Here is a 104,934-nt window from a genome sequence, read left to right on the forward strand (position 1 = left end):
CCTTAGTTACCGAGGGAGTTGAATAGGCTATAACAATACTAAATTGAAGCTTTAACGCACGCGTTAGCATTCCTGAAGAGAGTTGATTATAGGCTGTGAAAAAAAGAGCTCGTCTTAATATTTTATAAAAAGAAACAGAGGGGCATTTAATTTTAAAAAAAGAAACACAATACTTATTTGCCCTTTTTTAACTTCCTCTCCATCAATTGTGCCATTTGTTGAGAGTTCCTATCCTTTTCTTCATAGAGTTTATTAACGATGTTATGATAGTCCTCTTCATTACGATTTTGACTTAGTTTATTGGCAGCTTGAATTTCTTGTACTTTAATCTTAAATCCGACAATACCTTTTAGTTGTTTTTCTAATAACTGAGGAGAAAGCTTATCCCATAACACTGGATTCTTACGGTGTATTTCGTATTTTTGTAGCAACATTGTTAGATCCTCTTTTAACTCTTCTTCGTGCAAAATGCTGGCTGTACCATAAACATGTACAGCTTGATAGTTCCATGTCGGGACATTTTCCTCTTCATACCAGGAAGAAGAGATATAAGCGTGTGGTCCTTGGAACATAACCAATACATCTTCACAGGTTTCGAATGTTCTCCATTGAGGGTTCCCATAAGCCATATGCCCCGTCATATAGTAAGAATCTCCTTCTTTAATTAACTTCAATGGCAAATGAGTGGCAATCGGCTTCCCTTGTTCTGTTGTGACAATCGTGCCAAAAGAGTTTTTTTGGACAAAATCCCAAATTTCATCAACATTTGTGACCTTAAAATATTTTGGGACATACATAATAATTCCACCTTTAAAAAAAGTTATATGAATGTTTTGGTCAATATAAAGTCCATTTGTTCTTCATCACCCATATAAAAAGAGTGGGCTCCGGTTTGAACAAACCCCATTTTTTTATAAAAGGCAATAGCATTTTCATTTTTTTCCCATACGCCCAGCCAGATCTTCTTTTTATTACGTTCCATCGCAATTTCCATAGCTTTATTTAGCAGATATTTACCAAGTCCATGTTTTTGAAATTTGTTCTTTATATAAATCCTCTCGATTTCAAGTGATTCATCACCCATTTCTTCAGACTGAGCGTCATTGGTATTTACCTTTAAATATCCAGCGCCTTCATTATTAAAAAAAACAAAAAAGAATTGTGAAGAATTTTCTAATTGTTTTAAGTTAAATGCCCTTTCCAAATAGGCATTCATATTTTCGGGTGAATTCTGATGCTTAAATGTCTCATTAAATGTTTCATAACTAATTTCTTGAAGTTTGCGAGAATCTTCAAGGGTACACTTTTTTATATTTATAGTCATTTAAATATGTCGCTCCTTTCTATCATCAATAATTTCTCTTGTTTCCTTTTTTTACAAATTCCCAGTCTATCTCTATATTTTTTCTTACTCTTTGAAGAAGATTGAAAAGGGTTTCTACTTCTCTTTCGGAAAATCCCTCTAATGCAACGATATTGGAATAATCATTTTCTCTTTTTATAAAAGGAAAAACATTTTTCCCTTTCTCTGTTGGAAAGAGTTTTTTAATTTTTTTGTTATGTTTATCTTCTTTCTTTTCAATAAAGCCATTGATTTCAAGTTTTTTTATAGCACGAGCTGCTGTTGTTCGATCTACTTTTATCATCTCAGCTAACTTTTCTTGAATGATTCCTGGGTTTTCACATATTCGCACAAGGTACAAATACTGCCCTTTTGTAAGGTCATATTCTTTAAATTCTATATTACTTATAGAATCTAATGCCCTTGCTATCATGCCAATTTCACGAAGAATCTCCTTCATAATTAACTCCTTAGTACATGTTTTATTGTAAGTGCAACAAAAATGATATATATTAAATTTATCCTAACTTTGTTGCATTTACAACAAAAAATAATGATGAAGAGGTCGAGTAAAGTGAAATATGTTTTTTATGTAGTAGGAATTTTAACATTAACCCTCGGTATTTCTTTCACTATACAATCAGATCTTGGAACTTCACCTTTTGATGCACTTTTGGTAGGACTGTCCATAAATGTGGGGCTTACTGTGGGAAGTTGGGAAATAATAATAGCTTTAATATTGATATGTTGTAATTCATTTTTAAAAAGACAAAGACCAGAAGTTTTGGGGTTGTTAACAGCATTTATCACGGGTATTGGTATTGATATGTGGCTTTTGTTGTTGCACCATTTGATAACACCTGAACTATGGTACAGCAAAGTTGTTTGTTTTGGAATCGGCTTAGTTGTGATTGGATTAGGAACTGCAACCTATTTACAGACAAATGTTGCACCGATTCCAGTTGACCGATTAACATTCATCATACAAGAATTAACCAGAACAAATATATTTTTTTTAGAGAACATTCATTTACCTCGTATTCTTGATAATGGCAATGATTTTAAACGGACCAATTGGCGTTGGAACTTTATTAACGGTTTGTTCAGGGGGGCTATTGCTAAATTACTTTATGCCATTTACTGAAGGAGTATTAGACCGGATATTAACACACTCCAGTACATCACCAAATTCTGATAAAGATAAAAACCATTCAATATAGAATGCTTTTTATTTTGCTTGTTCAACTAAAGCCGCGGGTTGATTCAAGAACAGCCTTCCTAACAGAAGCGAGAGCTGTGTTTGATCCTGCAATAATATACTATATGGCATTTAATTTTAAGATGTACATTTATGAGGATATCTTGAAAGGAGTGTTCCTCATGAATATTACATCTTTTATATTGTATTGTTTTATGGTTACTTTCACGCCAGGACCAACGAATATCGTCATATTATCCACAGTGCATAATTATGGGACAAAAAAAGCGATGGAATATACGTATGGAGCAACTATTGCTTTTGGTTTATTACTTGTTATTTCTGCTATGCTGAATACCATACTTGTAACGATCATACCCAAAATTCTAATGGTTATGCAGATCATAGGAAGCGTTTATATGCTGTATCTCGCTTATCAGGTTTACAAAATGGATACATCAGAACCCGCTGTAAACCAAACTGGTACGTTTATGTCAGGCTTCCTTATGCAGTTTTTAAATCCAAAGGTGGTATTGTTTACAATGACTGTAATTCCTACCTATATCATGCCCCACAATGCCTCAATGCCTGCTTTTACAATAAGTGTGATAGCTATAACGGTTATTGGGTTTTTAGCTTTTATAACATGGGCATTTTTTGGTGCCATCTTCAAGGGTTTTCTGCAGAAGCATAAAAAGATTGTTAATGTAATGATGGCAATGTTTCTTGTTTATGCTGCCATAATGATATGGATGTAGGTAAGCTAATTTAGAGGTGAATTTAATGGACAAATTTATCTATAAAAAATCGGCAGGCATGACTGCGCTGTCAGCAAGTATGACTGAATTTACGTATAAAAAGCATTCTCACAAGGAGTATGCCATAGGTGTAACACTGCGTGGCATTCAACAGTATACCTTGGATGGCAGTTTACAATTATCCTATCAAAATGGTGTTATGCTTTTTAATCCAGAACAGGCACATGACGGAATGGCACATGATGCGACAGGCCTTGATTATGTAATGCTATATATCGATCCGCAATTGCTTTTAGAGGTTATTGAGAAAAAGGATATCGTACGCTTTTCAAACCCTATTGTGTATGATCATGGCCTTGAACAAAGAGTATTGAATCTTTCGAATGCAATATTGAGCGGAAAAGATGAGGCTTTGTGCAGTGAATTACTTTTATCCCTCACAGATCGCCTTGTCCAAACTAATTTTTCTACAGACTATAAGAAAGATAACACACTAATTCGAAAAGCAAAGGATATGATTCATACCAACTTGGAAAATGTACTTAAACTTGACGATATATGTAAAGAGCTGGATATGTCAAAATTTAAGTTTATCAGATCATTTAAGGCCCATACTGGAATTTCACCATACCAATACTTTCTTAACTGCAAGCTAGAACGCGCAAAGCAGTTAATAGAAAAAAAACGGGATATTTATTCAGCAGTAGCTGAATGTGGCTTTGTTGATTTAACCCATTTAAATAAACACTTTAAAAGCGTATATGGAACAACAGCATTTGAATATATGTCACATTTAAATGAAGATAATTGGATGTAAAGAATAGGGGGGAATAAAATTGTCTCTAAAAGCAGGCGATATTCTTTCATTTGACCGGACTTTCACAGCAGGGCGATAGGGTCGATAAGGGCATTCTCATCGCCATCTTTGGAAACGATCACTAGTTTGCCTTCTAATACGGCTGTAATGATTTGTTCTGTATCAACGTTAATCCGGTCACTAAGGTTTGTTAAAAGTGCTTTTAATGAAGTAGACGAATCAGCCATTTGTTGAACATATGATTTCGACTTCGTTAAATCAACCAGCGTATTAAATCCAATAAGATAGATTGCTGTTTTATCGACTAGCTCTTCTTCGATGAAAAAATCGTCGTGATTGGAAAACTTGGATTCAATTTCCTATATTCTTCATTAATCTGCCCCTTAACAAATAGAAACTCTAAAAAATCATTTGCAGTATAAAGCGTTTTTATACGATGAAGGAATAACTGGTGCTGTATCCGGATCTGATGCACCGTGCCCTCTCGGCGACATGAAGAAAGCCGCCTACCGGATATAGAACCGGCAGGCGGCTTTCGTTTTACGCATACGGTACTGACGACTGAATCTAGACCACTCTCATCGGATTTCGAGGAGCCACCACCAGTCATTGTCGTCACGTCCACCAAAGCCGGTTACCTCCTGTTGGCCGGCCGTCCAGCGGGAATCGCTGTGCCCGCGGTGGGAGTGGAGCGTATGGTTGGTGTTCAGGTGGACAAGTCTCACTCGGCGCTGGGCGTTCCACTGACCCCCGCCTTCGACCTCGACCCGCCAGTTATCGTTGCTGTCTCCCTGACCTCCAGAGCCAAAGCAGGTCACCTCTTGCTGACCGGTCACGGGGGAAGGGTGTCCCGAATGGCTGTGCAGGTTGCGTTGCGTGAGCACATGCTCGAGCCGGATCACATCGCCATGTTGTACTACTTCATTGCTCCTGTGGTTCGCTTGCGTACCATCGGGTCCCTTGATCTTCCAGAGGTCATTGTCATCGGCCCCCCTGAAGCAGGTCACCTGTTGCTGACCTGAGCTTCGGCTGTGTCCGTAGTTCAGTGCGTGCGAATGGAGTGTCAGCCCTGTTATGAGATGACTTACCTTAATGGTCTGACCGTAACGGACTTGAGCCGTGTCCGCCGGCGGCTTCGTCGTGAACACAGGCGGGGTCTTATGCTGATAGTCGACTACAAAAAATCCCCTCCAAGGGTCGTTGATCTGGTTCGTCGCGTCAAAGTGGGGGTTGCCTGGTTCGGAGGACAAAACGACCTCCTTTCCAACCGTGTTGTTATCGTACACGAACACTTTCATAATGTTAGCCTTCGAGTGCCACTCATACCCATAGGCTAGAACCTGGTGATTCTCCGATCCAATCTGCACGAGGTTGGTTGCATCTACCAGCCCGAGGACGGCCGGCCGGCCTGAGTCGATGAGTGAACGCAGCTTTGGAAATTCTTCCTCCTTCGTCCAGCGGGTGACACCTTTTCCTCCAAGCAAGGTAGAATGATCGGATGCCACGGTCCAATGAACATACTTGATGGAGGAAGGTACAGCGAAGCTGTCCATAAGCCGACTGTAAATGTAATCCGCAAGCCAGTGTCCATCCGGGGGAACCTCTGCGTTGAACAGGTTACCGGTATATTTCGGAACAGGAATGCCCTTGAGGAAGTAGTCGAGCGCGGCAAAAGCCATTCCGCCACATCGTCCCTGTGTTTTTACCTGACCATGGCCCGGAATATTAGCTATACCATTGATGAACTTGTTTCGAAACAAAAACCCGTGAACGGCCGGGTCAAAATCAAGCTTTCGACGATGGCGCCATGTTCCTGAGTCCCAGAGCGCCTTTCCCTGGTTGGTATAGATCACCGCGTTCCCATCGTCCTGAATAATGAGGTATGCTCCGGCGTTCCCCGCGGTACCAGCAGAGTCCCAGACCGCCTCGTCATTCGCCTTGCAGACAACAAGGCTGCCATTATCCCGCATGACTGCTTTCACGCCGCCTCTACCATTGGTGCCGGAAGCCCAGACAGGGATGTGTTTACCCTTATGTACTTCATAGAGTACGAAGTTTCCATCGCCCTGCATAATCAGGAATGCTCTCCCATTGTTCGCGGTGATCTGCTGGTCTGCCAGGAGTTCTTGCCCGGGCTTAAGCTGGTTTGTCATCCTTTAGCCACTCCATTCTGAAAGGTTTTGCTGCCATTACCAATGGTTCCCGTCGCTATATCCAACAAAAGTAACAAAATCCTGATATTCACGTTTTACAAAACATCCATTCATGTTGACTACCTGGAAAAGCCACCTCCTGCCTGTAAGCGATCTAATAAAAAAAGGGATTTATTCCTTAAAATGGTTATGTTCGCATCACTCGTTGTATGCATATGCGGACAGCCCGTGAATGAATAATTTAGACTAAACCGTAAACAAAAATCCTACCTAGATACTAGGTAAAGGGTTCCTTTTTGAGGCGCTCTTCTAAAATTTTGTGCCGAAATGACAGTGGCTTTTGACATGGGTTTTTGCTTATAAAAACGTTTTCTGCATGAAGAAGTCGGTTTCATTGATCATTCAGGAAAAATTATAGGTTTTAGGTAAAAGTACTGAAGACGAGAATTTTGAAGGTGAGTTATATTCATTGTACCTATTACCGGAATGTAGAGGGTTAGGTGTGGGAAGACAGCTAATTTCATATGTTGCAAAATCTTTTAAAGAAAAAGGGATCCATTCAATGATGGTCTGGGTTATGAAACGGAATAAATCTGGTGTTGGTTTTTATGAGCGGATGAGAGGCATGGAATATATTCATAGGAAGAGTGAGTTTGGAGAAACGGCAGTAGATGATGTGGCTTATGGCTGGAATGATGTGTCAGTATTATGTATGAAGAATAAATTACCCTGTTGAACGAACGGGCAGGTTCGTTCAACAATCAAAATAAAACCATTCTATACGGAATGGTTTTTATCTGTATCATAATTAGGTGATCTATAAGTGTTTGTTGGCAGGCGGTCAAATACTTTTTCAGTAATCGTTACTATAAAAATTCCTATTAAATATACGGCATATTTCGCTTTATTCAACCTACTCCTCTTTATTTTGTTGATAATTCTTTTCGCATTACGATATGCGGGATTCCATCCTCCATAAATATATTAGAGGAAGCCCGATAACCCAATTTAGTATAAAATCCTTCTGCCTGAGTTTGTCCGTGTAATTTAACCGCGGACACTCCCTTTTCTTCTGCTATTTCTTCTAACGCATGAATCATTATTTTTCCAAGACCAAATTTACGATAAGGTTCTAAGATACAAATTCTCTCCAATTTACCAAAGCCATCTAGAACTCTTATCCTTCCGGTTCCGACTAGTTGTGCATTGAAATAGACTAATATGTGTTCACATTCTCCATCCAATGTGTCAAATTCATCAAATTCATCTTCTAGGGGTACACCTTGTTCACCAACAAATACTTCTTTTCTGATATAAAATGCTTTTTTCAGGTCATGATCCTCACTTATTTTTTTTACTTCCACTTATCTTCTTTCCTTTCTGGATTTATTTAGAGAATACACAATAAATTAATCATCACTGAAAGTATAGATGAAAATATTTTTGTTGTAAATACAACAAAATTTCAAATGTTTTTATGAAGGAAGTGGAAACAAGAGAAATTACTGATTCGTACTTAAAGGCACGGGCAGCTTTTCTTCAATAAGAATATGAATAATGGCTTCAACAAACGGGCGCTTTCCTTTGGTGAATTTAAGCAAGCGGAAGCGGAAGTAAAGTGCATTAAGGCGCATAAGGCGAAGGAAGAAGATAAAATGCCAGTTTACATGCTGGAATAGAGGCAAATAATAGCTAATAAAAAAAGAAAAAGAGCATTTCTGCTCTTTCTCTTTTTACCAATCACAACCACGATGCTTATGCTGCTTTTTCTTTTCGCGGCATAGGCATGCCCGTAAGGCAGCAGCCGCTGCCCGTGCAGCCTCTGCTTGTGCGGCAGCCTCTTCTCGCTCGTAACCGAGCCAATATTTCAGCTTGTTCTTCGGGTGGCAGCTGAGCCAATATGGCTCTTAACTCTGGGTCCGAAAGAGCTGCTTGGGCGGCTCGGTTTTGAACCATAGAATTTCGTTTTGCTGCAACCAACCTTCTATTTCCCATAACGCTCAACCTCCATTGCTTTTAGCTTAAGAAACTATAGCTCATGGTAGGGACCAATCAAGGAGGGGTGTTCCCTGATTGGTCTTACTATTAATGTATGAGGAAATCTATCAATGGTGTGGGAATATAGAGCGGATTCTCTGCACTCTATGAATTAAAAGGGGGAAGTAGAGTAGTGCCAAACAAAAAGACCGCCACTCAAAACAGGTATCATAAATTGGTTAACGATGACGATTGGAGGTGGGTTGAGAACATTTTCAACCGTTCTTCTAATCCGGTCTTCCAGTGGTTCCGGGTGACCGCTTACTAGTGGTTTTATTATTGTCGAGAAATTTAATCTTCTTGAGTAACGGGTGAGTTACTTTAAGAACCATCTCTGCCAAATCAGGCAGCTATTTTTAGTAAATGAACAGCGGTTTATTTAAGAAGGTAAAGGGGTTAGGATCATGTTACAATGGGTTGGATAATAGTGTTTGGGTTATAAAGGGACTCCAACCCGTTCATTACGAATGGCTGGATCATTGAATTTAATATCAAGAATAAGGCTGAGAATTCGAATTTTTGGCGGCAACAGCATAATATAAGGAGGAAGACATGGAAATTTTTTTAGAATATTTGTCAGGTATCGATAACCCCGGCCACCGCGATCGAACAGAGGAAATTTTGGCGTGGGTTGCTAGTAAGTTCCCAAATTTGGAACCGCAGATCAAGTGGAATACGCCAATGTTTTCCGATCACGGCACCTTTATCATCGGCTTTTCCACAGCGAAGCATCATTTGAGCGTTGCACCTGAAGAAGCAGGCATTGCGCACTTTGCCGATGACATTGCACAAGCTGGCTACAGCGCTACCAAAGGCTTGTTTCGAATTCCTTGGAAAGAGCCGGTAAATTACGAATTGCTTGAGAAAATGATTGAATATAATATTCAGGATAAAGCAGAATATACGAATTTTTGGCGGAAATAATACATCACGCCATATCAAAAAACGCATGACACGAAAAAATGTCATGCGTTTTTGCAACTCAATTAAGGCGTGAACAGCTCAATAGCAGCATATGCGAACGGCGGCTTTTCTTCATTTTTTATCTGTATAAAAACGCTAAGTTTCCAGGTTAGTAATTTTGCCGAAAAGTAGTGCATCATAATACTTATCCTCTATAAAATAGTGGTCTTTTAATCGTCCTTCTAGCTCATACCTGTTCTTTTCAAGTATCCGTGCAGAACCGATGTTGGCATCCACTACCATAGCATGGAGTTTATGAAGATGAAGTGATTTAAATGCAAAATCACTCATCAATGCAACAATCTCTGTGCCATACCCCTTACCCCAATGATGTTGATGCAACACATAACCAATTTCAGCTTTGCTTGCTCCTTGGTCAAAATTGAAAATCATGGCTGTCCCTATAATGGCTTGAGTTGATTTTTCAACAATGGAGGAATATAAATGAGTACCTGCCGACTCACGTTCTAACATTATTTCAATGTACTGACGAGTTTCCTCCAAAGTACTCATCAAATTCCAGCCAATAAATCGTGAAACTTCTTGATCTGACGCATAATGATGGATCTCTTGAACATCCTCTATCCTTAGTGCTTTGAAGTAGATTTTTTCACCCTCCAATGAATGAAATAACACAGCCTGCTTCTCCATTTTAACCTCCTCTAACTTCGCTTTGTATGAACCTCAGATGGCAGCGGAAATGTTCCCAATTAAGGTTAATGTCATCGCACTCATCTTAGTACATCCTTTCAAATCATTTATTTTCCATATATATGTTTCAACTGTTTCCTAAAGAAATAGTAAAATGCCGAACCTTCTCAGAATTCACAAACCTATATACAAGGGTGTGGTCCCATCCTCTCATTTTTTTTACAAGTCTTATAGCCGCGATCAATAAAATTATTTGTATGATCCATAAATATCACACCCTTCCCAGTGTGTAGGGCAGTAGTATATCATGGAAATCATTATGGCTGATAAACTCATTTTGCCATATTTTAAAATTATGAGTCGTAACCAATAGATCTCGTTATGTTTTTAGCCATCTGGCTGTTAATGGAATAACACTATGTTTAACAATAAACTGACCGACATCCTCTGTAAGGTTATATAGCTATATGTCTATCAAAATGCTTCTCACCAAAATTTTTTTATTCTTTTTTAAGTTACAAGAAAGTCTCCTATCAATAGGGATACGGGTTGTCATGTATAAATATAGGGTCTAGCTATTCCATCAAAGCAGGTGACAATCATGTCAGAACAAGATATTATGGAAAAAATAAAAAGAGAGGAAGAAACATTGCAATTACCTCTCGCTCTCCAGTCAGGCTTGTTAAGTCATTGCCATGGCTCAGCAAGAAGGAAAGAAGGTTGCAGCAGATATTACATTCAATGGAGTACAGTGAGGTTCATTTTATGGTGACAGGAACAGCTCAGTTAAATAATGAATGGCAATTTATGCAAATACAGAGCGAACATAATGGAGTAAATGGGGAGCATCGTTTTGAACAATCTCGTTTTGCAGCCTATGGAGAAGCTTTCCCTATAAAAATACAAGGAGTTGGATTAGCCGGGATCATTACTGTATCATGGATTGACACCTGAAGAAGCTCATGTTTTGTTATTTCCGCAATCCACTCCTTTTTACAATAAACAACATTGAAAATGCAGGGAATCGCAGGAAAAGTGGAAGTTAATTTAATCATTTTATATCAAACTTGAAAGGGTGAATCTATTATGGCAAAACAACAAATCGGTGTTATCGGTTTAGCAGTGATGGGAAAAAATTTAGCGCTAAACATTGAGAGCAGAGGCTATTCTGTTTCAGTTTATAATCGCTCTCCTGAAAAAACAGAAGAATTTCTAAAAACAGAAGCAGAAGGTAAAAATTTTGCAGGTACATACAATGTGGAAGAATTTATTAATTCTCTTGAAAAACCACGTAAAATTTTATTAATGGTTAAAGCTGGTGCCGCTACAGACGCAACAATTGATTCATTAAAACCATACTTAGCAAAAGGCGACATTTTAATCGACGGCGGAAATACATTCTTCCAAGATACAATCCGCCGAAACAAAGAGCTGGAAGAATTAGGTATCCATTTCATCGGTACAGGTGTATCTGGCGGAGAAGAAGGAGCATTAAAAGGCCCCTCAATCATGCCTGGCGGACAAAAAGAAGCATATGACCTTGTAGAACCAATCTTAACGGCTATTTCAGCGAAAATTGAAGGCGATGCCTGCAGCACATACATTGGACCAAATGGCGCCGGCCACTATGTGAAAATGGTTCACAATGGCATCGAGTATGGTGATATGCAGTTAATTGGTGAAGCTTATTTTATCATGAAGAATGTATTAGGTTTAGGTACTGATGAGTTACACGAAGTGTTCGCTGAATGGAATAAAGGTGAGCTGGACAGCTACTTAATTGAAATTACTGCTGATATCTTCACGAAAAAAGATGAAGAAACGGGCAAAGCGCTTGTAGACGTAATCTTAGATACTGCAGGACAAAAGGGTACGGGTAAATGGACAAGCCAAAGTGCACTTGATCTTGGTGTACCACTGCCAATTATTACGGAATCTGTATTCGCTCGTTTCATTTCTGCCATGAAAGACGAGCGCGTCAAAGCAAGTAAAGTATTAAGCGGTCCAAATGCTGCTGCATATGAAGGCGATAAAGCAGAGATAGTAGAAGCCATCCGTAAGGCATTGTACATGAGTAAAATCTGTTCATATGCGCAAGGGTTTGCTCAGATGAAAGCAGCTTCTGAAGAATATGACTGGAACTTACAGTACGGTGATATTGCTATGATCTTCCGGGGAGGTTGTATCATTCGCGCTCAATTCTTACAAAAAATTAAAGAAGCGTACGATCGCGATGCAGATCTAACAAACTTACTGCTGGACCCATACTTCAAGGATATTGTTGAAGGATATCAGTCAGCTCTTCGTGAAGTGATTTCAATTGCAGTTAAACAAGGTATTCCTGTACCAGGTTTCTCTAGTGCATTAGCATACTATGACAGCTACCGTACAGAAACTTTACCGGCAAACCTTTTACAAGCACAACGTGACTACTTTGGAGCCCACACTTATCAACGTGTTGATAAAGAGGGCGTATTCCATACAGAGTGGTTAAAATAAATGATATTCAAAAAAAGCGGCTGTGTGTACAGCTGCTTTTTTTTCTTATTATCATTGATTTCATGGAAACGAGGGAGGTGGAGGTAATAATAAGGAGTTTAAAAGTGAAGAACAAAAAGTAGAAATGCCTACGTTGATGCTCCACAGAAACCGCGAGAAGTTCAATCAGGCCATAAGTGAAGTTATGGCTTTCAACCCCCCTCCTGCAGATTCATTATTCAACAGTTAGAGAAAAGTACTCACATAATCCAGTGGTTAAGACTGATGAAAAGGTTCTGGTGCGAAATGGAATTCGCTTGTTTTTTCTATAGGAGTGGTGAAGGGTGCCATAGTTGATGAGCATAAACGATCTACTGAAAGATCCGTTACTGGCTTAAACCTTTGAGACATTTTATTTTTACGTCTAGCTACACAAAAAAATTTCGTATGATATTCGAAATCGTGCCGAAAATTTGCGAGTTGATGTTTAAGAAAAAATGAAGAGGGAACTTCTTTACTATAGCCAAGATCAAACTTGGTACTTTACAAAGGGAGATGAAATCACATGGCTACTAATAAAAGAGACGGTATGAGCAGGGAAGAAGCCGGAAGAAAAGGCGGAGAAGCTACATCTAAAAATCATGATAAAGAGTTTTACCAAGAAATTGGTGAAAAGGGCGGAGAAGCTACAGCCAAAAATCATGATAAAGAATTTTACCAGGAAATTGGTGAAAAGGGTGGAGAAGCTACATCCAAAAGTCATGACAAGGATTTTTACAGGGAAATTGGGAAAAAGGGCGGAGAGGCCCGTAATAATAACAACGAGTAACGGAGCGAGGAACAGCTCCAGGTACCATTTTCAGTTCAATTAGCAAAAAAACCTGATCTTTTATAAGAAGATCAGGTTTTTTGTTGCAGAACAATTGTAGATTACGATAATTAAGCTATAAATAGAGTGATTGGTCTGGGTGACTAACAATTCACTTCCAAAAACGGCTTAGACAGCAGCGCCACCTAGCCTGTAAAATTTCTGATTCCCTCAATATCGGGGTTATATTATAATAAATTAAAATTCCGTCAGTTTAGAGGTGGCAAAAGTGAATATAACGATGGTTTTATCTTATTTAGGTGTTGTAGTATTCCTTACTCTGATGCCAGGACCAGATATTTTATTTGTTATGGCTCAAAGTATTTCTCAAAACAAAAAGGCAGGGATTGCAACCGCACTCGGACTTTGTACAGGTCTGATCGTACATATAAGTGCGGCTACTTTGGGGATCTCTGCCATTATTTATCAATCTGCGATTGCGTTTGCTATAGTGAAATACGCTGGAGCGATGTATTTGTTATACTTAGCCATTCAATCATTTAGAGAAAAAGACACGGATCTCACTGGCACTAACGACAATAAATCAGTGTTGAACTATAAGTCATTGTACAAAAAAGGGATCTTAATGAATATTTTAAATCCTAAGGTTTCACTATTATTTTTAGCCTTATTGCCCCAATTCGTAGATAAATCAACGGGGAATGCAACAGGTCAAATATTTATTCTGGGAATCATTACAATGGTTCAGGCTCTGGTTATTTTTGTTGGGATCAGTATTTTATCCGACAGATTACGCTATTTTTTAAGCCATAACTCTTTTATCGCGAAAAGAATAAACATGATAAAAGGATCGGTATTGGGGGTTATAGGATTACAGATTGCGCTTAGTGAGAAATAATTCTTGCTGATGAATTTTCGTACTACAAAAAGACTGTTTCATAACATCCTGTGATTACATACTAAAAAGCAGCGGGTTTCTTTTATCAACCCGCTGCTTTTTCACATTTTTCGATGCTATAAATTTCTTCAATCAAGTCCCGCAATATGTCCTGTAACACTGCCCGTCGTCCGGAGGCGGGCTGGAGTACTCGGCCTGTTCAGCAGTGTGTGCGTAAGGGTTGGAAAGTACGCCAAGAAGCTTCTCCATCACGCTGTAATCCCCTTTGCTGACTGCAGCTTCCAGTGCCTCTTCCACCCGGTGGTTGCGGGGAATGACGGCAGGATTGCTGTCCTTCATCAACTGAACGGAATCAGCCGACGATCCAGCATGCTTCTCCCGCCTTGCCTGCCAGCGTTCGCGCCATCGGGCAAACTCCTCATCCTCAAATAAAGCATTCTTCTCGTCGCGATCGAAGGTGAGAGCGAGGAACGTATTCGTGTAGTCGACACGGTGCTTTTCCATCAGATGCAGCAGTTCACTTATCAATGCTTCATCCTGCTCCTCAGCACCGAACCATCCGAGCTTCGCCTTCATGCCGCTCTGCCAGTGGTTTTGAAACAGATCTTTAAACTGAGAGAGGGCTTTTTCAGCCAGCTCGATCGCCTTGTCCTGTTCCTCGTGCAAGAGGGGCAGGAGACTTTCCGCGAAACGGGAGAGGTTCCACACCGCGATCGGCGGCTGGTTGCCGTATGCATAACGCCCTTGAATGTCGATCGAGCTGAAGACCGTATCAGAACTGAAAGCATCCATAAAAGCACAAGGACCATAGTCGATCGTTTCTCCGCTGATCGTCATGTTGTCGGTGTTCATCACGCCATGGATGAAGCCGACAAGCTGCCATTGGGCGATCAGCTTGGCCTGGCGCTTGATCACTTCTTCTAGAAGGGTGAGGTAACGGTTTTCTTTTTTCTCAACGTCCGGATAATGACGCTTAAGGGAATAGTCCGCCAAGGCTTTAATGTCTTCGGTTGTGCCCCAGTGATACGCATACTCAAACGTTCCGACACGAAGATGGCTTGAGGCCACGCGGGTCATGACGGCACCCGTCAGCTCGGTCTCGCGATAGACCGGCTCACCGGTCGTTACGACGGCAAGGCTGCGGGTCGTCGGGATGCGCAGCCCATGCATGGCTTCACTGATGATGTACTCCCGCAGCATCGGCCCAAGTGCCGCACGTCCGTCTCCTCCACGGGAGTAGGGTGTTCTCCCCGAGCCTTTGAGCTGGATATCAAACCGTTCACCGCCCGGAGTCAGCTGCTCACCGACCAGCAGCGCGCGGCCGTCCCCAAGCCGGGTAAAGTTTCCGAACTGATGCCCGGCATACGCTTGGGCAAGAGGCGAAGAGCCTTCCGGAACACGGTTGCCCGCAAATACGTCAATCCCCTCGCCGGCCTGCAGGGCTTCAGAATCCAGTCCCAGTGTTTTTGCCAGCGGCTGATTCAGAATGACCAGCTGCGGCGAGCGGACGGGATTCGGTTCGATCACGGAAAAGAAGAGCTCCGGCAGACGGGCATAGCTGTTGTCTAAATTCCATCCTGCTTTTTCGTTCATCATTAAAAACTCCTTTTTAGGAAGTATTGCTTTAGATTAGTTTCTTGATCACATTAATTCTCTCCAGATGCATGCCCTCATGATACAGGCAGCAGCTTAAAAATTCTTCAACAGAGGAAAGATGCAACCCCATGGAGGTCGTATAGGGCTCTGTCTTTTCTTTTAGCCTATCCTTGAATGTGGATTCAATCCGGTCGATCTGGTTTTCCAATAAACGAACGATCTCTGAAAGCTCTACCGGCATCTTTTGCCCGTTTTCAGGCTTTGTGCCAGGGCTGAACAGGGAAGGGAAGGACTCGGGCATCACCCAATCTTCTTTTTCCTTTACGAATCGAAACGCATTACGCTCGTGGATGAAATAAATGTGGCCGAGATTCCATTTGATATGGTTGTTTAAAGGAACTGGAATGATCTCGGAACGTTCATCCTCCAGGCCGTCAACCAATTTCAGCGTGTTGGATCGGACAAAACGCAGTTGATCGAAAAGATAAGAACTCATACAGACGCCTCCTCATGGAACGAGTTTTTTTCTTTTAGTCTACCACCAAAAGCCGGAGGACCATAACGTTAGGACTTAAAAAAGTGCACCGCCATTGTTAGTGTGTCTAACAATGGCGGTGCACTTCATAACCGGTTTAACTATTATGCTTTATTATTTTGATTCGCCTTTTCTTCTTTCTCATCTGTACTTACTAAATCTTTGGCAGAGTTTTTAAATTCACGAAGGGTATTGCCGAACGCCCGTCCGATCTCTGGCAGTTTCGCCGGGCCAAAAATGATTAACGCGATCACCAGTATAATGATTAATCCAGGAATTCCTATGTTTTGCAGCATGAAAAGCCCTCCTTAGAAATTAAATCCTGTTATGGCAACAACCGATGGACGAGGCCTATTGCCCCCGCGCACCTGCGGCCAAGTACTCGTTGGGTGTAGCTTGTCTTTTGTTTCTTCTCCCGGGTGCTGCACGGATAAGAAGAGGGTGCGTTCGTCTGGTGTAAAACATGGGCCTGTTAATTCGGCCTGTACAGGTGCAGATGCGAATTGAAACGCGACCCCTTTATCGCGGCCTGCCGTTGGAATCATGAACATGCCGTTGTTTTTAAAGCTCGTCCACACAGCCGTATTAAGCTTGTCGGACGAGATATCCGTTACGGTCCAGAGATTGGCATTGCTGTCGAAGGTCAGGTTGTCCGGTGCGCTGAATCCGCTCTGTCTTCCACCCGCGGCAAAAATTTCAAAGTCAAACTCGGCTGCGCCATGGTCGCTGTCTTTTTCAAAGAAACGGGTAATGTGCCCGTGGATGTTTCCGTGTTTGTCATTATTGGTGTGGGCAATAAAAACCGTTTGGTCCAACGGTGAAATTTCCACATCCTCTGGACGGTCGGTTGGAGTCGCACCTAAAAGAATGGCTGCTTCGTGGCAGTTGGTCACGACATCGCCTTGGGTCTGAAACTTCTTCAGCACATCACTTTTCCCTTTTGCTGCGTTCTGTACCGCGTCAAGAGTCAAAGGCAGCCATTTCCCGTTTTTTAAATCCGCCGCATAAAGTGTTCCTTCTTCCAGCAATTTTGAATTTTTATTACCGAGACTTTCCTTGTACTTTCCGGCACTCACAAACTTATAGACGCACGCATCCTTCTTGTCGTCTCCCATATAGACAACGACCCTGCCGTCCTTTGCGATTCCCATGGAGGCATTTTCATGGTTGAATCGCCCAAGGGCAGTGTGCTTGCGCACTTGAAATTCCGGATCGAAAGGATCGACTTCAATGACCCATCCATAATGGGTGGCATCCAATTTTGCGTCAGCGGACGTGGTTTCATAGTTTTCTTCACAAGAGAGCACGGTATTCCATAACGTTCGGCCACCCGAGCAATTGGCAAACGTTCCTTGAACCATGCTTGCACCATTTACGGCACGGCTGCCTTTCGCCGGTCCTGTCAGGGCAAACGGCGTCAATCCGGTAATCCTTCGTGCCATAACGGAATCCTGAATCATGTTCCATGACCCTTTTCTCTTATCATAGATCACTTCAATAATGGATCCTCCCTGGTTATAGAGGAGCTTTTCAATTTGAGAAGAAGTGTATGTATCGTTTACTTTTTCTCCTTCGACGTATAAAGGATTGGTGTATTCATGGTTGACCCACAACAGTCCGTGGTTGGCGGAATCGTAAATAGGAAAATAAAGGGTGAAATCATTATTAAAACCGAACGTGTCGCCCTTTTTGTTGATCACATCTCCGTAGGAGGCGATGACATCGTATTTATAGCCTTTTGGGAGTACAAGATCATCCTTGGTTGAAGGCTCGATTGGCTGAAAATGATAGCCGTGCTTGCGCGGCCTGGTACGCAGCAGGCTGTTGCTTTGTGCATTCGCGGTTTCGCTTAAAACTCCCAGTCCTGTAGAAGCAGCGGCGAGCGCCGTAGCCCCTGTCCCTAAATAGGTCAAGAACGTTCGTCGATTCAATGGCTTATTCTCCACTCTAACCCCTCCAATAAAAGTAATGGTTCCATTTCACCATAGCGAAAGATTGTTAAGAAAATATAGAGGAAGGATGAACAATTTATAAAGGATGAGAAAAAAAGAAACGGCTGCGGTATACCGCAGCCGTTTCTTTAGAAAATTTTATTGGATCGTCTCTGGCAATCGTACTTTATTATAGGTCGATGTTCCGATTTCTTTAGCCCCTGCTTTTCCGTTCTCAACCACCCAGGAGGACATGGTAAATGGTTTTGCGTTCACATCGATGGCAGAAGGAACGGCACGGTAATCGCTCGTCCAGGCATCACGCGTTACATGACAGCGTACGTATCCGCGCAAGTCCCCATTAAAGAACTTAACGTGCGGGTTAACAGAGAGTGCTTGTTCCACCGCTCCCTTCCACCCGCATCCAGAGCTGATGGAGGTCCCGACAAATTCTGTTGCCAGGATTTCAGATTGGGGCTTGTTAAAGTCGTACTTTAAATCATTTACCCAGCCCGAGTGCCAGTCCCCGGCTAAAACAATCGGATTTGAAGGACGATTTTGCTGAATAAAATCTAAGATACGGGCACGCTCGCCGGCATAACCGTCCCACTGGTCATGATTGACACTTATGCCTGACCCGGTGTCATAATCGTACTGGGCCATCATCGTTTGCTGGGCGATCACATTCCAATGGGCACCAGACTTCTGAAGATTATTCAATAGCCACTTTTCTTGTGTGGAGCCCATCATTGTACGAGTTGGATTCCATGCTTCAGGGTCTTGAGGGGCGCCCGGAAAACCATCTTTTAACTGGTCATCACGATATTGCCTTGTATCTAGAACGCTAAATTCGGCCAGATCCCCAAAGTTAAAATGACGGTAAAGAATCATGTCGGAGCCATGTGGTTTCGCTCGAAGCCTCAATGGCAAATGCTCATAATAGGCTTGAAACGCAGCAGCACGAATGGCAAGAAAATGCTCATTCGATGCTTCACCATCAGGCTGTGAAACTTGATTGGCCCAGTTATTTTCCACTTCATGATCATCAAATGTACAGATAAAAGGGAACTTGGCGTGAGCAGCCTGCAAATCGGGTGAGCTCTTATAAAGAGCATGCAGATTTCGGAAATCGGCCAACGTTTCAGTGTCTTTCTTTTCATAGATATAATCCCCAAGATGCATGACAAAATCCAGGTCTTGCTGTGCCATATCCTTGTATGCTGCATAGCGCCCTCCAGCCCATGACTGGCAGGAAGCAAAGGCAAATGAGAGACGGTTTAATCGAGAACCTGTTACCGGTGCCGTTTTTGTTCTTCCTACGGGACTTACCTCATTTCCAGATTGAAACCGATAATAATATTCTCTTCCCGGTTTCAAGCCGAACACTTCTGCATGTACAGAATGCGCAAGTTCAGGCATGGCTACTTCCTTTCCATGCCGTACAACTTTATTAAACTTCTCGTCCTCGGCAATCTCCCAATTGATGATAATATTACTATCGCTCATACCTCCCAATCCGTCTGGAGACGCAGGATTGGGAGCTAATCGTGTCCATAAAACAACACTGTCGGGCAGCGGGTCACCCGATGCAACGCCAAGAGTAAATGGATAGCTGTCAAATGTAAAGGCAGCCTCCACACCCTTGTTTCCCAATGAAACGGGGACAGCTAGCCCCAGTGTTGTCGCTAGCGCTGCTTTACCAGATGACCCCAAAAACGTCCGCCGGTTTAATTTTTTCGAGCTTAAATCCTTCAGCCATTCCTCATAACCCATCATTTACCACTCCCAGATTAGTAATTTACGATTTAGACAATCGTCAGAATAGCATGGGCCAATTTAAAAATGGTGAGATTTACGAAAAACATAAAATAAGCTTACATACCACATGAAAATTTTAGAAAAGAGGGAAAAATAGAGATGGACATCCTCAGCCGCCTTAACTAGATTCTAGACCGGAATGAATAGGAAATATATATCGGGACATAGGTGCGTTTTCATGTCGAATTTTCAAGGTTCACTGCGGATATTTCCCGGGAAAAATACTAAAGATTTGTCGTTACACGTCGATAAAAGGTATGAGGTTCTATGAATTTTGAAAAAATGAACAGGAGAAAAAGAGATGGCAGACGAAATCGGATTTTTTAAAGGATGCATGTGGGGATTAGGATTATCACTTCCGTTATGGGCTTTAATCATCATGGTTGCGATATTCATTAATCATGCAGTGAACACACATCATTAACGAATCATAGAGTTTTGGTGAAAAATTTATATCGTCACCCGATATATACATTATCAACATTGATGTAAGGTATGATCGATAGGAAGCGCTGCATCATTTCAAACGGTGAGAAAGAAGCAGCAGCGAGGGGTCGGTCTCTGTCATATGCATTACAAAAGGTGGGCGGGGCACGGAAATCCGGCAATCACAAAAGTAATAAAGGAATGGCAGATGGAAGGCTGCGAAATACCTCACATTAGTAAGGAATGCTGTGAACGGCATTACCGGAGAATGCGCAGGCAGATTTTAAAGCAAACCGCACAATGAAATAAAAAAAGAAGGTGCGGCCAGGCACCTTCTCTAATTCGATCGTATGATGTACGTTAGTAGATGGATAGCTAGAATGATATTATTTCCACTTCTTTAATTTCATTTTTAATAGATCTCTAATTTCTTCTGTTTCTGCATCGGGTTGCTTACGTATGGTTTTGGTTTTTAATTTTTTTATGATTTTTGTTTCTAGGTTTTTAGTTTCCGATACTGAAATGTCGGGATTTTTCACAGTGCTGCAAGGGGTTGGAGGACTTTGCCGGCCCGTCAATTTTTGTCGAAGCGGTCTGTCAAAACGATGGAACACAAAAATGTTGTGGGCATAGCCGCCCTTGTTCCGGATCGTGTGATGGATGGAAAGGACGCCAAACTTTCTTGCTTTGCGCAGCATGCGTTCAACCGTGGAACGGGAAATGCCGCCTTTTTCATGACACGCAGAAACAAGCGTACCGATTCTTGCATTGCATACGCCAATGACTTTGACACTATATCGTGTGAGCTGGTGAAAGGCGATCAACTCCCCCTTCGTAAACTTCTCCCCATGTACCTCCAAAAAGTGTTTGTTTGATTCATTGAACTCTTTTACCGTTTGAAACTCACTCAGCTCTTTAAAATTCGTAATCTTTCCAGGCACCATGTGGCTCTTCCTCTCTATAAAAAGGTCTTCACTCTTTAAATAGAGAAAAAAGATGAAAAAGAGGCATCACTTTGTATTATAAGAGCGTCTATAGGTGTCAAAAGCCCTAGGTAACTACATAAAGGTTGGTAAAAAGGATAGAGTTAAAGGTTTAACAGAATAAGGTAAAATATGATGGTGATTATCTTTTATAGGGATTTGTACGGTAAAGATCTAAGGGCGAAAGGAGGATGGCCGGTATGCTTGGGTTTTTGGACGGAGTGCGTGTGCAAAGGCAGATTGAAACGATTAATCGGGATATACACCAAATTAAAGAGATTCAGCAAGGCCTTGTTACCTTGCAAAAAGAGACAAATACGCTTTCTCAGAATATTGCTCGTGATGTGACGCAGGAAACACGGGAAGACACCTGGAAGGGAAAGAAGCAGCAGGAATATAAGGACATGTATGAGTCGCTGGATAAGACCCTTTCAAGCTTTAAGGATGACATTGGACAGCAAGTCTATTACATGGATTACTGGATTTCTTATTTGGAGGGCGAACGATCCAAGTTAATGGTGTCCCTTTACGAAATTAAAGAAGCACTGAAGAAGCAGGAATCAACCAAATAAGGCAGGAGGGACTTCATGGAAATCAAAATAGAACCTAATCGGCTGGCAAGCCTGTCCAAACGGATGCTTGAACATCAAAACCGGGCGAAGAACCTTCAGCACAGCCTGGAAAGAGAGACTGAAAAAGCCAGTTCCATACTCTCACATTCTGAATTCCCGCCTCCGTTTTCAGGGCAGATTTCCGCCACAAATGGTAGTATAAAAGAAACGGGCCAAACGATCGTACATACTCTCGAATACCAGGCGGCCTGGCTCTCCTATTTTACCCACAAGGCCTCCGGTGCCGATAACGTTCCGCTTTCGCTCACTCTGGCCACAGCCATCCTTGCAAAGTACGACGACCGGTTCAAGGATCCCGGCAAGACAGATGGCATCAACGCAGGCCAGCTGGCAAAAGACGCTGCCGGAGAATTAACAGGAGTATACGATGCCCAGCGTGCAGCCACCGGCATTGACCCAGCCACCGGAGAAAAAATCTCTGGATGGGGCAGGGTTTTGGCTGGAGGATTGTTTGTCTTTGGACTTACCCCAATTGGGAAGGGTGTTAAGGCATTCAAGGTAGTAAGAACCGCTGATAAAGTGATTGGAGTGGCTAAGGAGGGGCAGGCTGCGAGGAGAGTTGTTGGGTCGGCGGATGTTGTTAGGGGTTCCGATGATATAATTAGAGATGGAAGCCATATTGGCAAAAATGGTATATTAAAACCGAATGTAAAATACCAAACTGGTGAATATGATTATCATTACAAAACAGATCAACTGGGAAGACTAAATGATTTTAAAGCAGAAGATTTAAAATTAACAGAACGTAATAGCAGATTGCCACACAAGACTAATACACCTGGTAAAAAGCCTGGAGACCACGCAGGGCACTTAGCTGCAGATAGATTTGGAGGATCTCCGGATTTAGATAATCTTGTGTCCCAATCAAGTAGTGTGAATTTGAGTAAGTATAAAAAGTTAGAGAATCAATGGGCTGCAGCTATAAACGAAGGAAAAAAGGTTTCTGTAAATGTAAAAGTAAATTATGATGAATCTGGTTTAAGGCCGGCGAGCTTTGAAATAAAATATGTTATTGATGGTGTTATTAAGAAAAGGATTCTGAAAAATTAGAGGTGAAAAAAGTGAGTAAAGTATTTGAAGATTATTTTTCTGAACTACAGACAGATATGGTAGCTATCTGTCTAGAGTACGTTGAAAATAAGGCTGAAGACATCTATATCTATTGTTCATATGAACCAGAAATGTATGCATTTGACGTATTTTATAGAATTAATGGTCAAGTTTTACTTAAAAACAATGTAAATACTGCAATCAATGAAGCCGATAGTGCTTTTTCTTATGATACATCAGAAGAAAGACAAGAAGCAGTTTTAGATATTGGGCTTAAAGATTTAGAAGAAATACATGCTAAATGTAAAGAATATGGAAGAGATATGCCGACTGAAATAAAAATGCATTATAATGTAGAGCAAAACAGTCTAAAAGCACAGTATAAATATGATTTGATCTATTCAGAAGACGAAGAGTTATTACCTGATGACATCTTTGATTTATGGTTCGAAGAAATAAAAAAGAGTAGCTGAAATTTGACCTTGAATGGCATTATGCTTTTCAAGGTTTCTTCAATTATTTTGTTGAAAAATGAGACTGAAAATTGATTCTATTTCAAATATATTTAATTATGTATGAATTATTAGACAGAATAATGGAGCAAGTATTCAAGATATTAAAAGAAATATGTGGTACATGAATGTGATTATTTTGATACAGACCAATTAAAAAGACTTAAAAGAAAGAATGGATGCTTTAATAAGTAACAGAGCTACAATACATTTGTTTCACGATAATAGAGAGGTTCAAATTCATTATATAAATAACCTTATTAGTTCCTAAGAAAAAATTGCTGAAGACAGAAAAAAGCTAGATGATAGAATTTTAGGTAATCATTAAGAGGCAACCAGTGCTTTTTCTTGACACAGAAGGAGAACGGTAGACGAGTAAAATGCAATTAAAATACTTCCAGATGGTCCGGTTAGTAAATATATAGTACCTATAAGAAAATCAACAGGTTTAGGAATTACCGATATAAAGAATAAAATTGAAAATAAAGGACTGTTTGCTGAAACAGATGCAGACAATATTGACGAGATGCAAAATTTAAAAGGCTTAATCGATATTCTTATAAAATTTGGTGCTAATGTAAAGATATTTGATAGTGATCAATATGGCCAGGGAACTTTTGATTTCGCGAAGAATTTAAAAATGATATTGGTCGATTGAAACAATTAATGGAAGAATTTCAGGATTATGTCGATGTAGAATCTTATGAAAATTAATTTGTTACTGATACAAAAAAACGATTTAAAAAGAAATTCAATACTTTAAAGTGTGAGAACCTTGAAAGCAGCCTAGCTCTCAAGGTTTCTTTATTATAAACAGAAGTGAGGAAATAAAATGGATGAAAAAGAATTAATGGATTTTATGCGAGAATACATGGAATCAGATGACTTTACAGGCGGGGTAAATGAAAGACAAATTGCAGTTGTTGAAGCTGGGCTTGGGGTGCAGCTGCCAGAAAGTTATAAGTGGTTTTTAACATCCTATGGCTCTGGTGGATTGTTTGGTGTTGATATGTCAAATATTGCTTCAGTAGTTATTAAACCGAAAAATTTAGAGCGCTGGGTTTGAGATTCAGATCCTGTAAAGAATCCATACATTCAATCATTCGCAGATGGTGTAGATTTTCTTAATCTTGGATTTGAACCAGTTCAGTGGCTTAAACGAGTAATCGAACAAATAAGAGATGCTGTTAAAAGGTGATGAGGAAGCTTGGATTGGTGATATGTCTTTCGAGCTTTTTTACATTTTCCCTTTATTTAAGAAGACTACAAATTCACTAAATGATTCCCTCGATAATGACTTTTAAGGAGGATATAAATATGTCAGTAATACTTTTAGTACTAGAACAAGATGAAAATCCAATGAAATATATATCCACAATAAGGAAAAATACGAATTTAGGACTATTTGAGATAAAAAAAGAATAGGCAATGGTGGTCCAATAATGGAGTGTGATCTATTTAAAGATGAGGAAGACGATGCAAAACTAAAAAAATTAATTAATGAATTGATAAATATTGATGCAAATATAAAACTGTTTGATGGTGAAGTTGCTAAAAATAAGGAAGTATCGATTGAATACTTGATGAATAGAATTGATAGATTCAAAGAAATTCAACGACAAAATCAAGCGTTAGATGATTTAATGTATGGTGAAGATTAATTTCTAGGAATGTTATGCATATTTTTAGAGTGTGAAATTATTATTTATTATGGTTGAAGAAGGACAGAAAGATTATCAAACAGTGGCCTTCAAGCGGGGCTGCTGATTTTTTGTATATTGTACAGGGAATGATTGCATCATAAAAATTTATACTTGCAGAGAGGGTTATATGATTCAAAGTGACTTTGTTCTCGTAGAAAAAGCTCCTCAAAGTGTTATTGAAAAATATAAGAATAACATCCCAAAGCAAATGATTGAGTTATGGACTCAGTACGGCTTTGGTACAATAAAAAATGGGTATTTAAGAATCATTAATCCAAATAATTATCCGGAATTATTAGATGAAACATATATCAGTGAAGAGAAAGCGATACCTCTATTTACAACAGCTAGGGGGGACATTGGGAAGACGACTATTTAATGTTGCTAAATTATAGAAAGAATTTAGTGGAAGTAGTCGGAGGTAATTTTGATATTTTTATTAAAAATTTGAGTGAGAGACATTTTTAAATGAGGCTCTTGACTGGATGCCATATCCAGAGGCCGTTCAAAAATATGGAGAACCCGCTTTTGACGAATGTTTTGGCTATGTTCCGCTTTTAAGTTTAGGTGGTCCAGAGGTGGCGGAAAATTTACAAAAGGTTAAGCTCAGAGAGCATCTCAATTTAATTACACAATTTTCAGGCCCTGTTGAATGATGTGAAGAGAGAACATATTCCAAGTTAAAAAACTTCTGCTTATATAAAATGAGTAGAAGTTTTTTAATAATCTCATGGAGGTTCTAAGAATGTTGAAGGTATTTTAACAAAAGATTATATTTTACAAAACGGTGTGGAGTTTGAAGAACATCTGGATTACGGTGGTCCTTATGATTTAGGAATAGTAGAGTATACGGCTGCGGCAAAGAGAGGTTGTTTACCGGATTAGCGTATGATCTTTATGAAAATGGAAATTAGAGAGTTATTTCTTTGTGGAAAACGGTGTAAAACAAGGAAGATATGTTGAGTTTTATTCGAATGGTAATATTAAAAGAATAGGGAATATGAATAAAAATTCGGCAGAAGGATATCAAGTTGAGTTTTATGAGAATCAGAATAAAAAATATGAATCCGAATGTATTGCAGGACTAGAGATGACATTTACAAAGTATGATGAGAACGGAAATGTTATTGAACAAAAAACAGAACCAAGTGAATCAGATTTATTGTATGCTAAAAAATTTGGCAGTGAAACAAATGGATAATGCTTTAGAAGCGAGCAACCAAAACATCATCCAGTTAGCCTGGGGTGGGGATGATTTAGAGATTTGGCATCTTGCTTATTTACACAAAAGACATTCAAATAATCCTGAGAGGCTATTAGCAAAGGTTGCTGAAGTCTACGCGAATTTCAATTATTCAAAAGACATGGACAGCTTTATTCATTATCTGCCACCAGACGATTTAATCCCTTCCTCATACTCAAAAGAAGAGAATGTTAGCAGATTAATAAACAGGTTTAATGATTTTTTAAACGTCAAATGCAAATATTTGAAGGGATCTTATGATTATGTAGCAGCAGATTCATTACTTTTAATTAGTAATGTCTGTAGAAAGGTAAACTAATAATTAGAGATCTAAAAAACCACCCTATTCTTTAATAAATAGGGTGGTTTACTGCAGGACGTGCTATCGGTTTTCCCATGGCGTTTTCAATAATGCTTAATAACTTTTCTTCTCTTTTTTCAAAGAAACTGTCGAAATCATTCAACCGTAAGGATTCTGGATCAATGACGTGGGAATGGAGAATTTCATCCATTCGCTCTTTTGTAATTCCAGTATTCTTTTGTATGCGCTCTAGGTAGGAACCAGGGGCATTGCCGCCAATCATACGGTTAGTCTTAGCGGATAAAGGCGTTTTATTAACAATGCTGTCACATCGGCCTCGTTCAATGCTTTTCGTTGTGCAATAAGCCGATGGAAAAATATGATGGATGTCAATTTGGTCATCGAAATACATTTGAACAGTAACTGTTTCTCCACTTCGAAAATCCTGACCGCCTTCCCTCAACAGTAGGGTGGAAATACCTTTGTAAGCTGCACTGTTTCTTGTGCGGAGGGTGTATAGCCTGGTAGGAGAGAAATTGGCATCCTGAACAGTAGAAGGAGGGTTTCCTCCATTTATCCACTCTAGCACCTCTTGAACATCTTTGGCGAACCGAGTCTCAATCGTACTGCCGTATAATTCTCCAAGTACTCCGCACCAGAACCACTGGGCAATTTTTTTACGAATGCTATCATTGTGTACTTTATCTCCTAGAATGGCATAGATTGCTGCCAAAGGCACTAATTGCGTTCGATAGGGAAGGTCTCTTTCTGAAAAAATATTTTGGCTGAACAGAAACTTAGCTCCTGTTTCATATCCTGCAGTGGCTGGTTCTGCCCACTTTTGATACTCCTGCAAGCTTAGTTTAAGTACATCTTTTCGTTTGCAGCTGATTGGCACATCAGCGTTTTCTCTTTTACGGTCATAGGTCGCCAATAAGCTGATGGTTTGCAGAAAATCTGTACTTTGATTAGATTTAAGCACTTTCTGTTGAAATAACCTCGTTTTACGAGCTTCCCAATCCTTTCTTAAATTGAAGTCATCTGCTGCAAAAGTAGCGGTAAGTAGCTCAAAAGCTGTAAGAGGAACTCCGCCTGTATTTACTTTCTCAAACACCTGACAGACTGCCTCTTTTGGTGTTTCTTTCCTTAATATAATCAATGGGATCTGATATTGCTGAAAGCGTTGGATGATATCTGAAAATTGGTTCCAAGTCTGCAATTTCTCTTGTATTTCCTCGGGATTCATCTGTAAAAACTTCATTTGCCATTCCGTTATCTTGGCTGTATCAAAAATTCGAGTGAAGGGAAACAACCCTGCTTCACATTCCTTCTCTAAGGTAGAATAGTCGTGGATGACCTGTCCGCGGAAATTTTTTATTACTTTTTCTTCCGGTAAGGCAATGATTGATTCTTCCCGATCATAGAAAGGATCTAATGCTTTATGAATGTCTATGTAGTACCATCGTTTTATTGTCTTTCCTCTAATATCCCTGGTTACCACCGGCTGTTCCAAGTAGAAGGATTGTGTAAGAGAAGTAAGCCGTTGCTGGCCGTCCAAAATCAATCGTTCAGGTTCTTGTGTTTGCAGTAAGGTTACCCCTTCCACTGGTTTTGGCTTGAAGTTTACCTCGCTATTTCCGGTTTGCAGCATCATAACAGCTCCAATAGGATAGGACAATGATACACTGGCAATCAAGCTTTTAATATGGTTATCATCCCAAACCCAACCCCGCTGAAAATCAGGAAGTTGAGTTTTCCCAGAGCTTATACTCTTTAACAGATCTTGCAGGGATTCCTTTGTGCTGTCAAAGTTTGTTACAGAGGTCATGTTTTACACGCTCCTTTTTAAACAGTTTAAAATGGATGGTATCACTGTGAAATAATTTTGAATACATCTCTTACGATTTCCATTCCCCAAGTTGTTTATAGTTGAACACTCTATTTATCGGGAACTTATATTATGGGTATGTGCAAGCGGAAAGAGGTAATAGGTTATAAAAATGAAAGGCGGTTCTAAGTTTGAACAGAAGGAGAACGGTAGATGAGGGTAAAATGGCAATTAAGATACTTGCTAATGGTCCCGTTGGTAAATATAGAATAATGAGTTTTTTGCTGAAACGGATGCAGACGATATTGGTGAGATGGAAGGTTTAAAGGCTTAGTCGAAAGTCTTATTAAATGAGGCGCAAATGTAAAAAAATTTGATAGTGATGAATTTGGCCAAGGGACTTTTAATTACTTACGAAGAGTTTAAAAATAATATTGGTCGATTGCAAGAAATTATGGAAGCTCCCTATAATGTAATAACGAGCACAATCCAACATTTAGAATTGCGCCCTATATCGCATATACAATTATTCCCGCTCCTTTGGCCAAGAGCCTTGTTGTTTACGAATTAATACAATTTGTCCTATATGGTATACGTTGTGTAAAATTTGACGAGACAGGCCCCCAACAAGTTCCTCATCCAGCTGACTGTCATTAACTTGTGCTAGGGCTTTACGCAAGTTTTCACAAATTAGGCGTGTTTCTGCCAAGACAGCCTTCCATTTTTCAGAGTCTGATGGATCCCCGATATCCCCAAAGGTATTCTCTGCCAAGACTGCCTGCCATTTAGAATTGGGTGGTTCCCCAATATCTCCAAATGAAGGCTTGTTATTAGATGCCTTTTTTCTGGGCGTTGTGTCATTGATTTGTCTAACAAGTAGGGCGTTGTAATAATTTAGATGGTTTACCGTTTGCCAAATGGTATTCCCTCCTCCAGGAGGCTGCCAGCTTGCATCTATGGAATTTAAACCCTCAAGAGCAGATTCTAAAGGTAAAAACCAGGTCTCAGTATCCCAACTAAAGTCAAATTCCATGCGAAAAATATCCATCAGTTCCAGGCTCATTTGCTTTCTCCCCTCACCTCAAGTTATTTAATATCAACATTTTTATTTAACAGAGCCTTTCAATTAAGAATAAATCACTCTCATTAAAATATCTTGTGGATAATCACCTAATTGATTTCCAAACAGGTTGATCCCCCCAATGTTCGGAGCATCGGATTTAATACCGATTCTGAAATTCAGATGTTTTTGTTTATCGACAAGTACATCTTTTAACGAAGTTTGAGAAACCAGTATTTCATCTAAAAAGCTTCCCTCCTCGTTAATTTTCCAGGTTTTTAAAAGACCATACTGCGTGTGCCCCTCCGTTGGGAACCATACAGGGTTTAATTTCCCTTTCCTTTCACCAAAATCCCCGGGACATGTCCACGTACAGATTTCTGTATCATTCATCCATATCGTAATATCGGAAGGCCAATTATGGTCATAGTGCGGTGCCTCTGAACAGAGCTCCATTGAAAATTGAACAGACTGAATCTTTGCATTAGGCGGTAATTGCAATGGGAATCGATAGTCGATATACCCCTTGCGAAACCAGATCAGTTGGGCATTCATTCTTTCCGGATGGTAAAATAATGCAGGTTCATCCAAGGGATCGAGTACCCCATTCTTCGTAATGATTCCGCAGGTTGGCGAAATATTAGCATCAAAATAATGACCAATCGGCATTTCCAGCTGATACATGTTTTCTTTATGGCCATAACCAGTACTCATCTTTAAATCCATATGGATATCTTCAAAAACCCGCGAACAAACCTTCATTGTCCCCCTCGTTGCAGGAAGCAGTTCAGTATAAATGATCCCAGCAGTCTCTAGAACCCGTATGTTTAAAGCAATTGTAGAAACGGGCAGATTTAATTGTTCCGCCATTTCATTGATGTTCATTTTTTTCGTATTTAATAATTTTAGAATATCGATTCTTACCTTTGACGAGAGCGCGTGAGCGACCTTAATCAAAGCGTCTGATTCATCAATTGTTAGTTCAAGCAAGAAAATGCAACCCCTATCTTATTTTTATGAGGAGAACCATATGGCTCCATAATAAAGGAATATCTGGAAATGTAAAAAGATATTGACTTATCAATATGAAAGCGTTATCTTAACAATTAATACAATAATACTGTTTCAAACATAATATTTGCATTAAATACTACAGTATTAGTTATGAAAAAAACAGGATTTTTATTAGCGGCATCGGGGATTAGTAACATAAATTTTCAGAATGTTTAAACTTTTAGTCGGGAAAGGGGAACTATCGGTTTAAAGTGATCAAGCAGGTCATAGTTTTCTGTTTTTCCAACGGCCTTAACTAATTAACGAGGGGGAGATTCAAGATGCATAAGAAAATCAAAGTAATGATCAGCTGTATGATCATCGTTATTTTTATTCTTTCCTTAGGGGCGTGCAGTCAAAGTTCATCGTCTGATAAGGTAGGAAAAAATGAAATTGTGTTTTGGAATCCGTTTGTAGGTCCAGATGGCAAAAACATGCAGATGATGGTCGATGCCTATAACAAAACGAATCCGAAGTTTAAAGTGAGAAATATCTCACTAAAAGAAGCCGATATGTACGCAAAGATCCCTACCGTTGTCAATTCGGGCAGAAACATCCCTGATTTAAACATTGTTCATGCTGAGCGGATCAAACAATTTGTGGACAAGGATATGCTGATTCCAATGGATGATTCCCTTGCAAAATATCCTGAAATCAAAGCTGAAAATTATGTGAAAGCGGGCTGGGATATTGGCGGCCTGGACAATAAGCGATATAGCGTTCCTTTGGATGTGCATAGCTTTGTTATGTACTACAACAAAGATCTGGCTGCCAAATATGCGCCTCATGCCCTTGATGATCATATCGTTACATTTGATGAAATAAAGGAAGCAGGATTAAAAGCGAAAAAAGATGGCATTATAGCGGCGCCTGTTACTTGGATGAAGCCTGCCTTCTTGTCGGTGTACAGCCAAATGGGTGGAAGCATTACGAGTGATGGCACGAAGCCGACGTTAAACACGGAACAAGCCGTAGATACGTTAAAACTCTACAATGGTTTTGTAAAGTCAGGCATCACCAATAAAGATGGCCAGGATGCGGGTCAAGTCTTTAAATCTGGAAAAGCGATCTTCTACCCGGAAGGAATCTGGATGCAAAATGATATTAAGAAGACAAAGAATTTAAATTGGGGAATGACAAACTTCCCTCAGCTAAGTGATGACAAGAACAAAATGGTGAACTGGAGTTCTTCCCACCAATTTGTACTTCTTAAAAATCCTGAAAGAAACAAGAAGAAAACAGAGGGCGTCATAAAGTTTATTAACTGGGTAAGGGATAACTCCCTTCCATGGGCAGAAGCGGGGCAAAACCCGGCAGCATTGGCTACATTGGATAATCCCAAATATCACGAGATGCCTCAATCGTTCTTGATTAAAGATGCAACAGAGCAAAAATCGTTAAAAATCTTTGACTACAAATACAACGGCTATATCTCTGAACAACTGGACAAGATCGGCAACGATACGGTATTTGGAAAGCTGGATATTAAAAAGGCTCTAAAGGATTCCCAAAAAACCGTGGAGGATAAGATCGCTCAGGATAAGTAAGAGGAACCAGGTCTCCAGCAGAATGGATAGAAGGCAATGGAAGGATTTCTTCTATTGCCTTCTACTAAAAGAGAAGGAGAAAAAATATGGATCTTAAGCTGACAGAAAAAAAGAGAATAGACGTGCTTTCACCAGCCATGGGTAAGCCGCATCGGAAAGGAATCAATTTTTCGCCCATGATTTTTATCGGGCCGCATCTTTTGTTGTTTGCTTTATTTTTTCTTATCCCTATATTTTTTGGTGTGTACATTTCTTTTACGAACTGGGATTTGGTCAATACCCCCGGGTTTGTTGGGCTGGATAACTATAAGGAAATTTTATTAAATAAAGAATCAACGTTCTACACCCAGCTGCATACCGGACTGGGAAATACCTTTAAATTTGTGGCTTTTACGGTTCCTGCGTGCATCATTATCCCCTTGCTTTTAGCTGCTGCACTCCATGTGAAACCAAAAGGGATGAAGATCTTTCAAGCGATTTTCTACTTGCCCGTATTGTTTTCCATTTCAGCTGTCATGATCATCTGGTCCATGATGTTTAACGTTTCGTTTGGACCTATCAACCATTACTTCACTTCCTCACCCAACTGGCTGGGCACACAGCCTTACGCATGGATCGCACTCGTCGTTGTAACCGTCTGGTGGGGGATCGGCGGGAACATGATCATTTACCAGGCAGCATTAAACGGAGTATCCAAAGAATACTATGAAGCTGCGTCACTGGACGGGGCAGGCAGGCTGCAAAAGTTTTTCCACATCACTCTTCCAAGTATAAAGAATCAGCTGCTGTTCACGATCGTCATTACCACCATCGCCCAGTTTAATATCTATGGACAGGCGCTCATGCTCACAAAGGGGGGTCCTTCCAGTTCAACGACCGTGCTACTTATGTATATCCAGCAGAATGCCTTTGGATCGGGTCAATCCATCGCAGGAATTGCGTCGGCCATGGCGGTTATCCTTGGTCTGTGCATCATGGCTGTCTCGGTTATTCAATTTTTCTTATTAAGAGAGAGGAAGTAGGAGGCGGGTACCATTGAAAAAAGTAAACATCTCCACCTTGATTTCATTCATTTTTCTGCTATGTATGACTTTAATCTGGATATTCCCTCTCGCCTGGTCACTTTTCACATCCTTTAAAAATGAGATCGATATCCAAACCTTTGGTTTTACGATGCTGCCCATCCACTGGGTCATCGCCAATTACCAGGACGTTCTTTTTAATAACACAAGTGCTCCTGTAGCCAAGTGGTTTATGAATTCCATGATCATTTCTGTCACACAGACCATTCTTGTATTGGTTGTTGTTTCAATGGCAGCCTATGGATATACCCGGCTGCGATTTAAGGGAAGGGACTGGCTTTTTTCCTTCTTGCTGGCAACCATGATGTTCCCTGCTGTTGTAAACCTGATCCCGTTGTATAAAATTGTTGATACCCTCGGTTGGGTCAATAGTTATTGGGCGGCGATCGTTCCAGGAGCTGCAGCGGTGTTTAATGTTTTTTTAGTAAGACAGTTCATGATCGGGATTCCGATTGAACTGGATGAATCAGCGCGGATCGACGGAGCCAACGATTTTCAAATTTATACGAAGGTTACACTCCCCCTCATCAAACCCGTATTAACTGTTGTGGCGTTATTTACTTTTACGAGTTCATGGAATGACTTTTTGTGGCCTTCGATCGTTTTCAATGATATTGATAAAATGCCGATCACACCAGGGCTGCAGCTTCTGCAAGGAATGTATGTCACAGATATCGGACATGCGATGGCTGCTGCTATTATTGCGATCGTCCCAACCTTTATTTTGTATTTGTTTACTCAGCGTTATTTCTTACAATCGATGTCTTTATCTTCTGGAGTAAAAGGATAGGGGGGAAACGCTTTGAATAGAAAACTGGAAAGAAAACTGATCATCATCGGATCGGCATGGCAGATGCTTTCGGGTCTGCTTACCATCTTTATCTATGGATCTTATATCAAATCAAAAAGTAACGGAATTCATGAAACGCAGTTTGCGCAAATGAAAGCTGTGGAATCCTTGTTTGGCAGTTTGTATAGCTTTGCGGTAACATTCGGCCTCTTTTTTGTAGCTTTAGGGTTATTGAATCTTTATCTCGCAAGAAACTTTAAAGATGACAAAGTGGAAGTAAAACTCTCATTCTGGTTTATTTTATTAGGTGTTGCATCCTACTTTTTTATGGATTTCTTGAGTACTGTTCTTTTTCTTTCGGGCGGAATATTGGCCTTGGCAAAAAATAAAACGATTTCGAAGTTACATAGCCAGATAGAGCAAACCAACTAATTTATCAAGGAGCTGTTGATCATGGAAGTGAACATTCGCAAGGAATATCCCAGACCGCAATTTGAGAGAAAAGAATGGTTGAATCTTAATGGAGAATGGGATTTTCAGTTCGATCAGACGAATGTCGGTGAAGAAGAGCAGTGGTACAAACAAACAACATTAAATCAAAAAATTATCGTTCCCTTTACGTATGAAACGAAGGCCAGCGGAATACATGAGGAAACCTTTTGCCCCTATATTTGGTATCAAAGGTTAGTAACTGTGCCCGAAGAGTATTCCCATAAAAAAACCATTCTCTATTTCCAGGCAGCCGATTATGTGACCAAACTATGGGTGAATGGTATTTTTGCCGGCCAGCATAAAGGGGGATATACGGCATTTTCCTTTGACATTACCAACTATATAAATGCAGGAAAAGAAAATAACGTAGTAGTCAAAATTGAGGATAGCCATAACGAACATCAACCAAGAGGAAAGCAAAGATGGATCGATAAGAACTTTGGCTGCTGGTATGTACAAACCACCGGTATATGGCAAACCGTATGGCTGGAGTTTTTAAATCAAACGAGTATACAATCGGTTAAAATCACTCCAGATCTGGATACGGATTCCGTAGAGTTCGACTATAAATTGGCGAATGTTCAACAAGATCAAAAGGAGCTTTCGTTAAGAACATCGATTACATTTGATGGCCAGCCTGTGAAGGAATTTAGTTTGAAGGTAGACCGTGAAAATGCAAGGATGAAAGTAAATCTGGCCAGTGAGATCCACGAGTGGAAAGTCATGCATTGGAGTCCGCAGCATCCTCATTTGTACGATGTGGAATTCACCCTTTACCATGGGGAACAAGAAATGGATCGGGTACACTCCTATTTCGGCATGCGAAAAGTATCGATAAAGAATGGCAATATTTTATTGAATAATGTGCCGATTTATCAAAAACTGCTGTTAGATCAAGGATATTGGGAAGATTCCCATCTTACACCACCTTCAGAAGAGGCGATCATTTTAGATATCGAGAAGACATTCGAAATGGGCTTTAACGGGGTAAGGAAACATATGAAAGTAGAAGATCAGCGTTTTCTGTATTGGGCGGATAAGAAAGGCCTGTTAGTTTTGTCTGAAATGGCCGCAGCCTATCAGTTTTCGGATGAGGCGATCCAAAATTTCACGGAGGAATGGATGACCGTTGTCCAGCAGCACTATAATCACCCAAGTATTATCACGTGGACACCATTCAATGAATCCTGGGGAGTAAAGAATATTTACACGAATGAACAGCAGCAAAAATTTACGGAAGGCATCTATCATCTGACAAAATCAATGGATCCTATGAGGCCTGTCATCGTAAACGACGGTTGGGAGCATACCGTTTCGGATATCATTACGCTTCATGACTATGTGGAATATGGTGACGAATTCCTAAGCCGCTATAAGGAAAAAGAAAAAATCGTGGATAATGAGATTGCCTTTAATAACTTTAAACATGCCATGGCCCAAGGATACGAGTATAAAGGCCAGCCGATTATTATAAGTGAATACGGAGGCATTGCCTTTAATTCTGAAGAAGGCTGGGGATATGGGAACCAAGTAAAAGACGAGCAGGAATTTTTAGATCGTTATGCATCCATTACGAAGGCGATCATGAGCCTGGACTACATTTGTGGTTTTTGTTATACCCAAATTACCGATGTTCAGCAAGAAGTCAACGGATTGTTAACCGAAAGCAGAAAACCTAAAGTGAAACTATCTAAAATTAAACAAATTAATGATAACTATTGATTAAATGACAGTTAAGAAAAAAAGGTGCTTATGGGAATTGTTTGCATAGCGGTCTCGTTGCTGGTTTAAATATCAGCAAATCGCACGGCAGAAATACTACGCAGCTACCTTACAAGGAATTAATTATGAATGCTCGATGTAACAAAAGCAAAAAGCCGAGCCAGCACTATGCTGACCCGGTTTTTTGTATTATCTATTAATTCTTCTTTACCGAAGCATAAACGCCTCGGTGAACATGGAATCAACAGCGTGTGTACTCTTTCCGAGGACGTAACCCTTGATCCCGGACCACGTACACAAAAGATTAAAGCCTCTGGTGCAAAACGAGGACTTTCTCATCACTTAAACGCTGGCGGTGGTGTTGGAGCTGAGTTCATCCATTCTATCCATACAAGGTTTATATTCAACGCCTTCATGACGGCAGATTGCCCGCACGACACACTCATACATTCCATGACGGTATTCCTTGTCTTTGATTTTCTCAGAGTTTGCGCCGTCTACAAAATCATATTCCACGATGGTCATGGCCACTGCACCAGTATCCCGATGCATGAAATAGTAGTCACGTCCTTTTGTTTTTTCGGACGGTCTGCAGAAGATACGGCGAACTGGATAACCCGCTTTTTCAAATTCATCTTTGAGCATATGTTCAAACTTCCCATCACCAAGCCGGAACCAAAAAGCCGGAACCAGTGAAAAAACAATCAAGCGTGAAAAAACCTCAAAAGCCAGCTGACGGCAATTATCGGGTAATCGCTGGCTCTTTCAAAGATAAAGCAAATGCTGAGAATCATGTTAAAGCATTGAAGAAAAAAGGCATCGAGGCTTTTATTGATGTTGTGAGATAAGACAAACACCCTTGCTCCTATTTGGAGTGAGGGTATTTTTTTGCGCTTTTATTACAAATAATGGTAAGAATGTAGTCCAAATGTTTACAGTATTTAGGAAAAAACGCACATGTAACCACATGAAATGATATGTACCATTACTATTGTGTTAAAAATTAGGAGGTGCATTATGAAAAAGAGAGGGAAATTTGGTATTTTGGTGTTCACTCTTACGCTTTTGTTTTCCATGCTGTTTAGTCCTACTGCCAGTTATGCCAAGGATACATACACCAAGAAAGACGTTGAGAATGCTACGTTAAAAACGATGAAATTAGGGAATGACTTCATTAAGTATGTAAAGACAAATAAAGCCAACATTGACGAGAAAACCATTCAAAAATTCTTTAAAGCATCATCTAAGAATAAACTAACTGGTAAAGAAGTGAAAATCCTTAATGATGCTGATAAAAAGGATACAGCCGACAAAAAAGCGAAGAAGTACACTCAGGAAAAAATAGCTGATTCTAAAATATTGGCAGAATTAACGTACAACGGAAGACAAATAACAATTTTAAAGAATGGTACGTTTGCAGTCGAAGAACCAGATACTACAATGAGCACCATGGCATCAGGTACAAAATGGGGGACAGCCAAACGATCCTATTATTCCTGGGTGGGACTGAAGCTGTTTACTGTCTCAGTTACATCGAAATTTAGATATACTGGTTCAAAAGCTTATTACCACAGTGGCTATGACGCGTATAATAAAAGAGGAAGTCTTTCTTTGTGGCAGGTGACAGGATGGAAAGAATGGAAAGAACGTTCTGGCACATCCTATAATGCTTATGCTTCCGGAAATTTTCACGTTGGTTTTGAAGTTTACGGCATCGGTCTAATCCTTCAAGAATTTTATATCAAACATACAGTTCAATGCACCAAAAAGGGAACAATAAAGAGATATTATAAGAAGAGTTGAGGAGGTGTTAACCTTTGTCTTTTTTCAGAGGATTTAAAAAGGTTGATTACATTGTATTTTTTCTATTATCCTTCGTCCTGTTCACGATGAACGTATTCGGTCCGATGACAGCCGGATTGATGATTAGCGTTATTGTCACTTCACTTGTCACTTCTTTAGTTCTCGGCACGATCACGAATATCATACGAAAACTTTTTCGGGTAGCTAGACAGTAAAAAGGAGACGAATCGGTCTCCTTTTTCATTTGTTTATTCATCATTAAGGCTTTTAGCTGCTAAAACACATAAATAAATAATGAAGAAAGTAGTATAATGAAGAAACCGCCAAGATATAACCATTTATCTAACACTGAAAAATTCTCGGTTTTTCCCACTGGCATCCTCCAAATAGGAGCAATAACGCCCAGTACGATAGAAAAAATGATAAATATTATCCCCTCTATAACCCCATCTGGTTTACCGATATGAGATAAGGTTAATTTAATAACATTTATTTTTTCCTCATGAGGTTCTATCTCTTGTTTTAATTGTTTTGCTTCCTTTATAAGTTTATTTGGAGAATTTTCATGGTTATGTAGCACAAAGGTACTTATCTCACATGGTAGCCATGATTTTCGTAAAGCCCGGCAAACGAAATGCCATTACTGTCGTCTCTGGCCAAAGTGTTGAACAAAGATAGTTGCATAGCGGCCTTATTGTTTCAAGGCCGTTTAATGATGCCAGCAAGAAAGGCGATCGGGATAAAGACTAGACCTACGGACTTTTGCACATAAAAAGAGCAAGCTCCCTTGAAGAAACCAGCTCTACTAATCTTCTACTCCATCACCATAAGATAAAACTTTAAAATCCTGCATGTAATTAATGTTGATCAGCATTTTGTTATCTTTATCTTCCTTACAGTATCCGTATACCACTATTGAACCGGTGGAAGAATCTAGAAAGTCATAACCTGTTACCACAAACGTTTTCCCTCGTTCCTCCATAAAGTCTTTAGCTACCACCGCCGCTGTTTGCTTGATATCCTCTTCTTCCATGCCGTTCTCCTTTTTGCATCCTGCCATTAATAAGATACTCACAATTATTAACGCATACAGTATTTTTTTCATGTTGTCTCTCCATTTAATTGGAAAATTTTATATGATATAAATTATAATCTACTTTAGTGAGGTGCGACAATGGGAGATAGAGTAAGAGACGAAGTTTATAACACATTAAGCGACGCAACCTATTCGAAAAATGGTCTGAAAGAATACATAGTTATGGAAAGTCATTTCTAAAGAAAAATATATTCAACATGATGAACGCTGCGCCAAGGCGACCATATCATCCTCCGCGAGCCGCGGGCGATCGCGCTCCGCACCTTCGGATTAAGCCACATGGTCCACCACCGGGCGCAGCTAGGAATTATACTTGCGGCTTCTTGATATTCCGGTGCCGGGCATCTACGGCCCCTCTGCCGACGAGGGAGCTCGATGACTAAGTTTCTCGATCCGATACGTGCCAAACAGTCGCAGGGCACTGGTAGAAAGAAAACCAAAGTAAATTATGAGGATATTACAGGGTATAGGGTATAGCTGAAGGGGTAGAAGAAAATAAAATATCAGAACAGTTAAGCAAAAAAAAGAGCCTTATATAGGCACTTATTTAATGAAACTGTAGAGAAGTCTCCTCCATTTTCCTTTTGGTTTTCGCATCGCATTTTCTAAGCGTACGTTAAAATCATTTTGTGAACGCCATGCCTTTCTCTGTTCTTCCGACATAATTTGTAATTCTTTTTGTAAGAATTCGCTTTTTTGTTTTTCCTGCTGCAGCAATGCTTCGAAATGGATCTTTTGCTGTTGAGTTATATTTTCAAGTTTAGCATGCGTTTTTTGAGCGGAATTCCCAATGCTGGAACTTATGACATGATGGTCTTGCTGCAGCCGGGAAACCGTTGTTTTAAGCTGAGACACCTCATTGGTCAGATGGGCATTCATTTCACGTGTAGCTGTAAGTTCGTTCGCTAAAAACAGTAACATTTCCCTCAGTGGTTTGGCATCGTGGGGTAAATCCTCATATGTATCGCGTATCGCCATGTCTGTTTCATTGGAACCTTGTAATCTTTCTTTTTGTTGATTCACAACGTCTTTCGCTGTATCGTCCAGGGGTTTCTCCGTATCGCGTAACGCTATGAGTGCTTCGATATCGGATTGAACAAAGATACGCCGATCACCATCTTTAAAAAACTCATATCCGTTTCGCTCCAGAATTTGGCCGTACTTTCGAACAGTGGGGGTGGCTATCGCTACGACTTCTGCCACTTCCTTGGAAGAGAAAGCTCGTTCATTCGGTTGTATATCGCTTCGCATATCGGGTCTCCTTTCCTTTAGAGTAATAAAGAATTTTTTGATGAATCGTATATCACCTCGCGATATGTTGATGGAGCCGGGAAACCGAGGCTTTACGCTGAGACACATCCAGTAAAATTCCCGTATGTATCGCGTATCGCAATCTCAGTTTCATTGAACCTTGTAATCATTCGTTTTGTTGATATATAAGGTCTTTCGCTGAATCGTCTGGGGGCTTGTCCGTATCGCGTACGCTATATGCTCTTCGGTAGTTATTCTTCCATTAGAAATTATTTTTAATAAATGCAAAAAAGGCGACTTTTCCTGGGGAAAATCGCCTTTGATTCGTGGATGTGGGGGGTTATGTTTTAGTTATACAGAAGCAGGCTCAGCCTTTGCCAGCAGACTTGGTTTGCCGTCTTCGACCACAAATGATGCCCGCGTTTCGATTGGAGCACCCGGCCTTGTGACATATGGCAACACCAGATAATCCGTTTGCCATGTCTGCTGGGTTAGTTTGCAGCGCACATAACCGCGCTGGTTGCTGAAAAACTTAATATGGGGATTCTCCTCAAGTGTTTGTGCTGTGTCAGGCCGTACATCAGCACCGTCTCCGCCGGATGTAATGGATGTTCCGACAAATTCAACTGCCACATTCTTTGAGTTCACATCGTCGAAATTGGCTTTCACTTCATTCGCCCAGCTCGAGTGGACATCTCCGGTTAAAACGACCGGGTTGGAAATGTTTTTCTCCGCTAAAAAGTTCAGAATCCTTTGGCGTGCTCCAGGATAGCCATCCCAAGCATCCATACTGAAGGATTGTTGATCCGGACCAAAAGCTCCATCTCGTCTGGCGAAAAACACTTGCTGCGCAAGAACCTTCCATTTTGCCCGAGAGGCAGCCAGCCCATCCAATAACCAGCGTTCTTGTTTCTCACCCAGCAGGGTACGCGACGCATCCATGGACTCTGGTGTAGGGCTGTCCCACCCGTCACCGTTGGCTTGATCATCTCTGTACTGACGTGTATCCAGTAAACTAAAATCGACTAAATTTCCAAAAGAAAGACGCCGGTAGATTTGCATGCTGCTTCCGTTCGGGTAGGACGTGCGGCGGAGCGGCATGTGTTCATAATACGCTTGAAACGCAATCGCTCTGCGTTTTAAGAAAGCCTCCCTTGATTGTTTATCAGGATCCTGCGGCACATCCCCTGCCCAGTTATTATCCACTTCATGGTCATCATTGGTTACAAGCCATGGAAAATTGGCATGGGCGGCTTGAAGGTCACTGTCTAATTTATATAAGGCGTAGCGGTTGCGATAATCGTCAATGGTATAGATTTCAGGATATTCTTTGTTAATCGGCCGAACGCCGGTCGAATTATGTGTGCCTTCATAAATGTAATCCCCTAAATGAATGACCAGATCCAGGTCATCCTTGGCCATATGCTGATAGGCGGTGTAATAGCCTGCTGGCCAATTTTGACAGGAAGCAAACGCAAATGTCAGATGATCAACCTGGCTATGCAGCGCAGGAGCCGTCTTTGTCCGCCCTACAGGACTGATCTCTGTACCTGCTTTAAAGCGATAATAGTACCACTCAGAAGGTTGTAAGCCATTGACTTCGACATGAACAGAATGGCCGAGCTCCGGTTTTGAAATCTCTGTTCCTCGCTGTACAATTTTTTTAAAGGCTGAATCCAGTGAAATTTCCCATTGCACCGGGAGGGGAGTGGGTTTCATGCCGCCGCCGTTCAGCGGGTCTGGTGCTAGCCTTGTCCATAAAACCACACCATCTGGCAATGGATCACCAGATGCCACGCCAAGTGTAAATGGATAAGATAGAGAGTTCGGCGCTGCTGATGCGAAATTCACTGGTAATGTATTGGCAATGGAAACACCGAGAGCAATTCCCGCTCCTTGTCCGGCTTTCTTTAAAAAACTTCTTCGATTCAGCTTTTCTGAATGATTGGAATCGTTCATTTTTAGTCCTCCTTGGAAGATTAATAGTGAAGTGTCAGGTCAGCTATAACTGGATAATGGTCGCTCGGATATTGACCGTTTTTTTGATAATTTAATATTTCTATGCTTTTCGCTTTTGCCTTATCATTGGATAGGATCCAATCGATTTTATTAGCGGAGCCTCCCCCCATAGGATCGCGAAAACCGTTAAATGTACCGAGGTGTTCATTCTTCTTTATTTCTGCAGAATCCCATAGATCTGTAAAAGGTCCTTCGTTCGTCAGCGTTTGGTGAGGCTGGCTATCAGGGCCGGTATTAAAGTCTCCGGTTAACAAGACAGGAAGCTCGGGATTAAATTCTTTTATTTTTTCTACAATTAATGCCGCACTTTTCTCTCTAGCTTCTACGGACCGATGATCAAAGTGTGTGTTCACAAAGTAGAATTGCTTATTGGTTTTCCTATCAAGAAACTTGACCCATGTAACCATGCGCGGAATGGTATTTCCCCATGACATGGATCCGACCTCATCCGGAGTATCAGAAAGCCAATAATGATCGTACTCTAAGGGAGAAAAGCGTGTTTTGTTAAAGTAGATGGCCATGAATTCGCCCTTACTGCCACCTTCCCGGCCCAAACCGATCCAATCATATTCCGGTAAGTCCTCATCAACATCCTTAACCTGTTGATACACAGCTTCTTGCGTCCCGAAGATATCCGGCTGTTCATTGAGGATCAGCTGGCGGACGGTCGGACGCCTTTCTGCCCAAGTATGCGGTGATGCATCCTTAGTATTCAAATACCTGAGATTGTAGGTCATCACCCTTAACTCCCGGACAGAGTCTTCTTGAGCTGCTGCATGTGACGAAACAGGCAGCAATCCTCCTAAAAGTAAAAACGCAAACGCAAACAAAAGAAAAGATTTCATTGCTCTTTTCACCCAAAACCCTCCTGTGAATGTAGTTTTTTACAGGATTATGATAACGAAGCTATGTAAATTTCTTACGACAGGAATGTATAAATACTTCTGTCATTTCGTGAAATTTGTAAAGGTTCGTCGAAATCGATGGGAAAAATACGAAATACCTCAACAGATGCTTTTGCAAGGATGATAGTTTCTAGCGATAGAATTTTTGAAAATGATGTGTTTTGCGAGTAATAGTGTCAGAACGGTGAGTAAAGTCCGAATTTCCGTGAGTAAAGGTGCTAAAATGGTGAGTAAAATCTGAAGTTTCGTGAGTAATGGCATAAAAAACCAACTGGAAAGATATGATAGTCACAATGATAGTGGTGAAGCAGGAATTAATGAAGAACGATGTAGAACAAATTTGGCCGCTTGAGTGCCGTACTTGGTTTGCTCGGTGTTCGCTCTATAGTAACAGGAGTAAGGCCTGAGGTTGCCCGGAGTGTGGTTCAGCTCGGAATGGATCTATCCTTAATACAAATCTATGGAACGGTACAGCAAGCATTGCGTGAATTTGGTGTAAAAAAATAGATTCGAAGGTTTTCAAATAATCAAGTGACAGCGCCAGCTTTTGTAGATGACTACAAAAGCTGGCTTTTTTAATCTCGTTTTAAATGATATAAAAATTATCTTGCAATTCAGATAAATGCAGTTATACTAAATGTAACCGATTTCATTATGAGTTGAATGTAAACTTTGTAGTATAGGGGATGCACCAATGGTAAAGATGAGCGATGTTGCAGAAAAGGCGAATGTTTCGAAGGCTACCGTCTCAAGAGTACTGAGAAACCCGGAAGCTGTGAAAAAGGATACGCGGGATAAGGTACTGGCGATCATTGAGCAGATGAATTACCAGCCGAATATATTGGCGAGGCATTTCAGAAGAAGCCAGACGAATACGATCCTGGTGGTTGTTCCAAACATCATGAATACCGTGTTTTCCCATATTCTTGGCGGAATCGAGCATGCAGCGGGTGAGAATGGATACCGTGTGCTGCTCGCAAACACGAATAAGCAGGTGGAAAAGGAATATGAGTACCTCGACCATCTGAAACAGCGGCAAGTCGATGGAATGATACTTTTGTCTGCAAGAATGGATAAAAATGTGTTAGCTGAAGTGATGGAACAGTTCCCGGTCGTTCTTACCGCTGACTATCTGGAGGGAGTTGCCATTCCAACGGTAACCATCGACAATGTGAGCAGCGCCCGAACGGCGACTGAGCATCTTATCAACATGGGCCATTCCCGCATCGCTCATATTACCGGTCCGCTTCATCTTTTAGTCAGTCAGGACCGCCTGAAGGGATATCGCCAAGCGTTGCTGCAGAACGGCCTGGCGTTTGACAACATTTTAATTCAGGAAGGTGATTTTTCCCATGAATCCGGTTATAACCAGATGACCAAGCTGATGGCGCTTGAAAAGCCGCCAACCGCCGTGTTTTCGGCGAACGATGAAATGGCTACTGGTGTAATAAAGGCTGCGAAAGAAAATGGACTTTCCGTCCCCGGGGATCTTGCTGTCGTTGGATTTGATAACATCAAGCTATCAGCGATTTACGATCCTGGAATCACTACGATTGCACAGCCAACGTTTGAGATGGGGAAAAAAGCGATGGAACTGCTGCTTGAGCAGATAAACGGCATTGAGATGGGAAAGAGGCAGCATGTGCTCGAGAACGAATTAATCATTCGGGAGTCCTGCGGCGCAAATTTTCAAAAAAACGGTTAGTTATGTAATGGGTTACATTTTAGTACAGGCAATAACCTTTAAATTTAAAGGTTTATCGTGACTCAAAAATGTAACCGATTACATTTTAAAAATATAAGTTTAAAAGGAGAGGTTTTTCATGTCAAATCGCATACCCGTTGCACTGCAGATGTACACGTTAAGAAACGAAACAGAAAAAGATTTCATCGGAACATTGAAAAAGGTCGCGGATATTGGGTACGAAGGCGTAGAGTTTGCGGGTTATGGCGGCCTCCAGGCTTCAGAGCTGAAAAAGGTGCTGGATGATCTCGGGCTAAAGGCGGCATCCAGTCATGTGCCGTTGACTACACTGGAATCCGAGTTGAACTCAGTCATCGAGTATCAGCACATCCTTGGAAACAAACATATCGTATGTCCTTACCTTCCGCCGGAACGACGCACTGAACAGGATTACCGCCAGCTTGTATCCATTCTAAATTCTGTCGGGGAAACGTGCCATAAAGAAGGACTAACATTCGCATACCATAACCACGATTTTGAACTTCAACCAATGTCTGATGGCCGAAAGCCGCTTGAGCTGCTGCTTGAAGAAACCCATCCTGACTGGGTGAAAGCGGAGTTTGATGTGTACTGGCTTACAAAAGCGGGAGAAGACCCGGTCAAGTGGCTTGAGAAATACGAGGGAAGAACACCGCTTGTCCATTTAAAGGACATGACAGCCGACGGCGAACAGTTCTTTGCTGAACTCGGTACAGGCGGCGTAGATTTAACGCCGATTTTAAACAAAGGAGAATCATCCAGCGTCAACTGGTGGATCGTTGAGCAGGACCAAAGCCGCCGCTCACCGCTTGAAAGCATCGAGATCAGTTTTCAATACCTCAACAAGAACTACATAACGGCGTGACCATCATTAAATGAGAGAAGAGGGGATAGCTGTGAAAAAAGCAGGGTTGATGCTGACCATTGTCTGTGTTCTATTGTTAACAGCATGCGGGTTGAACGGAGGAGGTTCAAAGGAATCAGCTTCCAGCAGCGGTTCAGGTTCCAAAGGCGGTAAAAAGACGCTGGAGTTCTGGCAGATTGATCCGGGTGAAAAGGAAAAAGTGTATCAGGAAGCTGTGGCACGTTTTGAGAAGAAGCATCCGGATGTGAACGTGAAATTCTTGACGATTCCAAACGATGCCTACAAACAGAAGCTTTCTGTTGCCATGTCGGGCAACCGTGCTCCGGACGTATTTGTCAGCTGGGGCGGAGGCTGGCTCAAGAACTTTGCGGACCAAGGCAAGGTACTGGATATTACGGCTGATACGGACAAAGAACATTTCAACAAACTGGCTCTCGACAATTCCACGTTTGATAACAAAGTGTACGGATTGCCGCTCGGCTTATCCATTGACGTAGTGTTCTACAACAAAGATATCTTCAAAAAATATGGGTTAACGCCTCCAAAGACCTATGATGAGTGGCTCAAGATCAATGATACGCTCAAGAAAAACGACATTATTCCCCTTGCGTTGGCCAACAAGACCAAATGGCCTGGCGCGTACTATTTAATGAACTTCGCCAGCCGTGTAGGCGGAACGGAATTGTTTGACAGTGCGTTCCATCGTACCGGTAAAGGCTTTGACGATCAGGCATATGTGAAAGCAGGAGAACTCATTCAGGAAATGGTGAAGAAGAAAGCGTTCAACTCCGGCTTTAATGGTATTCCTTATGATGAAGGACAAGGCCGTCAGCTCATGTATTCCGGTAAAGCTGCGATGATGGATATGACCATTTCGTTCGTAAACAACATGAAGGAAGAAGCACCTGACTTTGCGAGCAAGCTTGATTTCTTCGTATTCCCGACCGTTAAAGGCGGCAAAGGCGACCAAACGAACTTGGGTGCGTCAGCGAGCCCGGTATGGTCGGTTGCAAAAAACAGCAAAAACCAGAAGCTGGCCACTGAGCTTGCCAAGGAGCTGACCAGTACAGAAACGGCTCAGGCGTATGTAGACCGCACCGGTTCATTAAGTTCGGTGGATAATGTGGTTCCAAAAGATGAAATGACCAAACGTTTTTATGATGTCGTGAAAAATGCGACACACCTCCAGATGCCATATGACCAAACGCTTCCTCCGGAACTTGCAGAGCTTCACAAAGATACGACACAAGCGGTGTTCGGTCTGGATATGACGCCGCAGGAAGCAGCGAAAAAGATGGAGCAAAAAGCGAAGGAAGATTTGAAGAAGGAATAAATGTTGAGGAATCAAAGGGGCATGCTGCCCCTTTGATTCCTTACATGGCAAGACGCTGAGGAGGGATGATGTGGAAACGCAATTAAAAGGAGTACGAACGGCCAATACAGCGGTGCAGCCGGCTGTACGGCCCAAAAGGAAATCAGTGAACAAGTTTGTAACCATCAGTCTGTTTCTGGCACCAGCCATCATCGTGTACGTGTTTTATGTGCTATACCCGATCTTCTCGACCCTGCTCTACAGCTTTTACAAGTGGGACGGTGTGGATGCCGGTACGTATGTTGGACTGCAGAACTATGTCAACCTGTTAAAAGACAACGTGTTTTGGACATCGCTGACGAATAACACGTGGGTCATCCTGACCTCGATATTTGTACAGATTCCGCTGGGGCTGATCATGGCACTTATGCTTCTCGCGCCGATCCGGGGCATTCGGCTGTTCAGCGGGGTTTATTTCTTCCCGTTCTTAATTTCCACGGTAGCCGTTGGATTGCTGTGGGTACTCATGCTCGATCCTTTGAACGGCATCATCAACAAGCTCGTAAGTGTGTTCGGTTTTGAAAATGTCGAGTGGCTCAGCCAGTCCCATACGGCCATGTTTGCAGTATTGCTGGTCATCGTCTGGCAGTTCTCGCCATTTTATATGATTCTGTTTAAAGCGGCGATCGTCGGCATCCCTGAAGAGCTGTATGAAGCGGCAGAGATTGACGGGGCGAATGCGTTCACAAAGTTTTTCCGGATCACCTTGCCGTTGTTAATGCCTACCATCGTGAGTTCATCCATCCTGGCCATCGTCGGATCGCTGAAGGCGTTTGATATTTTCTATGTGATGACGGGCGGCGGGCCAAACCATGGAACCGAGCTGCTTGGGACGTACATGTTCAAGCAGGCGTTCGTGAACTTTAACATGGGCTATGCCAGCGCCATTGCATTCGTTATGTTTTTCCTAGCGATGATCGTGACCATCCTCATTCAGGCACTTGATTTTTACCGGAAAAAGAAAGGAGCCTACGCATGAATTTAGCGATAAAAAAAGTCCCTCTGTATGTGATTGCCCTTATCCTGCTTGTGTTCACAGGCTATCCCTTTCTTTATATGATTTCCACCAGCTTAAAGAGCCGGACCGAGTTCTTCGAAAAGCCGTATTCTCTTTTTTCTTCCTTTACACTTGAAAACTTTAAGAGTGTGTTCGAGATGGGATTGTCCCGTTATTTCCTGAACAGCATCCTCGTATCGGTCATCGCTGTGTTTGCGGTTATGCTCATCGCTGCATTGGCGAGCTATCCGTTAAGCCGAATGAAGTTTAAGCTGAACCGCGTCGTGTTCCTGCTGTTTATTGCGGGAATGATGCTGCCCATTCATGCGACCTTGATTCCCGTCTTCAAACTCTCACAAAGCATGGGGCTGTATGATACGGTCTGGGCGCTTCTCGGGCCATATATCGCGTCCAGTCTGCCGATCTCCATCTTTATCCTGACTCAGTTCATGCAAGAAATTCCGGCCTCATTGGAGGAAGCGGCAAAGATTGACGGGTGCAGCCACTTCGGCATTTTCTGGCGCGTCATCTTGCCGATGCTGACGCCTGCATTAATGACCGTACTCATCTATAACTTTATTCATCTTTGGAACGAATTTATTTTTGCCCTCGTCCTGATCTCGAGTCCTGAAAATATGACCCTGCCGCTCGGACTGCAGGATTTTAAAGGAGAATTTTCAGTGAACATACCGGGCTTGATGGCGGCCCTCACCCTCGCCAGCTTGCCGATCCTGGTTGTCTACCTTTTCTCACAGGAAAAAGTCGTCAAGGGCTTGGCTGGAGGAGCAGTGAAAGAGTAAGGAAAAGGAGAGAGACATCTTGAAAAAGATCAAGGTTGGACTGATTGGCTGTGGCGTCATCAGTGATATTTATTTGAAGAACTGTCGCAGTTTTGAGCATTTGGAGGTGGTCGCCGTTGCCGATCTGGAGCAGGTGCGGGCAGAACAGAAGTCGAAGGAGTATGGCATTCCTTTTGTTCTCTCTGTCGATGAACTGATTCACCATGAAGAAATTGATATTGTCCTGAACCTGACCCCTCCTGGCGGCCATTACGCTCTGTGTTTACAGGCACTTAATGCCGGTAAGCATGTGTATGTGGAAAAGCCGCTGAGTGTTTCGCTTGAAGAGGGAAAGGCATTGATCGAGACGGCCAGTAAGAAGGGTCTGTTGATTGGTGCAGCACCTGATACGTTGCTTGGAGCCGGGCTGCAGACGTGCAGAGCGCTCATAGAAGAAGGTGCAATCGGACAGCCGGTTTCGGCTACAGCCTTTATGCTGAAGCGCGGGCCGGAGCATTGGCATCCGAATCCTGCGTTCTTTTACGAGGCGGGCGGAGGTCCGATGTACGATATGGGGCCTTATTATTTAACGGCATTCATTAGCCTTATGGGTTCGGTGAAGCGGGTGACCGCATCCGCCGGCATTCCTTTTTTGGAACGAACCATCATGACTGGAGAGGATCAAGGAAAGAAAATTCCGGTGCATACACCGACCCATATTTCCGGCAATGTTGAATTTGAAAGCGGGGCGATCGGCACCATCATTACAAGCTTTGATGTGCAGGCGACCCAGACACCTTTTATCGAAATCTACGGTACGGAAGGAACGATCTCCGTTCCGGATCCCAACACCTTTGATGGCCCTGTGCTTTTGAATCGCAAGGGCTCTGATGAATGGGTGGAGCAGGAGCTCGTGTCAGATGCTGTGGAGAACCTGCGAGGACTTGGGATCACCGATATGGCGGACGCACTACTGAATGGCCGGCCGCACCTTGCGTCAGGAGATCTTGCTTATCATGTGCTGGAAATCATGCACGGGTTTCACGAATCGTCGTCTCTTGGCAAGCATTATGAGATGCATAGCTCGTACAGCAGGCCTGCAGTGGTCAAACAAACGTTAATTTCAGGAGGTAATGAGAGATGAGTACATTAAGAGTCGGAGTGATCGGCTGCGGCAGTATCGCAAGAAAACGCCACCTGCCAGAATATGAAGCCAATGAACACGTGGAAATTGCAGCGGTTTGTGATTTGATTCCTGAAAGAGTGGAGGAAACCGCCCAGCAGTATGGAGCTGCGAGCTATACGGAATATGAAGAACTGTTGAAAAATCCGGATATCGATGCCATCAGTGTGTGTCTGCCCAACTACCTGCATGCCCCCGTCACCATCGCGGCATTACAGGCAGGCAAGCATGTGCTCTGCGAAAAGCCGATGGCCACGTCCAAAGAAGAAGCAGAGGCCATGAACCAAGCGGCACAGGAAAGCGGCAAAACCTTGATGATTGCTCATAACCAGCGCTTTGTTGCCTCTCATGTCAAAGCGAAGCAGCTCATCGACAGCGGCGAGATCGGTAAAACCTACAGCTTCCGTACGACCTTCGGGCATCCCGGACCGGAACGATGGAGCATCGATGGCCGAAACAGCTGGTTCTTTGATAAGGAAAAAGCATTTATCGGCGCGATGGGTGACCTTGGCGTCCACAAAACCGACCTCATGCGCTACCTGCTCGGAGAGATCATCGAGGTGGGTTCCTTCATTGATACAAGTGCGAAGGAGAATACAGACGTAGATGACAACGCGGTTTGTATTTTAAAAACCGATAAGGGTGTGATCGGCACCCTGGCGGCCAGCTGGTCCTACGTGTCAGGCGGCGATAACTCCACGGTCATCTACGGCGAAAAAGGTATACTCCGCCTGGAGGATGATCCAAATTATTCGCTCGTCGTTCAATACCAGACCGGCGAAACCGTTAACTACGTACTGGAACGGATCCAGTCCAACGAAAAAGGCGGCCAAACCCAGTCGCATGTCATCGACCACTTTACCGATTGTGTTTTGAATGGCCAGCCCCCGTTGATTACCGGAGAAGAAGGGATGAAGTCTCTGGATGTCATCCTGGCTGCAATCGAGTCGAACGAGACGAAGCAGATTGTGAAGGTTGGGGTAAGTGAGGGGAAAGCGGCAGTTAAGTAAAATAATGATGTCCGGGCCTGCATGACAATGCAGGTCGTTTTTTATGTCTGGTGTTAATTTGCGTAATTGATATGTTTTGTGAGTAATTGAATAAAAACAGTGAGTAAAGTCTGAATTTCCGTGAGTAAAGGTGCTAAAACGGTGAGTAAAGTCATAATTTCCGTGAGTAATACAATTAAACTTTTATGAGTATGACGTGTTTTGCAAGTAAATCGTGTCGAATCGCAAGTAAAGTCCAAGTTTTTGAAAGTAACGCATGCAAAATTGTAAGTAATGAGGGGATTTCCGCAAGTAAAGCAAGCCAAATTGCAAGTAACGGCTGACCGAAGAATGATTTACTAGACTAATCACTATTAAAATCTCAAAATCACTACTAAATGGCTACGAGTTTACATAGGATTGAAAGAGAAAAGATTATTGGCAGAGTACGGAGGGATGTATGGGTAAAAGACAGCCTTTCATCATTTTCCTAGCAACGATCGTGACGGGTTTATATGTTGGTTTTCAAGTGAATGACGCGCTGAACGCAAAATACGCGCAATCGGCCTCGGTTTCAAAATACTTAGAACAAGAGGAGAAGCCCTATGATTCAGCCAGCCGGCATAGGGAAGCCAGGATCAAGATGAAAAAGGAGATTGAATCAGCGTTTGATACGTATATGTCCTACAATTTTGGGAGCGTAAACAGGTATCATGATGTTCTGGATACTGAGGCCATTATCGCGAAGGAAGAGAGGTTTTTTATCATCCAGTCCAAAAAAGCCGCCTATGATCAACAGGTGAAAAGCTTTTTTAACGTAAGCCTTGAGCACTTCAGGGGGACAGAAAGTGGCAGCCGGGTGAACCAGGTCTGGCTGGTCGACAGGGACTTCACGGTTCTTGAGAAGTATAGGGTGGACGATTGAAATACGGATACTGTCATTTTTGACAGCCTTTCTTATGGAGTTCTATACTTTTACTAATGATAGAAGAGGCAGGAGGGGTGTTCATGTTCATAAAGCAAGCGTTTGATGAATTTTTGGATCTGGAGTATGAAAGAGTGGACCGGAAAACAGTGAAGGTGCGCTTACCTGTAAAACCACTGTATCGCAATAGTGTGGGAGTCGTACATGGGGGCATTATCTCATCATTGGCGGATGTAGCCATGTGCAATACGATTGAACCGAATGAAAACAATCAGCAAAAGGTGGTAACGGTCGATCTTAATGTCTCCTTTTTAAAAGGAGGAACAGGGGATTATTTAGTTGCCCATGCCCAGGTTGTTAAAGAGGGCCGAACACTGACCCATGCTGAATGCCAAATCTTTAATGATCAAGATGTAATGGTTGCTAAAGCAAGTGCTGTGCTTTTTAATGTTCACGGGACATGACCATTCCCGGTTACCATCCTTTACCTTTATCCCTGTAAAGGATGGGGATTTCTGTTATAATAAACGTATGACGCTTTTTCAGATCAGCTGCATTGTGAATAAATTGGCTGACTACATAGTGCCAGACCCCCACACCGAGCAACGTTTGTGGAGGAGTCGGGCATTTTCTTATTCATCTGCCTATTTGGAAAGCAGGACTGTGTTTTTCAGGATTTTTCATCATGAAAGAAAGTTGCATCATGAATTTTGAGGAGGAAACCACGTGAGTTCAAAAAAACAAATGTTGCATGATCAAGCCGTTTCTAAGCCAGGATTATGGCTGCTCATCCTGGGCATTATATTTGCGGGTGCTAATCTAAGGGCACCTTTAACCTGTGTTGGTCCGATCATCGAAATCATTCGTAATCATACTGGAATGTCGAATACATTAGCGGGAATGCTGACTACGCTGCCCTTGCTTGCCTTTGCCCTGATCTCACCGATAGCCCCAAGACTGGCCCGCCGGTTTGGGTTGGAGCATACGCTTTTTGGAGCCTTGCTTTTATTAGGCGCGGGTATTCTTTTACGCTCAGTTCCTTATACAGATGCTTTGTTCAGCGGGACTGTTTTGCTTGGAGTTGCCATCGCGGTATGTAACGTATTATTGCCAAGCTTAATAAAAAGAGAGTTTCCTAACAAAGTGGGGTTGATGACAGGCACCTATTCCGTTTCCATGAATATGTGGGCTGCGATTGCTTCTGGTGTAAGTATTCCGATTACGAAAGGATTGGGGTACGGCTGGCGCTTTGCCCTCGTATGCTGGGCGCTTATCTCACTCGTATCCATTATTGTTTGGATCCCTCAGCTGCTTCAAAAACAGCATGTTCCCAATTCTTCTTCTTCAGGGACTGGCCTTTGGGGTTCCGGGCTTGCCTGGAAGGTGACCTTGTTTATGGGGCTGCAATCCACTGTGTTTTATGCCATTATTACGTGGCTTCCTGTCATTTTGCATCAACAGGGAATCAACCCGACAAAAGCGGGATGGCTTTTGTCATTAACTCAATTTGCAAGCCTTCCTCCTACGTTTATTGTGCCGATTTTAGCAGGCCGGAGTGCGAACCAGCGCAAATTAGTAACATTCACTGTCATCTTTTTGCTCTTGGGATATGCCGGCATCCTTAGTGGAGTGACTGTGCTGGCACCCATTTATGTCATACTGATTGGTATTGCCATTGGTTCCGGGTTCGGCCTTGCGACCATGTTTTTTGTTCTGCGGACGCACAATGCTCAACAAGCTGCAGAGCTTTCGGGTATGGCACAATCTGTCGGGTATCTGCTGGCTGCAGTGGGACCAGCTCTTTTTGGTTACCTGCATGATCAGACCCACAGCTGGAACATTCCACTGATCCTATTAGCCGTTGCGGCGGTCCTCCTTTATATTGTTGGGATGGGTGCAGGCAGCAACCGCTTTGTATCAGCGGAAAATGAAAATAACACCGCTCCCCTTGAACAGAAGGCCCTATAAGCAATATGAAAAAAGCCGTCTAGAACCCTTGCCTGGCAATGGTTTTAGACGGCTTTTTAAATACCGGTTATTTCTGTTCCAGATTGACCGCCGTATTGGCGTCGGTCATCCACACATTGCACGGGAACTTTACTCCTTTTAAACTCCCGGATAACTGTGAGGTCGAGGACGAAAAATTAGTACTGCTGGCGGATGCCGCTTCAACCGCTTACTGGAGTGTTGATCATGCCGGGGTCAAACCAGGAGACACGGTGATCGTCGTAGGATGCGGACCAGTCGGACTTCTGACGCAGAAGTTTGCATGGTACAAAGGCGCCAAAAGGGGCATTGCGGTCGATTATATCAACTACCGTTTGGCGCACGCAAAAAAGGCGAATAAAGTGGAGACCATCAACTTCGAGGATTATGAGAATGTTGGTGATCATTTAAAAGAGATTACCCAAGGGGGTGTAACGGCCTCCGTAATCACCGGTAACCTGAATGGTTCCCGCTTTACGTACCGCTTGGCATGCAATGAAGAAAACCTCCCAATGCACCGCCATGCAGCACGGTTTCCCATTAGGGGACATCTTCCAAAGAAACGTCGATATCAAAACGGGACAGGCACCTGTTATTCCGTATATGCCTTTTCTTTATAATCTTGTTACGGAAGGCAAGGTCGATATTGGGGACGTAGTTACCCATGTCCTCCCATTGGATCAAGCAAAGCACGGATACGAGGTTTTTGACACAAGGACAGAGGATTGCATTAAGGTTGTTCTTAAACCATAAGAAAGCTCATGAAGAAAGGCCGCCAAACTGGCCTTTTTTGCATTCATGAATCTGTATCTTCTCAACAAACCTGTTCTCTTATATACAAAACTTCTTTTTGCTCTTCCAGACAAAAACCAACTTACTCAAGTTGGTTTTTTATTACACTGAATTTAAGTAAAATACTTATAATATTAAAAGATTATAAGCGTTTTACTTGTTAAGTTTACGGGATGGTTTATCCTTAATAGGCAAGGGAGTGACATTATGGCGCAAAAACGGCGTTTGGAAAAAATTTTGGATTGGCTACAAGTACATCATGAAATTAATGCTGAAGACATAATCACTCAATTTAACGTTTCACGCGATACGGCAAGGCGGGATCTTGTAAAACTGGAGGAAGAAGGGAAAATTCTCCGAGTGAAGGGAGGAGCGGTTCTGGCATCGCAAAGTACAGCACTCTCTCCCTATCGTGACAGGGGAATGCCCAAATACAAAGAAGAAGAGATTGCCAGAAAAGCTGCTGCCTATGTAAGGGAACATGACCATATTTTTTTCGATACTTCAACCACTGTAGAACTGACGGCCCGTCTGATGGCGAATAAAGAAATCACCGCAGTAACCAATTCGATCGATATCTTCCAGATTCTTAGTGAGAGAGACGGGTATATAACCTACTTGACCGGCGGGAAATTCAATAAGTTTCACCGCAATTTCACTAGCTTCCATACGGCAGGGGAGGTTACAAAATATAAGACCGATGTTTTATTTCTCGGAGCTTGCGGTTTAGGCATGGAGGGACTCACTTCTCCCGATGAAGGGGAAGCCTATGTGAAAAAGAGCATGATCCAATCGGCAAAAAAAGTCATTCTGCTTGCCGATCACACAAAATTTAACAAGGAATTTCTTCATCAGGTTTGTGATTTATCCCAGATTGATCTTATTATTACAGATCAAACTCCACCTAAACAAATGGAGCAAAAATTAAGGTCACTTCATATCGAACTTATGGTCACTGAAAAAGAGAGAGGAAGATAGGAATGGATATAATGAAAACGGGTCTGATTGGTTACGGATTTTCTGGAGCTACATTTCATGCCCCTTTTTTACAAGCGTTAGAGCAGTATGAGATTGTTAAAGTAATGTCTTCAGATCCGGAAAAGGTTCAGAAAGACTTAGGGAATGTGGAAGTTGTGGATGAACTTGAAAGTATCATGGAAGATCCTGATATTGAATTAGTTGTCATTACCACACCGAATGTTCTGCATTATGAAATGGCAAAAAAAAGCCTTCAGCACAACAAGCATGTCATTGTGGAAAAACCGATGGTCATCGATCCTGACGAGGCAGAGGAGCTCATCGCGTTAGCCAGGGAAAATAACCGGATGCTGAGTGTCTATCAAAACAGAAGATGGGATAATGATTTTCTAACGATATGCAAGCTGCTTTCTGAGGACACGTTAGGTGAAATCGTAGAATATGAAGCCCATTTCGACCGTTACAGACCCGAAGTTCGTGATCGTTGGAGAGAGAAGCCTGGAAAAGGTGCGGGAATGCTGTATGATCTGGGCTCCCACTTAATTGATCAGGCCATTTTCTTATTCGGGGAGCCAGAATTCGTCACGGCTAATGTATTTGCTCAAAGAAAGAATTCCGCAACAGATGATTATTTCCACATTATCATGGGATACGAAAACCTGAGGGTCATTTTGCATTCAGGCTCCATTGTCGTCGATCAGGGGCCGCGTTATAAAGTACACGGAAGCAAGGGAAGCTTCATTAAATATGGAATAGACGGACAAGAAGACGCGCTAAAAGCAGGAAAAGTTCCTGGAAGCAACGAGTGGGGACGCGATAAAGAGGAATGGTTCGGAAAGTTGACATTAAGCCGCGAGGGGCAACAGGTGGAGGAGATTATAGAAACGGTACCAGGCAATTATGCCGCTTATTATGAACAGGTGTATGAGCACATCAAGGAAGGAAAGGCTTGTCCCGTAAGCGGGGAAGATGGTTTAAAAACGATTCGCGTCATACATGCCGCCCTTCAAAGCAGCCGTGAAAAGAAAACCGTTTTTTTCAACAGGAAGGGATTATTGGGATGAAAGTCAGCGAAAAACTAACGGAAACGCTAAATCAGGAACAAGAATTGCAATTTGATGAATTTACAAATGGTACAGCCCTAAAATTAGGCCTGAAACTCATCGAGCTTGCCAAACAAGGAAATAAGTCAATAGCCGTCGACATTATGAAAAATGGGCAACGATTATTTTATCATGCCATGGATGGCACAAGTCCGGACCAGGAGCATTGGATCCGAAGAAAATCGAATGTAGTCAACCGGCATTTTCATAGCTCTTTTTATGTAAAGTTATACAATGAATCTAAAAATCGTTCTTATTTTGATGCGTATTCCGTTAATCCTGAAGAGTATGCAGTGCACGGAGGATCCTTTCCGCTCATCATCAAAAACACTGGAGTGATTGGCACGATCACAGTTTCCGGATTGTCCCAAGAAGAAGATCATCAGCTGATCGTTGATGGCCTGCGGAGCATGCTGCACCTTTAAATTCTTTATCTGCATATTTCAGAGCTCACAAGCTATCCTATAAAAGGATATGAGCGGACAAATGGAAACATATGAAAGTCACTGTCCATTATACGCTTCGTCTTAAACCTTTGACCAACGATACTTCCGATAATGTAAAACAATACGTTCGATAGTCGTCTGTAAACTTTATCAGGATCCGCGTTTTAAGCCTCTTCTGCTAGGAAGGTGGCTTTTTTCATTAAATAGCATAAGAAAAAGCCGCCCGGATGGCAGCTTAAGATACAAAAGTTGCTTAGTAACCCTTTTCACCAAGGCAGACCGGTGCCAAAATCCTTTGCCAGGCTGCCGGTTTCCTTTCTTCTTCTCTTGCGGTTTTCTGCTCTCGCTGCTGCTGTATTAAACAACTGTTTTTCCACATCCGTTTCCGGGACCACCTGGGGAACGGGTGTGGGCTTTCCGTTTTCGTCGATGGCCACCATCGTTAAAAAGGAAAGGGCACATACATTTCGATCGCCTGTTAATAAATCCTCAGCGATCACCTTGACGAATACTTCCATCGAGGTCCGTCCGGTATACGTTACAAATGCCTCAAGGCAAACCGCACTCGCTTCTGAAATGGGATGGAGGAAATCGACAGAATCAGTCGAAGCGGTTACTATGTTTCTTCGTGAATGACGCATGGAAGAGATGGAGGCTATATCATCTATATATGCCATCAGCTTCCCTCCAAAAAGGGTTCCATTATTATTGGTATCTGAAGGCAAAACTTTACTGGTTTTTACAACAAATGAATCCCTGCATTTCTTTTCAGTTGTCATATTGACACACCCTTCTATTTTTCTTAACACCCTGGTCTTTCATGATTTTTCCCTGTTCATAGGTTTTTTTCAGCGATCACACATAGCTGCTCATCATCCATATGTAAATCAAGTTCATTCGGTTTGTCATTGCTTTCGTCTGGCAAACGTATCAACTCCTTTCTTCGTCACAAGTATTAACATTAGTTGGCTGATTCAATCAAAATGAATAATAATCCTAAACCGGTGCCAGGCACCGCAATTACACACATGTGTAATGCGGGTGCCTGGCACCGTATAAAAATCTTTTGACACATATATTAGGTATTGCTAATATGATGTGTAACCATACATTAGTTTTTACTAATATGAGTGGGGGGAATAGATGGAAACCGTTAATCTAGACACAAAGGTGAAATTTCTTCGTGGTTTCGCTGATAAAACAAGGATTCAAATATTAGAGACATTGATGGATCAGGAAAAAACGGTCTCTCAGATCGTAGAAGATATCAACGGGAATCAATCCAACATATCCCAGCACTTGGCCTGTTTGAAAGGGTGCGGCATTATCTCTGGGAGACAGCAAGGAAGGTACTGCTATTACAGCATCCGTAACGAACAGATACGTGAACTGCTCACGATGTTTAACGTACTTCTTGCCGACGTTCAAAATGATGTTGCCAGTTGTGACAGTCATATAGATTAGGAGTGATCCAGCATGTCAGAACAATGCTGCAGTACAGGTGAGAGCCAGGTGAAGAAGCAAGGTTATATGGCAGAGCCGATTTCTCTTAAGACCTACACGGTTGAAGGCATGGACTGCGGAAATTGTGCTAAAAGTATCGAAAATCATTTAAACCTGCATTCTTCTGTTCAACATGTACATGTCAATTTTTCAACGGGAAAAATGAAAATTGAACATACCAATCTTCCGGAAGAAATTGTTTCAGAAGTTTCCAAGATTGGGTTTAAAGCGACTTTGGATACAGGCCGTACATCCAGTCAGCCTGTACAAAAGAAAAATGATAACGGTTTGCTGCTTCTTTCGGGACTATTCATTGCATTTGGTTTTGCCGGTTCCTATACCGGTGTATCCGCACTGATGTCCTCGATGCTCTATGCTGCGGCCATGATTCTGAGCGGCTATAAACCAGTGAAAAGTGCATATTATTCGATTAGGAGCCGTTCCTTAGACATGAATGTACTCATGTCAGCGGCAGCGATTGGAGCAGCTTTCATCGGGGAGTGGCTGGAAGGGTCAACCGTCGTTTGGTTATTCTCTCTGGGCAACGTTTTACAGAATAAATCCACCGAGCAAACGAGAAAATCGATCAGGAACCTCATGGATTTAGCTCCTCCTAAAGCGTGGGTGCAAGAAGGGTCGGAGGTGGTAAAAAAGCCCGTCGAGGAAATTTCCATTGGCGAGGTCATCATAGTCAAGCCAGGTGATAAGATTCCCTTGGATGGAGACGTAATGCAGGGAGAATCCACCGTTAACCAGGCTCCAATTACGGGTGAGTCCATCCCTGTCGATAAACGGCCTGGGGACAGCGTATATGAAGGCACCATTAACGAACACGGGACGCTTGAAGTACAGGTGACCAAGCTCGTCGAAGATACGACGATTTCAAAAATCATTCACTTGGTTGAAGAAGCCCAGGAGAAGAAAGCACCCGCTGAAGCCTTTATTGATAAATTTGCAGGGATTTATACCCCGATCGTTTTTGGACTGGCGTTGCTTCTTATGGTCCTCCCGCCATTATTGGCGTTTGGATCGTGGGGTGAATGGTTTTATAAAGGGCTTGAATTATTGGTGATCGCTTGTCCGTGTGCGCTGGTGATTTCTACTCCAGTGGCCATTGTGTCGGCGATCGGGAATGCTGCAAAGAACGGAATCTTGATTAAAGGTGGAACGTTCTTGGAAAAAGCGGGTACCGTTACAGCGATTGCGTTTGATAAAACAGGAACCCTGACCGAGGGGAAACCAAAAGTATCGAAGGTTGAAGTGCTGGCCGGTACGGAAGAGGAACTGTTATCCATCGCCTTCACATTAGAGAATTATTCCACTCACCCCATAGCTAAAGCCATAGTGGACTATGCGAGGATACAAGGGATTCCTCCAAGAGACGGCGAGCTGTACAGGGCGATTGTTGGGAAAGGCGTTCAAGCCGCCATTAACGGGGTGAACTATTACGCAGGCAACCTGACGCTGTTTAGAGAAATGGCCGTGCCGCTGGATCCAATCACGCAAAATGTAGTGGAGCTGCAGAACCAAGGGAAAACCATTGTGATCATCGGTACGGAACAAAAGGTCCTCGGTTTGATCGCGGTGTCAGATATGCTGCGAGGATCCACCATCTCTGCTTTACAATCCTTAAAAGAAAAAGGAATACGCGAGACCGTCATGCTAACGGGAGATAATGAAGGCACCGCTAAGAAGATCGCGTCTGAAGCGAACGTGAGCCGTTGCTTTTCTCAATTATTGCCGGAAGATAAAGTGACCGCGATCAAGAAGCTGCAAAGCGAAGGCTACAAGGTGGCCATGGTCGGTGATGGCATTAATGATGCCCCTGCACTTGCCGCTGCCGATCTGGGGATCGCGATGGGCGGAGCGGGGACGGATACTGCCATGGAGACCGCAGATATTGTGTTAATGGCCGATAATCTTGAAAAGCTGCCGCATACGATGAGATTTAGTAAAAATGCGTTATCCATCATTAAGCAAAACATATGGTTCTCCATTATCATAAAAGCCATTGCCCTAGGATTGATCTTCCCCGGCTTGCTCACGCTGTGGATGGCCGTATTAAGCGATACAGGCGCCGCATTGATCGTTATTTTAAACGCTTTGAGGCTGTTGAAGGATGGGGATTGAATCTAAAACCGGTGCCAGGCACCTCGGATCATTGGCCATAACAAAAGTAAATGGCATGCTGGGTAAGGGAAGTGATTAATGGCAGCTGGGGCCCGAGTGAGTGCGGAATAATGGAGACAAGTGCTCGCTTCTGAAATCGTGGAAACCTATCAAAAAATGGTCAATGGCGTCGCTTTGGAAGTTTCTTAAAAAATGGATACCAATTTGAGCAATAGTTTTATAAGCTGAAGAGGGCTGCCGAAAAAGGCAGCCCTCTATTTATGGTAAAACAACTTCTCCATATGCTTCTGCTTAAAACGCTTAGGCGACTGTCCCGTAAACTTCTTAAACAGCATCGTGAAGTAGTTCGGGTTGTCATATCCGACCAGCTGGGCGACTTCTCTTATCTTCAGGTTCGTTGAAACAAGCAGCCGTTTCGCTTCGCCCATCCTTCTTGTGATGAGGTAGTGGATCGGCGAGAGGTTCTTTTCCTCTTTAAACACATGTGAAAGGTAGTAGGGACTGATAAAGAAGGCTTCTGCCAAGTCTTCTAAAGAAAGGCTCCTTGTATAGTGTTTATCGATATATTCTTTTATTCGGTGAGAGAGGGAGTCGTTCTTTTCTGTTGATGTGTCTTGATGATGCAGATGGATGATGCGGTGAATGACGGTTATGAGTGACGTGAGCAGGTGCTGGCAGATCATCTCGTCCCCTTCTGCTTGAAGGGCCGCCTCATCAAAAATCTCGGACAAGTATGTTTCAATTTTAGAAGAATATTTATTACGGCGAATGACCGGATTGATGCCGGAGGGTATGACATGCAGATCCTTTAAGCCTTCGATGGACAGGTTGGTGATGCCGCAAAAATACGTTTTTAGCGGATGATCAGGGTTAGACCATTCTTCGTGGAGGACGTCTTTATTGTAGACCAGAATGTCTCCTTTTGATGCTTCGTACGTTACTCCATCAATAATGAACGTCCCTTTTCCATCACAGATATAGACAATTTCACTGAGGTTATCATGCTTATGGCTTGAAAATTTCCAATGCGGATTATTGCTGATCTGCCCTGCATATAAAAGATGCGGGGCTTTTTGGATGTTTAAGGTTTCTGGGCCATCGGCACTCTGGTTCATGGAAAACTTCATTTGAAGACCCCCCGGTGGATTGATGCTCCTTTAAGTGTATAAGATTTACCGCCTGATCACCATAGTGGACAGCAAGATATGATAGTTTTTACTAAAAATAAGCAAGAAATTGATGGTGCATGAATGAAAACGCCATCAGCCGGGTTATTCACGGCCATTTTACGGAGCGAAACCACAAGATATCTTAGTTTTAGGAGAAGGACAGCAACATCGTTTATTGTATTGATTTGCTGTGAGCTCTAACATGGAACCAATCAAAGGTACTATAAAAGGAGGAAGTTATATGAACCAGAAGCTGAATAATATTCTTGAGATTGCTGTTCCGCTGAATGAGAGGAAAAATAATGAGCCGCTGCGTGTCTTGAGTGAGGAGGATTGGAAGTTCTGGAAGGAGAACGGCTATGTGATCATTCGTGATGCAGTTCCGAAAGACCATATATATCGACTGGCGAGGCTGATTTGGAAGAGAAGAATCCGGATGATTCCTCCACATGGTATACGGCGGCACGGCGCGAAATCCAGATGGAGGAATTGAAGAATACCGGCATGGTAGAGCTGTACAACCATCAATACTTATGGGACAACCGCATGTATCCAAAGGTGTACGATGCTTTCGTCGATATTTGGGGAACGGAAAAATTGTGGGCGAGCATTGACCGCTGCAACCTCAATCTCCCGATGAAGCCAGGGCACGAGTATAACAGCTTTATTCACTGGGACGTAGACACTTCGGTCGATCCGATTCCGGTAAACGTTCAGGGCGTTCTCTCACTCGTTGATACGGATGTGGATATGGGAGGATTCCAATGTATTCCTGAACTTTATCGTGACTTTGATGAATGGGTAAAAGATCAGCCGGCCGACCGCGATCCGCACAAGCCGGATACGGCGGGCTACACACCGACAAAAGTCGTGACCAAAGCGGGGGATTTACTTATCTTCAACAGCATGCAGCCGCATGGAATCCGTCCCAACTATTCAGATAAGCCGCGTCTCGCCCAATATATCTCCATGTTCCCGGCGCAAGAGGAGAATGAGCCGCTCATTGCTACGCGAGTAGAGTCATGGAAAGAGAGAATTCCTCCGAGTGGCAAAGCCTTTCCTGGCGATCCCCGCAACCTGGAGCATGAGAAGTATGAGACCGCTCAGCTGACAGAACTAGGGGAGAAGCTGTTGGGGTTGAAGAAGTGGTAGCTTGGTAGACTGCTCTTTTTTGAGGTGCCCTCTTTTAAATGCCACTTTGGGGGTGCCACGGTTTTACACACTTGTGTAATCGCGGTGCCTGGCACCCGCCAATATGTTCCTTTTTAATCCCGTTTAGCCTATAATGGTTAAAAATAGAAGGGGGCTATATTATGGGAGAGCTGCAGACCGAGAGATTATTGTTGAGGGCGTGGAAGGAGTCAGACGTCAAAGACTTGTACGAATACGCGAAAAGTGAGTTGGTGGGCCCGAATGCCGGCTGGAAACCTCATAAAGATGAGGAAGAAAGCAAAGAGATCATCCAAATGTTCATGGAAAGCAATGACGTGGTGTATGCCATTGAACTGCTCTCTGAAAACAAGGTCATCGGCAGTATTGGTCTGCATGATCGAAAGCCCGATGTAAGCCTTTCCCATTACAAGCAAAAGGAGATCGGATATGTGCTCAATCCAGCTTATTGGGGAAAAGGATATGTCCCTGAAGCCGTACACCGGGTGATTCAGCATGGTTTTGAAGATCTCGATCTAGATATTGTATGGTGCGGACATTTTGATTTTAATCATAATTCCAAGCGGGTCAATGAGAAATGCGGATTCAACTACCGTTTTAGTGAAAAAAAGAAATTGGACCGGTTGGATGGGCGTGAAGTCACCAGCTTGTATTATAATATTTTGAAGTCTGAGTATGAGGATCGCTTAAATTTAAAGGCATCAAACACCGTTTAAAGAGTGTGATAGAAAAACACCGTGACAACGGTGTTTTTTATTTGGCGAAAGTGCTGGGAGTGATGTACTGCCAATTGATTTTATGAAAATGATGTGTTCTGTGAGTAATGGCAGAGAAACCGTGAGTAAAGTCAAAGTTTCCGTGAGTATATCGTGTCGAACCGCGAGTAAATAGAGCATTTCTGCAAGAAAGGCATGTCGAATCGAAAGTAATCACAGTCAAATGCAACACCCTTTTCCGGCAATTAATTTTGCATCATATGAAGGAAAAACTAGCATACAGTTCGAATGTTTACCTAGTAAACAAGGGAGTTGATCGATATTGATTGTAAAACAACGAAAAGTACCTATTGTCATACGCAAACTGGAAGCTTTACTGAGAAGGCTGCCTCCAGAGCACCCGAAACGGCCGATAATTTCTGATCATCTGGCAAGACGTATGGCTGGTTACAAAGGCGAGCTTGCTCTTGACTATCACCTTAAGTTTCTCCACAAGAAAAACTGCCACATTCTGCATGACCTTCGGCTTAAAGATGGCGATTACTTTTTCCAGATTGATACCCTCATCCTTTCCCCTAGCTACATTCTCATTTTAGAAGTGAAAAATATCTCAGGAACACTTGTCTTTGATCCCAATTTTACACAGCTCATTCGTGTGTCGGGTGAAAAAGAAGAAGGCTTTCCTGACCCGATATTGCAGGTTGAACGGCAAGGTACACAACTCCAGGAATGGCTTTCTAATCACAAACTCCCCAAGGTTCCCATAGAAAGGCTTGTAATCATCAGTAACCCCAACACTGTCATTAAAAACACTCTTTTAAAGCTGGATCCCGCCACGGCTAAGCACGTCATCCACAGTGCAAATCTCCCCTCAAAAATAAAAAGGTATGAAAAAAAGCATGCCATCGAGCAGTTAAACCCCCAGCAATTAAAAAAGCTCTCCCGTAAACTCGTCAACAGCCACATTCCAGATGATCCTCAAATTCTCCAGAAATTCCAGCTTTCTTCAAAAGAAATTTTAACTGGTGTCGTATGCCCGGAATGTTTTATGCTCCCCATGCACCGAATGAATGCTAAGTGGGTATGTACAAAATGCGGATCGTTCTCAAAAGATGCTCACGTGGCAGCCATCATGGATTATAAACTTCTTTTTGGACTTTTAATTACCAACTGCCAGCTCAGATCCTTCCTGCATTTGCCCTCAATTTCTGTTTCCACTCGCATTCTCCAATCCATGAATCTCGCATCCACTGGAACCTATCGAAATCGAACCTATGTGATGAAAATAGAAGATTGATGTTACTTGAGGTTGTGAAAATGATGTGTTCTGTGAGTAATGGCAGAGAAACCGCGAGTAAAGTCAAAGTTTCCGTTAGTAAATCGTGTCGAACCGCGAGTAATACTTCGGTTTCCGTGAGTAACGCCAAGAAACCTGCAAGTAATCTCCCAAACAGGTAACAAAAAACATGCAGGTCTCTTATCATGGCATAGGGAATCTATAAAACATACTGATTTTTGCTATGAGAGGAGTGCCTGCTGTGAAAATTGTTATTTTAGGATACGGCTTTATCGGAGACATTCACCTGAACGCCTACCGGCAGATGAACGATGTAGAAGTGGCGGGGATTTATTCGACGACCCGAACCGGCGATCTACAGGGAATTCCCTTTTATAACGATCTGGAGCGATGTCTGGAGATTGCGGATGTGGTTGATGTCTGCCTTCCTACTTTTATGCACCGGGATGTTTTTGAAAAAGCGGTGGAGAGGGGGAAGCATGTTTTTCTTGAAAAACCGATGGCGCATACGGATGAAGACTGCCAGCGCATGTTGGAGCTTGAAGAGCAGAGCAGCTCAAAAGTGATGGTCGGACAGGTGCTGCGCTATTTTCCAGAATACCGCAAGCTTAAGGAGAGCATTGATCCTGATAAGCCGGCTTCCACACTGCTTTCACGGCGCTCCCAATTGCCGGTGAGTGCAAAAAACTGGTCGCTTGACCGAAGGAATAGCGGCGGGGTTATCCTGGACCTCAGCCTTCATGATATTGACTTTGCACGATGGGCGTTCGGCCCGGTCACTCGGGTTTATGCCCAAACTGATCCCGATCATTATTATGCCCTCATCACGCTGCGTCACGAAAATGGTTCGATCAGCCGTATTGAAGGCAGCTGGCGGTATGATGGCGGATTTGCACAGGAAGCGGATATCGCACAGGAGAATGATTTGTTGACGTTTAACAGCCAAGAAATTCATCCGCTCATGGTTCACCGGAAGGTTTCCCTTAAAAAAGATTCCACTGAAGTTCCTCCTGTTCTGCTGCGGGATGATCCTTGGTATCTTGAACTGAGAGATTTTGTTGATAGTATCCGAAACGATGGGCCGGTTCCCGTTACGCTGCAGGATGCTTATGAAAGTACGAAAATTGCACTGCTTGCCTTGCAATCTGCTCATGAAAAACGACCGATTTCCTTAGCGAAGGAGCTGAACAAACGATGAGAATCTCCATTTTATCAGCCGCCCATGTCCATCTGGATACGTTCGCGTCTGCCGTGAAGCTTTGCCCGGGCACGGAGTTGGCGGGTATCTTTGACGATGATGCTCATCGCGGAAAGAAGAAAGCGGCAGAGCATTCCACCATTTGTTATGACAATTTGCGAGAGGCATTGGACGAGTGCGACGCGGTGATCGTCTGCTCGGAGAACACCAAGCATGAAGAACTGGTACTGGCGGCATTGGAAGAGTACAAGCACGTCCTTTGTGAAAAACCATTGGCTGTATCAACTAAAAGTGCCTTACTCATGGCTAAAAAGGCGGTCGAGCAGGATGCTGTTCTGGCCACTGCTTTTCCGTTGCGTTTTAATACGCCGGCCGTCCAAATGAAACGGATCATCGATCAAAAACAAATCGGTGACATTTTGGCTTTTCATGGGAAGAACCCGGGTCAGTGCCCGAAAGGCTGGTTTATCGATAAGAACTTGTCCGGCGGGGGTGCGCTGATGGATCACATTGTTCATCTCGCGGATCTGATGAGATGGCTGACTGGGGCCGAAGTGACACGGGTCTATGCGGAGGCCGATTCGTTCCTGGTTCCGTGCATTACTATAGATGATGTCGGCCACGTGCAGCTGGAGTTTGATAATGGAATCATCGCCGACATCGATCCGAGCTGGTCGCGGCCTGAGGGGTATCCGACGTGGGGAGGCATAGATCTGCGGGCCACAGGAACGGAAGGAGCGATCGACTTAAAGGCGTATGCCCAGAACATCATCCAGCATAACAGTACAAAAACGCTTCACCATAACTTTGGTGATTTTGAATACCTTCACATGCTGAATGCGTTTGTTGAGACGATCCATAAAAATCCGACGGAGCTGGCCGATGCCTGGGACGGGGTGGCGGCAACAAAGATCGTCGAAGCGGCGTATCTTTCGGCGAAGGAGCATGAAGCTGTAAAGATCTAATATAATATACTTTGGGTTGGCTGGAGGAGCAAAAATGCTCCTCCATTCTGCTGAAAAAAGCGATGACAGGTGAATGGCGAGGAGGATCTTTTATGAGCAAACTAAATGAACTATTCCGTAAAAGGCTCAACATTCCAGAAAGCGAAAATATTACGTTTGAAACGTTGGATCAAGTGCTTGAAAAAACGGCAACGGCCATACCTTTTGAAAACATATGCGTTATTGATAATAGAACACGTGACATTTCAAAAGAAAATCTAATAGAAAAAATTCTGGTGAAAAAAGAGGGAGGTCTTTGTTACGAGTTGAATTCGCTTTTTTATTTCTTCTTGATTGAAAATGGATTTCATGCAGTCCTCGCGCGGGGGGTCGTTTACGAAATTGCTGCTCAAGAGTACCAGACCCTTGGGAGGACTCATGTAACGATACTTATCACTCACGAAGAACGAACGTATTTAATCGATACGGGTTTTGGAGGCAATTTGCCTCTAAGGCCGGTCCCTTTAACCGGAGAAACGGTAACCTCCTATAATGGGGAATTTCGGATTAAAAAAATGAATAGTGAACATGGAGATTATGTGCTTGAGTTGAAATTGAGACATAAAGATAAAGATTGGCGAATTGGGTATGCCTTTGATTCCAAGAAAACGATAACCGACGTATCCGAATTTAATGAAATTCAAACCATTATTTCCGAACACAAGAACTCGCCCTTTAATAAACATCCATTAATGACCCGGCTGACCAATCAAGGGAACGTAACACTGACCCCAACCTCTTTTACTCAATGGGAGGATGGTAACGTCACAAAAGAAAAAGTGGATAAGGTAAGATTCAAAGAGCTGGCGATACGGCATTTTGGGATACACCCTGATTCATAATGACCTAATCAAAAAGGCTTTTTTAATAATTTCCGAATCCCTTGACCGATCCTTTTTACCCCATCGGCGATGAGTTTTTCATCTACTTGAGAAACGCTGAGCCTCAGAGTGTTTTCTTTTCTGAATTCAGGAAGGTACATCCTCTCGGTACTGTCGAGCAATAGCTGATCTTCTCTCAAACGTTCAATCAATTGAATCGCTTTGATGGGGGACGGAAGTTTAATTGGTTGCGCTTACATAAAAAGAATATTCTAAATTTACAATAAACTTGTTGACTTGGCATTTTGAAGCTGTTAATCTTAGTTTTAAAATTGAACACGAAAGTCGATGACGAGAACAGTAGGATAATATTTTTGTTGCACAGAGAGTCGGTGATGGTGGGAGCCGATGAACAACCATTATCTGAAGATCATCTCGGAGATACAAGGCTGAAAGGGGAAGTAAGCCTTGTCGGGTAATCCGTTATAGTGTCTTTTAGACTGGAGAGCCGGAGTTTTTTTGCTTCGGAACTAGGGTGGTAACGCGAGCTGACTCGTCCCTATTGGGGTGCGAGTTTTTTTTATTGAAAAAAACTTATTGAAGGAAGGAAGAGGATGATGGAACAGGTACAGCAACGTCAAAAAATGGTGCTCGTCGAAGATATCATGATCGCAAATCAACGAATCAAAGATGTGGTCCTCCATACGCCGCTGCAGTATAATCCGCTGCTGTCCGCACAGTATGACTGTAAACTCTATTTGAAGCGGGAGGACTTGCAGGTTGTTCGCTCCTTCAAGCTCCGTGGTGCATACAACCGGATCAAAAAGCTGAGCCAGAGGGAACTCGAGAACGGCATCACCTGCGCGAGTGCCGGGAACCATGCCCAAGGTGTCGCTTATTCCTGCCACCTGCTGAAAAGCAACGGCAAGATCTTCATGCCTACGACAACGCCAAAACAAAAGGTGAATCAGGTGAAATTTTTTGGCGGTGAACATGTGGAGATTGTTCTAGCTGGAGATACGTTTGACGATGCGTATGAAAAGGCGATTGCCTGCAGCGAGGCCGAAAAAAGGACGTTCATCCACCCGTATGACGACGTCGATGTGATTTCCGGACAAGGCACGGTGGCGGTGGAGATTTTAAATGACTGCGACGAAAACATTGATTATTTGTTTGTTCCGATCGGAGGCGGGGGCCTCGCTTCGGGTATAGGAACGTATTTAAAGAGCGTTTCTCCGCAAACGAATCTGATCGGTGCTGAACCGGCGGGTGCTCCGGCGATGAATGAATGCATGCTGCAGGGGAAACATGTTTGTCTTGACCACATCGACCCGTTCGTTGATGGGGCGGCAGTAAAAAACGTCGGGGCGCTTACGTACGAGATCTGCCAGGAACTCCTCGATGACATTGTTGTTGTACCAGAAGGAAAAGTATGTTCAACCCTGCTTTCGCTCTACAATCAAAACGCGATTGTCGCTGAACCGACCGGCTCTCTTTCCCTCGCTGCTCTGGATGAGTATGCTGATCAAATCAAAGGGAAAACGGTCGTCTGTATCGTGAGCGGCGGCAATAATGATATCGGCCGCATGCAGGAGATCAAGGAACGCTCCATGATCTACGAGGGCTTGCAGCATTATTTCATCGTTCATTTTCCGCAGCGTGCCGGTGCGCTTCGTGAGTTTTTGGATGAAGTGCTGGGACCGGATGATGATATCAACCGCTTCGAATATACGAAGAAAAATAACAAAGAAACCGGGCCGGTGCTGGTCGGCATCGAGCTCAAGCATAAAGAGGATTATCCGGAGCTGATCCAGCGAATGAACCGCAAAGGCTTTGCCTATCAAGAAGTGAATAAAGACAAGACGCTGTTTCAGCTGTTGATTTAGGAGGGAGATGACGTGCAGGACGCACGTCATCTTTTTTATTCAAAATTTCTGTGCGTCTAAGAAGTTTGTTCATGTGGAATAATTGCATTATCTAACGAGTAACGAGATAAGAGGTTATATCATGAATCCAAGCGTTCAGGATAAAAAGTTAAACAAAGCGGTATTCCATTTTATATTTCCTTTTTTGATCAAGCCGGATAATGAGCAAGCTCTGATGAATGAATTTGCTGGACGAAAACAATCAGCATTTTAATATAGAGGATAAACAGCTGGAACAAGCATTCTATGGGGAAAATCAACGGGTGTCCCACAGAAATATGGAGCATTATTATTTGCCTTTTACATCTAAAATCCTCTTCCCGCCCCGGAAGGAGGATAGGGGATTTCAGCGTTTTTCCAAATCAATCGACCAAAAAGTATCGGTAGTCGAGTATTTCACTCTTCCATTTCTTCTCCTCTCTGTCGATGTCATCATTTGTCCATTTGGATTGGGCTTTCTAAGCTTACGGACAGAACTCGCAAATAATGACTTAACGTATACTGAGGCTTTAGAATATGCGGCCAGATTTAGAGTGATGGAAGATCGTACAACCCTGGATAAAAAATCGCAAATTTCATACCAGGGCCGTACTTTTAATCAAGTTGAACATTTCATTTTTGAAACAGTAGCCCCCATGATCCTGCCGCATTTTGATAAGGAAGGAATCAAGGGTTCTCATTTTGAAACATTGCCCTATTTTATTGATGAATGGATGTATGTTCAAGGTTTTTTTTCATTTGAAGAGGGCGAATCCATTGATGAATCCGATATTTATCGAGCTGGGCAGCTGGATGGTATGGATGAAAAGGGGCAGCCATTTATCGGTGCAAGCAGCAAACGGTAATTGAAAGGGTATATTAAGGAACAAACCTACTGCCGCTGGGAACCGGATACTTACTATGTTACAGACCGGAATAGTTTTTGCTGTTTGACCAACCAACAAGGAGAAGTCCTGGACTCTCTGATCAGTCAAATGTATGGAGAATATTATTATAGTCTGCTGCTCAATTTATTTCAAAAGATTGTCCTATTAAAATTAGCGAATGAATATTCGCAGGTGAAACTTGAATCCGATCGGGAGAAAGTAGAAGACTTGATTCGATCCATTACCCGGTTTTCATCTGAATATTTCTTTTTGGAACTTGCATCTCAAACTCAGGGCAGAGAAATATTCGTTCAGTTGAGGAAGGTGTTTGGCACCCAAGAACTATATGATGATGTTAGAAACACGCTTTCGAGTTTATTTAAATATCAATCCAATTTTTCATCGGAACGAAACGGCTATCTGTTGTTAATCTTAACTCTCTATACCGTCGTAAGCGGGATTTATGGAATGAACCTAACCATTGAAGATCTCAAAGGCGATATAAACTGGGACAAGATGGCGGGATACTCATTGTTTGAATATATTGCCTTGATTACGGCGATGAGCGGATTAATCATTGGCATTCTGCTGGGAGCGACAAGCATATACAATTGGGTCCGAAAAAAACGGAGAGTAAAACAGGATTAGTTTTCTTCTCCGAATTTAGCATTTATGATTTCTTCTTTGCCATAAACGATGACACGATCGCCATCCTGAAGCTCCTTCTTATTCAGGTTTTCTCGTATGGGCCTGTTCTCACGAATTAGGGATAAGACATGCAGGTCTTCTCTGGGCTTGATCAAAGACTCTATTTTTTGCCCGACAAAAGGAGAATCGCCCTGTATATGTATGGAAGTAACATAATCATCGTCTTCAAAATAAAGAACTTCCTTTATGGGCAGCTCTGACAAAGGATACGTATCCTTCGTTTCTTCTTTCAATTTTTTTGAGAACGTTTGTTTTATGATAGGTAATTTTAATAGGAAAAGAAGGAGGATCAGGATGGAACAGATGACCGTTAACTCTGTTGTCTGAAAATTATCAGAAAGTATATTGCTGATGGAGGAGATAATCACGGCCAGTGAAAATGCGCCAAAGAGGATAAGGAAGGCGCTGATCTTCCTTCGTAGCGGGTGATCAATGATTAACTTTGATTCATCCGTAGTAAAACCCGTACCGGTCAGCATGGAGATGACCTGATATCTCGAAATTTCAGGTTCCAGTCCTGTATACACAAGCAATGTTGAAGCGATTTCAATGACAAGTGCAACAAATAAAAGATATAAAAAAATGAAGAAATAACCCATAATGCCTCCAAATGATATGTTATCTGTAATTATTCCAAGTACTCATGCATTTAACCATCATTAAGAGGCAGCGAGAGGGGAGTGAGATCCGTTGCTACTCCTCACCGTTTTCAGAATGGCAAAACACTAGCCATTCATTAACACTTGCAGACCATGAGATGATTTCCATCCGGGTCTTTAAAATTAAAATAGTGCCCATGTTCGATTTCAGTTGTTAACTGGACTTTCTTGCCTTTCATATATTCGTAGGCTTCCTCAATATTGTCCGTATTGAAATGGAATAAGGGTGTGTTCACAATCGTTTCTTCTGAAAAGATCTTGCTGTCCAATACAATCCCCGCACCCTTCATCGGCAGGATATAAAGATGGCCGAACAGTATTTCCCCATCTGCCGGTAAACCTAAAAGATCACAATACCAATCCCGAGCGTGTTCAATGTTGTTTACAGGAATAAAGACCGTTCCGATTTGATTTAAAATAGGACTGTTCAAAAAGAAACCTCCAAATCTTTTTTTTCGTTCATGTAGTACATTCCCCTTTTTTTCGGATCCTCCTTCTGGTTGAAGGAAAATGAAAAAAGGAGAAGGGGGTCCCTTCTCCTGGATTCTGCTTATTTGTAAACGGACAAAGGTATGTCCACGGCAGGAGTTCCAGCTGCATAAGGGGCAACCGAGTACTCGCCGAATTTCAAAGTAATACCATTAAAATTAAAGTAAAACTCCGCATCACGTTTAATATTTACATCACTTTGACGGGTGACATAAAAAGTATCTTTATGCTGTTTCATATAGTTATACGCATATTTCTGTACAGCTTTGTATTTCGCATCACTTGTAAGAATGCTCTCAGTTTAATTTCCTTGCCGTCGCTGACCGTAAAATTATATCCTTCGAGGGATGACATCCCGTGCGCACCGCCAGTATATTGATAGTCCTGGAAAAGAACACTCAGCTGCTTGCCATCATTATATTTAACGGAATAGCTGGATTGGTATTCATAGTTGCAGGAGGAAGGATACTCCTTGCATATTTTATCTCCCTGTGCCTCTTTTTCGTCTTTCAGCAACTGAAGGTATTCATTGTATGATGCTTTGGCATGGCTCAGCAGTACAGCGTTGATTTTATCCTGAGCTTTTTTGCTTTTTAGTCCGGCCACTTGAGGATAGGTTACAGCCTTCGTATTTTTATATAGATGTTTACTGATCGTTACACCTTTAAAAAATTTCAGATACTTGGTAGAGACATAGGCCTTCTTGCTTTTATAGCGGATCTCAGACCAGCCGGATTTGGTTTTTGAAATAAACGGACACCGTCGCACCGGATTTTAAAGAGCCGACGATTTTGGCATTTACGCTTGGAGCGTTTCGGACATTTAATGTTGTTTTAACACTAACAAACGCGGTCTGTACGGATGCGGCCTTTGCCTCGCTATTCACAAAAAATACGGAAGCAATCAAAGCAAGCGCGATTGCAAGCATGATGAAGCGGAAGATTGATTTTTTCATCATTACATGACACCCTTCATTTATTTTTTAACACTAGTTGATGACGCGTTTTGCGCTGATCACTTTTGTCTTCCAATAAGCGTCTTTTATGTTAATCGATTTAACACCCTTTGATGCTGCAGCGATGACTGGCTGCCTCCACTGTAGATTCCAGCAAAGGAAGGTTTCTTTTTGCTGTTGAGATCAAAGAATACTAAATCGCCTTTTTTTAGTTGAGATGAACAGCTGAACGGGATTAGCCTGTGCCTGGAATTGAGTTTTGGCTTGAGTTCCCGCGGCAGCCTGCGTCTCAAACCCTGCTGGCAGGATGAGTAATGCGGCTAATACAGAAACGACTAACCTTTTTTGATTACGTTCCTCCAATGAACCTTTTATGTAATCCAAAGGATCGATCGCTATATTACATTTATGTTACAAAGGTTACAGTGAAATTACAACAGGTATTTTAGACTATTTTTCCAAAAATGAGCCATACAGAATTTCTGGGCGAATCATCATAGTCATACGAAACTGAGGTTTCCGCCAGCACACGAGCGGGTAGAAATTTTTTAGGGAATGGCTCAAACTCCCGAATATTCCTAACTATACAAGGGACAATATGGAAGTATTTGTGTAATTGAGGCAGTAACTGAAAAAGGAGACTACATAATGAAGAAAACCGTTGCTGATCTATTGGTCGATTCGTTAAGACACGCTGGAATTGAGCGAATTTACGGGATTGTGGGCGATTCGTTGAATGCGGTGCTGGACTCCATTCGCCGGTCGGGAAAAATTGAATGGATCTCGGTCCGTCATGAAGAGGTCGCGGCCTTTGCTGCGGGCTCGGATGCCGTTTTAAGCAATAGTATCGCCGTCTGTGCGGGTAGCAGCGGTCCAGGGAACCTCCATCTGATCAACGGACTTTACGACTGCCATCGCAACCGGATCCCGGTGCTCGCTATTGCGGCGCACATTCCAAGCAATGAGCTTGGCGGAGATTATTTTCAGCAGACCCGTCCAGAAATGCTGTTCAGAGATTGCAGCCATTACTGCGAGGTGCTTACTCGTCCGGAACAGATGCCGCGCATGGTCACGATGGCGATGCAGCACGCGATCGGCAAAAAAGGCGTTTCAGTGATCATATTGCCGGGTGATGTGGCTTCCCTTCATGACGAACAGAAGGTGCCGGAACAAGTGATTCATGTAACAGAGCCGGTGATTCGTCCATCAGAAAACGAGCTGCAGAAGCTTGCGGATTACTTGAACAAAGGAAAGAAGGTAACGTTGTTATGCGGAGCGGGATGTGAAGGTGCGCATACTGAGGTGATGGCCTTATGTGACGCGCTGAAATCTCCAATGGTCATCGCGCTCAGAGGGAAGGAGCACCTCGAGTATGACAATCCTTATTCTGTCGGACTGACGGGGCTCATCGGGTATTCGTCCGGTTATCATGCGATGATGGACTGCGATGTGCTGCTCATGCTTGGGACTGATTTTCCGTATCGGCAGTTCTTCCCGGAAAAAGCCGTTATTTTACAGGTTGATATCCGGGCGGAGCACCTTGGACGAAGGGCTGCCTTAACGTATGGATTATGCGGGGATGTCAGGCATACAGTCGAGTCACTGCTCCCGTTAATAAAAGTGAAGAAAAGCACGAGTCACCTGGACAAGCATGTGAAGGACTATGCGAAAGTGCGCAAAGACTTGGACAAGCTGGCCACCGGGAAAAAAGGCAAAGCACCGATTCATCCGCAATATTTAACAAAAGTGGTCAGTGACCTCGCTGACGAGGATGCGGTTTTTACTTGTGATGTGGGGAGCCCAACCTTATGGGCGGCTCGTTACTTGGAGATGAACGGCAAACGCCGGCTGTTAGGATCGTTCAATCATGGCACGATGGCTAATGCCATGCCGCAAGCGATAGGGGCACAGGTCTCACAAAGAAAGAAGCAAGTCGTCGCTCTTTCCGGAGATGGCGGACTCTCCATGCTGATGGGTGATCTTTTGACGATCAAGCAGCATCAATTGCCGGTAAAAGTGGTGGTGTTCAACAATGAGTCACTGGCCTTTGTGGAGCTGGAAATGAAAGCGGCGGGATATTTGGAAACCGGTACAGGCCTTGGACAAACCAGCTATGCCGCCATCGCGGAAGGAATGGGGATCCACGGTATCCGTGTCGAGGATCCGGGTGACCTGGAGGGCGCCGTTAAACAAGCGTTTAAACATAAAGGCCCCGTCCTCCTTGATGTGGTCGTCAACCGCCAGGAGCTGGCGCTTCCGCCAAAAATTGAGTTCGAACAGGCGCATGGATTCACGCTCTGGATGCTCAAAACCGTGCTCAACGGCAAGGGAGACGAACTGATCGAACTGGCGAAGACGAATCTGTTTAGATAGCTTTTATGAACAAGTGACATGCAGAGTGAGCGCATGTCACTTTTTATTTGTATTTAAGAGTGCTTGTTAGACGTACTATTGCTTTGTAAGGAAAGCTGATAAGAGCAAATACTATGGCTTCGCATATTTGTGGTTACAGGATTTAACTCGGAGATGGCTGGAACTCTGATTTTATCTGTATTCACATGGCTTTTTCGCTCATTTACTATCGGAATTATTTCTAGTTTGAAACCTGTTCTAATGAAAACTTTCATTTACATGTAACTTCAAACGAACTAGCTGCTTCGTCTGGCAGCTTTCACCCAAATGAAAAGGCCCCATCAGAGGCCTTTTTCGTGTTTAAAATAGAATTGTTCTTACTTGATTAGTTCGAACCCGAGTTCCAAACGTGTTGTTTTGTACTTTTAGAAGTTTCATCGGCTGTTCATTCAAATTGGCCAACTGTGCTTCTTCCACAGCATGCCGTGCTTCAAAAGACGCGGAGATTTCTTCGTCCGTTGCATTGTAAAATCGCAGCACATAGCGATCTTCTTTTTCTGCTTTTTTCAGCGTGCTCAGCACGGCACCAGGCTGTACCTCGTTTAAGAAGCTGTAGCTGAGCGGAGTTTTTATTTCTGCATTGTTCAGCTTCATGGCGTTGAACGGGATCTTGTTATAGAAATGGATCGGTGTGAGATACTCTTTCGCCATTCGTGCCACATTTGCTTTCAGCGTAGAGTCTGAATGAATCAAAAGTGAGAAGTCCAAAGAAATCCTCCCAAGCAATTGTGAGTCAGGTGTCGGAAGTTTAATACCAGAAGGACGTCCTGGCCTTCTCAGCATATTTTCCTTTCCGAGAACACCCACACTTCTAAACAGTGTAACCGCAATGGTGTCATACTCCTCACCGACAATTTCATATTCCCGCGAGCTGTTTGTCAAAAGACTAACGCCATATTCCTTGTCCGATAAACCAGCATATGTCAGCATCGGATAAATGCTGTCAGGACGTTCGTCCCAGTCTTCCTCTTCCCAAATATCCATCGCTTCATCGATAACATGGCGCGTAATTGATCCAAATTGATTATCGGAAACAGAGAAGGAGGAAGCAATGCCCGTTGGAATCAGCGCTCTCAACCGATGATCTTTTGCATGGTTATCGATATCAAAAGCGACCTTAATGATCGGCTTATGATGAGCAACCGTTACAGTGATCTGAACATCAACAGAGCTGTTTGCCAACAGGTTCTTTCGATCGTCCAGGTTTTCCGGAACAGTCAGGCTGTATCGAATGGTAATAACAGCTTCAAATTGATTCTGTTTAATATTCACATCCGCTTTTGCTTTATCACTGTAGATCAGCTTTTCGTCTGGCAGGGGGGAGAAGTCGTACTCATCACCGTCATCTCCGCCATCCTCCAGCATCAGGATATTACTGAAACGCTTGTTTAGTTTTTTATCGAAAATATTTAGTGTTCCGTTCGGATTGACGGTGATTTTATAAAAGTCCGTTTCCACTTGATCGACTGCAGATTCAGAGCTTCTCACTTCCGTGTCACTTTCCGTCACAAAATATGTTTTATATCCCATGGCTGGAATACGGTCTTTCAATTGAATGGTGTACTTGATAAAAGGATCATAGTTTCCATAATGAACGATTTGGCGGTCGATTAAGCCCGGATCCATAATTTCCTGGTCCAGAACCTCAAATTCCAGCTCAGCATTATTTTCATCCACCAGTTTAAAGGAGCCCAGTTTAGAAATGACACTGGCAGTCATCACATCCTCGCGCTCATATGGCAGCAGGTTGAAAGCGCAAAGGCGGTCCTGTTCCGTTTCTGTAGCCATTGAATCCACAATCTTGCGTTTATAAAAGTGAATGAGCTGGTCGACTTTTTCCTCTGCAAGGAAAAAACGGTTGGATATTTCCTGATGCACCTTGTCCGAGCAGCAGCATCCGATACTGTCGTGAGCATGGTTCTTCATGATCTCTTTCCAGATCGGCTCGATCAGCCCGTGATGATACTCAAAGCCAAGACTGTATGCCAGGGAAGCGAGCGGTTCTAAAATATTGGTGATCTTGTTCTCAATCCTGGTATTGGCTGCCTTGATGTCCATGCGGGTAGAGTAGATGCTGCGGTGAACACGGGAATATTTTCCGTCCAGGAATTCGCCTGTTAACGTTGGAAGTTCTTGATTTCTTTCAAGCTCCGCAAAAATATTTTCATAGCGGCTTAAAAAGAATTCACGGTCTGGATATAGCTTTCGCAGTTTTTCCATAATCGTAAAGATATTCTTCTGAATCGGCATCTGGTCATGTCCGTTTGGCAGTATGATGTTCCCGGTTGTTGCTCCGCGATCCAGTACGGCGAAATATTTATTGATACGTTCCTGAAGCTTCTCCTCATCCTCAGGCAAATATTTACCGATGGCATAGCCCAGTGGAAACAACTGAACGAGGACCTTTGAACCTTCGTCTGTCTCCCAATAAAATTCTGTTTTGTCCGTACCGTGGCGCTCAGAAGTTCCCCGCCAGAAAATAGAGTACTTAATGTCAAAGCCGTTTAAGATCTGTGGCATTTGTGACGATTGTCCGAATGAATCGGGCAGATAGCCGATCATCATCGGACTCCCGAATTCTTCGCAATCCTTCAGTCCATAGAGGAGATTGCGCACGATGGATTCTCCACCTACCACCATTTCATCTGTTTGGGTATACCACGGTCCGATAATCAGCCTGCCTTCCTGAACAAGTTTTTTCACTCGATCTTTGTTCTCGGGTTTGATGGCGAAATAGTCTTCGAGTATGGCAGTCTGTCCGTCGAGAACATAGTGGGGATACTCAGGATTCGATTCGAGCATCTCCAGGATTTCTTCCATGTTGTTGACAAGCAATATTCGAGATTCCTCCGTTGAAAAATACCACTCTCTATCCCAATGCATATGGGGAACGATATGAACGTTTTTCATGATGTCCTCCAATTTTCTCTTTTGATTTCACATTAAGCCGCAGCTTGTGATGACTGTTTCTCTTTTCGCATTTTTCTTTGCCGGGTTGCGATCAATAAAACCATTGAGATGGCTCCTCCGATAAGAGCTGCTCCAAACCAGATGCCGCCAGCTGCAAGTAATGGCTGCCCTTTTAATAAAGCAAGAGAGAAGATGCCTGCGCCCGGTACATTTAATCCGATGTGGAAGTAGGAAACGATGGCTCCTGTAACGGCAGATCCAGCAATCAATGACGGAATGACGCGTAAAGGATCATTGATCATAAACGGAATGGCTCCTTCCGTAATCCCCGCTAAGCCGAGCAGCCAGGTTTGCTTTCCGATTTCCTGTTCGGCTTTTGTAAAATGTTTTTTTCCGAGAATGGTTGCCCCTGTTACCGAAAACGCGGAGACCATTTTGACAGAGGCGAACGTTGCATAAGGGACAATATTTCCGCTCGCCATCGCGCCAATACAGAACGTGTAAGCTGCTTTATTCACGGGTCCCCCCAGATCAAAGGAAACCATGGCACCGATGATGGCACCCATAATCAAGGCGTTTGTGCCAGACATGCCTTTCAGCCAGTCGATCAGACCTTCGTTGACGAAAGCCAATGGCTTGCCGATAACAAAAAGCATGATCGATCCAACGACGAGCGTTCCGACGACGGGATACAGCCAGAAGCTGATAAAACCAGCGAACGTCCCTTTAGGTTTGACCGTATTCTTCAGGGATTTTATGAAATAACCAGCCAAGATTCCGCCTAGCATACCTCCTAGAAAACCACTGCCGATCAAGTTGGCGGCAACCCCTGCAGCGAACCCGGGGCCCAGTGCAGGTTTATCGGAAATGGAATAGGCCATGTAGGCTGATAGAATGGGAACCATCATTGTTCCAAGCAATGTTCCCCCAAGCTGTCTTAACAGCCAGAGCCATGATCCTTCCTCGTTGAAGAGGCCCTGCAGATCAAAGGCCTGAGAAAACAGTACAGCTGCAGCGAGTGTCATTCCCCCGGCAACGATGACCGGAATAATGTAGGAGATACCAGTTAAGATGGAGTCCTTGATCTCTGTTTTAAAGCCCTTGCTGTCATTTTCTTTTGTTTCAAGAGAGAACTCTTTTCTGTTACCGCTTTCAGATTTAGCCAGCGCTTGATTGACAATATCCTTTGCCTTTTTAAGCGGGGCAGCAACAGAAGTTTTCACCTTTGGCAGGTGGCTGTACCGTATTTCATCTTTGACTGCTACATCCGTTGCAAAAATGACAGCATGGGCTTGCTGCAATTGAGCATGGGTGTGTTTGCCGTCAATACCGTTGGCGCCTTGCTTCTCAACGATCACGTTTACGCCAAGTTCGTTTCCGGCCTTGACCAGGGCTTCAGCAGCCATGTACGTATGTGCAATGCCTGCCGGGCAGGCGGTAACGGCAAGAATGGTCTTGCTGAGGCTTTGTCCTTGCTGATCCGCTGCTTTTGGCTCTCTTTGTGGATCGAGTTTTTGAAAGAGATCATGATTGGATGTGGAGTGAAGCAGCTCGTTCTTATACTCTTCATTCGATAAACGGGTCACGAGTTCAGCTAAAAGCGAAAGGTGAGTAGAGCCTGCCTCAGTTTCAGGAATCGCCAGTAAAAAGATCAATTCCACTTCATTGGACGGATCGATGCTCTCCCATGTTTTGATCGGCTCGTCCAGTGTAATAACAGCGAAGGCGGCTTCTTTTACAGCCGTTGATTTTCCGTGCGGAATGGCTAAACCGCCTTCAAATCCAGTAGGAGATAAAACCTCCCGGTCCATTACTGCCTGGTAAAATTCTTCTTTAGAATGGAGTTTGCCTTGCTCGTCCAACCTGTCAACCATATATTTGATCATTTCATCTTTGGAATGAAAGGCTTGTTTTGTACTGATTAAATCTGGAGAAGTAAGCCTCTGCAGCAACATAATGGAACCTCCCTTATCTTGGTTCTTTCGTAATGTGCCTTCATACTAGCATAAAAAAAATAAGAAGAATTTTTCTTCTTATTTGTACACTGGGTTTTTTAAAAATAGCGCTTTCATGTGTAATTATACACAGATGTCTTGTCGGTTTTGAACCTAGTTTTGATTAGCCTTCCAGTAAGTTTCTGACAGGGCCCTCAGTATGATCATAATTGGCATTCGGTCTGTAATGTTATAGCCGTTTAGCTCTTCTCTTGGAGCGTAGCAATATAAGTGAAGATGAGCTAACCTATGCAGAGAGGTCTGTTTGAAATGGGTGAGGGAAATAATTTTCACATTTCTTTCTCGGGCAAGCGCCGCCATCTCAAGTACTTGCGGCGTCTCACCGGATAAACTGATCAAAAACAGAACATCGTCTGTTTCCATCCGATTAATTTCATGCATGGTCTCATGGCGATGTATTTCAAAATCTGCTTTCTTTCCTGATACCTTCAGATTTTTCACCATCATCTCGCAAAAGGGTGCTGTATCGCCAACGCCGAAAAAGAGCACTCTTTTTGCTTCCTGCAGCCATTTAATGACTTGAACGAGTTTTTCTGAATCAATCAGGTCAATGGTCTTTTTCAGATTCACATGGGGTCCGTTTTCTTGTAGAGTTTCACTTTGTAATTCCTCTTTAAGGTTATTTTTCAGTTGGGAGTAGCCGTCATAACCCAGCTTTTTCGCAAAGCGAGTGATCGTATTGGGGACTGTGAACAGTTCGGCTGCTAATGCCTGTATGGATAAACTCACCACTTTGTTCTTATGATGTGAAATGTATTCTATGATTTGGTCGTCTGTGTCGCTTAGCTTGTATTCGTATTTATAAGCCCGTTCCTCAAAGCGCATGACGGATTCACCTACCATCCTGACTTTTTATATCTCATTATATCAAACGCGATCAACTCTCAATTCCATTTGGTATAATGGAGAAAAATATATAAAACACCCGAGGTCGCCAATGAAAAAATATATACGTATTCTAATGGTGTTTCTGATTCTTTTTCTCGTATTGGCAGGCACCTATAAATTAATGAACGCCCGCAATTTCCAGCTGTTGGCGGGTTGACAAGCCATGTGGAAACCAAGCAAAAAGTAGTTGCGATCACGTTTGATGACGGCCCGACAATGAATGTGGACAAGCTGCTGCCGATTCTCGAACGATACCACACCAAAGGGACCTTTTTTCTGATCGGAAATGAACTTGAGAAGAATATGGAAGAAGGGAAGAGGATTGCAAAAGCCGGCCATCAGATCGGCAATCACACCTATTCCCACAAGCGGATGGTGCTCAAGTCACCGTCCTTTATCAAGCAGGAGCTGAAGAAAACAAATGCGCTGATCCGCCAGACAGGGTACGAGGGGACGATCGACTTCCGGCCGCCCAACGGCAAGAAACTGATCGGACTGCCTTATTACACGAACAAACTCAATATGGATACGATCACATGGAACCTTGAACCGGATACATACTATACGGCCGTCTCTGATAAAGTCCGTTATGTCACCAAAAATGTGAAACCGGGCTCGATCATACTGTTCCATCCGATGTACGACAGATCCGGCAATGAGCAGGATCGATAGAGAAGACATTGGACGTGTTATCCAAAAAGGGCTACAAGTTCGTGACGGTGAACGAGCTCCAGAAGAACGGGTAAAAAGCAAAAGGCACAACCCGAGGGTTGTGCCTTTTGCTATTTAGTCCATTTTTCGGCAAGGCTTGCTGTTTGGATTGGATAGAATACGATGTGCCTTTTCAATATCTGACACGGCCATATATAAGGTGTTGTCTTCTCCGATGTAGATGGAATTAATACATACTCTGCACCACAGCAGATGGTAAATCGCACTAATCTGACCAGGTATGCCTGGTGTCAAAATAAATTGAATGATGGTTTTCTGCCTATAGCATACACTAAACTTTTTGAGGATCTTTTTCAGGTTCCAAAGATCCTCGCAGCTTTTATCTTCAGCACTTCCAGCGACCAGCCTCACTGTATTCAGGAAATTCCTGTTTCCCGCCGCACGTGTCTGTTCAAAAGCCGTGATGTTTCCGCCTAGGTCCTCAAGCTCTTTTAAAATACAAGCAATAGTTTCGTCACTGGCGACAAAAAGAAACTGTTCTCTTAATTTATAATTGAACATTCTGCTGTTCCCCCCTAGGATTCCTATAGTATATGCAGGCGTTCAGGACTTGTCCTAGGACAGAACAACCAAAAAAATCGGCCTCCGCGCCTGCGTGAGCCGATTTCTTAAAATCATTATACCTGTAATTCAAACTGTTTGGCGTACAGATGAGCATAGACACCATCTCGAGCAAGCAATGCCTCGTGTGTGCCTTCTTCCACAATGCCATCTTCAGTTAAGACGATGATCCGCTCTTCCTTGCGAATCGTGGACAGGCGATGTGCGATGACGATCGTTGTACGCCCTTTTGCTAAGTGTTCGAGTGAATCTTTAATGATGCTCTCACTCTCGTTATCCAGTGCGCTCGTTGCCTCATCTAATATGAGGACTGGCGGGTTTTTTAAGAACACACGGGCGATGCTCAATCGCTGTTTTTGGCCGCCGGAAAGCCTGACGCCGCGCTGCCCGATTTCGGAGTGATAGCCGTTGGGCAGGTTCATGATAAAGTCATGGGCATTGGCTCGCTTGGCTGCCGCCACAATTTCCTCGTCACTCGCCCCCGGTTTTCCATAGCGAATGTTATCCATCACTGCCCCCGAGAAAAGGTACACATCCTGCTGAACGATACCGATTTGATTTCGTAAGGACTTCAGGTCAATGTCACGGACATTCCACCCGTCTACAAGAACCTCACCCTCTGATACATCATAAAAGCGGGGGATGAGCGAGCATAGTGTCGTTTTTCCCGCACCCGACGGACCAACCAATGAGACGTATTCACCCGGGTGTACCCGCAGCGATAAATCGGCGAAGACAGGAGCGAAATCATCATCGTAACGGAAAGAAACATTCTTGAACGATATCTCGCCATTCACCCTATCAAGTTTCACGGCATCTCGCTTACTCTCGATCGCCGGATTCACATTCATGATTTCCATAAAGCGCTGGAAGCCGGTTATTCCTTCTTGTAGCTGGGTGCTCATATGGGTCAGCTTTTGAATCGGTTCGACCATATAGCCGATGTACAGCAGAAACGTGATGAGATCCGCCAGATCCAGCTTGTGATGAACAATACTGGCACTGCCGAACACAATCACCGTGATTGTAATCAGCTGAATGAGCGTTTCAATACCATCGTAGTAGATGGCTTCCGCTTTGTACGTACTTTTTCGGCTTTCGAAGAACCGCTGATTTTCCTGATTAAACTTCCTGATTTCTGCCTGCTCATTGGCGAAAGATTGTACGACCCGGATTCCGGAAAGGCTGTCCTCGACCTGTGCGTTCACGTCTGCAATCCGCTCTTTGTTTCTTTTATATGCCCGGTTGAGCCATTTATTAAGAACGAGGGAAAAGACACCGATGATCGGCAAGAAACAGAAGACAGCGAGCGTTAATGGTGCATTGATCATGAACAGGATCACGAAGGCTCCGATAAAACGGACGAGATACTTCAGGTAGTCCTCGGGACCGTGATGGTACAGCTCGGAAAGCAGCAGCAGGTCATTCGTGATTCGGGACATGAGCTGGCCGGTCTTCTCCTTATCGTAAAAGCTAAAGGAGAGCTTTTGCATATGCGCGAACAGCTCGCTGCGCAAGTCTCGTTCCATCCTTCCGCCGACTTCATGGCCTTTGTAGTCCACTACGTAGTTACCGATATTCTGAATGGCGACTAAAATGAGCATCAATCCGCCAATCCAGTACACTTTGCCCAGTGCAATGGACAAGTCTCCCTCAAGAACATCTTTTGTAATGTACCGTACGAGCAGCGGAATGACCAGGGTGACAGCGGATGCGATAAACGCACACGCCAGCACCGTAAGAAACAAACGTAAATATGGTCTGTAATACGAGAGAAATTTTTTTATTGGAAAATGCATGTTTTACCCCTTTGTGTTTTGAGCTAGGCACACATAAGGGGGTACACCGTTACCCTTTAAGAACGTGTTCCACCCTCATATGCTTGGAGTGATTGAGTTCTCGTGTTTTTCATTTAAATTCCTCCTTGTTTATTGTTATTTCCATTGTAAGCGATTTCCCCTTAAAAGTGTGACTGCATTTTTACAAAAAGTGATTCGAGATGGAAATTTTTAACAGGATGCTTCAGCATGAAAAGGGGAAAATCACGTATGCAACATTTTGGAGGACGATGGATACCCCCTGCTTTTTTCTTGTCGCCCGGCTCATGTCCTATATTCTGAAGATATAGTCAATTTTACATAAGGGGTGCAGAGGGATGGAGATGAAAAATTTAGAGGATACGATGCTGGGCGCGCTTGGGATTGAAATTGTGGAACTGTCAGATGAAAAAGCAGTAGCTACTATGCCGGTCCACGCCGCGACCCATCAGCCGTTCGGTCTGCTTCACGGCGCAGCGTCTGTCGCACTTGCGGAAACCATTGCAAGTGTTGGAACCTATCATTTTATTGATGAGGAAACGGAGATGGCGGTTGGCATGGAGATCAACGCGAACCATCTGCGCGGCAAGCGTGACGGGATCGTTACGGCCACAGCCATACCTCTCCATTAAGGCAGAACATCGATGATCTGGGATATCAAGATTACGGATGAGGAAGGAAAGCTCGTCTGTGTTTCCCGCTGCACGATGGCGATTATGGCAAAAAGATAAGGGGGGAGAGGGTGCCGCATTGCGATGTGACACCCTCTCGTATTGTAAAAGGCGGATTCTAGAGAAACAGCCAGAGTTTTAAATCTAATTTTGTTATCATCCTTTTTCATTAGTGATTGGGATATAATTTCCTTGAGGGGATACCATGAGAGATTTAGGAAAAGCAAAATTTCCTGCTGAATATTGGGAGGCCATCATAAATAATGATTCTGAATTTGATAACGTATTCTTTTTGGGATTTCCTGCTCATGGTTTTATGCATTCTTACACTTCCTTTAATAATATTTACTAATGAAATTCTATAAGTTAAAGGAAGTGAAATCTTTCTTAATCTTGCTTTCTCATACCCAGTTTGTGTGCTAATGTGGCCAATCATGATGTTTGATCCGATGAAAAGTCGGAAAATTTTCAAAAAGTATTGTACTTCAGCAGGGGGCATTGTACAATAAACCACATCGGAAATGTTAACGTTAACAAACCGATTGCTCCTTAACGGCGATTCTCGAAATACCCAGGAGAAACCGTTTCTTTTATCCGAAAAATGGTAGCGTTAACATTATTAAACAAGAAAGATGGTGAAATGATGGGAAAGTTTATGGACGAGGATTTTCTGCTTAAGAATGAGACAGCAAAGGTACTTTATCATGACTATGCAGGCAAGATGCCGATTATTGATTACCACTGCCATTTAAGTCCTAAGGAAATCTATGAAAATAAAACATTCAAGAATATTACGGATGTGTGGTTATCTGGTGATCATTATAAATGGCGTGTCATGAGGGCAAATGGTATATCCGAAGAGTACATTACGGGGACTGCTTCAGATTACGATAAGTTTATGGCGTGGGCCAAAACTGTTCCGATGACGATCGGGAATCCATTATACAACTGGACCCATTTGGAGCTGCAGCGTTTCTTTGGAATCCATGACATTGTAAATGAAAAGAGTGCCCCGGAGATCTGGGAGCGGACAAACGCCCTGTTAAGCGGTGGAGGGTTTGGAGCAAGAGAACTCATCACCCGTTCTAATGTAAAGGTGATCTGCACAACGGATGATCCGACAGATACACTCGAGTACCATGCCCTTTTAAAAGAGACTAAAGATTTTCCGGTCAGCATTCTGCCCGGCTTTCGGCCGGATAAGGGGCTTGAGATCAACCGCGATACGTTCCTTCCGTGGGTCGAAAAGCTTGCAGAAGCGGCTGGACATACGATCGAATCCTACGGCGATTTTCTGGAATCACTGGAATCGAGAGTTCACTATTTCCATTCACTTGGAGGAAGGGTTTCGGACCATGCGATAGATTCCATGATCTATGAAGAAACGACCCTAGCGGAAGTATCTGAAATCTTTAAAAGGCGATTGTCGGGAACACAGGTGACCCATGAGGAGGAGAAGAAATACAAGACCTATACGCTGCAGTTCCTAGGGAAGCTGTACGCGGAATTGGATTGGGCGATGCAGTTCCATATTAATGCACTCCGAAACAATAACACGAAGATGTTTAAGCTGCTTGGTCCTGACACGGGCTATGATGCCATGAATGATGGCGAAGTTGCGAAACCGCTCGTTCAGCTGCTGGATTCGCTGGACCGTGTCGGCAAACTGCCAAAAACCGTTCTCTATTCTCTGAACCCAAAGGACAACTATGTGATCGCCAGTATGATTAATAGTTTTCAGGATGGCATCACACCCGGAAAGATTCAGTATGGAACCGCCTGGTGGTTTAACGATACGAAGGATGGAATGCTGGATCAAATGAAAGCGCTGTCCAACGTTGGACTTTTCAGCCGGTTTATCGGGATGCTGACGGATTCCCGAAGTTTTCTATCGTATACGCGGCATGAGTATTTTAGAAGAATTGTCTGCAATCTGATTGGAGAATGGGTGGAAGATGGAGAGGTACCGGAAGATTTGGAGCTTTTGGGCTCCATCGTACAAGGGATTTCCTATGAAAATGCGAAGGAATATTTTCAGTTTCAAGACAAAGAGGCAGGCCGTCCTGCATCGGTGTGAAACCGTAAAAAGAAATGAGAATCTCTTGACTTAAAATCAAATAATAACAGGGGTGAAACATGAGTACTGCACCGGCAAAAGACGTTATGCCTGCTGAGGCAGCAAAGCCGCTTTCCCTTAAGGAAAAGGTCTCATATGGCTTTGGGCATCAAAAGGGATAACTCATTTTGAAAACGTGATCATCTACAGTTTGGGTATGGGGTACATCGTGATAGAATAGAAAAAACGGTTTTCCTAAGAGGATGCAAAAGGATGAAAAGACATGGTAACGATAAAAGACATCGCAAAATTGGCTAATGTTTCTCATACAACGGTTTCGAGAGCATTGAATAATAGCCCTTTAATTAAGGAACCGACAAAACGAAAAATACTTGAGATTGCCTCCCATCTGAACTATACGCCAAATTACAATGCGAAAAACCTGGTCATGCAAAAATCCCATACGATTGGGCTGTTTTTTACGAGCATCAGCAACGGAACCTCGCCGAGCTTTTTGGCAGACACAATCAAAGGCGTCAACAGTGTGATCAGCCAGGATTTTAACCTGTTCGTACGGGGAATCGACGATTATGATGATTTCACTTCCATCAATAACATGAGGTTCGACGGCATCATTCTAATGAGCCAGAGTGAGACCGACAATACGTTCATTTATCACGTCCTTCAAAAGAACATTCCGCTCGTTGTACTCAACCGCGAAATCCAGGGCCAAGATATCATCAACCTGCTGTCAGATGATCAAGAGGGTTCCCGTCAGGCGGTTGAATACCTGATCACCAATGGGCATAAAGATATCGCCATTATTGAAGGGAAGAAGGGTTTTAAATCTTCACAGGAACGGAAAGAAGGATACATGGCGGCTCTTATGGAATATAAGCTTCCGATACAAAAGGAATATATGGTAAAAGGCCATTATGACATGCAGAGCGGATACCGTGCGATGGAGGAGCTGATGGAACTGAGGCAGCCTCCTACTGCCGTGTTCTGTTCCAATGATGATATGGCGATCGGTGCCATGAATGCGGTGTTTGCCAAAGGATTAAAAGTTCCTGAAGATATTTCCATCATTGGGTTTGATGATATCGGTTTTGCGCAGTATACCACTCCAAGACTGACAACCGTTAAGCGTCCGGTAGAAAAAATCAGCATTAAAGGTGCGAAGCGTCTTCTTGCTGCCATCGGCGGCAGCAGTGCTGAGAGTGAAGTTCTTTACGAAAAAACATCCTTGATCCTCAGAGATTCGGTAAAAAGCTATAGTTAGAAATTCGGAGATTTTCACATGATCCTCGAAGGCTTGAAAAAACCCGTTGGGCTTTTTCAAAAACATTATTGTTAACGTGTGCATTAAAGGAGGGTTTTTTGTTGAAAGGATTAAACCGAGCATTTTCCGATTATCCGGTCTACCCTGAGAGGGTGCTTCAGTTCGGGGAAGGGAATTTTCTAAGAGGCTTTGCCGACTGGCAGATCCAGATGCTGAATGAAAAGGCTGGCTTTAACGGCAGCGCTGTCGTGGTCCAGCCGAGGGGTTCTGGCAAAATTGAACGATTAAACCAGCAGGACGGCCTTTTTACGCTTTACTTACAGGGGATCAAGGACGGGCAGACGACGAGCGCGCATGTTGTGGTTCATTCGGTCAGCCGCGGCATTGATCTGGCTGCAGATTATGGGAAGTTTGTAGGACTGGCTGAAAAAGAAGAGCTTCGTTTCATCATTTCCAATGCGACAGAAGCCGGTATTGCGTTCGAAGAGGATGCGAGGCTGGAGGAGCGGCCACAAAAAGGATTTCCGGCAAGATTAACGGCTTTTTTGTACCACCGGTATCAGGCCTTTCAAGGGGATGTCAATAAAGGATGCGTCATTATCCCGTGTGAATTGATTGAGGATAATGGACCGAAGCTGCAGCAGATCGTTCTGAAGTATGCGATGCATTGGAATCTGGAGGAGGCATTCATTGATTGGCTTCAATCGGCCAATACCTTTTGTTCGAGTTTGGTCGACCGAATTGTTCCCGGGTTTCCGAAGGACACGAGCGAAGAAAAGGAGGAAGAGCTGGGCTACAGGGATGAGCTTATGGTCGTTTCCGAACCCTATTATCTCTGGGTGATCCAGGGACCGGAATGGCTTAAACAAGAGCTTCCTTTTGAAGAGGCAGGTTTGAACAGCTTTATTGTGGACGACTTGGCGAAATACCGTGAACGAAAAGTGCGTATTTTAAACGGCGCCCATACGGCCATGCTTCCTGTTTGCTATTTATATGGGTTGCGTACAGTGGGTGAATCTGTCAGCGGTGAGGTAACAGGCCCTTTTATCAAGGATCTGATCACAGAAGAAATTATTCCGGCGATGGATGATCCCCAGAATGAGATGAAAGTCTATGCGGAGGAAGTGATGGAGCGTTTCATGAATCCTTACATTCATCATTTCTTAAGAAGCCTGGCGATGAATGCGATCTCCAAATTCAAAGCACGGAATGTTCCCTCCGTACTGGACTTTGTAAAACGAAAGGGAAAGCTGCCTTCCCGCCATGTATTTGCGCTCAGCGCCCTTCTTTACTTCTATAAAGGAAAAAGGGGAGAGCAGGAGATCCCGCTGGACGACAGTCCGGGAGTCGTAGAAGGATTCTGCAGTCTATGGAAAAGATTTGATGACAAAGAAATCACGATAGAAGAATTGGCTGGCGAGGTGTTGTCCAATGAACTGTGGTGGGGAACGAATCTTGCTGAAATACCTGATTTAACGGCAGTTGTTGCGTCTAACCTCACAGCCATTGAGGAACAAGGGATGAAGGCTGCTCTTCATGGATTAAACACTGCCATTTCAAGCAAAGGAGTTGTGAGATGAAGGATTACATGCAGATTCGAGAAAATGATAACGTGATTCTTGCCCTCCGTGACCTGGGGAGGAAACGATGATGAAAGGAATCGTTTGTGAAGAGCCGCATTCTTTTAAGCTAAAAGACTATGAAATACCTGTTCCAAAGGAAGGAGAAGCCCTCGTCCGCATACGCCGGGTTGGCATATGCGGCACGGATTTGCATGCCTTTACGGGGAATCAGCCTTATTTTACGTATCCTCGCATTCTCGGCCATGAGCTATCCGGTATTATTGAATCCATTGGCAGGAATGTGTATGGATTAGAGCGGGGAGATCAGGTGAGCGTCATTCCTTATATACAGTGCGGTTCATGCATAGTCTGCAGGAACGGTAAGACCAACTGCTGTACAGACATGAAGGTGTTGGGAGTCCATGCTGACGGCGGGATGAGACAATGGATGTGTGTACCTGCTGATCATCTGCTCAAAGCAGAAGGGCTTACCTTGGATCAGGCTGCCGTTATTGAACCGTTAAGCATCGGGGCACATGCTGTGCGGCGCTCACGGATAAAGGAGGGTGAAACAGCACTTGTTATAGGAGCAGGTCCGATCGGGTTTGGCGTCATGAGTTTTGCAAAAGCAGAGGCGCCAGAGTGATTGCGATGGATATCGATCAGGAGAGACTGGATTTTTGCCGACAGTGGCTGGATCATATTGAAACAGTAAGCGCGTTGGAAGACCCGATTCAGCGCATTAAGGAACTGACCAATGGAGAGATGCCGGCCGTTGTCTATGATGCAACTGGAAATGCCCGGTCAATGATGAATTCGTTTGAATATACAGCCCACGGAGGAACTCTGGTCTATGTCGGCCTGGTGAAAACGGATAGTACCTTTTCTGATCCTGATTTTCATAAAAAGGAACTCACATTGATGGGAAGCCGACACAGAAGAAGATTTCAAGCAAGTGTTAAAGGCTGTCCGAGATGGGGAAGTGGATGTTTTGCCTTATATTTCCCATCGGTCCAATTTAGAAAGGATGATTGCTGATTTTGGTGCATGGCTGCAGCCTGAATCCAAGGTTGTAAAGGCGATGGTCGAACTGTAATAAACAGAAATTTTAAAATTTGTAGAAAACAAGTATTGCAATTGTAAGGGTTTTCATTTAGAATTCAACTAAACCGGTTTACCAAACCGATTTAGTAGAATTCTTATTTTGTAAAATACCCTCCCATGGATGATTAGAAAAAGAAAGGGGTATGAATTTGTCAACGAATTTTGGAATCTTAACGCTCGGTGATGCGATGATCACCTTAAATCCGGCAACTACAGGACCTTTACGGTTTGTTTCGGCTTTTGAACGAAAAGTAGGAGGGGCAGAACTGAACTTTGCCATCGGCTGTGCCAGACTGGGCCTTCGGTCAAAATGGATCAGCCGGCTTGGGAAAGATGAGTTTGGAAGAGCGATATATACTTTTGTGAAAGGCGAAGGAGTCGATATGACGGATGTTGCCATGGTCGAAGGGTATCCCACTTCTTTAAATGTGAAGGAAATCCGTGAAGATGGATCTGGGAAAACCTTTTACTACCGCCATCAATCACCTGTATTGACCCTAGAGCCAGAAGAAATAAAGGCTGAGATGTTTGAAGGCATTGATGTTGTCCATCTGACCGGTGTCTTTTTAGCGATCCACCGCAAAAATATGGATATTGTTCAAAAGGTGATCTCTATCGCTAAAGAAAAAGGAATCATCATTTCCTTTGATCCAAACATACGGCTGAAGATGTGGAGCATAGAAGAAGCAAGAACAGCGTATCATACGCTATTTCCAGATATTGATATTTTACTGACAGGAAGAGATGAGATTAAGAGCATCATCGGAAGTGATGAAGAGAAGGAATTAACCTCACTGGCAGAGCGGTACTCGATCGGTCAGCTTGTCATTAAGGATGGTGCTGATGGTTCAGCGCTTTACGCTGACGGGCAGTGGCTGCATAAGGAGGCCTTCCCGGTGAAACCTGTCGATACGGTCGGGGCAGGCGATGGATTTGATGCCGGGTACTTGTATTCGCTTCTTCACGGGTATGGACCCGAACAACGATTGGAATTAGCCAATGCTGTTGGAGCGCTAGTGACCACCGTGTCCGGTGATAATGAAGGGCTGCCGCTATTGGAGGAAGTTTTGTCTTTTATCAATAAAGAAGCAGTTGTTGAACGCTAGGAGGCTATTAGTTATGGGAACGGTTAAAATCTCGGCAGAAGAAGCTAAGGAACTGGTCATACAGAAGCTGATTTCGGCAGGCTTGAATGGGGATGATGCGGACAAGGTGGCAGAGGTGCTCGTCCATGCTGATCTGCGGAATGTAAATTCACATGGTGTACTTCGTACGGAACATTATATGAACCGGCTCAAGGCGGGCGGAATTAATCCTGAAGCAAAACCGGTCTTTAAAGGGACAGGTCCTGTGACGGGAATCGTGGACGGCAAGGATGGATTCGGACACGTCATAGGCGATATCGCAATGGACCATGCGATCCAGATGGCGCAGGAAAATGGCGTCGGAATGGTGACGGCAGTCAACAGCAGTCATTGCGGAGCGTTAAGCTATTTCGTACAAAAGGCGGCCGATGCCAAGCTGATCGGTATTGCGATGAGCCACACGGATAAAATTGTGGTCCCTTTTGGGGGAAAGTCTTCGTTCTTGGGAACCAACCCGATTGCCTATGGAGTACCATCTAAATTGAAGAAGCCGTTTATCTTGGATATGGCAACTTCCAATGTGGCTTTCGGAAAAATTCTTCAGGCCCGGGAAGAAGGGAAAGAGATTCCTGAAGGATGGGGCGTGGACGAAAACGGCCGAGCCGTCACCGATCCGAACAAAGTCGTTTCGCTTTCTACATTCGGGGGGCCTAAAGGCTATGGGCTTTCCGTCATCGTTGATGTATTCTCCGGTCTGCTCGCTGGAGCAGCGTTTGGCCCTCACATTAACAGTATGTACGGCGACCTGGACAAAAAGCGAAAACTCGGCCATTACTTTTGTGCTATCAACCCTTCGTTCTTTACAGACAGGGACGTCTTCCTGGAGCAGATGGACAGAATGCTCGAAGAATTGCAGAACGCAGAGCCGGCTCCGGGATTCGAACGTGTATATGTGCCGGGAGAAATCGAACAGCTGCATGAGGAACGCAACCGGGTGGAAGGAATTACGATTGCAGAAAGTGTTTATGAATTCCTAAAAAGCAGGTGAGAAAAATGAAAGCGGTTAAAGTTAGGAAAGCATTTGACCTTGTGACCGAGGAAGTGGAGAAGCCATCTATCGTTAACGCGGATGATGTTCTTGTAAAAGTAAAGCGGGTCGGAATCTGCGGATCCGATCTGCACATCTATCATGGGACCAATCCGCTGGCCACTCTCCCAAGGGTGATCGGCCATGAAGTCACTGGAGAAGTAGAAGAGGTCGGCCCATACGTGCACCATCTCCGGGCTGGCGACCATGTTGTAGTAGAACCTATCCGTTATTGCGGCACATGTTATGCGTGCCGAAAGGGCCGTCCCAATGTTTGTTCTTCTCTTTCCGTTTTTGGGGTTCATGAGGATGGCGGTATGAGGGAATGGATTGTATTGCCGGAAAAACAGCTGCATGCGGTTGACGCAGCATTGCCATGGGAAGAGACCGTGATGGCAGAGCCCTACACGATCGGTGCCCAGGCGGTCTGGAGAGGCCAGGTTGAAAAAGGCGATACGGTTTTGATCCAGGGCGCAGGCCCGATCGGCATCTGTATTTTAAAGATGGCCAAACTGCTTGGGGCCGCTGTTTTGATTACTGATTTAAACGAAGAGCGATTGGCCTTCGCAAAGGAAAATGGCGCAGATCACGTTGTAAATCCACAGAAAGAGGATGTCATGCAGCAGGTGAAGGTTTGGACGGACGGTGAGGGTGCAAATGTCGTCATTGATGCCGTCTGTCTTCCATCGACCTTTGAACTTTCCATTGAAGCGGTATCCACGGCGGGGAATGTGGTCGTGCTCGGTTTTGATGAAAAAACGTCTACGATCTCCCAGCTGCCTATTACAAAAAAAGAAGTAACCGTAACAGGATCCAGGCTGCAAACGTACCAGTTTCCTAAAGTAGTAGATTTATTGAACAAAGGAAAATTAACGCATAGCGGCCTGGTGACTCATTCATTTTCACTTGCAGATGTGCAGGATGCTTTCCGGTTTGTAGAAGAACACCCTGATCAGGTTCGAAAAGCGGTTATAACATTTGATTAAAGGAGGAGAGAAGATGCTTCCGAAATACTCGGTTTTACACAAGCTCCTGGAATCACGGGTTGTGGCTGTGATCCGCGGCAAGGACAGTCATGAAGCAGCAGAAGTGTCCAAAGCAGCCGTCGAAGGGGGAATTACAGCGATAGAGCTGACTTATACAACCCCTCAGGTGGAGGATGTATTCAAGGAATTGAGGCAACTGAACGTTCTCTTGGGCGCAGGCTCGGTCATGGATTCAGAAACGGCCCGCCATGCGATTCTAGCCGGAGCAAAATTCATCGTCAGTTCCCATTTTGTAAAAGAGATTGCCGCACTCTGCAACCGGTATAGTGTCCCTTATCTGCCGGGCTGTATGAACATCAGCGATATGGCAATCGCGCTTGAGGCCGGGTGTGATGTACTGAAGCTGTTCCCGGCAAATACCTTTGATCCTTCATTTATCCGTTCTGTCAACGGTCCTCTGCCGAACGTGCGAATTATGCCTACGGGAGGAATCTCTTTGAACAACATGAACGAATGGCTAGCAGCAGGAGCTGTTGCTGTGGGTGTCGGAAGTGATCTTACGAAAACCTATCAAAAGGGCGGTTATGAAGAAGCTGTCTCGTTAAGCAGAAAATATATGAATACTTTGAATCAATATTCGGAGGTGTAAGATGAATATCACATTTCGATGGTACGGACGTGGAAACGATACCGTCACGCTGGATCACGTCAAACAAATTCCGGGAGTGAAGGGAATCGTTTGGGCGCTGCACGAAAAGCCGGTCGGAGAAGTATGGGAAAAGGAAGAAATAAAAGCTGAAGTGGAATACATTCAATCCAACGGCTTTCATGCAGAGGTCGTAGAAAGCGTGAACGTCCATGAAGCGATCAAGCTCGGCAATGAAGAACGCGGACATTATATCGAAAATTATAAGCAGACGATCCGCAATCTTTCCGAATTTGGCGTAAAGGTCATCTGCTACAACTTTATGCCGGTCTTTGACTGGACAAGAACAGATATGTTTCACCCATTGGAAGACGGTTCCACTGCTCTGTTTTTTGAAAAAGCCAAAGTGGAGAAACTCAATCCCCAAGAGCTGATCCGTACGGTGGCAGAAGCCTCTGACCTGACCCTGCCCGGCTGGGAGCCTGAAAAAATGGCGAGGATCAAGGAGCTTTTTGAGGCTTACAAGGAGGTCGACGAAGAGAAGCTTTGGGCGAACCTTCAAGTCTTTTTGGATGAAATCCTGCCCGTGGCAGAAGCGTGCGGCATCAAAATGGCCATCCATCCTGACGATCCGCCCTGGCCGATCTTCGGCTTGCCTCGCATCATAACAGGTGAGAAGAGCTACGAGAAATTGCGCGCGATCTCAAATTCACCGTCCAACAGCATTACGATGTGTACGGGTTCAATGGGTGCCAACCCTGCCAATGATATGGTGGAGATCGCGAGAAAATATGCAGGCAGCGCTCCGTTTTCCCATATCCGGAATGTCAAAATCTATGACAATGGTGACTTTGTAGAAACCTCCCACTTGACTCAGGATGGCTCGATTAATATCAAGGGTGTTGTAGAGGAGCTTCACAAACAGCAATACGAAGGATATGTGAGACCCGATCATGGGCGCCATATCTGGGGTGAACAGTGCCGCCCGGGATACGGGCTCTATGACCGTGCGCTTGGGATCATGTATTTGAACGGTCTATGGGATGCCTATCAGTCCATCGCAAAAAAGGAGTTGGCCTATGATTCCCGTGCATGAAAACTTAAACCGTAAAACAGCCGTCATCACCGGCGGCAGCGGGGTCCTTTGTTCCGAGATGGCCCGTGAGCTTGCCCGCCACGGGATGAAGGTGGCCGTTCTGAACCGAACCGCTGAAAAAGGGCAAAAGGTCGTCGATGAGATCCGGCAGTCTGGCGGCACCGCCCTTTCTGTTTCTACCGATGTATTAAACCGGAATTCGCTTGAAAAGGCAAAGGAGGAGATTTTGGAAACGTTCGGCTCCATTGATCTTTTGATCAACGGGGCTGGAGGTAACCATCCCGATGCGATCACCGATTTTGAGACGTACGACGCAGACGCTTCAGGAAAATCATTCTTTGATATGGATGAGAACGGATTTTCCACTGTGTTCTCTACCAACTTTACCGGCTCTTTTCTTGCGTCTCAAGTGTTCGGAAGGGCCTTGCTGGAGGCAGAATCACCAGCAATCATCAACATTTCATCCATGAGTGCCTATTCACCAATGACAAAGGTACCGGCTTACAGTGCGGCAAAAGCATCGATCAATAACTTTACCATGTGGATGGCCGTCCATTTTGCTGAAACCGGCTTGCGTGTGAATGCCATCGCTCCGGGGTTCTTTTTAACGACGCAAAACCGGGGATTGCTCTTGAAGAAGGATGGAAGTTATACCGATCGGTCCAAAAAGATAATTTCCGGCACCCCTATGAAGCGGTTTGGGAAGCCGGAGGATCTGCTCGGAACACTGCTCTGGCTAGCTGATGAATCCTGTTCAGGTTTCGTTACTGGCATCACGGTTCCTGTTGACGGAGGCTTCATGGCCTATTCCGGAGTATAGCAAAGTCCCCGATTGTAAAGCACTTTCAGGTATCTTATAATGTTTGAATGGAATGAATTGGACGGGGATGAAGCACATGAAAAACATTACGATAGCTGATGTAGCCAAACATGCAAAGGTTTCAAAAAGTACGGTATCTCAGTTTTTAAACAAGCGGTTTGATTATATGAGCGAAAAGACGAAGAAAAAAATAGAAGAAACCATCAAAGAACTGAATTACCAGCCAAATATTGTGGCCCGCAGCTTGAAGCAAAAAGCAACGTTTACGGTTGGAGTAGTGGTCGCCAATATTCTTCACACCTTTTCCACCCAGATTATAAGGGCAATGGAAGATGCGTTTCATGAACAAGGCTATCAGATTATTGTGTGCAATGCAGACGATGAGCCGGAAAAAGAAAAGAAGTATATTGAAATGCTGCTGGCCAAGCAGGTTGATGGAATCATGATTTTTCCGACGGGCTGTAACCTTGATCTTTATGAACGAATGAAGCGCCAGCAGTTTCCGGTCGTGTTTATTGACCGAACGATTAAGGACCTGAATATAGCCACCGTCATGCTGGACAACCAGATGGCAGCAAAACTGGCCGTTTCTCAGTTTGTAAAAAATGGCCGCAAACGGATTGCACTGATTACAACTTCGATCATCCGAAACATCAGCCCCCGGGTGGAACGCCTGGAAGGTTTTAAGAACGCTCTGGTCGATCATGGTCTGCCAGTTAATAAAGCTTACTTGAAGAGTGCATCTGCCGATCAGCTGCCGGCCGTGCTTGAGAAAATGTTTAACCTGCCGGCACCGCCGGATGCCCTATTGGCAGGGAATGATATTGTCCTTTATGAAGTGCTGAGATTCATGAAGAAACGGAATTTAACGATTCCTGGCGACGCAGCAGTGATCGGGATCGATGATGTGCCGTTTGCGAGCTTTTTTACTCCGCCGATTTCGACTGTTGCTCAGCCGGTGGTTGAAATGGCGGAAAAAGCTGTCGAGCTGCTGCTGTTCCAGATTAAAAACAAAGAAGATAGAGAGTTTGAGGACATCTTTCGCTATAAACCAAGTCTTATTGAAAGAGATTCAGATTAATACCGTGAAGCATGGGGGAGTATATGCAGCCTATTTTTATTACTTTAAATTCCTTTCAGTCAAAAGAAGTACAGGAGAAAGGCCAGGGGCATTTTTTTCCGCTTATTGCCCATGCCGGGGCACAGGGTGCAGAGATCAGAAGAGAGCTTTTTAGTGAGGAGGTAGGTTCTTTGCAAGATCTGCGCACCCAGTTGGAGGAAGCACATTTAACCTCCGTTTATTCGGCGCCTGTAGATTTGTTTAACGCTTTAGGATCATTAAATAAAGAGGCAGCTGCATTGACTGTTATGGAAGCGATTACACTTGGTGCTTCCCTTGTCAAGTTTTCACTCGGCCACTATAACATGCAGCGATCAAGCGTTACGGAATTAAAAGAATGGCTCGCTTCACTAAGCCTTAACGATCATAATTTGCAGATCACGATTGAAAATGACCAGACAAACCATGGCGGTTCCCTTGAAAAGATTCATCATTTCCTTAAGGAAGCCAAGGAGCAGCATGTACCTGTAAAGATGACGTTCGATATTGGAAATTGGTCATTTACCGGGGAAGACGTGTTCTCGGCGGCAAAAGTACTTTCAGAATATGTGGTTTATCTGCATTTCAAGCACATCGAACAACAGAACGGCAGGCTGGTCACCTTGCCTCTGCCTGCAGGTGAAACTTCCGAATGGAGGGAACTTGTTTCCCATTTTTCAAATGATATTCCGAGGGCTATTGAATTTCCCATATCCGACGGTAATGAAGCGTGCAGTTATACAGCGCTTCTTGCAAACGCGTAACATCACAAAATAAAGGAGTGGTTACTGTCATGAGGAACATTGATCCATTAGCAAGCAAAAAGCGCTGGATGATCTTGATTCCAATTGCTTTTATAACGTACAGCCTGGCGTATCTTGATCGTGCGAATTATGGTTTCGGTGTTGCCGGTGGAATGGGTGGAGACTTAAATATTACAGCATCTGTTTCTTCCCTACTGGCTTCTTTATTCTTTTTAGGTTATTTCTTTTTTCAGATTCCTGGAGCGATCTATGCTGAAAAGAAGAGTGCAAAGAAGCTCGTCTTCTGGTCATTAATTCTTTGGGGAGGACTTGCAACGGCTACCGGTTTTGCGACCAATGTCGCCTGGCTTTATCCGATTCGTTTTTTTCTTGGAGTTGTTGAAAGCGCTGTTATGCCCGCGATGCTCGTTTTCTTAAGCGGCTGGTTTTTAAAGACTGAGCGTTCCCGTGCGAACACTTTCCTTATTTTAGGGAACCCTGTAACGGTTCTATGGATGTCTATTTTATCTGGCTATCTGTTGAAGGCTTTCGATTGGCGCATGATGTTTATCCTTGAAGGGGCACCTGCCGTTCTATGGGCTTTTATCTGGTGGAAGCTTGTGAATGACCGTCCAAAAGAAGCAAAATGGCTGACTGATGAGCAGAAAATGAATCTCGAAACGGAAATGAAAAAAGAACAATCAGGGATGAGGCCTGTAAAAAATTATCGTGAAGCATTCAAATCCAAAAAGGTTATTTACCTTTGCTTTCAATACTTTTTCTGGAGTATTGGTGTATACGGTTTTGTCATGTGGCTTCCTTCCATTATTTCCAAGGCATCCAAAATGGACATCGTTGCCACAGGCTGGCTTTCTGCAGCGCCCTATGTCCTTGCGGTAATCGGAATGCTGCTCGTTTCCTATTACTCCGATAAAACACTCAATCGAAAAAGCTTTGTATGGGTTTCATTGCTGATCGGGGCCATTGCTTTTTATGGTTCCTATGCAGTGGGTACATCTGACTTTTGGGTATCGTTTGTTCTCTTAGTGATTGCAGGCGGGGCCATGTATGCACCTTACGGGCCGTTCTTTGCGATCATTCCGGAGATTCTGCCGCGGAATGTTGCAGGCGGAGCAATGGCATTAATCAACAGTATGGGCGCTTTAGGATCATTCGTCGGCTCCTATTTTGTAGGGTACCTGAACGGAGTGACCGGCGGACCTAGTGCATCCTATATCTTTATGGCTGGTTCCCTTTTGCTGTCCGTCATCTTTACATTGCTTGTGAATACAAAAGATGAGCATTCCGTTCAAAAAATGGAGGTTCAATCCCTGTGAATATTCAACTTGCTTTAGACCGGCTATCGATTGAAGAAGCGCTGTCCATTGCTGATCGAGTGGAGCCATACATTGACTGGATCGAAGTAGGGACTTCATTGATTAAGGAATTCGGCATGGAAAGCGTGCGCCTTTTAAAAGAAGCGTTTCCTCATATAATGATCGTGGCAGACTGTAAGACGTTTGATAACGCAGTGTATGAATTTGAGCTTTGTTTTTCGGCGGGTGCCGATGTGGCAACAGTGCTGGGAACTGCTCCTGCCGTATCCATTGAAGCTTGTATGGAGACCGCTAAAAAGCATGGCAAGCAAGTCATGGTTGATCTGCTGAATGCATCCGAAGAACAAATCCAAATGTGCAGCCAATTTGAAGAGGCGATTCTTTGTTCACATGTAAGTAAAGATGAGCAAGAAATGAGAGGGCAAAAAGGGCGCCTGCATATCCCTTCTTTTTCAAACAGGTTAGCCATGGCTGGGGGTATATCGATAGATTCCTTTTGTGAAATTAAAAAACACAGCCCATATGTTGCCATAATCGGGTCAAGCATTACAAAGGCGGATGATCCCGCGTTGGCTGCTAAAACCTTTTATGAGATGGCAAAACAGCAGAAGGAGAAGGCTTATGAATGATATGAACACCATTTTGCAGGAGATTCAGGGTGTTGTTGATCAGATTGATCCTGGTTTAGTAGAAGCTGTAACGGAACATGTGCAGTCGGGAAAACGGATCTTTGTCGTTGGTGAAGGCAGGTCTGGATTCATGGCGAAATCATTTGCCATGCGATTGATGCATTTGGGGGCAACTGTCTTCGTAGTAGGGGAAACCATTACTCCCGCCTTGAAATCTGGGGACGTGGTGGTAGCGGTGTCTGGTTCAGGAACGACAAAAAGTGTAGTGAATACGGCAAAAAAAGCCAGAGAGCTTGAATGCCGGGTCATTGCGATTACGACGAGGACGGATTCAAAGCTGGCAGATTACTCGACCCTAGTGGCACACCTTCCTGCAGCAACAAAATATAGAGGGGAAGACGAAGCAGCTAGCATTCAGCCATTGGGCTCCCTTTTTGATCAATGTGTACATGTCTTTTGTGACGCGGTGTGCTTGAGCTATGGTGCAAAGCAAACTGAAAATAATGAATCCGCTTTAATGCGTCACAGTAACCTGGAGTAGATCCAATTCTGCACTCCATTACTAAACCGGTTTATATCCGGGTTGCCTAAAAATATCAGAATATTTCAAATGTATAGGGAGGGTTTGCCATGTTTTCAAAAGATAAACTGCCAATTATTATCATGTTGTTTGTTGCGGGCGTTATCAACTATTTGGACCGTTCGGCACTTTCGATCGCAGCCCCATTTATTCAGGATGATTTAACATTATCTGCTACACAAATGGGTCTGATCTTCAGCAGCTTCTCCGTCGGCTATGCCATCTTTAACTTTTTGGGAGGAATGGCATCGGACCGCTATGGAGCGAAGTTAACATTGTTTGTCGCCATGGTTGTCTGGTCCTTATTCAGTGGTGCGATCGCACTCGCCGTAGGCTTTGTAAGCTTAATGGTCATTCGTGTATTGTTTGGAATGGGAGAAGGGCCTCTTTCAGCCACGATCAACAAAATGGTCAATAACTGGTTCCCGCCGACACAAAGAGCTTCAGCCATCGGAGTCACAAATAGCGGAACGCCATTAGGAGGAGCGATCTCGGGACCAATCGTCGGCATGATCGCAGTGGCGTTCAGCTGGAAGGTGTCCTTCATTCTGATCATGATTATCGGGTTGGTATGGGCAGTATGCTGGTTTAAATTTGTAAAAGAAAAACCGGCCAAACCAATGGGAGAGGCACCGGCAGTCAAAGTGGATGTTGCGCCTCAAGAGAAAATTCCACTGACGTTTTACTTGAAACAAAAAACGGTGCTGTTTACCGCCTTTGCCTTTTTTGCTTACAACTACATCTTGTTCTTCTTCCTGACGTGGTTCCCGAGCTATCTCGTAAAAGAACGCGGTTTGAGTGTGGAATCTATGAGCGTCATCACGGTCATTCCATGGATTTTGGGCTTTATCGGTCTTGCAGCCGGCGGCTTTGTTTCAGATTATGTATTTAAAAAGGCAGCCAAAAAAGGCGTACTGTTCTCACGTAAAGTAGTGCTTGTTACCTGCCTGCTTGCTTCTGCAATCTGCATAGGGGTTGCCGGACTGGTAACAACAACTGTAAGTGCGGTTATTCTCGTGGCATTATCCGTATTCTTCCTGTATCTAACGGGAGCCATCTATTGGGCCATTGTCCAGGACGTGGTCGATCAGAACAATGTAGGATCGGTTGGGGGATTCATGCATTTCCTGGCCAACACAGCGGGTATCATCGGGCCTGCGTTAACAGGTTTTATCGTCGATAAGACGGGGACGTTCTCAGGTGCCTTCCTTCTCGCGGGCGGTCTGGCCGTATTTGCTTCCCTCGCTGTCATCCGTTTCGTCCGTCCGATCATCAGCGGAACAAAAGATCGTTCAGTCAACGATTCTGTTTCTTTTTAAGGAAATGGAGAGATAAATCCCGAAGCCTTGTTGGCTTTGGGTTTTTTCTTTTATCTCCTCGGACCGAATGGCGTATGGCGGTTTAAAGATGGGGCATTAAAGCTTTGTGCATTATTTTTATTTAGTGCTGGGAGCGGGGGTCCTTTTTTTTTTATAAAAACATTATTCATTGGGCGAATAGGACAAATTTGGTACCGGAGAGACTGAAAATAAAGGAGGCGATGTTCAATGAACACATTCGAAGTCATCTCGTTGATGCTTAGTTTTGGAATGTTTGTGATCGCTGTTCTCGATTTTCATAACCATGACAAGAAGTCCTGAGTATATTTTAGATCAACAGAATTGGAAAGTTTACGCAGAACCTTTTTGAACAAATGATCAACATACCCTTTAGGCTGATAGGCCAGATCATCGATTTCCTTCTTCCATCGTTAACATATACGAAACAATTCGGTATGCTGCTTCCTTTAAACTGCAATCCCATTGCACTTTATAATCAAACAGTAAATCATGAAAGTAATTTTCTAGCTTAACAGGATACGGTTTTCCTTTAGGATCGTAAGGAAAATCAATAAATGAATAGTTGCTTGTTAAGCCTTTTTTTATTAACTCCGTACAATATGGAGTGGGATCTTGGCCTTTTAATTTCGCTAATTTTTTTATAAGTTGCCTTTCATAAGCAGTGAATGGAATCTTAACATCCTTCTTTTTATCACATCTTACCTTACGTCCTTCGGCTCTGGTTTTTGCTTTTTTACGAACATTGCCTGGTTTTTCTCCTTGTACACTAATGGGGGATTTTTTATCAAATAACGGGTTAATGGGTTTCATGGTTCCTCTCCCCTCTTCCTTTTTGAGGCTATTACCCTCTTTTATCTCAGTGTCATATTGTTAGATTGTTATATTGCTAGGATATTCTAAGAAATGAAGGACTAGAACGTATAATCTATTCTTTTTTAGGACAAGATAATAAAAAACGAATGATTAATACCGGAGGGTGAAAAACATATGGCATCTAAAAAGGACAAGATTTCAAAAGACCTGTTAAAAGAGTTTGGTAAATTAGCTAAAAAATCAAAAACAGTAACAAAATTAAAAGTGAGATAAGTAACCCGTTAGCAAAACAAAAAGAAGCAACCTCGTTGCTTCCTTTACTAATTATCTTTACTTGTCAAAATACATTCAGCCTAAAATGAAAAAACGGAGAATAAAAAAACAGGACCGGGAATGAACTGCACCCCAAATTT

General features: G+C 43.4%; 102 protein-coding genes, 10 pseudogenes and 1 other annotated feature. Of the genes and pseudogenes, 76 read left to right on the forward strand and 36 right to left on the reverse strand.

Annotation, left to right across the window (positions count from 1 at the left end; genetic code table 11):
- Positions 1-173: 173 nt before the first annotated feature.
- The 3 genes from ABHN01_RS18595 to ABHN01_RS18605 are packed head-to-tail and all read right to left on the reverse strand — an operon-like array spanning position 174 to position 1,802.
- Positions 174-797, reverse strand: coding sequence for an FMN-binding negative transcriptional regulator (locus tag ABHN01_RS18595; protein ID WP_429876743.1), 624 nt, complete (start codon positions 795-797; stop codon positions 174-176).
- Between the two features lie 23 nt (positions 798-820).
- Positions 821-1,324 carry a GNAT family N-acetyltransferase gene (locus tag ABHN01_RS18600; RefSeq protein WP_429876744.1) on the reverse strand — a complete coding sequence of 168 codons (504 nt, stop codon included), beginning with the start codon at positions 1,322-1,324 and terminating at the stop codon, positions 821-823.
- Positions 1,325-1,349: 25 nt separating this feature from the next.
- On the reverse strand, positions 1,350-1,802 hold the full coding sequence (locus tag ABHN01_RS18605; protein WP_429876745.1) for a MarR family winged helix-turn-helix transcriptional regulator: 453 nt from the start codon (positions 1,800-1,802) through the stop codon (positions 1,350-1,352).
- A gap of 114 nt (positions 1,803-1,916) precedes the next feature.
- Here ABHN01_RS18605 and ABHN01_RS18610 point away from each other — a divergent pair.
- From ABHN01_RS18610 to ABHN01_RS18620, 3 genes and pseudogenes are all read left to right on the forward strand, one after another.
- Positions 1,917-2,562: pseudogene (locus ABHN01_RS18610) on the forward strand (YczE/YyaS/YitT family protein).
- A 160-nt stretch (positions 2,563-2,722) separates the two neighbouring features.
- The gene (locus ABHN01_RS18615) at positions 2,723-3,298 is read left to right on the forward strand and encodes a LysE family translocator (protein WP_429876746.1); all 576 of its coding nucleotides are present in this window, start codon (positions 2,723-2,725) and stop codon (positions 3,296-3,298) included.
- Between the two features lie 25 nt (positions 3,299-3,323).
- On the forward strand, positions 3,324-4,115 hold the full coding sequence (locus ABHN01_RS18620) for a helix-turn-helix domain-containing protein (RefSeq protein ID WP_429876747.1): 792 nt from the start codon (positions 3,324-3,326) through the stop codon (positions 4,113-4,115).
- Between the two features lie 62 nt (positions 4,116-4,177).
- Here the strand turns inward: ABHN01_RS18620 and ABHN01_RS18625 are convergent, their stop codons facing one another.
- Together ABHN01_RS18625 and ABHN01_RS18630 are read right to left on the reverse strand one after the other, a co-directional pair.
- The gene (locus tag ABHN01_RS18625; protein WP_429876748.1) at positions 4,178-4,342 is read right to left on the reverse strand and encodes a hypothetical protein; all 165 of its coding nucleotides are present in this window, start codon (positions 4,340-4,342) and stop codon (positions 4,178-4,180) included.
- A 351-nt stretch (positions 4,343-4,693) separates the two neighbouring features.
- The gene (locus ABHN01_RS18630; protein WP_429876749.1) at positions 4,694-6,268 is read right to left on the reverse strand and encodes an MIR domain-containing protein; all 1,575 of its coding nucleotides are present in this window, start codon (positions 6,266-6,268) and stop codon (positions 4,694-4,696) included.
- A gap of 454 nt (positions 6,269-6,722) precedes the next feature.
- On the opposite strand from ABHN01_RS18630, the pseudogene ABHN01_RS18635 reads away from it, so the two are divergent.
- Positions 6,723-7,004, forward strand: a pseudogene (locus ABHN01_RS18635) (GNAT family N-acetyltransferase); the annotation flags it as partial.
- 187 nt (positions 7,005-7,191) lie between these two features.
- On the opposite strand, the gene ABHN01_RS18640 reads toward ABHN01_RS18635, so the two are convergent.
- The gene (locus ABHN01_RS18640; RefSeq protein ID WP_429876750.1) at positions 7,192-7,632 is read right to left on the reverse strand and encodes a GNAT family N-acetyltransferase; all 441 of its coding nucleotides are present in this window, start codon (positions 7,630-7,632) and stop codon (positions 7,192-7,194) included.
- Between the two features lie 391 nt (positions 7,633-8,023).
- Positions 8,024-8,263, reverse strand: a complete 240-nt coding sequence (locus ABHN01_RS18645) for a hypothetical protein (RefSeq protein WP_429876751.1) — start codon at positions 8,261-8,263, stop codon at positions 8,024-8,026.
- A 175-nt stretch (positions 8,264-8,438) separates the two neighbouring features.
- On the opposite strand from ABHN01_RS18645, the gene ABHN01_RS18650 reads away from it, so the two are divergent.
- Entirely contained in the window at positions 8,439-8,573 is a 135-nt protein-coding gene (locus ABHN01_RS18650; protein WP_429876752.1) for a hypothetical protein, read from the forward strand.
- A 284-nt stretch (positions 8,574-8,857) separates the two neighbouring features.
- A complete protein-coding gene (locus ABHN01_RS18655; RefSeq protein WP_429876753.1) occupies positions 8,858-9,229 on the forward strand; it encodes an iron chaperone in 372 nt (123 codons plus the stop codon).
- A gap of 135 nt (positions 9,230-9,364) precedes the next feature.
- Here ABHN01_RS18655 and ABHN01_RS18660 read toward each other — a convergent pair whose 3' ends face one another.
- Entirely contained in the window at positions 9,365-9,919 is a 555-nt protein-coding gene (locus tag ABHN01_RS18660) for a GNAT family N-acetyltransferase (RefSeq protein WP_429876754.1), read from the reverse strand.
- Positions 9,920-10,639: 720 nt separating this feature from the next.
- Between ABHN01_RS18660 and ABHN01_RS18665 the strand changes: the two genes are divergently transcribed.
- The 4 genes and pseudogenes from ABHN01_RS18665 (at position 10,640) to ABHN01_RS18680 (ending at position 14,124) form a co-directional block, all read left to right on the forward strand.
- A complete protein-coding gene (locus tag ABHN01_RS18665) occupies positions 10,640-10,873 on the forward strand; it encodes a hypothetical protein (protein WP_429876755.1) in 234 nt (77 codons plus the stop codon).
- Positions 10,874-11,005: 132 nt separating this feature from the next.
- A complete protein-coding gene (gene gndA / locus ABHN01_RS18670) occupies positions 11,006-12,418 on the forward strand; it encodes an NADP-dependent phosphogluconate dehydrogenase (protein ID WP_429876756.1) in 1,413 nt (470 codons plus the stop codon).
- A 544-nt stretch (positions 12,419-12,962) separates the two neighbouring features.
- Positions 12,963-13,223 (forward strand): annotated as a pseudogene (locus ABHN01_RS18675) (KGG domain-containing protein); the annotation flags it as partial.
- A gap of 271 nt (positions 13,224-13,494) precedes the next feature.
- A complete protein-coding gene (locus tag ABHN01_RS18680; RefSeq protein WP_429876757.1) occupies positions 13,495-14,124 on the forward strand; it encodes a LysE family translocator in 630 nt (209 codons plus the stop codon).
- A gap of 132 nt (positions 14,125-14,256) precedes the next feature.
- Here the strand turns inward: ABHN01_RS18680 and ABHN01_RS18685 are convergent, their stop codons facing one another.
- The 5 genes from ABHN01_RS18685 to ABHN01_RS18705 all read right to left on the reverse strand — a co-directional run bounded on the left by ABHN01_RS18685 (position 14,257) and on the right by ABHN01_RS18705 (position 19,962).
- Complete coding sequence (locus ABHN01_RS18685; RefSeq protein ID WP_429876758.1) at positions 14,257-15,720, reverse strand: protein adenylyltransferase SelO; 1,464 nt, start codon at positions 15,718-15,720, stop codon at positions 14,257-14,259.
- 28 nt (positions 15,721-15,748) lie between these two features.
- The gene (locus ABHN01_RS18690; RefSeq protein ID WP_429876759.1) at positions 15,749-16,216 is read right to left on the reverse strand and encodes a DinB family protein; all 468 of its coding nucleotides are present in this window, start codon (positions 16,214-16,216) and stop codon (positions 15,749-15,751) included.
- A gap of 143 nt (positions 16,217-16,359) precedes the next feature.
- Entirely contained in the window at positions 16,360-16,551 is a 192-nt protein-coding gene (tatA, locus tag ABHN01_RS18695) for a twin-arginine translocase TatA/TatE family subunit (RefSeq protein ID WP_429876760.1), read from the reverse strand.
- A gap of 12 nt (positions 16,552-16,563) precedes the next feature.
- Positions 16,564-18,201 (reverse strand): PhoX family protein, encoded by a 1,638-nt coding sequence (locus ABHN01_RS18700; RefSeq protein ID WP_429876761.1) that lies wholly within the window; start codon positions 18,199-18,201, stop codon positions 16,564-16,566.
- 144 nt (positions 18,202-18,345) lie between these two features.
- The gene (locus tag ABHN01_RS18705) at positions 18,346-19,962 is read right to left on the reverse strand and encodes an alkaline phosphatase D family protein (protein ID WP_429876762.1); all 1,617 of its coding nucleotides are present in this window, start codon (positions 19,960-19,962) and stop codon (positions 18,346-18,348) included.
- A 343-nt stretch (positions 19,963-20,305) separates the two neighbouring features.
- On the opposite strand from ABHN01_RS18705, the gene ABHN01_RS18710 reads away from it, so the two are divergent.
- Complete coding sequence (locus ABHN01_RS18710; protein WP_290397914.1) at positions 20,306-20,428, forward strand: hypothetical protein; 123 nt, start codon at positions 20,306-20,308, stop codon at positions 20,426-20,428.
- A 388-nt stretch (positions 20,429-20,816) separates the two neighbouring features.
- On the opposite strand, the gene ABHN01_RS18715 is transcribed toward ABHN01_RS18710, so the two are convergent.
- Positions 20,817-21,374, reverse strand: coding sequence for a hypothetical protein (locus ABHN01_RS18715; protein ID WP_429876763.1), 558 nt, complete (start codon positions 21,372-21,374; stop codon positions 20,817-20,819).
- Between the two features lie 239 nt (positions 21,375-21,613).
- Here ABHN01_RS18715 and ABHN01_RS18720 point away from each other — a divergent pair, with 239 nt between their 5' ends.
- From ABHN01_RS18720 to ABHN01_RS18755, 8 genes and pseudogenes are all read left to right on the forward strand, one after another.
- A complete protein-coding gene (locus tag ABHN01_RS18720) occupies positions 21,614-21,985 on the forward strand; it encodes a hypothetical protein (protein WP_429876764.1) in 372 nt (123 codons plus the stop codon).
- Positions 21,986-22,000: 15 nt separating this feature from the next.
- Complete coding sequence (locus ABHN01_RS18725) at positions 22,001-23,095, forward strand: DNA/RNA non-specific endonuclease (protein ID WP_429876765.1); 1,095 nt, start codon at positions 22,001-22,003, stop codon at positions 23,093-23,095.
- An 11-nt stretch (positions 23,096-23,106) separates the two neighbouring features.
- A complete protein-coding gene (locus ABHN01_RS18730) occupies positions 23,107-23,568 on the forward strand; it encodes a DUF600 domain-containing protein (RefSeq protein WP_429876766.1) in 462 nt (153 codons plus the stop codon).
- A gap of 871 nt (positions 23,569-24,439) precedes the next feature.
- Positions 24,440-24,673, forward strand: a complete 234-nt coding sequence (locus ABHN01_RS18735) for an SMI1/KNR4 family protein (protein ID WP_429876767.1) — start codon at positions 24,440-24,442, stop codon at positions 24,671-24,673.
- Positions 24,674-25,049: 376 nt separating this feature from the next.
- Entirely contained in the window at positions 25,050-25,268 is a 219-nt protein-coding gene (locus ABHN01_RS18740) for a hypothetical protein (RefSeq protein WP_429876768.1), read from the forward strand.
- 169 nt (positions 25,269-25,437) lie between these two features.
- Positions 25,438-25,966, forward strand: a pseudogene (locus ABHN01_RS18745) (T6SS immunity protein Tdi1 domain-containing protein).
- 100 nt (positions 25,967-26,066) lie between these two features.
- Positions 26,067-26,511: pseudogene (locus ABHN01_RS18750) on the forward strand (toxin-antitoxin system YwqK family antitoxin).
- Positions 26,477-26,872: a DUF2247 family protein gene (locus tag ABHN01_RS18755; protein WP_429876837.1), complete on the forward strand. Its 396-nt coding sequence runs from the start codon at positions 26,477-26,479 to the stop codon at positions 26,870-26,872. The pseudogene ABHN01_RS18750 and the gene ABHN01_RS18755 overlap by 35 nt, the downstream one beginning before the upstream one ends.
- A gap of 31 nt (positions 26,873-26,903) precedes the next feature.
- On the opposite strand, the gene ABHN01_RS18760 is transcribed toward ABHN01_RS18755, so the two are convergent.
- The 3 genes from ABHN01_RS18760 to ABHN01_RS18770 all read right to left on the reverse strand — a co-directional run bounded on the left by ABHN01_RS18760 (position 26,904) and on the right by ABHN01_RS18770 (position 30,732).
- Positions 26,904-28,682, reverse strand: coding sequence for a GmrSD restriction endonuclease domain-containing protein (locus ABHN01_RS18760; protein WP_429876769.1), 1,779 nt, complete (start codon positions 28,680-28,682; stop codon positions 26,904-26,906).
- A gap of 526 nt (positions 28,683-29,208) precedes the next feature.
- Positions 29,209-29,745, reverse strand: a complete 537-nt coding sequence (locus tag ABHN01_RS18765; protein ID WP_429876770.1) for a DinB family protein — start codon at positions 29,743-29,745, stop codon at positions 29,209-29,211.
- 63 nt (positions 29,746-29,808) lie between these two features.
- Positions 29,809-30,732, reverse strand: a complete 924-nt coding sequence (locus ABHN01_RS18770; RefSeq protein WP_429876771.1) for an ArsR/SmtB family transcription factor — start codon at positions 30,730-30,732, stop codon at positions 29,809-29,811.
- A 344-nt stretch (positions 30,733-31,076) separates the two neighbouring features.
- Here ABHN01_RS18770 and ABHN01_RS18775 point away from each other — a divergent pair, with 344 nt between their 5' ends.
- The 5 genes from ABHN01_RS18775 (at position 31,077) to ABHN01_RS18795 (ending at position 36,428) form a co-directional block, all read left to right on the forward strand.
- Positions 31,077-32,342 (forward strand): extracellular solute-binding protein, encoded by a 1,266-nt coding sequence (locus ABHN01_RS18775; protein ID WP_429876772.1) that lies wholly within the window; start codon positions 31,077-31,079, stop codon positions 32,340-32,342.
- Positions 32,343-32,518: 176 nt separating this feature from the next.
- Positions 32,519-33,364 (forward strand): carbohydrate ABC transporter permease, encoded by an 846-nt coding sequence (locus tag ABHN01_RS18780; RefSeq protein ID WP_429876838.1) that lies wholly within the window; start codon positions 32,519-32,521, stop codon positions 33,362-33,364.
- Between the two features lie 13 nt (positions 33,365-33,377).
- Positions 33,378-34,214 carry a carbohydrate ABC transporter permease gene (locus ABHN01_RS18785; RefSeq protein WP_429876773.1) on the forward strand — a complete coding sequence of 279 codons (837 nt, stop codon included), beginning with the start codon at positions 33,378-33,380 and terminating at the stop codon, positions 34,212-34,214.
- A gap of 12 nt (positions 34,215-34,226) precedes the next feature.
- Positions 34,227-34,646 (forward strand): hypothetical protein, encoded by a 420-nt coding sequence (locus ABHN01_RS18790; protein ID WP_429876774.1) that lies wholly within the window; start codon positions 34,227-34,229, stop codon positions 34,644-34,646.
- Positions 34,647-34,667: 21 nt separating this feature from the next.
- A complete protein-coding gene (locus tag ABHN01_RS18795; protein ID WP_429876775.1) occupies positions 34,668-36,428 on the forward strand; it encodes a glycoside hydrolase family 2 protein in 1,761 nt (586 codons plus the stop codon).
- A gap of 342 nt (positions 36,429-36,770) precedes the next feature.
- On the opposite strand, the gene ABHN01_RS18800 is transcribed toward ABHN01_RS18795, so the two are convergent.
- Positions 36,771-37,073 (reverse strand): hypothetical protein, encoded by a 303-nt coding sequence (locus ABHN01_RS18800; RefSeq protein WP_429876776.1) that lies wholly within the window; start codon positions 37,071-37,073, stop codon positions 36,771-36,773.
- 47 nt (positions 37,074-37,120) lie between these two features.
- Between ABHN01_RS18800 and ABHN01_RS18805 the strand changes: the two genes are divergently transcribed.
- The 3 genes from ABHN01_RS18805 to ABHN01_RS18815 all read left to right on the forward strand — a co-directional run bounded on the left by ABHN01_RS18805 (position 37,121) and on the right by ABHN01_RS18815 (position 38,446).
- Positions 37,121-37,276, forward strand: a complete 156-nt coding sequence (locus ABHN01_RS18805; RefSeq protein ID WP_429876777.1) for an SPOR domain-containing protein — start codon at positions 37,121-37,123, stop codon at positions 37,274-37,276.
- Positions 37,277-37,445: 169 nt separating this feature from the next.
- On the forward strand, positions 37,446-38,231 hold the full coding sequence (locus ABHN01_RS18810; RefSeq protein WP_429876778.1) for a hypothetical protein: 786 nt from the start codon (positions 37,446-37,448) through the stop codon (positions 38,229-38,231).
- Positions 38,232-38,245: 14 nt separating this feature from the next.
- Complete coding sequence (locus ABHN01_RS18815) at positions 38,246-38,446, forward strand: hypothetical protein (protein ID WP_429876779.1); 201 nt, start codon at positions 38,246-38,248, stop codon at positions 38,444-38,446.
- 59 nt (positions 38,447-38,505) lie between these two features.
- Here the strand turns inward: ABHN01_RS18815 and ABHN01_RS18820 are convergent, their stop codons facing one another.
- Both ABHN01_RS18820 and ABHN01_RS18825 read right to left on the reverse strand, forming a co-directional pair.
- Complete coding sequence (locus ABHN01_RS18820; protein ID WP_429876780.1) at positions 38,506-38,811, reverse strand: hypothetical protein; 306 nt, start codon at positions 38,809-38,811, stop codon at positions 38,506-38,508.
- Positions 38,812-39,036: 225 nt separating this feature from the next.
- A complete protein-coding gene (locus tag ABHN01_RS18825; RefSeq protein ID WP_290397945.1) occupies positions 39,037-39,336 on the reverse strand; it encodes a hypothetical protein in 300 nt (99 codons plus the stop codon).
- Between the two features lie 195 nt (positions 39,337-39,531).
- Between ABHN01_RS18825 and ABHN01_RS18830 the strand changes: the two are divergent.
- Positions 39,532-39,706: pseudogene (locus ABHN01_RS18830) on the forward strand (DinB family protein); the annotation flags it as partial.
- Between the two features lie 164 nt (positions 39,707-39,870).
- Here the strand turns inward: ABHN01_RS18830 and ABHN01_RS18835 are convergent.
- The 3 genes from ABHN01_RS18835 to ABHN01_RS18845 form a co-directional block, all read right to left on the reverse strand.
- Positions 39,871-40,578 carry a hypothetical protein gene (locus ABHN01_RS18835; protein ID WP_429876781.1) on the reverse strand — a complete coding sequence of 236 codons (708 nt, stop codon included), beginning with the start codon at positions 40,576-40,578 and terminating at the stop codon, positions 39,871-39,873.
- A 351-nt stretch (positions 40,579-40,929) separates the two neighbouring features.
- Entirely contained in the window at positions 40,930-42,537 is a 1,608-nt protein-coding gene (locus ABHN01_RS18840) for an alkaline phosphatase D family protein (protein WP_429876782.1), read from the reverse strand.
- 20 nt (positions 42,538-42,557) lie between these two features.
- Positions 42,558-43,454, reverse strand: a complete 897-nt coding sequence (locus ABHN01_RS18845) for an endonuclease/exonuclease/phosphatase family protein (RefSeq protein ID WP_429876783.1) — start codon at positions 43,452-43,454, stop codon at positions 42,558-42,560.
- Between the two features lie 742 nt (positions 43,455-44,196).
- Between ABHN01_RS18845 and ABHN01_RS18850 the strand changes: the two genes are divergently transcribed.
- The 14 genes and pseudogenes from ABHN01_RS18850 (at position 44,197) to ABHN01_RS18915 (ending at position 57,619) form a co-directional block, all read left to right on the forward strand.
- Entirely contained in the window at positions 44,197-45,207 is a 1,011-nt protein-coding gene (locus tag ABHN01_RS18850; RefSeq protein ID WP_429876784.1) for a LacI family DNA-binding transcriptional regulator, read from the forward strand.
- Positions 45,208-45,325: 118 nt separating this feature from the next.
- Positions 45,326-46,090 carry a sugar phosphate isomerase/epimerase family protein gene (locus tag ABHN01_RS18855; RefSeq protein WP_429876785.1) on the forward strand — a complete coding sequence of 255 codons (765 nt, stop codon included), beginning with the start codon at positions 45,326-45,328 and terminating at the stop codon, positions 46,088-46,090.
- 31 nt (positions 46,091-46,121) lie between these two features.
- Positions 46,122-47,423 carry an extracellular solute-binding protein gene (locus ABHN01_RS18860; protein ID WP_429876786.1) on the forward strand — a complete coding sequence of 434 codons (1,302 nt, stop codon included), beginning with the start codon at positions 46,122-46,124 and terminating at the stop codon, positions 47,421-47,423.
- 70 nt (positions 47,424-47,493) lie between these two features.
- A complete protein-coding gene (locus ABHN01_RS18865) occupies positions 47,494-48,441 on the forward strand; it encodes a carbohydrate ABC transporter permease (protein WP_429876787.1) in 948 nt (315 codons plus the stop codon).
- The gene (locus ABHN01_RS18870) at positions 48,438-49,259 is read left to right on the forward strand and encodes a carbohydrate ABC transporter permease (RefSeq protein WP_429876788.1); all 822 of its coding nucleotides are present in this window, start codon (positions 48,438-48,440) and stop codon (positions 49,257-49,259) included. The genes ABHN01_RS18865 and ABHN01_RS18870 overlap by 4 nt, the downstream gene beginning before the upstream one ends.
- A gap of 19 nt (positions 49,260-49,278) precedes the next feature.
- Positions 49,279-50,382, forward strand: coding sequence for a Gfo/Idh/MocA family protein (locus ABHN01_RS18875; protein ID WP_429876789.1), 1,104 nt, complete (start codon positions 49,279-49,281; stop codon positions 50,380-50,382).
- Entirely contained in the window at positions 50,379-51,431 is a 1,053-nt protein-coding gene (locus ABHN01_RS18880) for a Gfo/Idh/MocA family protein (RefSeq protein ID WP_429876790.1), read from the forward strand. Before ABHN01_RS18875 ends, ABHN01_RS18880 begins: the two co-directional genes overlap by 4 nt.
- Positions 51,432-51,870: 439 nt before the next feature.
- On the forward strand, positions 51,871-52,335 hold the full coding sequence (locus tag ABHN01_RS18885; protein ID WP_429876791.1) for a hypothetical protein: 465 nt from the start codon (positions 51,871-51,873) through the stop codon (positions 52,333-52,335).
- 83 nt (positions 52,336-52,418) lie between these two features.
- Entirely contained in the window at positions 52,419-52,799 is a 381-nt protein-coding gene (locus tag ABHN01_RS18890; protein ID WP_429876792.1) for a PaaI family thioesterase, read from the forward strand.
- Positions 52,800-53,079: 280 nt separating this feature from the next.
- A complete protein-coding gene (locus ABHN01_RS18895; RefSeq protein WP_429876839.1) occupies positions 53,080-54,303 on the forward strand; it encodes a CynX/NimT family MFS transporter in 1,224 nt (407 codons plus the stop codon).
- A 98-nt stretch (positions 54,304-54,401) separates the two neighbouring features.
- Positions 54,402-55,074, forward strand: a pseudogene (locus ABHN01_RS18900) (glutathione-dependent formaldehyde dehydrogenase); the annotation flags it as partial.
- Positions 55,075-55,320: 246 nt separating this feature from the next.
- A complete protein-coding gene (locus ABHN01_RS18905; protein ID WP_429876793.1) occupies positions 55,321-56,091 on the forward strand; it encodes a DeoR/GlpR family DNA-binding transcription regulator in 771 nt (256 codons plus the stop codon).
- A 2-nt stretch (positions 56,092-56,093) separates the two neighbouring features.
- Positions 56,094-57,155, forward strand: a complete 1,062-nt coding sequence (locus ABHN01_RS18910) for an oxidoreductase (RefSeq protein WP_429876794.1) — start codon at positions 56,094-56,096, stop codon at positions 57,153-57,155.
- Positions 57,152-57,619 (forward strand): heme-degrading domain-containing protein, encoded by a 468-nt coding sequence (locus ABHN01_RS18915; protein ID WP_429876795.1) that lies wholly within the window; start codon positions 57,152-57,154, stop codon positions 57,617-57,619. Before ABHN01_RS18910 ends, ABHN01_RS18915 begins: the two co-directional genes overlap by 4 nt.
- Positions 57,620-57,906: 287 nt before the next feature.
- Here the strand turns inward: ABHN01_RS18915 and ABHN01_RS18920 are convergent, their stop codons facing one another.
- Entirely contained in the window at positions 57,907-58,419 is a 513-nt protein-coding gene (locus ABHN01_RS18920; protein ID WP_429876796.1) for an acyl-CoA thioesterase, read from the reverse strand.
- Positions 58,420-58,783: 364 nt separating this feature from the next.
- Here ABHN01_RS18920 and ABHN01_RS18925 point away from each other — a divergent pair, with 364 nt between their 5' ends.
- Together ABHN01_RS18925 and ABHN01_RS18930 are read left to right on the forward strand one after the other, a co-directional pair.
- Positions 58,784-59,104, forward strand: coding sequence for an ArsR/SmtB family transcription factor (locus ABHN01_RS18925; protein ID WP_429876797.1), 321 nt, complete (start codon positions 58,784-58,786; stop codon positions 59,102-59,104).
- A gap of 12 nt (positions 59,105-59,116) precedes the next feature.
- Entirely contained in the window at positions 59,117-61,273 is a 2,157-nt protein-coding gene (locus ABHN01_RS18930; RefSeq protein WP_429876798.1) for a heavy metal translocating P-type ATPase, read from the forward strand.
- Between the two features lie 254 nt (positions 61,274-61,527).
- On the opposite strand, the gene ABHN01_RS18935 is transcribed toward ABHN01_RS18930, so the two are convergent.
- Positions 61,528-62,400 carry an AraC family transcriptional regulator gene (locus ABHN01_RS18935; RefSeq protein ID WP_429876799.1) on the reverse strand — a complete coding sequence of 291 codons (873 nt, stop codon included), beginning with the start codon at positions 62,398-62,400 and terminating at the stop codon, positions 61,528-61,530.
- A gap of 283 nt (positions 62,401-62,683) precedes the next feature.
- On the opposite strand from ABHN01_RS18935, the gene ABHN01_RS18940 reads away from it, so the two are divergent.
- From ABHN01_RS18940 to ABHN01_RS18990, 11 genes are all read left to right on the forward strand, one after another.
- On the forward strand, positions 62,684-62,935 hold the full coding sequence (locus ABHN01_RS18940; protein ID WP_429876800.1) for a hypothetical protein: 252 nt from the start codon (positions 62,684-62,686) through the stop codon (positions 62,933-62,935).
- On the forward strand, positions 62,860-63,594 hold the full coding sequence (locus ABHN01_RS18945) for a phytanoyl-CoA dioxygenase family protein (RefSeq protein ID WP_429876801.1): 735 nt from the start codon (positions 62,860-62,862) through the stop codon (positions 63,592-63,594). The genes ABHN01_RS18940 and ABHN01_RS18945 overlap by 76 nt, the downstream gene beginning before the upstream one ends.
- Before the next feature lie 161 nt (positions 63,595-63,755).
- A complete protein-coding gene (locus ABHN01_RS18950; RefSeq protein WP_429876802.1) occupies positions 63,756-64,328 on the forward strand; it encodes a GNAT family N-acetyltransferase in 573 nt (190 codons plus the stop codon).
- Between the two features lie 322 nt (positions 64,329-64,650).
- A complete protein-coding gene (locus ABHN01_RS18955; RefSeq protein WP_429876803.1) occupies positions 64,651-65,625 on the forward strand; it encodes a nuclease-related domain-containing protein in 975 nt (324 codons plus the stop codon).
- 241 nt (positions 65,626-65,866) lie between these two features.
- Positions 65,867-66,823, forward strand: a complete 957-nt coding sequence (locus ABHN01_RS18960; protein WP_429876804.1) for a Gfo/Idh/MocA family protein — start codon at positions 65,867-65,869, stop codon at positions 66,821-66,823.
- A complete protein-coding gene (locus tag ABHN01_RS18965) occupies positions 66,820-67,788 on the forward strand; it encodes a Gfo/Idh/MocA family protein (protein WP_429876805.1) in 969 nt (322 codons plus the stop codon). Before ABHN01_RS18960 ends, ABHN01_RS18965 begins: the two co-directional genes overlap by 4 nt.
- Positions 67,789-67,880: 92 nt before the next feature.
- Entirely contained in the window at positions 67,881-68,669 is a 789-nt protein-coding gene (locus tag ABHN01_RS18970) for an arylamine N-acetyltransferase family protein (protein WP_429876806.1), read from the forward strand.
- A 318-nt stretch (positions 68,670-68,987) separates the two neighbouring features.
- Positions 68,988-69,212 (forward strand) — a binding site (T-box leader).
- 50 nt (positions 69,213-69,262) lie between these two features.
- On the forward strand, positions 69,263-70,534 hold the full coding sequence (gene ilvA / locus ABHN01_RS18975) for a threonine ammonia-lyase IlvA (protein ID WP_429876807.1): 1,272 nt from the start codon (positions 69,263-69,265) through the stop codon (positions 70,532-70,534).
- 121 nt (positions 70,535-70,655) lie between these two features.
- Positions 70,656-70,787 (forward strand): hypothetical protein, encoded by a 132-nt coding sequence (locus ABHN01_RS18980; RefSeq protein ID WP_429876808.1) that lies wholly within the window; start codon positions 70,656-70,658, stop codon positions 70,785-70,787.
- Positions 70,753-71,418, forward strand: coding sequence for a hypothetical protein (locus ABHN01_RS18985; protein WP_429876809.1), 666 nt, complete (start codon positions 70,753-70,755; stop codon positions 71,416-71,418). Before ABHN01_RS18980 ends, ABHN01_RS18985 begins: the two co-directional genes overlap by 35 nt.
- The gene (locus tag ABHN01_RS18990; protein WP_429876810.1) at positions 71,419-72,087 is read left to right on the forward strand and encodes a hypothetical protein; all 669 of its coding nucleotides are present in this window, start codon (positions 71,419-71,421) and stop codon (positions 72,085-72,087) included.
- On the opposite strand, the gene ABHN01_RS18995 is transcribed toward ABHN01_RS18990, so the two are convergent.
- The 5 genes from ABHN01_RS18995 to ABHN01_RS19015 form a co-directional block, all read right to left on the reverse strand.
- Positions 72,084-72,746, reverse strand: coding sequence for a TrkA C-terminal domain-containing protein (locus tag ABHN01_RS18995; protein WP_429876811.1), 663 nt, complete (start codon positions 72,744-72,746; stop codon positions 72,084-72,086). The two genes, ABHN01_RS18990 and ABHN01_RS18995, sit on opposite strands and share 4 nt — an antisense overlap.
- A 137-nt stretch (positions 72,747-72,883) precedes the next feature.
- Positions 72,884-73,237: a VOC family protein gene (locus tag ABHN01_RS19000; protein WP_429876812.1), complete on the reverse strand. Its 354-nt coding sequence runs from the start codon at positions 73,235-73,237 to the stop codon at positions 72,884-72,886.
- Between the two features lie 119 nt (positions 73,238-73,356).
- On the reverse strand, positions 73,357-73,533 hold the full coding sequence (locus ABHN01_RS19005) for an RsiV family protein (protein ID WP_429876813.1): 177 nt from the start codon (positions 73,531-73,533) through the stop codon (positions 73,357-73,359).
- Positions 73,530-74,063 carry a DUF4163 domain-containing protein gene (locus ABHN01_RS19010; protein ID WP_429876814.1) on the reverse strand — a complete coding sequence of 178 codons (534 nt, stop codon included), beginning with the start codon at positions 74,061-74,063 and terminating at the stop codon, positions 73,530-73,532. Before ABHN01_RS19010 ends, ABHN01_RS19005 begins: the two co-directional genes overlap by 4 nt.
- Positions 74,017-74,253, reverse strand: a complete 237-nt coding sequence (locus ABHN01_RS19015; RefSeq protein ID WP_429876815.1) for a hypothetical protein — start codon at positions 74,251-74,253, stop codon at positions 74,017-74,019. The genes ABHN01_RS19010 and ABHN01_RS19015 overlap by 47 nt, the downstream gene beginning before the upstream one ends.
- Positions 74,254-74,898: 645 nt before the next feature.
- Between ABHN01_RS19015 and poxB the strand changes: the two genes are divergently transcribed.
- On the forward strand, positions 74,899-76,623 hold the full coding sequence (poxB, locus tag ABHN01_RS19020; protein ID WP_429876816.1) for a ubiquinone-dependent pyruvate dehydrogenase: 1,725 nt from the start codon (positions 74,899-74,901) through the stop codon (positions 76,621-76,623).
- A 339-nt stretch (positions 76,624-76,962) separates the two neighbouring features.
- On the opposite strand, the gene mngB is transcribed toward poxB, so the two are convergent.
- The 3 genes from mngB to ABHN01_RS19035 all read right to left on the reverse strand — a co-directional run bounded on the left by mngB (position 76,963) and on the right by ABHN01_RS19035 (position 82,412).
- Positions 76,963-79,572 carry a mannosylglycerate hydrolase gene (mngB, locus tag ABHN01_RS19025; RefSeq protein WP_429876817.1) on the reverse strand — a complete coding sequence of 870 codons (2,610 nt, stop codon included), beginning with the start codon at positions 79,570-79,572 and terminating at the stop codon, positions 76,963-76,965.
- A gap of 32 nt (positions 79,573-79,604) precedes the next feature.
- Positions 79,605-81,527: a PTS 2-O-a-mannosyl-D-glycerate transporter subunit IIABC gene (gene mngA / locus ABHN01_RS19030; RefSeq protein WP_429876818.1), complete on the reverse strand. Its 1,923-nt coding sequence runs from the start codon at positions 81,525-81,527 to the stop codon at positions 79,605-79,607.
- A gap of 153 nt (positions 81,528-81,680) precedes the next feature.
- The gene (locus ABHN01_RS19035) at positions 81,681-82,412 is read right to left on the reverse strand and encodes a MurR/RpiR family transcriptional regulator (RefSeq protein ID WP_429876819.1); all 732 of its coding nucleotides are present in this window, start codon (positions 82,410-82,412) and stop codon (positions 81,681-81,683) included.
- 112 nt (positions 82,413-82,524) lie between these two features.
- On the opposite strand from ABHN01_RS19035, the pseudogene ABHN01_RS19040 reads away from it, so the two are divergent.
- A pseudogene (locus ABHN01_RS19040) lies at positions 82,525-83,221 on the forward strand (polysaccharide deacetylase family protein).
- Between the two features lie 40 nt (positions 83,222-83,261).
- On the opposite strand, the gene ABHN01_RS19045 reads toward ABHN01_RS19040, so the two are convergent.
- The gene (locus tag ABHN01_RS19045; protein WP_290397985.1) at positions 83,262-83,708 is read right to left on the reverse strand and encodes a hypothetical protein; all 447 of its coding nucleotides are present in this window, start codon (positions 83,706-83,708) and stop codon (positions 83,262-83,264) included.
- Positions 83,709-83,824: 116 nt separating this feature from the next.
- Positions 83,825-85,567 (reverse strand): ABC transporter ATP-binding protein, encoded by a 1,743-nt coding sequence (locus tag ABHN01_RS19050; RefSeq protein WP_429876820.1) that lies wholly within the window; start codon positions 85,565-85,567, stop codon positions 83,825-83,827.
- A 356-nt stretch (positions 85,568-85,923) separates the two neighbouring features.
- Here ABHN01_RS19050 and ABHN01_RS19055 point away from each other — a divergent pair.
- The 19 genes and pseudogenes from ABHN01_RS19055 to ABHN01_RS19145 all read left to right on the forward strand — a co-directional run bounded on the left by ABHN01_RS19055 (position 85,924) and on the right by ABHN01_RS19145 (position 104,008).
- Positions 85,924-86,316, forward strand: a pseudogene (locus ABHN01_RS19055) (hotdog fold thioesterase).
- 145 nt (positions 86,317-86,461) lie between these two features.
- Positions 86,462-86,608, forward strand: a complete 147-nt coding sequence (locus ABHN01_RS19060) for a hypothetical protein (protein WP_429876821.1) — start codon at positions 86,462-86,464, stop codon at positions 86,606-86,608.
- Between the two features lie 291 nt (positions 86,609-86,899).
- A complete protein-coding gene (gene uxaC / locus ABHN01_RS19065) occupies positions 86,900-88,333 on the forward strand; it encodes a glucuronate isomerase (protein ID WP_429876822.1) in 1,434 nt (477 codons plus the stop codon).
- A gap of 262 nt (positions 88,334-88,595) precedes the next feature.
- Positions 88,596-89,594, forward strand: coding sequence for a LacI family DNA-binding transcriptional regulator (locus ABHN01_RS19070; RefSeq protein ID WP_429876823.1), 999 nt, complete (start codon positions 88,596-88,598; stop codon positions 89,592-89,594).
- Positions 89,595-89,695: 101 nt separating this feature from the next.
- Positions 89,696-91,174: a tagaturonate reductase gene (locus ABHN01_RS19075; RefSeq protein ID WP_429876824.1), complete on the forward strand. Its 1,479-nt coding sequence runs from the start codon at positions 89,696-89,698 to the stop codon at positions 91,172-91,174.
- A gap of 70 nt (positions 91,175-91,244) precedes the next feature.
- Positions 91,245-92,252, forward strand: a pseudogene (locus tag ABHN01_RS19080) (zinc-binding alcohol dehydrogenase family protein).
- 151 nt (positions 92,253-92,403) lie between these two features.
- The gene (locus tag ABHN01_RS19085; RefSeq protein WP_429876825.1) at positions 92,404-93,366 is read left to right on the forward strand and encodes a sugar kinase; all 963 of its coding nucleotides are present in this window, start codon (positions 92,404-92,406) and stop codon (positions 93,364-93,366) included.
- Between the two features lie 13 nt (positions 93,367-93,379).
- Complete coding sequence (allD, locus tag ABHN01_RS19090) at positions 93,380-94,393, forward strand: ureidoglycolate dehydrogenase (protein ID WP_290397991.1); 1,014 nt, start codon at positions 93,380-93,382, stop codon at positions 94,391-94,393.
- 5 nt (positions 94,394-94,398) lie between these two features.
- The gene (locus ABHN01_RS19095) at positions 94,399-95,418 is read left to right on the forward strand and encodes a zinc-binding alcohol dehydrogenase family protein (RefSeq protein WP_429876826.1); all 1,020 of its coding nucleotides are present in this window, start codon (positions 94,399-94,401) and stop codon (positions 95,416-95,418) included.
- Between the two features lie 13 nt (positions 95,419-95,431).
- Positions 95,432-96,067 (forward strand): bifunctional 2-keto-4-hydroxyglutarate aldolase/2-keto-3-deoxy-6-phosphogluconate aldolase, encoded by a 636-nt coding sequence (locus ABHN01_RS19100; RefSeq protein WP_429876827.1) that lies wholly within the window; start codon positions 95,432-95,434, stop codon positions 96,065-96,067.
- Between the two features lies 1 nt (position 96,068).
- Complete coding sequence (gene uxuA / locus ABHN01_RS19105) at positions 96,069-97,160, forward strand: mannonate dehydratase (protein WP_429876828.1); 1,092 nt, start codon at positions 96,069-96,071, stop codon at positions 97,158-97,160.
- Entirely contained in the window at positions 97,144-97,980 is an 837-nt protein-coding gene (locus ABHN01_RS19110) for an SDR family oxidoreductase (protein WP_429876829.1), read from the forward strand. The genes uxuA and ABHN01_RS19110 overlap by 17 nt, the downstream gene beginning before the upstream one ends.
- A gap of 76 nt (positions 97,981-98,056) precedes the next feature.
- Positions 98,057-99,061, forward strand: a complete 1,005-nt coding sequence (locus ABHN01_RS19115) for a LacI family DNA-binding transcriptional regulator (RefSeq protein ID WP_429876830.1) — start codon at positions 98,057-98,059, stop codon at positions 99,059-99,061.
- A 23-nt stretch (positions 99,062-99,084) separates the two neighbouring features.
- Positions 99,085-99,843 (forward strand): sugar phosphate isomerase/epimerase family protein, encoded by a 759-nt coding sequence (locus ABHN01_RS19120; RefSeq protein ID WP_429876831.1) that lies wholly within the window; start codon positions 99,085-99,087, stop codon positions 99,841-99,843.
- A 29-nt stretch (positions 99,844-99,872) separates the two neighbouring features.
- Positions 99,873-101,159: an MFS transporter gene (locus tag ABHN01_RS19125; protein ID WP_429876832.1), complete on the forward strand. Its 1,287-nt coding sequence runs from the start codon at positions 99,873-99,875 to the stop codon at positions 101,157-101,159.
- Complete coding sequence (hxlA, locus tag ABHN01_RS19130) at positions 101,156-101,788, forward strand: 3-hexulose-6-phosphate synthase (RefSeq protein WP_429876833.1); 633 nt, start codon at positions 101,156-101,158, stop codon at positions 101,786-101,788. Before ABHN01_RS19125 ends, hxlA begins: the two co-directional genes overlap by 4 nt.
- Positions 101,781-102,329 (forward strand): 6-phospho-3-hexuloisomerase, encoded by a 549-nt coding sequence (gene hxlB, locus ABHN01_RS19135; RefSeq protein WP_429876834.1) that lies wholly within the window; start codon positions 101,781-101,783, stop codon positions 102,327-102,329. The genes hxlA and hxlB overlap by 8 nt, the downstream gene beginning before the upstream one ends.
- Before the next feature lie 89 nt (positions 102,330-102,418).
- The gene (locus tag ABHN01_RS19140; RefSeq protein WP_429876835.1) at positions 102,419-103,687 is read left to right on the forward strand and encodes an MFS transporter; all 1,269 of its coding nucleotides are present in this window, start codon (positions 102,419-102,421) and stop codon (positions 103,685-103,687) included.
- A 228-nt stretch (positions 103,688-103,915) separates the two neighbouring features.
- Positions 103,916-104,008, forward strand: coding sequence for a putative holin-like toxin (locus ABHN01_RS19145; RefSeq protein ID WP_231689193.1), 93 nt, complete (start codon positions 103,916-103,918; stop codon positions 104,006-104,008).
- Between the two features lie 87 nt (positions 104,009-104,095).
- Here ABHN01_RS19145 and ABHN01_RS19150 read toward each other — a convergent pair whose 3' ends face one another.
- The gene (locus tag ABHN01_RS19150; RefSeq protein WP_429876836.1) at positions 104,096-104,518 is read right to left on the reverse strand and encodes a hypothetical protein; all 423 of its coding nucleotides are present in this window, start codon (positions 104,516-104,518) and stop codon (positions 104,096-104,098) included.
- Between the last annotated feature and the right edge of the window lie 416 nt (positions 104,519-104,934).

The sequence above is a fragment of the Fictibacillus sp. NRS-1165 genome (assembly GCF_050468105.1).
Classification (GTDB): domain Bacteria; phylum Bacillota; class Bacilli; order Bacillales; family Fictibacillaceae; genus Fictibacillus_C; species Fictibacillus_C terrinigri.

Coding starts and splice junctions, on each gene's coding strand:
- ABHN01_RS18840 (WP_429876782.1), bottom strand. CDS start 42,537: ATGAACGATTCCAATCATTCAGAAAAGCTGAATCGAAGAAGTTTTTTA.
- ABHN01_RS18595 (WP_429876743.1), bottom strand. CDS start 797: ATGTATGTCCCAAAATATTTTAAGGTCACAAATGTTGATGAAATTTGG.
- ABHN01_RS19125 (WP_429876832.1), top strand. CDS start 99,873: ATGAGGAACATTGATCCATTAGCAAGCAAAAAGCGCTGGATGATCTTG.
- ABHN01_RS18765 (WP_429876770.1), bottom strand. CDS start 29,745: ATGAGCCTGGAACTGATGGATATTTTTCGCATGGAATTTGACTTTAGT.
- ABHN01_RS19110 (WP_429876829.1), top strand. CDS start 97,144: ATGATTCCCGTGCATGAAAACTTAAACCGTAAAACAGCCGTCATCACC.
- ABHN01_RS18880 (WP_429876790.1), top strand. CDS start 50,379: ATGAGTACATTAAGAGTCGGAGTGATCGGCTGCGGCAGTATCGCAAGA.
- ABHN01_RS19150 (WP_429876836.1), bottom strand. CDS start 104,518: ATGAAACCCATTAACCCGTTATTTGATAAAAAATCCCCCATTAGTGTA.
- ABHN01_RS18620 (WP_429876747.1), top strand. CDS start 3,324: ATGGACAAATTTATCTATAAAAAATCGGCAGGCATGACTGCGCTGTCA.
- ABHN01_RS18715 (WP_429876763.1), bottom strand. CDS start 21,374: ATGGTGCCTGGAAAGATTACGAATTTTAAAGAGCTGAGTGAGTTTCAA.
- ABHN01_RS18755 (WP_429876837.1), top strand. CDS start 26,477: ATGCTAAAAAATTTGGCAGTGAAACAAATGGATAATGCTTTAGAAGCG.
- ABHN01_RS18740 (WP_429876768.1), top strand. CDS start 25,050: ATGGAGTGTGATCTATTTAAAGATGAGGAAGACGATGCAAAACTAAAA.
- ABHN01_RS18965 (WP_429876805.1), top strand. CDS start 66,820: ATGAGAATCTCCATTTTATCAGCCGCCCATGTCCATCTGGATACGTTC.
- ABHN01_RS18985 (WP_429876809.1), top strand. CDS start 70,753: ATGAATTTGCTGGACGAAAACAATCAGCATTTTAATATAGAGGATAAA.
- ABHN01_RS18605 (WP_429876745.1), bottom strand. CDS start 1,802: ATGAAGGAGATTCTTCGTGAAATTGGCATGATAGCAAGGGCATTAGAT.
- ABHN01_RS18725 (WP_429876765.1), top strand. CDS start 22,001: ATGGAAATCAAAATAGAACCTAATCGGCTGGCAAGCCTGTCCAAACGG.
- allD (WP_290397991.1), top strand. CDS start 93,380: ATGGGAACGGTTAAAATCTCGGCAGAAGAAGCTAAGGAACTGGTCATA.
- poxB (WP_429876816.1), top strand. CDS start 74,899: ATGAAGAAAACCGTTGCTGATCTATTGGTCGATTCGTTAAGACACGCT.
- mngB (WP_429876817.1), bottom strand. CDS start 79,572: ATGAAAAACGTTCATATCGTTCCCCATATGCATTGGGATAGAGAGTGG.
- ABHN01_RS18835 (WP_429876781.1), bottom strand. CDS start 40,578: ATGCGAAGCGATATACAACCGAATGAACGAGCTTTCTCTTCCAAGGAA.
- ABHN01_RS19045 (WP_290397985.1), bottom strand. CDS start 83,708: ATGTTCAATTATAAATTAAGAGAACAGTTTCTTTTTGTCGCCAGTGAC.
- ABHN01_RS18660 (WP_429876754.1), bottom strand. CDS start 9,919: ATGGAGAAGCAGGCTGTGTTATTTCATTCATTGGAGGGTGAAAAAATC.
- ABHN01_RS19050 (WP_429876820.1), bottom strand. CDS start 85,567: ATGCATTTTCCAATAAAAAAATTTCTCTCGTATTACAGACCATATTTA.
- ABHN01_RS18920 (WP_429876796.1), bottom strand. CDS start 58,419: ATGACAACTGAAAAGAAATGCAGGGATTCATTTGTTGTAAAAACCAGT.
- gndA (WP_429876756.1), top strand. CDS start 11,006: ATGGCAAAACAACAAATCGGTGTTATCGGTTTAGCAGTGATGGGAAAA.
- ABHN01_RS18625 (WP_429876748.1), bottom strand. CDS start 4,342: ATGGCTGATTCGTCTACTTCATTAAAAGCACTTTTAACAAACCTTAGT.
- ABHN01_RS18870 (WP_429876788.1), top strand. CDS start 48,438: ATGAATTTAGCGATAAAAAAAGTCCCTCTGTATGTGATTGCCCTTATC.
- ABHN01_RS19120 (WP_429876831.1), top strand. CDS start 99,085: ATGCAGCCTATTTTTATTACTTTAAATTCCTTTCAGTCAAAAGAAGTA.
- uxaC (WP_429876822.1), top strand. CDS start 86,900: ATGGGAAAGTTTATGGACGAGGATTTTCTGCTTAAGAATGAGACAGCA.
- ABHN01_RS19015 (WP_429876815.1), bottom strand. CDS start 74,253: ATGATGAAAAAATCAATCTTCCGCTTCATCATGCTTGCAATCGCGCTT.
- ABHN01_RS19095 (WP_429876826.1), top strand. CDS start 94,399: ATGAAAGCGGTTAAAGTTAGGAAAGCATTTGACCTTGTGACCGAGGAA.
- ABHN01_RS18795 (WP_429876775.1), top strand. CDS start 34,668: ATGGAAGTGAACATTCGCAAGGAATATCCCAGACCGCAATTTGAGAGA.
- ABHN01_RS18980 (WP_429876808.1), top strand. CDS start 70,656: ATGAATCCAAGCGTTCAGGATAAAAAGTTAAACAAAGCGGTATTCCAT.
- ABHN01_RS19005 (WP_429876813.1), bottom strand. CDS start 73,533: ATGAAACAGCATAAAGATACTTTTTATGTCACCCGTCAAAGTGATGTA.
- ABHN01_RS18800 (WP_429876776.1), bottom strand. CDS start 37,073: ATGCTCAAAGATGAATTTGAAAAAGCGGGTTATCCAGTTCGCCGTATC.
- ABHN01_RS19140 (WP_429876835.1), top strand. CDS start 102,419: ATGTTTTCAAAAGATAAACTGCCAATTATTATCATGTTGTTTGTTGCG.
- ABHN01_RS18655 (WP_429876753.1), top strand. CDS start 8,858: ATGGAAATTTTTTTAGAATATTTGTCAGGTATCGATAACCCCGGCCAC.
- ABHN01_RS18735 (WP_429876767.1), top strand. CDS start 24,440: ATGGATGAAAAAGAATTAATGGATTTTATGCGAGAATACATGGAATCA.
- ABHN01_RS18775 (WP_429876772.1), top strand. CDS start 31,077: ATGCATAAGAAAATCAAAGTAATGATCAGCTGTATGATCATCGTTATT.
- ABHN01_RS19060 (WP_429876821.1), top strand. CDS start 86,462: ATGAGAGATTTAGGAAAAGCAAAATTTCCTGCTGAATATTGGGAGGCC.
- ABHN01_RS19035 (WP_429876819.1), bottom strand. CDS start 82,412: ATGCGCTTTGAGGAACGGGCTTATAAATACGAATACAAGCTAAGCGAC.
- ilvA (WP_429876807.1), top strand. CDS start 69,263: ATGATGGAACAGGTACAGCAACGTCAAAAAATGGTGCTCGTCGAAGAT.
- uxuA (WP_429876828.1), top strand. CDS start 96,069: ATGAATATCACATTTCGATGGTACGGACGTGGAAACGATACCGTCACG.
- ABHN01_RS18760 (WP_429876769.1), bottom strand. CDS start 28,682: ATGACCTCTGTAACAAACTTTGACAGCACAAAGGAATCCCTGCAAGAT.
- ABHN01_RS18690 (WP_429876759.1), bottom strand. CDS start 16,216: ATGAGTTCTTATCTTTTCGATCAACTGCGTTTTGTCCGATCCAACACG.
- mngA (WP_429876818.1), bottom strand. CDS start 81,527: ATGTTGCTGCAGAGGCTTACTTCTCCAGATTTAATCAGTACAAAACAA.
- ABHN01_RS18925 (WP_429876797.1), top strand. CDS start 58,784: ATGGAAACCGTTAATCTAGACACAAAGGTGAAATTTCTTCGTGGTTTC.
- ABHN01_RS18895 (WP_429876839.1), top strand. CDS start 53,080: ATGTTGCATGATCAAGCCGTTTCTAAGCCAGGATTATGGCTGCTCATC.
- ABHN01_RS18885 (WP_429876791.1), top strand. CDS start 51,871: ATGGGTAAAAGACAGCCTTTCATCATTTTCCTAGCAACGATCGTGACG.
- ABHN01_RS18855 (WP_429876785.1), top strand. CDS start 45,326: ATGTCAAATCGCATACCCGTTGCACTGCAGATGTACACGTTAAGAAAC.
- ABHN01_RS18600 (WP_429876744.1), bottom strand. CDS start 1,324: ATGACTATAAATATAAAAAAGTGTACCCTTGAAGATTCTCGCAAACTT.
- hxlB (WP_429876834.1), top strand. CDS start 101,781: ATGAATGATATGAACACCATTTTGCAGGAGATTCAGGGTGTTGTTGAT.
- ABHN01_RS18915 (WP_429876795.1), top strand. CDS start 57,152: ATGAAAGTCAGCGAAAAACTAACGGAAACGCTAAATCAGGAACAAGAA.
- ABHN01_RS18630 (WP_429876749.1), bottom strand. CDS start 6,268: ATGACAAACCAGCTTAAGCCCGGGCAAGAACTCCTGGCAGACCAGCAG.
- ABHN01_RS18940 (WP_429876800.1), top strand. CDS start 62,684: ATGAACCAGAAGCTGAATAATATTCTTGAGATTGCTGTTCCGCTGAAT.
- ABHN01_RS18905 (WP_429876793.1), top strand. CDS start 55,321: ATGGCGCAAAAACGGCGTTTGGAAAAAATTTTGGATTGGCTACAAGTA.
- ABHN01_RS18890 (WP_429876792.1), top strand. CDS start 52,419: ATGTTCATAAAGCAAGCGTTTGATGAATTTTTGGATCTGGAGTATGAA.
- ABHN01_RS18995 (WP_429876811.1), bottom strand. CDS start 72,746: ATGGGTTATTTCTTCATTTTTTTATATCTTTTATTTGTTGCACTTGTC.
- ABHN01_RS18950 (WP_429876802.1), top strand. CDS start 63,756: ATGGGAGAGCTGCAGACCGAGAGATTATTGTTGAGGGCGTGGAAGGAG.
- ABHN01_RS18970 (WP_429876806.1), top strand. CDS start 67,881: ATGAGCAAACTAAATGAACTATTCCGTAAAAGGCTCAACATTCCAGAA.
- ABHN01_RS18710 (WP_290397914.1), top strand. CDS start 20,306: ATGGCAGACGAAATCGGATTTTTTAAAGGATGCATGTGGGGATTAGGA.
- ABHN01_RS19070 (WP_429876823.1), top strand. CDS start 88,596: ATGGTAACGATAAAAGACATCGCAAAATTGGCTAATGTTTCTCATACA.
- ABHN01_RS18825 (WP_290397945.1), bottom strand. CDS start 39,336: ATGAAAAAAATACTGTATGCGTTAATAATTGTGAGTATCTTATTAATG.
- ABHN01_RS19115 (WP_429876830.1), top strand. CDS start 98,057: ATGAAAAACATTACGATAGCTGATGTAGCCAAACATGCAAAGGTTTCA.
- ABHN01_RS18780 (WP_429876838.1), top strand. CDS start 32,519: ATGATTTTTATCGGGCCGCATCTTTTGTTGTTTGCTTTATTTTTTCTT.
- ABHN01_RS18685 (WP_429876758.1), bottom strand. CDS start 15,720: ATGATGAACGAAAAAGCAGGATGGAATTTAGACAACAGCTATGCCCGT.
- ABHN01_RS18615 (WP_429876746.1), top strand. CDS start 2,723: ATGAATATTACATCTTTTATATTGTATTGTTTTATGGTTACTTTCACG.
- tatA (WP_429876760.1), bottom strand. CDS start 16,551: ATGCTGCAAAACATAGGAATTCCTGGATTAATCATTATACTGGTGATC.
- ABHN01_RS18930 (WP_429876798.1), top strand. CDS start 59,117: ATGTCAGAACAATGCTGCAGTACAGGTGAGAGCCAGGTGAAGAAGCAA.
- ABHN01_RS19085 (WP_429876825.1), top strand. CDS start 92,404: ATGAATTTGTCAACGAATTTTGGAATCTTAACGCTCGGTGATGCGATG.
- ABHN01_RS19100 (WP_429876827.1), top strand. CDS start 95,432: ATGCTTCCGAAATACTCGGTTTTACACAAGCTCCTGGAATCACGGGTT.
- ABHN01_RS18850 (WP_429876784.1), top strand. CDS start 44,197: ATGGTAAAGATGAGCGATGTTGCAGAAAAGGCGAATGTTTCGAAGGCT.
- ABHN01_RS18935 (WP_429876799.1), bottom strand. CDS start 62,400: ATGAAGTTTTCCATGAACCAGAGTGCCGATGGCCCAGAAACCTTAAAC.
- ABHN01_RS18705 (WP_429876762.1), bottom strand. CDS start 19,962: ATGATGGGTTATGAGGAATGGCTGAAGGATTTAAGCTCGAAAAAATTA.
- ABHN01_RS18910 (WP_429876794.1), top strand. CDS start 56,094: ATGGATATAATGAAAACGGGTCTGATTGGTTACGGATTTTCTGGAGCT.
- ABHN01_RS18720 (WP_429876764.1), top strand. CDS start 21,614: ATGCTTGGGTTTTTGGACGGAGTGCGTGTGCAAAGGCAGATTGAAACG.
- ABHN01_RS18645 (WP_429876751.1), bottom strand. CDS start 8,263: ATGGGAAATAGAAGGTTGGTTGCAGCAAAACGAAATTCTATGGTTCAA.
- ABHN01_RS18810 (WP_429876778.1), top strand. CDS start 37,446: ATGAAAAAGAGAGGGAAATTTGGTATTTTGGTGTTCACTCTTACGCTT.
- ABHN01_RS19145 (WP_231689193.1), top strand. CDS start 103,916: ATGAACACATTCGAAGTCATCTCGTTGATGCTTAGTTTTGGAATGTTT.